The sequence below is a fragment of the Nocardiopsis sp. M1B1 genome, assembly GCF_052466615.1.
Map to the genome: position 1 here is coordinate 5,139,446 of NZ_CP196194.1, position 115,343 is coordinate 5,254,788.

The following is a 115,343-nucleotide window of genomic DNA, read 5'->3' on the forward strand; positions in this document are numbered from 1 at the left end:
GTGCGTGCATGCTCTGCTCCGGCTCGGTGGTCGCGGAGGGCTGGTCCGCGCGTCCGTGGTCTGTGGTCGGTGCTCCGGCCTCCCCGGTCCCCGCCTCCTCCTGGTCGGCGGTGGTCCCGGTCGGGCGGACGGTCCGGGCGGGGTGCGCGGCCGGACGTGCGGGTACCGCCGGTCTGGTGGGAGCGGCCGGGTCGGAGGGCGCCTCGGTGTCCGGGGGCGCGGCGGGGTGCGCGGACGCCTGGGGGCGCACGGACTCCTCGGTGCGCACGGGTTCGGCGGGGCGCGGGGGCACCGGTGGGTACGCGGGGGAGGCCGGGTGGGCGGCTGCCGCGGGGCGGGCGGGTACGGCCGGACGGCCGGGCGTGGTCGGGCGGGCGGGTGCGGCGGTCCGCGCGGTGGTCGTGCCGTGCGCGGGTGCGGCCGGACGCGCGGGCGCCGCTCCCAGTGGGCGCGCCGCCTTCGCGAGCACCACCGACCTCGCGAGTTCCGCCGCGTCCGCGAGCGCCGTCGAGGGCTCCGGTTCGGCGGGGGGCCGCGGCTCGACGGGGGGCTCCTGCCCGGCCGGACCGCCGGGTTCCGCCGGAGGTTCGGCCTCGGCGGAGGGCGCGGCCCGCTCGTGGCTCTCGGGGACCGGTCTCGGCCCGGCTCCCGGGCCGGCCGCCTCGGTCGCGGTGGCGTGCTCGCCGCCGCGCGAAGAAATGACGTCGGGCTGGTGCGGCGATCCGGTCGGCGGCGGCGCGTCCGCCGCGGAGGCGTCCACCGACCGCTCGGCCTCTGGTCGCGGGGCCGGGGGGATGTCCAGGGGAAGCGCTCCGTAGGGCGAGACCGGTGCGGAGGGGACTCGTGGCGCGGGGTCGGCCGGTGCGGGGGGCCGGGGCCGCTGCCGGAACGGGTTGGCCGGGCCCGAGGAACCGCGCGGGGGCCGGGCCCGGGCGCCGCGCCCGCTCTCGGGGAGCCCGTCGAACAGGCCGCCGAGGCGGGAACCAGCTCCCGAGGAGGACCCGCCGCCCTTCCAGCGGGACGGCTCGGCTCCGCCGTCCTCGCCGCGCCGGGCGTCCTCGCGGTCGTCTCTGGTCATGATCGCTCCACGCAAGAGGTGTTGTGGCGGGCCCGTCTCCGCCTCGTCCGGCACAGACCGGTAAGCGTAGTCCGCCGCTTCCGCGCCACCCGCACGGGTCCCGCGGACTCGGGGCGGCCGGTACCGGATCGGCCGCCGAAGGTCCCGAGTCATCACCAACTGTGCCAGAGACCGCGCGGGCGCGCGCTGGCTCCGCAAACAGGCCAGGTGCGAGAAACCCGGCCGGGGTCGGGAACCCGCGGGCCCGGGTCGGCTCCGTGGACGGTCCCGGCTCGGGCGGCGGGGCCGGGAACCCTCCGGGAGCGGAGCCGTCTCACCGGGCGAGCAGCTCCCCCAGCGCCCGCGTCAGGACCCGGTGGACGGCGGGCTCGCGGACCGCCACCCGGAACCACTCCGGCCCGAGGCCGGGAAAGGTGTCACCGCGCCGCACGGCGATCCCCCGTTCCCGCAGGCGGGCCCGCAAGCGGTCCGCCTCCGGGTCCGCGACCAGCAGGAACGAGGCCCGCGCTCCCGGGACCACCCGCAGGCCCAGGTTCCGCAGGCCCTCGGCGAGGTCGTCGCGGTGCGCGGTCAGGGACGCCGCCCAGGCGTCGGCCTCGGCGAGGGCCTCCGGCCTGCAGCACGCCTCCACCGCGACCAGGGCGGGCGTGGACACCGACCACAGGGGCTGGGCCGCGGCGAGTTCGGCCACCAGGCCGGGTTCGGCGAGCAGGTACCCGGCGCGCAGCCCGGCGAGGGACCAGGTCTTGGTGAGGCTGCGCACCACCACCAGGCCCGGCAGGTCCCCGCGGGAGGCCAGCGACTCCGGTTCGCCGGGGACGCAGTCGGCGAAGGCCTCGTCCACGACCAGCACGCGCCCGGGGCGGGCCAGCCCGGCCAGGACCGGTCCGGGGTGGAGCACGGAGGTCGGGTTGGTCGGGTTGCCCACCACGACCAGGTCGGCGTCCTCGGGGACCAGTCCGGGGTCGAGCGTGAAGTCCGGTTCCAGCAGCACCCGGTCCACGGCGTGCCCGGCGGCGCGCAGGGCGGCCTCGGGCTCGGTGAACTGGGGGTGCACGACGACCGCCCGCCGGGGGTTCAGGACCCGTGCCAGGAGGACGAAGGCCTCGGCCGCCCCGGCGGTGAGCAGGACCTCGCTCATCTCCCGTCCGTGGCGCCGGGCGACCGCCTCCCGCGCGCGGGAGGGGTCGGGGTAGGCGCCCAGGCCGGTCAGCGAGTCGGCGAGGAGCCGCCCCAGCCAGGCGGGCGGCGTCCGGCCCCGCACGTTGACGGCCAGGTCGAGCAGTCCGCCGCCGACCTCGGCGTCACCGTGGTGGCGCAGGTCGTGTCCCGCGTCCATGTACTCCCCCACCCCGTGTGTTCCTTTCCGCACTGGAAAAACATCGCACCATACGGCATCACCAGCCCTTCCGGTGAACGGGGGGTGCCTTGGCCGCACATTCGGACGTGCCGTTGGTGGCGCGGCTCACGGTCCTGTGCCAGGGTGTGCGCGTTCCCGCCCCCGGGGCCCTCCCCCGCCCGATCCGAGAGAACGGACACACGATGCGAAGGCGTACCCTCCTGGCCGGTGCCACTGCCGCTGCGGGTCTGACCGCGCTGGGCACCGCGCTCCCCTCCGCCCGCTCCGCGCTGGCCGACACCGGCGGCGGCGACCGCACGATCCCCCGCGTTCTGGCGGAGCCCTCCGCCTCACGCGGACTCGTCCGCCCCGACCTGCGCTTCGACATGGTGGCCGTCACCGGCGACCCCGGGGAGGCCGACGCGGCGGTCCGCTTCGAGACCGCCGACGGCCTGGGATCGTGGAACCCGGTGCACCTGCACACCGGGGGCCGCGACGACCGGGACCCGGTCGCGGCCGCGCTGGTGCGCGCTCCCGAGGGCGCCACCGGTTACGAGGTGCGTTCGAGGGGGGAGAGTGCGGCCGTGAACCTGAACGACGGCGAGGTGCTGCGTTTCGGCGGCCCGGCGCAGGCGTCGCTGTCCGCGGAGGCCTCCGGCACGCCGCGCGGCCGGACCAGCGTCCCGTTCCGCACCCGCGCGGGCTGGGGCGCCGACGAGTCCTGGCGTTTCGACGACCGGGGCGACGACCTGTGGGAGGCGGAGTTCCACCCCGTGCAGGCGCTGACCGTGCACCACACCGCGATGCCGACCGGCGACGACCACGCGGCGGACGTACGGGCGGTGTACTACCTGCACGCGGTGCAGCAGGCGTGGGGGGACATCGGCTACCACGTGCTCATCGACCCCGACGGGGTGGTCTACGAGGGCCGCCACTCGGGCGGGGACGGCGTGCCGGTCTTCTCCGGGATCCCGCGGCCGGGGCGGGCCGAGTCGGTGACCGCCGGGCACGCCTACGGGTTCAACCAGGGCAACGTGGGCGTGTGCCTGCTCGGGGACTTCACCGACGAGCTGCCCACGCAGGCCGCGCAGGACTCCCTGGTCGACGTGCTGCGCGTGCTGTGCGCGGTGACCGGCGTGGACCCGGCCGGGCGGATCGAGTACGTCAACCCGGGCACGGGCGTGGCCACGCCGGGTGACGCGATCTCCCGGCACCGCGACTGGCTGGAGACCGAGTGCCCGGGCAACGCCTTCTCCGAGGTGTTCGACAGCGCGGTCCGCCAGCGCGTCATCGCGGGCCTGGCCTAGGCAGTGTTTTTTGGACCTCCGCTCCGCTTCGCTCCGTGTCCGGGCGCCCGGAGAACGGGAATCGGGTTGAAGCAGGCACAGCGGCGCCTACGACGGGTTCGCTCGTGCCCACCCGTCGCCCACCACCACCCTCAAACGACGCCTACGGCGCAGTTCCCCCACGGGAACCCGTCTCCGGCCCCTCCAGAACCCCGTGGGCGCCCGAACCAACCCCCACAAGCTGAGACCGGTTCAAAAAACAGACCCTAGACGGACGGGGGCGCCCGCCGGAACCGCGGACCGCACGGGGTCCACGGCCGCTCCGACGGACGCCCCCCTGGTCGGGGCGGTACCGCCCCGCCTCGGGCGCCCTCGGGAGAACCAGGGTGCCGCACCCGGGTTCGGCGCGTATCGTGAGCGCACTCCGACCCGAGGGGAGAGGCGTGACCACCACGCAAGACAGACCGATGCTGCCGTCAGTGATCCTGGAGACCGAGCACCTGCGGCTGCGTGCGTTCGTCGAGGGCGACGTCGACGACGTGCACGCGTCCTGCACCGACGCCGAACTCCAGCGCTGGCTCCCCCTCCCCCTGCCCGGGGTGCCCTACACCCGGGAGGAGGCCGAGCGGTGGTGCCGCGAGGTGGCCCCCGCCCTGCGCACCTGCGGCGAGGGACAGCAGTGGGCCATGGTCGAGAAGGAGACCAAGCGGCTCGTGGGCTCGGTGGGCCTGGTGCGTGTCGTGTGGGCGGCGATGAACACCGAGGTCGGCTACTGGGTCTCACCGTGGGGACGCGGCCGCGGGTACGCGACGGAGGCCGCCGTGGCCGTCTCCCGCTGGGCGCTGGAACAGGGCTTCCGGCGGGTGGAGATCAAGGCCGCCACCGGCAACACCGGTTCGCGCCGGGTCGCGGAGCGGTCGGGGTTCAGCCTGGAGGGCGTCGAACGCAGCGCGATGCCGCTGCACGAGGGCCGCGCGGACCTGGCGGTGTACAGCCTGCTCCCCGGCGACCTGGGCTGACGCGTGCGCCCCGTCCGCACCGGGCTTGCCGACCGCACCGGGCGGCGTCCCGCCCGCACGGGTCGTACCGGGCGGGCGGACGGGGCCGTACGGACCGCGGTCGCGGAGCGGACGGGGACGCGCCGGACGCGTCCTCACCCCCACACGCGGGAGAGCAGCCACCTTCCGGTGGCCGTGTCGTGGCGCAGTTCGTACACCCCCTGGGACTGGGCCGTGCCCGCCTCCACACGCCAGTGCCTGCGCTCGGGCGCCTGGGACTCACGCGCCGGTGTCCAGTCCATGCGCAGCGTGACCCAGTGTTCGAGGATCCTGCGCACTCCGTACACCCTGCCGTTCCACACGAACCGGGCCGGGCGCCCCTCGTCCTCGACGACGGTCACCTCCGCCCCGTAGTAGCGTCCCACGACACTTCCCCTCAGCATCATCCGCCTCCTGTCAGTCCCGGCACACGCCACCGGGACACCCACCCGTGGGGAAGACGCGGCCAGGTGTTCGAACGTGTGTTCTAATCCTAGCGAAAACCGGTGCCTCCGGGGAACCGTTCGGGCACGAGGGGCATCACCACGACTGACACGGCGCGTCCGCGCGCCGCTCACGAACACCCCGCCCCGGGTCCGGGCCCGCGTCCGCGGGAACCGGGGGCCAGTCAGTCCAGAGCGCGTCGGCGTGTCGGCATCGGTACGCTGTGAGCGCGAACTCCACGATTCATGAGGGACCCCCAACTGTGACGTCGAACGGGCACCAGAGCGGCAAACCCCTGCGTGCGGGGGACCCGCGCGAACTCGACGGCTACCGCATCGTGAGCCGTCTCGGCCGGGGCGGCATGGGCACCGTCTACCTCGCCAAGGACGCCTCCGACCGGTCCGTCGCAGTCAAACTCATCCACCCCGACCTGGCCGACGACGAGTCCTTCCGGCTGCGCTTCGCGCGCGAGGTCGAGGCCGCGCGCCGCGTGGCCCGCTTCTCCACCGCGGGGGTGATCGACGCCCGGCTGGAGGGCGATCCCCTCTTCATCGTCTCGGAGTACGTACCGGGCCCGAACCTGGACGAGGCGGTCCGCTCGGACGGCTCGATGGCGGGCGGCACCCTGGAGGGCCTGGCCATGGGCGTGGCCGCGGCGCTCACCGCCATCCACGGGTCCGGGGTCGTCCACCGCGACCTCAAACCGGCGAACGTGCTGCTCTCCCCGGTCGGCCCGAAGGTCATCGACTTCGGCATCGCCCGCGCCCTGGACGAGGCCGCGGACGCGGTCACCCGCTCCAGCCAGCTCATGGGCACTCCCTCGTACATGGCCCCGGAGCTGATCCTGGGCGAGCGGGCCACCGCGGCCGCCGACATCTTCGCGTGGGGCTGCCTGGTGGCCTTCGCCGGAACCGGCACCGCCCCCTTCGACGCCGCCACGGTCCCCGCCGTCCTGCACAACATCTCCTCGGCGCCGCCGCGCCTGGACGGCCTGGACCCGGACATGTACGACCTGGTCAACGCCGCGCTGGACAAGAACCCGGCCAACCGGCCCACCTCCAAGCAGCTCCTGGCCCGGCTCACCGGCCAGGAGGACCCGGAGGAGTCCGAGGTGGAGCGCACGATCAGCACCTCGTGGGCCCCGCCGAGCAGCTCCCCGGTCCCGGGGCTGCCGCCGCGGGACACCGGGGTCGGGGTGCCGGAGAACGGGCCCGCGGCGCACCAGGCGTCGAGCGGACCCCAGCAGACGGAGGGCCAGCCCCCGGACAGCGGACCACAGCAGGGCGCCGCGTTCCCGGACGGCGGCCAGCCCTTCTACGCGCAGGCCACGCAGTACAACCCGTACGCGCAGCCCACGCACGTCCAGCACCCGGTACAGCCGCCCCACGCGGCCCAGCAGCCCCACGTGGAACAGCGGCACGGCAACCCGGGCCTCCAGCCCTCGGGCCCCCAGCAGGGCGCGGGGTACGGCGGCCACCCGTCCCAGGGCCAGCCTCCGGTCCACGGCCAGCAGGTTCCCGGCCACTACGCCCACTCCGGCGGCCAGGTCCTTCCGGCGCACGGCGGTCACCCGTCCTCGTCCCAGGGCCAACACGCCTTCAACGCCTACTCCGGTCCCGGCGGCCCCGGTGCTCCGGGCTCACCGGGCGGCCCCGCGGGGCCGTCCGGCGGCGCCCCGCGCAGACGTCGGCGGATGGTGGTGGTCGGCGCGGCCGCGGGCGCGGTCGTCCTGGTGGCCGCCGTGGGCGCGACGGTCCTGCTCAACGGCGGCCCGGAGATCCCGGAGAACACCCTCTCCGTCTACAACACCGACTTCGGAACCGATCCGGGCTGGGTCAGCAACACCTACGAACACGAGGACTCCGACGGCTACTGGGCCGAGCGCAGGGGCGTCCTGCTCCAGCTGGACCCCGAGAGCAACCCCAGCCGGGGCGAGGTCGTGGCGCTGGAGCGCGAGGAGGTCCTGCCGGACGACGTCCTGGTGAGCACCACCGCGTACGTGGTCCAGGGTCCGGAACAGGCGACGTTCGGCGTGCGCTGCTGGGACAACGACGGTGAGGAGTACCGGAGCCAGTACGAGGGGCTGCTGCGCTACGACGGCCAGCGCGCGGAGATCCGCCGGATGCACGAGGGCGAGGGCGACATCACCCTCGGCGAGACCACCGACGTCGCCGGATACACCCCCCAGCCGCTCTTCGACGATTCGGTGCGCGAGGAGTACGGCTACGAGGAGCGCGACCCCCTCGGTTTCGACCACGAGAACATCCCCACCAACACCGTCGCGCTCTCCTGCTCCCTGCAGGAGGACAGGGACGGCAACGAGTTCATGGAGCTCTCCCTGTGGGTCAACGGGGAGCACGCCGTGACCGCGGTGGACGAGGAACCGCTTCCCGACGCCGCCGAGGAGGTGGAGGACCGCCGCAGGGTCGGCATCGTCACCCGCTCCGGACCGGGCAACGACTTCCTCGGCGTCCTGTACACCGCCTTCTCGGTCCACGAGATCCTCGGGGAGGGCCGGTCGGAGTGAGCGGGCCGCCGTGGCCGGTTCGGTCTCCGGGCTGACATGATGCCGGGAACCGACCCGGAAGGAGCAGTGGACCCATGCGTGCCATCGTGATCGAGGAGAACGGCGGACCCGAGGTGCTGCGGCTGGCCGAGAGGGACGACCCGGCGCCCGGCCCCGGGGAGGTCCTGATCGACGTCGAGGCCCGCGGGGTCAACTTCATCGACATCTACCAGCGCAGCGGCCTGTACGACGTTCCGCTCCCCTACGTCCCGGGGATGGAGGGCGCGGGCGTGGTGGCCGCCGTCGGCGAGGGCGTCACCGACCTGTCCGTGGGGCAGCGGGTCGGCTGGGCGATGGCCCCCGGTGCGTACGCCGAACGGGCCGTGGTCAAGGCCTCGCTGGTCGTCCCCGTCCCGGACGCGGTCTCCGCCGAGCAGGCCGCCGCCCTGCTGCTCCAGGGCATGACCGCCCACTACCTGGTCCGCTCTGTGTACCCGGTGGCCGAGGGCGACACCGTGCTGGTGCACGCGGCCGCGGGCGGCACCGGTCTGCTGGTGACCCAGTTGGCCAAGGAGCGCGGCGCGCGCGTCATCGGCACCGTGTCCACCGAGGAGAAGGAGCGCATCGCGCGCGAGGCGGGCGCGGACGAGGTGGTGCGCTACACCGAGACCCCCGTGGCCGAGGCGGTGCGCGACCTCACCGGCGGCGAGGGGGTGGCCGCGGTCTACGACGGCGTCGGCCGGGACACCTTCGACGCCAGCCTGGCCTCTCTGCGCCCGCGCGGCGTGCTGGCGCTGTTCGGGCAGTCCTCGGGAGAGGTGGCCCCGGTGGACCCGCAGCGGCTCAACTCCGCCGGCTCGGTGTACCTGACCAGGCCCTCGCTGGCCTACTTCGTGGCCGACCGCGAGGAGCTCCTGGGCCGGGCCGGCGACCTGTTCGCGCTGGTGGGCGAGGGCCGCCTGGACGTGCGGATCGGCGGACGCTACCCGTTGTCCGACGCGGGACGGGCCCAGAGCGACCTGGCCTCGCGCCGGACCACCGGCAAGCTCCTGCTGGTCTGAGCCGGACGGCCGCGGGCCGCACGCGCGGCGGGCGGGGGGAGGCGGCCCCTCTCCCCCGCCGCCCCGGATCGGCTCCGCGGCCGGTCGCCCCGCCGCCGGTGCGGCGCGACCGGCCGCGCGGACGGAACCTAGTCCTCCTCGCGCGGCCCGGGCGGCCGGGAGCCGCCGAGGGCCGACCCGGCCCGCCTCACGTCGTCGCGGGCGTCGGCCACCGCGCGTTCGGCGGCCTCGGCCGCGTCCACGGCCGCCTGCGCCGAGGAGGAACGGGTGGGGTCGGGCGCCGTGAGCTGCGCGGGTCCCCGGGGTTCGGCCCCCTCCTCGTCCTCCTGTTTCCGCGTGGAGGGCACCGTCGGGGCGTCGCCCGCGAAGGCGTGGCTGACGTTCTTGACGGCCTCGGTGAGTTCGCCGGGGATCACCCAGAAGGTGTTGCCGTCGCCCTCGGCCAGGGACGGCAGGGTCTCCAGGTACTTGTAGGCGAGCACCTTGGCGTCGGCGTTGTTGGCGTGCACCGCCTGGAACACGCGCTCGATCGCCTTGGCCTCGCCGTCGGCACGCAGGATGGCCGCCTGCTGGTCGCCCTGGGCCTCCAGGATGGCCTGCTGGCGTGCGCCCTCCGCCTTGAGGATGCGCGACTGGCGCTCTCCCTCGGCGTGGAGGATGGCCGCGCGCTTGTCGCGGTCGGCCCGCATCTGCTTCTCCATCGCCTCCTTGATGGTGGGCGGCGGGTCGATGGCCTTGATCTCCACGCGGTTGACGCGGATTCCCCACTTGCCGGTGGTCTCGTCCAGGACCCCGCGCAGGCGGGTGTTGATCTCCTCGCGGGAGGTGAGCGTCTTCTCCAGGTCCATGGAGCCGATGACGTTGCGCAGCGTGGTGACGGTGAGCTGGTCGATGGCCTGGATGTAGTTGGCGACCTCGTAGGCCGCGGCCCTGGGGTCGGTGACCTGGTAGTACAGCACGGTGTCGATGTTGACGACCAGGTTGTCCTCGGTGATGACGGGCTGCGGGCGCGAGGTGAACACCTGCTCGCGCAGGTCGAACTTGGAGTTGACGCGGTCCACGCCCGGGATGAGGAAGTTCAGGCCCGGGTTCAGGGTGCGGATGTAGCGGCCGAAGCGCTCGATGTTGTACGCCCTGGCCTGCGGGACGATGCGGATCGCCGACAGGGCGACGGCCACGACGACGACCGCGAGGATGATGAGGGCGATGGTGGGTTCCATGTGCTGGCACCTGGCCTAGGTCGGGGACGTGGCTGTGGCGGGGTTCAGGGCAGTGCCTCGCGCGGGTAGACCACGGCTGTGGCCCCGTCGATCTCCATGACGTCCACGCGCGTGCCCACCGGGATGACGAGGTCCTCGTCGATGCAGCGCGCGGACCACTCCTCCCCGGAGAGCTTGATCCTGCCCCGGTCGGCGCCGACCTCCTGCAGGACGACCGCGGAGCGCCCGACGAGCGCCTGGGCACCCGATCTGACGACGGGGCCGCCCCTGAGCTGGCGCCGCATGATCGGCCGCACGAGGTAGATCCCGGCGGCCGCGGTGGCGGTGAACCCGATGATCTGCGCGGCCACCGGAAGCCCGATGGCGCCGAGGAGGGCGGCGACCAGCGCCGCGACCGCCAGGAGGCCCAGTACGAACGTGAGGGTGAAGACCTCGACGGCCCCCAGGCCCACGGCGAGGATGAGCCAGATCAACCAGGCGTCCATGTTCCTGCGGCCCTCCCGCTCATGTTCGGGTATTCCCTACGCTACCCACACGGACCCGGCGAAGCACGCGATCCGGCTCCAGTGTTCCCCTGCCGTGACACGCGGACGCGGCCCCCGCCGGCACCCGCTCGGGGCCACCGCGGGCCGCGTCCGCTCCGCCCGTCCTACCGTCCGCCGGAGAACTGGTAGACGAGCTGGTACGTGGGCCGGTTCTGCCACGCGATCGGCCACATGTTGATGCCGCCGACCGCCTGGTGGATCACCGTGTCCGCGCACAGCTGGTCGCCCGGGTCGCAGTGCTCGTCGCCGGGGTAGACCTCCGCCGCGGGGGTGTCCGCGGCCTGGGCCAGGGTGTCCAGCAGCACCGTACGGCAGGCGTCCGGGTCGCCGCCACCGCAGTAGGCCTCGCCCAGTCCGCCCTCCACCTCCTGTCCGAGCACCGTGCGCAGGTCCTTGTCCACGTAGGACCACCAGCCGTACTGGAACGCCGAGCCCCGGTGGGGCTGCGCCTGGTTGACGCTCCCGGGCTCGCCTCCCCCGATGGAGCCCGAGGGCGACTCGTCGGTCTGCACGGCCCCGGTGAGCTGGGTGTAGAGGTCCTCGCCCAGGCCCGGTTCGAACTGGGCCCGCACCAGCAGCGGCCACCAGGCGTCCAGCGTGCGGATGGCGTCGGCGTGGGAGTAGTGCCCGGCGTCGCGGAAGGGCTCGCGGCGCAGGGACCCGGACTCGTGCCAGAGCCGCAGCTCCTCCACGACCGCGGCCAGTTCGGGGTCGTCCACGGCCTCGGTGCCGATCACCTCCAGCAGGAGCGGGAGGACCTCCTGGGCGCGCAGGTCGGCGACCCCGGCCTCCATCATCACCCGGGTCAGGCTGGCGGTGGTGAACTCGTGCCCGTCGGCGACCAGCGCGGAGACGCGGCCGTCGATGAGGTCGCCGCGGTGCACCGACCCGGTGGCCCAGCCGGAGGTGTAGCCCTGGGCGGGCTTGTTGTTCCAGTTGACGATGTAGTCGGGGTTGATCGCCTGCGGGTGGTCCTCCTGCGGGTGGTAGTCGGCGCCGTTGGTGTCGGGGTCCCAGCCGGACCAGCCCGCGTCGGAGTAGGCGTCCACGGGCAGGTTGGGGTTGGTGCCCTCGGTCCGGACCGGGTTGGCCCCGGAGTTGACGAAGGCGATGTCCTCGTCGTCGACGTAGTGCCAGTTGAAGGCGTAGCCGATGTCCTCGGCCGCGTCCGTGAAGGTCCGCGCCGAGGTGATCTCGCCGGGGTCGTTGAAGCGCTGGAAACCGATGATGGAGTCGACCTCGCGCATGTAGGTGGAGCGCCGCGTCGTGAACGCGACGGGCTCGCCGTCCACGGTCGCGAAGGAGTGCACCAGGCCGAACTCCGAGCGCAGGGAGGTCAGCGTGTAGCCGCCCGCCGGAGTGCCGTCGGCGATGGTGGGCGACCACTCGTTGGTGACGCTCAGCTCCTCGAAGGGCACGCAGTCCCCGGCGGTGTCCACGTAGGCGCGCGACCCGGTGGTGGGCGCGGACCCGTCGGTCTCGCACAGTTCGACGGCGAAGGTGTCGGTGACGTCCTGGCCCGCCGAGGTGGCGCTCCAGGCGTAGTCGACGCCGCGCCCCATCTGGACGTAGAAGCTCACGCCCGCGAAGGACGCGCCGCGCGCGCTGATGCCCGGCCCCTGGAGTTCCTGGAGCATGAGCAGCTGCGGGGAGAAGTAGCCGGTCTGGGGGCCCATCACGGCGACGGGGTTGCCGCTCGCGGTGTGCTCGCCCGAGACGAGCAGGGCGTTGGACATGCCGCGGGGGTCGGTGAAGCCCTCGGGCAGGACGCCGTCGTTGAACACGCCCTCCACCGCGGACAGGTCCCCGTCCTCGACCATCTGTTCCAGCTCGTCGCGCTGTTCCCGGGACAGGTCCTCGACCGCGGGCGCCTCGGCGCCCTCCTCGGGCTCCTCCACCGTGCTCGCCAGCGGGGCGGGCTGCTCGGCGGTCTCGCCGCTGAGCGCGGAACCGTGCTCGTCGTGGACGATGTCGTAGGGCTCCACGGAGCCGGGGTCGGGCACGGCCTCGCCGACGGGGTTCTCGGGGGTGCCGCTGTAGGGGAACTCGCCCTCGACGCTGACCACGGCCTCGGGGTCGTTCTCCGTCCGCCAGGCGCGATAGAGCTCGGCGCCCTCCTCGGCCCCGTAGCGGTCCCGGAAGTTGGCGAGCACGACGGCCGCCTGGACCTCGCCGCCGCCACCGCCGCCGAAGATGCCGCCCACCATGGCGGCGATGCCGACGACGTCGGTGGGGGTGAAGGGCTCGATCTCCCCGGCGTTGGTGATGGCGTCCTTGTGCCCGGTCAGGACGTACTCGCCGGGGAAGTCGCGGTCGTCGTCGGCCTCCTCGATGTAGGCGTTGACGCCCTCCAGGTAGGCGTCGACGTCGGAGAGGGCCTGCGCACCGCGCTCTCCGCTGGCGGCGACCCGGTCGATCTGCGCCTGCTTGTCCTCCTCGGTGTAGGGGGCGCTGCGCCACAGGTCCTGTTCCAGCCCGCGGTTGCCCTCGGCTCCTCCGGCGAAGGAGGTGAGTCCGCCGCGGCCGACCCGGCGCAGCACGTCCATGAGGAAGAGGCGGTCCTCGGCCGCGGCGTACCCGGCGCCGAACATGGTGCCCTCGCGGGTGGTGCCCTCGACGTGCGGGATGCCGTGGTCGGCGTCGCGGGTGATGGTGACGTCGTCGCGCGGCTGGTACCGGCGCCCCACGTCGTCGGGGTCGACCCCGAAACCGGCGTCGAGGAAGAAGTCGTCCAGGCCCTCCTCGGTGAGGCCGTCGTAGTGGTGGACGAGGTTGTCGTACATGTCCAGCTGGCTGGAGGAGTGCCGCGGCCGGGTGCCGAAGACCTGGTGGCCGAGGATCTCGACGAGCGTGGCGCTGCCGTTCTGGCCGGGGGGAAGGATGTCGTTGCATCCCCCGGGCGCGCAGTAGTCGGGTTCCGGTTCGGCGAGGGCCCGGGGGGCGGCGGGCAGGGCGGCGAGCGTGGCCGCGGCCACCATCAGGGCGGCACCCGAGGCGCCGGTGCGTAGCCGTCGTCTGAGCGAGGGGAACAAGAGCTGTCACCACCTGGGGGTGCGGGCGATGGGTGAGCGCATGCTACGCACGAGTAAGGAAATCGCGAAAGAGATTCACATTTGGGCGGGCCGGAGGGACCCCGTACCGGAAAACCGGCGGGTTTGGAGTGATCCGCGCCACAAGCAGCCCGGATTCCGGAGGTCGGACGGGACGGTGCCCGGCACGGGAGCCGGGGCGTGGCCACATCCGGCCACGGTCCTCGGTCGCACCCCCTGCGGGGCCGCCGGTACGGCTGGAACGGCCCCGGAGGCGGGGCGGTACGGCTGGAACGGGCCAGGGGAAGGGGCGGCGGCAGCCGGGGAGGGGACGGCGGCAGCAGGAAGGGGCACGGGAGACGGGACCGCACTACTGGGACCGGGGACGCGGACGGGCGGGCGGACGGACGGGCGGGGCGGCGCTGGGACCAGGGACGCGGGCGGACGGGCGGGTCGGCGTCGGTACCGGGGAAGTGGTGCTGTGCCTGCCCGCCCTTTGACACAATCGCGGCATGAGCGAGTACCCCAACTCCCGCCCGGGGGAACCCTGGTGGCACGAGCCCCACGGTGAGACCCCCGGCTGGGGCCTTCCCCCGCAGCAGCACGGCGGCGGGGCCCTGGAGCCCTACGGCTCCCCCACCGGGGGCTACCAGCCCGCCGTCCCCCCGCCCCAGCCCGAGGGGGACGTCCCCCTCGGCACCATCGGCGAGATCGCGTTCTCCCGGCACACCGTGATCACCCCCGTCGGGCGCTTCCCGATCAGGGGAACGGTGTGGACGGTGAACGACATGAGCCGCACCGAACGGAACACGCCCACCTGGGCGGTCATCGTGGCCGTCCTGGTCTTCTGGTGGACCTGTCTGCTCGGACTGCTCTTCCTCCTGGTCAAGGAGCAGAGGACCACCGGGCACGTGCAGGTCACCGTCCAGGGGCACGACAGGCACTACAGCACGACGATCATGGTGACCCACCCGGGCATGGTGGGCCAGATCCACCAGCAGGTGAACTACGCGCGCAACCTGACCTGAGTCGGGCCCGCGCCCGGCGCCGTCCCCGGGACCGGACGACCGTCCGCTTCCGGGGGGCGGCGCCCGCGGCCCGGGTCCGGGGCGCCCAAGGCCCCTGGGGCCGGGGGGCTCCCGTCCCCGCACCGGGCCCGCGCCCGGGGTGTTCACCGACGCGCGCGACGCGCGTTACCGGGCCACCGCCGCGGCCACGGCCAGGGCCCCGAGGTGGACGGCCCGGGCCAGGCGAACCGCACGGCGGATGTCCTCGACCCCGGCCCGGGGCCCGTCGCCCATCGCCGGGCGGCGCTCCTCGCGCCCCCCGTAGACGTTGGCGCCGCCCAGGGTCCGGCCGAGCGCGCCCGCGAACGCGGCCTCGCACTGCCCGGCGTTCGGGCTGGGGTGCCGGTCGCCGTCGCGCCGCCACACGCGCCACGCCCCGCGCACGTCGCCGCCGACCACGGGCGCGGCCAGGACCGCCAGGACCGCGGTCAGCCGTGCCGGGCCCCACCCGGCGAGGTCGTCCAGCCGCGCCGAGGCGGACCCGAACCGTTCGTAGCGCTCGTCGCGGTGGCCGACCATGGCGTCGAGGGTGTTGACGGCGCGGAAACCCGCCAGGCCCGCGACCCCGCCCAGGGCCCCCCAGACCAGGGGCCCGACCACGGCGTCGGAGGTGTTCTCGGCGACCGACTCGACCACCGCCCGGGCGACTCCCTCCTCGTCGAGCCGGGAGGGGTCCCTGCCGCACAGGTTCGGCAGGAGTTCCCGCGCCCGCGCGAGGTCGCCGTCCTCCAGGGCCCCGGCGATCCGCTCGGCCTCCCGGCACAGCATGCTGCCGCCGAGCACGGCCCACGTCGTCGCCGCCGTCGCCGCGCCGCCCCGCACCACGGAGCCCGCGGCCACCACCGGAAGCACGGCCCCGGCCGCGAACAGGGCGCCGCGCGCCCGCGAGTCCCCGTAGACGCGTCGCTCCCACCATCCCGCGGCGCGCCCGTACAGGGCGACCGGATGCCCCCGACGCGGGTCGGGCACCGCCTTGTCGAGCAGGAAGCCCGCCACCAGTCCCAGAGATCGCACCCGACCACGTTAGCCGTGTCAAGGAAGTCCCTCGCAACTCCCAAACCACGGCAAACCATGTTTGTCTCTCTGGGTAATAACACATACACAAAGAGCAATAAGTGACTGACCGTAAGGGGCCTCCGCATGCTGACCGCGCTGGCCGTGCTGATGGTCTCCGCAGGTCAGTGGTGGTGGCTCTGACTTCCCTTCCCACCTCGGGCATCGGGACTTCGCGAAACGCCCGGGGTACAGCACCGCACCAGGAGTTAATCACCGGTAACGTGGTGCGCGAGGCCCATAGCGACCGGTTTGGTGGAACGCGCGTGGTAACGAGAGGCAACTACGAATCACCGTAGTTGATGAGTCTTTGCCCGACTGTGGGCGACATCAGGCGAATACCCTAGAATGTCTGCCCGGGACGCCACCGGCACCACGGCACGGGTCCTCCCGACCGCAGGCCCGCCGACCGGCCCCCGCCCCGCCTTCGGCGCGCGACGCCCTCCCGCGACCACGTGTCACAGCGTGATCACGACCTGCCATGGCGGGCGACAATTGAATCGAGCACCCGTAGCTCAGTGGATAGAGCACCGGACTTCTAATCCGATGGTCGCAGGTTCGAATCCTGCCGGGTGCGCCACAAAACCCTAGTTCACAGCCTTGTCTGGCCAGAGCCTGAGGGGGTTGTCCTGCCGGTGGGTCCAGGGTGGGGCCCGGGTGGGACCAACACCAGACCCCGGCGACCACCCCGTCCCCGTCTCCTCGTATGCCGACCGGTCCTCCCGGCGTCCCGCAACACCAACCACGCCGTCCGCTCCGCCGCCTCCTGTGCCACCTCCGGGAGAACGCTGGCATAGGTGTCCGCGGTCAACACGATGCTCGCGTGACCCAGCATCACCTGCACCACCTTCAACTCCACCCCCGCCGCCAACGCCAACGTCGCCGCCCCATGGCGCAGATCGTGCAACCGCACCGGCGGCAAGGCGCTCTCATCGTTCAGCTTCCGAAACAGACGCGACAAACGCTCCGGCGCCAGCGGGCCACCGCGCAAGGCGGTGAACACATACCCCTGCGAGGTCCAGTCGTGCCCGCGCTCGGCTGCTTCGTGCTGCTGGCGCCACTGGTGACGGCGCAACACCCCGACCCTGGCATGGTCCAACGTCAGCATGCGGCGGCTCGCCGCACTCTTGGGCGCAAGCTCCACCAACCCGCCCCTACCCGTCTGGAGCTGCCGGGCGATACGCACCGTGCCCCGGGCCAGGTCGAGGTCCTCCCACCTCAACCCCACCACCTCGCCCCGCCGCAGCCCGGTCATCACCAGCAGGTGGAACAACGCGTACAGCCGGTGGTCGGACACGAAGTCCAGGAAAGCGCGGGTTTGCTCGACCGTCCACACCGCCACCGCTGGCCGCATCCGGCTATGGGTCCACTCGGCCACCGCCTGGTCGGTCCACACCACCGGCCGCGTACCCACCCCCGGCTCCAACCGCAGGCCTCGAGCGGGGTTGGAGGGCAGCAACCGCTCACGCACCGCGGTGTTCAACGCCGCCCGCAAGGTGGCGCGGATCCGCTGCACCGTCGCAGGGGAAAGTCGACCCCCCACCGGGGTGGTGCGGCGCGAGATCGCATCGAACGCCTCCTGCACCTGGGCAGGTGTCAACTCCTCCAACAGCACTGCGCCCAGCGAGGGCTTGAGGTAGCGGTCGATGTGCTCGCCGTAGCCGACCCTGGTGCGCGGCCGCAACCGGGTCCGAGTGTCCAACCAGTGCTGGAGCCACTCCCCTACCGTCCACACCACCGGGCCTGCCACATCTGTTTCCACGCCCTGGACCCTGCGCAGCGCCGCGCGCGCTGCCTCCCGGGAAGCGAACCCACCACGACGCACCCGGCACCGCCGACCCGGAACATGCTCCAACTCGACCGAGAAGTACCAGCTCCCATGCCCGCGAGAACGCAACCGCGGACAGCCGCCCCCGACCTTCCTCGAGGTACCAGGCAAACGACACCCACACCGCTTGAACACCGAACCAGCCCCGGACACGACCACCACCTCCGAGCCCAGTCTCATCCCACACAGACGCGCTCGAAGAAGACAAGTGACGGGCGGCGATCCCGACACATGCCACAGGATCCGAAAACACGGCTCCACAAGACCCGGTACATGCCACGGGAGGCGATCCTGGCACCTGCCAAAGCCTTCACCGCACCCGGCATGGAACATTGCCAGGTCTCCATCGGGATGTGCGCCGCCGACTGCGGGTCGTTACCCGCTGTACTCCTGGTCACCTTGTTTGGCCTGCCGCCGATCGCGTTCATACGCCGCGCCTGTGCTCGGGTGCAGGAGCGCCCCGTAGGAACCGGGCGCCTTGGATGGCATCTTCACCGCGAGTGTCCGAGGACGCCGCCCATAACCGTGCAGGTCGTCGTAAAGCGCCCACTCGGTCCGGTGTGCCACCAACGACATCATCGATGGCTTCGGCGTCTCCCAGATCGCACTGGCAGTCCTCTTCATGGTCTCTGTGTCTGTGCCTTGGAGGCGTTCCGAGGTCTCTCCAAGGCCGTGAAACGACGACTGGGTCTTCTCACTGAGCTCCGGAGCTTTGACCTCCTGCTGTGCCTTTGCGGTGGCCTCCAGAGTGGTCTGTTCGGCCAAGAGCCGGATCTCGCGCTCCCGTGTCGTCTCCGGCTTGCCCAGTGCCTCCCACGCAGCGATCGCAGCAGTCGTCTCCTCATCTCCCATGCCCGCGAGCAACATGTCGAACCGGGAGGCCATACGGTCGCCGCGCTGCGCGAGCAGGTCGTTCACAACCACCCGCTCGGCCAGAGCAGGGTCGGGATCCTGCCCGAGGGCGCCCCTTCCTGACTGCTGGTGTGTCTCCCCGGACGTGCGACCCTCATCTGTCCAGCCGTCAAACCGGGAGTCCAACTCTGCGTCCCGAAGGTCCATCGCAGTATCCGGCGCTTGTTGTAGCCGGGTCGAATACTTGGTGAGCATCGCACGGGCTTGTACATCATGCGGGAAGGCGACAGTTGCCACTTGATCGGCGATCTGTCCCAAGCGCTCCACTGTCGGTCGGGTGACCTCATTGAGCTGTCCTCGGATCGCCAGTTCACGTGTACTGGCGACGTAGCCCTTCAGCCAGGCGTTGGCCGCCTCCGGGGAGAGCAGGGTGTCGCGCTCGACTTTCGTTGCGACCACGGCGCCCCCTGGTGTCGGGTCCTTCCACATCCCGGTAGATGTACGGATATTGGTGAACAGGTTCTCACCTGCCCTGTTGGTGACGCTCAAGCGCTGAATGTGAGGGCTGTCCTCCATGGCTTGGAGAGTGGCCGGGACCATGCGGTAGGAGATGCTGTGTGCTCTGGCCGGTGTCCAGCGTGCTGCGTGCTCTGGGGCCTCCAGGTAGCGATCCACGGTGGAGAGCAGGCTCGTGCGCTCAGGAACGGCCAGCCCCACCACTTCCACTTGGTATCCCTCTTGGTGAAAGCGCTCGGCGGTCTGTACGACCATCAGCGGGTTGCGGAAAGTGCCCTCCAGCAAGACGCTGTAGCGTTCGGCCACGGCATGGTCCAAAGACCGGCGGAGAAACTCTCCCGAGGCCTGCGCAGTCGCGTCCGGCATGGCCAGGTTCTCGGTTCTCATCACTTCGCGGTATCGAGGATGGAACGCCCGAAGCTCGTCTCCGATGATCGGGACGATCCCCTTATGGCGCTCCATGATGTCTGCCACGGCTCGACTCTTGCCTGCCCCGGTCTGTCCCCCGACGAGTACCAGTACCGGGCTGTCGGGCGTCGGGGCATATCCGCCGAACACGAATTTGCGCACACCGCGTCGGGGGCGATCGAAGATGTGGTCGAGCTGCTCCCGGCTGAGCTCGTACTCTTCGAATGCCATCAGCGCTCCAGCTCGGCAAGCTCAGCAGCCCAGCGGCGGGTGTGCTCGATGATGGCATTGCGGTCGTTGGGGTCCACCTGGCGGCGTTTATCCCGCAGGGCCATGAGCTTGGCATCCCAGGCCTCGTCCTCTTCCGGGGTTGAAGCGCGCTCGCCCAGCTCGATGTACCGTCCGCTCAGGGCAGTGGCGGTGTCGTGCATGACGTCGTACAAGACGCTGAGATCCTCGGCCATCGTGCCTCCAGGGTGATCATCGGGTCAGTGGGGGCATCGTAGTCGGCACCCATAGGCACAGGGATATCAGGACGGGACTCGGGGAAAGGCATCTCGATTCGTGGAGGGACTGAGATAAGCCACGGTGCGGCCAATACCGATGACGGCCTGGGGTGGTCGGCCAAGGGGCTTGTGCTGCTCGGTGTCGATGGAGAGCGTGTTCTTACGAGTTGGTGCCTGATAGCGGGTGAAGGTCTCGCTGGAGGACCGTGGCATGCTCTGGTCGTGACGATCAAGGTCAACCGTGCGGTCCTGGCCCATCCCTGGCTCACCGGCATCTCGCCGCACCACTTGTCCGTACTCATCGAGGAGCTGGCCCGCCCCTGGGAAACGGCCATCGAAGATCGCCGACACCGGGTCCGGGGCGGGGCGAGGAAACGAGCCGCCGGGGCAGGCGCCCGGCACCGCCTAGTCTTCGTCGACCGCCTGGTGGCCACCTTGATCCACCTGCGTCACGACCTGCCGCACGCGGTCCCGGGCCTGCTGTTCAATGTGGATCGCTCCACCACCACACGGGCCGTGGGCCAGATCCGCGCTTTGCTGGCCGAACGCGGGCGCGCGGTCCCCAACACCGTCCAGAGGTGCGTTCGCGCACCTTGGAAGACGTGTTCGCCTACGCCCAGGCCGAAGGCGTCGAACTGAGGTTGGACGCCACCGAGGTCCAGATGCGCAGGCCCCGCGCGAGCCGAGGTGGCCGACGGGCGTTCGTGCCGGGCAAGAAGAAACAGAACACCATGAAGGCCACCATCGTCGCCGATCACCGCGGGCGCACGTTGTGGACCGACTCCCTGCGGCCCGGGAGGATGCACGATGCCACCGCGGTCCGCACCGAGGGAACCGACTCCTGCTTCCGGTATTTCCCAGAAATGGAGGTGCTGCTGGACGACGGCTACCTCGGCCTGCGCCGTGATCACCCCGGCCTAGCCATCACTCCACCCCGTAAGCCGAACAAGAGTGCTCTGCCCGATGTCCATGAACGATGGAAACGCCATCGTCATGCGCATTCCTCTGATCGGATCACTGTTGAACACGCCCTGGCCGACCACAAACTCTGGAAGCAACTGATCCGCTGGACCCACCGGCGCGAGAACCTTCCGGCCACCTACCGCGCCATCGCCGGATTGGTCTCCGACCGCACCGCGAATATCTGAAGAGCACAGCGAACGGGGCCATCACGCCTTATCCACTATCACGCACCAACTCGTAAGACGGCCGCACAGCCCCGCTGGTCGGGTTAGCTGTCACCGAGCTCTTCGAGGGCCGTAGCGCGCGGCCTCGCTCACGTACCGGACTCGGTATTCGCCATCGTCCAGGTTCTGGCCGATACCGGCGTGCTCGGCGTTGATCTCCTGGTTCGGATCCAGGCCGGAGCGCTGATCCAGTTCGGTGAGAACCGCAGCGAGCTGGATATACAGGTCGGCGGTAGCCGCGTTCTGGAGAGTCTGAGGGTCGTGGCCTTCTCCGGTGTTCACAAACCCGTCGATCTGTCGCGCCAGGAGGCGAGCCTCGTCCAACGTCAGGTGGACAGTGCGGTGAGGGGTGGCGCCGCCCTCGGGGTCTACGGACAGCACCACGCGCGGAAACGCGTGCAGGTGATGTTGTTCCAGATAGGTCTCCACCTCGGCAGGCATACACTCGTGCCGCTTACTCCCGTCCGGCTGGGGAAGGGTAGCCCAGCGGTTTTCCTCGGTGGACAGGGTGATCCGTTCGGCGGTGCCGGAGGAATGTCGGGCGTCTGCGATGGAGTCGTCGGACCCGTGGTCGGAGTGGCACCACTCAGGGCACGGCCGGTCCTGCCAATACGGACGGTGCTCGGTGTTGATGCTGGTCATCAAGAAGCCGCTTTCTTCGCGTTGTAAGTTCTACAGTGGTCGTACAGTGCGGGGCGGATAGTGTGCCCGGGAGGTTGAGGTGAGCAGGGCCCGGCGCTCTCAAGCCAGAGTGGCGAGGGGTAGAACGACGGGATCCTCATCAACCTGTACCTCGTTGATAGCGAAAGTGACTGTGGTGGATGGGGCACATCGCTTCATCGGGACCTCATCGAGACCATGCTCAGCGAATAGGGCCTTGCCCGTGTCCAGGTCCGCTCAGCCAGGACGACTCGACGCGTCGACGGTCACAGTCCCGTAGGTGCCGGACAGGCAGCGCTTACGTACCTGGTCGGCCTGGCGACTGAGCCAGGTGGCGGTATTGGCCTCATTGCAAACCTGTTCATGCTTGCGGGCCGCGTCCTCGATATCGACGGCTTCGGGAGTTTAACTTGGGTTGGTGTCAATATCGACGACGTGAGGCCCTAGACAGGATCGTCGCAGGCAGGGACAGCTCAACGCGTTCGAATATGGCCACCATGAAAGAGGTGACACGGTTCTTGCCCTGGCGGTGGGTGGAGGACAACGGTGCGGAGGGCATTGGCCTGCACCTTCCCAGGGAAAAAGAGAGAGCGATCATCATCGCGCGCTCACTGGCATCAGGTACACGATGGCCAACAGAGGGCGCCTACCCCACCTCGGAACAGTCGGCCCGAGAACGTTGAAGGACGATCGAGGACCTCGCGAGGTGCCATCGGACGCCGTAAACGGCCCGTGTGTGCTCCGTTCATGCTCCGCAGTTCCGTACTGACACGACACCAAGCGACATCACCCGGCCTCAGACGGCACGGCGGATCTGGCGGAGTGGCATGAAACGGTACGTAACGACACGAAACGTTACGTAACCAACGAACTTCTAATCCGATGGTCGCAGGTTCGAATCCTGCCGGGTGCGCCACAAAACCCCAGGTCAGATGGGGTGCGCAAGTCGAACAGGCGAGGCGCCGGGCCCGGATCGGGGCCTGAAATGCTCCCCGTGTGCTCCGCAGTGCAGGGTCCAGTACAGGTGGGGGCGCACCTCGCGGAGCACTTTGCCGTCCCGTGACCGTGGCGGCCCTGCCGGGGGACGCCCCGTATCCGCCCGCCAGGGGGCGAACACGGCTCTGTACCACCGTGTCCGCCCCCACCCGCTGCCCCTGCCCCAGGGGGCCACCCGGGCGTGTCAGCCGCCCACACGCCCCGGCACGGGCGCCGCCCCACGCAATAATGTTGCGGTCGCTTACACCGCCTTGGCGCAACCCGGGAGATGTCGGCCCTGCGTTAAACGCTGTGGTCGGTCCGCGGTGGAGCACCTGGTTGCGCGTACACCCCGGCCGGGCCGATCACCAAATGCCGGTGGCCCTCCGGAGCGGTCTCGACGGCTTCCTCGATGTGGACGAGGAACAGCCGCAGCGCACCGATCTCAGGGATGACGCCTGGGAACAGTTCACTGATGCCCTCCATGGATCGCAGATGCTCTCCCAGCGTCGGCGGGTCCACATGCAGTATGTACGGCGGATCCAGGTCACCGCCCTGCCACCGGCGAAGCAGAACACCCATCCGGTCGGGGGCCTCATCAGCTAAGCCGTCATCCAGGTTGAGCCGGCGCACGAGTTCGGCGAACAGGAATGCGTCGCCCATGAGCCCTCCAACGCCTGCCCTCGCCGGGGACAGGCAGTCATGATGTCGCGTGACTCGTTGGCAACGGAAACCACACGCCAGCAGATCCTGACAACGTTCCCGTCACCCTCTCGGATATGCACTGGCACCGTGAAATCATAGGCACTGACCCCAGCCCAGCAGATGACATTTTGAAGTGCGATAGTAACCATTCAACAGCAAAGTTGAAATCACCCTATCATGGCGCTTTGGCCAATAACACCAGGAGCACCATCTGCAGCGTAGGCCCATACGGAAATCAGTGACTGCTGTAATTTATGGTAAGTATGAAGACCACTGGATGCAGATCTCCATCAGAGTTAATTTTGTAAGCATCGTTAAACTGATAGTCGATCCTCGCAGAACTGCTCACCTCGTAATGAACAGTCCTTGACCAGCCATCTTCAATAGGCTTGCCAGCTTTACCTTTGAGAAAACAGGTGGAAGCGATCGGGTCAGGCTCGCCAGGCCTGGTGGCAACATGATCCCAGAATTGACAAGCTTGCTGGATCCCCACGCGATCAACCAGTTCCGAATAATGGCCGAAGAATCTACGGTGGACCAAGATGCGGTAACGTGGAGCTGACTCCGGCTTCCCTCCAGGGCGACGAGCAGGACGGTAGGGGTTGTACGCACTACCCGTCGACATTTGGCTCATCAACCTCAATAAAATCTTCACCGACAGGATTGCCCAGGAGGATGGAACGCCTCAGGGGGTCCTCAAGCTGCCGGGCAGTAACATGCCATTGATGAACACATTCATTCAGCACTCTTGCATCCCCGTCGGCACCAGCTGCAATTAGTGCTTCATGCAACTCATCAGAGAATTCTCTCAAGTCATCAAGGTCGAACTGACGCAGCCACGCGAGCTCTCCCAAGTCGGCAACCTTAGGGCGGGCACCTCGCTGCAGAACAGACTCGAGATTCGTGTAGCACTCCCACCATTTAGTGAGAGTCTGCAGAAGCTGCAGCTTGCTCTCAGGGAGCATCACTAGGCTTGTACCATCTTTGTCCCGCAAGCGAGCCAGACCCTCACGCGCAGCGTCAAGGAACTCAGTCCTCTTGGCACCAGCAAGGTCTGAAGGTTGGAAGATCGTGTCATCCATGTGAGCCACCTCTTGCTAGGATCATACCCAAGATCTTAGCAAGGATCTTGTCGTCTGTGAACCAGGCTGTGAGAGACTTGACGGAGACATCACTGGCGGAAGGTGCCCAAAGTTGGACGCTGCACGACCCTTCGATGCACGAGCGCACCTGCTAGAGGACCGCCGATCAGTTGACTACACACAGTGGCGCACTGTCAGCCTGGTCTTGACCCTCCGCAGTGCCTTCGAGGTGGCATCTGCCCAGGAAGATCCTGCGCAACAACCTCCATCCCCTCTAACTGCGGCCAATGAACTTACCAGGAGGGGCTTGGACTCGGCTTCCTTGATTCGCTACGGAATGTGGCGACAAATTTCCGCATCTGTCGTTGGCGAGATTATCGCCGGGAGAGTCTTCCCAATTCTCAATTCCCCCGAAAATAAGCAGTCAAAAATTGACAATGAATCCTGGGCCACTGCACTCAAAATACCGAACACACCCTCAAATTGGCAGGGAGGAGCCACCCCATTCGCGGAGGTCGAAGATTACATCGCCAAAATCGTGGACAAATCTTTTCCTGCCGTAACTCGGTGGATAAAATCAGCACCCATCCACGACATTATTGAACTAAATCCACCAAGTCAGATCCATCCGAAAACAGGGTGGAATGAAGACATCCCCGATGAAGAAATCTGCAACCAGTATTCCTGGGCCGTTGACCGGTTTTCGGAAACATTTCCAAGAGACTGGAAAGAATCTTCCCTCCACTTGGAATACCTGTGGCAAGCCGGAGAAATTTCCCCACCGTGCCCCGAAAGTCTGATGGGCGAAAGGACAGTGAGCCAAGAAATTCTCAACGCAGAGATTGCCCGGCGCACCGTCCGGAGTGCGCCACAGAAAGACAACAGTAGAACAGCCTCCGTATTTCGGGTATCTGACATGACTAGATATGCGAGGACGCTACTAAAAAATAATCGCAACATCGAGGCGGCGTCGATATTCGAGTTTGCCTCTAAGCAAAATCCCTCTGATCCGGAAGCGCACAACAATCTTGGCTTCTGTCTAATCCCGACAGATCCACAGAAAGCGCTGCAGCACTTGGAAATCGCTTCTGATCTAAACTATGAAGTGCCGGCAACCAACACCTACAACAAAGCTTGCTGCTACATTGCCTTGGGGCGCCCAAGATCAGCCCTTAATTGCATTGAACAATTTTGGCCCCATATCATAGAATCAGATCCGCGAGAAGCTTCACTCTGGAGAGTAAATTCCGAGAACGAGTGGGAGCTTTTCGAAAGCAATGACTCAACTACTTCACTAATTGATCTGGCGATTGACGTATCCTCCTCCGAGGGGTGGCTGGAAGACGTCCATCACTGGAAATATCGTAAATCTAGCATTTGATTCGTTGGCATACTAATTTCAACGCGTCTCACAATAATTATCGACTCATAGGCAAGACTGAAGGGCTCATATTCGCCATCAGGCCTTTGATCTGATCGGCCACCGCTCCCGAGCGCGAGGAAACCCCAGGCCAGCCGGGGTGAACCCGTGCACTGGCCTGGGGTCGGTGACGCCGTATGGCTCGGAGTGTGCTCGCCAGTTCGGCTACCCGGCCCTCACCGGAGCCGGGCCGCGCAGCAGCGCGGCGGTGGCCTCAGCCGCCGCCTTCGCTACATCCGGGAACACCGACTGGTAGGTGTCCTGGGTGAAATGCGTGGTCGCGTGCCCGAGCTCGACCGAGACCACCTTCACGTCCGTCCCGGCGGCCAACGCCAGTGAGGCGGCCCCGTGGCGGAGCCCGTGCAACGTGATCGGCGGCAGCCCCGCTGCCCTGGCGATGCGCAGAAACCAGTCACTGACCTGCCCTGGATGCCACCCCGAACCGTCCTGACGGGTGAAGGCCAAACCGGTGTCCGTCCACGCCGCTCCGGCCTTGAGACGGGCCTCGTTCTGGAACCGTTTCCAGGCCCGCAGCACCTTGATGGTGTCGGTGTCCAGGGTGATGGTGCGCTGCCCCGCTGCGCTCTTCGGGGTGGAGGTGATCGTCTCCCACGCGAGTTGTACGACCTGGACGCGGATGTCGATCTGCCCGTCCGTCAGCCGGGTGTTGGACCAGGGCAGCCCCACAGCCTCACCCCGGCGCAGGCCCTTGACCGCGACCAAATGGAACAACGGATACAACCACGGATACTTCCTCGCGTGCACCAGAAAAGTGCGGGTCTGCCCCGGGGTCCACACCATCACCTCTCCCGGCACCGTGCCGTCCTTCTTCCACTGGCGCACCCGGTCCGGAGTCCATACCAGCGGACGCTTCCTCGGACAGGAAGGCAACCGTACGTGCGAGGCGATGTTCACCGACACCGGCAGATCCGGACGCCTGACGGCTTCGGACAAGGCGCTGCGCAAGGTGGCGCGGATGCGGTGCTTGGTCGACAGCGAGATCACCCGGCGCCCCCTGACCGAGGAACGCACCTCCACATCGTCGGACTCGCGGCACTCCAGGATGTGGGCGTTGGTCTCCTCAATGAGGTTGAACATGGTCTCGACGTGGCGAGCCTGGAGCTTGTCCAACCGCAGCCGGCCCAGGTGCGGGACGAGGTAAGTGCGGATGTGCCCGGCATAGGAGACCCGGGTTCCCGTGGCCAGATCGGGTTTGCCCGCCAACCACTCCCCCAGCCACACTCAACGGTGGATGGTTCGGTGCGCACGTCCACCGCCATCGCGACCCGCCTACGCACCTCCTCCAGATCGGGGGGTCGAACTCCTACTTCGGCGCGGCTTCGACGAACTGGGGTTCAAGAGGGTGTTGGGCGTCCGCCCTACGGAGAGCCATGGCCAAGGGTTGCGGACATGGCGACCTCGGCATGTGCGAGGCGGGCTTCCTCGCGCACGTTCGGGTCGGGATGGTGGAGGAAGGGCTCGATCAGCGACCGTGCTCGCGGGTCCTGTGTGGCACCGAAGATCTGCAGGGCGTATTCGAGGAGTTCGGGTTCCAGCGTCCTCGCGGCTGAGGCCAGCGGTTCGACAAGGCCCAGAGGCAGGCTGTAGTGGTCGAACGCTTCGCTGACCGCGTTCAGGGCGGACTCACGGACTTTGACCACGGATTCGATAACGGCCAGGTTGATCAGGCGGCCGACGACCAGGCAGGCGGTGGCCGTGTCAAGCATGGCGCCGCGCAGGAAATCTCCGAGCAACTCGGCGGCCAGGTCTCGCCGGCCCGGATCGCAGCCGGTCAGTGCTTCGAGTGCTATGAGGACGTCCTTCACACGGTGCCCGCCTTGGTTCTCTAGAGCAGGACTCCACGTTCCGCCTCGCCCTGGCGGTAGGTGGAGAACAACGGCGTACATGACATGGGCACGCCCGTCGCTCGTGATCTGACGGAACAGATGGCGAACCCACCGCTCAGGACAGCGTTGACCGGAATCCCTGAAGCCGGTTGAGGGGTCTCCAAGCCCCGCCGTTCTCACGTGGACTCCGTCGGCCACTACAGGCCGCCCAGCCGCTTGTTCATCGTGTCGAGTGTCGGCCAGGGGGGACCGCCGCGCAGCGCGCGCAGGAGCTCCTCTCCGAAGCGCCTCCCGTTCGGGAACTCGTCGCCGCGGTCCCAGCGCCACGCCGCGACCATCGCGAGGACGAGCTGTCGGCACTCGTCCAGGAGCCCCTGGTCGATGTTCGGGTAGTGCTCGCAGACCTCCTCGGGCACATGGGCGAGGTCGAACTCGACGGGTCCGCGGCAGCACGTTTCCAGGTCGATGAACAACGGGCCGTTCTCCGTGCTGAGCACGTTGCCCGGATGCGGCTCTCCGTGGAGCAACTGCTCCACGGCGCCGCGCTCCCCGATCGTCCGCCGCAGGCCCGCCAGCCTGCCGCTGAGGAAGACGCGGTCCGCCTCGGCCAGCTCCGGCGAGCGTTCCGGGTCGGCGACGATGTCCTGCGCCTGCGTGATCCGGTCCGTGAACCGCGGGCTCGGCACGTCGACCTCGCGCATGCCGGCGTGCAGCAGTTCCAGCGCCTTGGCGCACTCGACCGGTGGGACGCGGGGCGTTACGGGCTCGTAGTAGGTCCACAGCGTCACCGTGAAGCCGTCGCGCGTGTACACGCGCGGGTCCGCCCGGGGCTCCAGAGGGCACACCGGGCTCCCCACCGCGACGAGCCGCTGGGCCAGCTCCACTTCGAACCGCGCGACCTCCTGTCCCACGGGGGCGACCCGGGCGAAGACGTCGCACGGGGTCAGCCGCAGCGCCAGCTTGTTCGAGTTGTGGAGCACGGTCGCGCCGCTGGTCGGCAGGCCGAGCGAGGCGGCGACCGAGGTCGCGACCGCCATCGCACGGGTGACGTCGGACATTTCCATGCTCAGATACTGGCGTACCGGCCGCCGGTGGTCTCCCCCTTTTCCGTGCCGGGCGCCGGGGTGGCTCGGTCGCCCCGCGCGTCGACGTACCGCTGGAAGCCCGAGAAGCTCCTCCCGGGTCCGGGCGGGGGCCAGGGGCCGCCCACCCGGCGAACGCCCCCTCCCGAAAGACGCGTCACCCACGGTCACCGGCCATCACGCGCAGGACCCGCGCGGCGGTTGGAGGGTTCGGGACCGGGTAGTGGTTGCCCCATGCTGCTGATGAGGCCACCGGGTGTCTACCCAGCCCAAGAGGACACCTCCTTGCTCCGTACCGTGCTGCGCCAGCACGGCCGGGTCGCCGGGCGCTCCGTCCTCGACGTCGGTTCGGGCACCGGGGCGCTGGGCATCGAGGCCTTCCGCGCCGGTGCGGCCAGCCTCACCTCGATCGACCTGTCGCGCCGCTCGGTGCTGGCGAGCTGGCTCAACAGCCGACTACACGGGGTCCCGGCCAAGGTCCGGCGCGGCGACCTGTTCGCCCCCGTGGCCCCGCACCGCTTCGACCTCGTGCTCGCCAACCCGCCCTACATGCCCGCTTCCGGCCGGCGGCTGCCCCGCCACCGGATCGCGAGGTGCTGGGACGCGGGGCCGGACGGACGGATCCTGCTGGACCGCATCTGCGCGGGGGCGTCCTCGGTGCTCAACGAGGACGGCGCGCTGCTGCTCGTGCAGTCCGAACTCGCGGACGAGCAGGCCACGTTGGAGCAGCTCAGGAAGGCCGGGCTGGTGCCCGAGGTCCTCGCCAGGGCCCGCATCCCGTTCGGGCCGGTGCTGCGCGCGCGTGCCGCGGCGCTGCGCGCCCGAGGACTGCTCGGCCCCGACCAGACGGAGGAGGAACTCGTGGTCATCGAGGCGCGTCATGGCTGAGGACCGTCGCCGGATCGTCGTCACCGACGACGGCCCGGTCCTCGTCTACGGCCCGGTCGACGTGGAGACGCCCGACGGAACGCGTGTGCGCAGCGACCGGGCGGTCACCGCGCTGTGCGTGTGCGGACGCAGCAGGCGCCGCCCGTTCTGCGACACCAGCCACCGTCGGCGTGTACGCGGCGACGGAGGGAAGGAGCACGGCCCATGACCATGACGACGCCGGAGGCGCCGACGCTGCCCGCTCCCCGCGGCCCGGTCTCCGAGGCGGTCCTGGAAGCGCTGCGCGGGAACCGGACCGGGCTCCCCCCGGTGGACGGCTCCCCGCCCTACGGTGAGGACCTTCAGCTCGCCCTCTACTGCTGCTACGAGCTCCACTACCGCGGGTTCGGGGGAGTCGACGCCGACCGCGAGTGGGATCCGGCGCTGCTGGCGCTGCGCGCCGAACTGGAGCGGGCCTTCCTCGGCGCGCTCAGGGACGAGGTGGCCCCCGGCACGGACGTCGAGAGCGAGATCGGCGCGCTCCTGGTCGAGCACGTCGACGCGTTCGGCGCCTCCCACCACCTGCGCCGCCACGGGCAGCTGTGGCAGCTGCGCGAGTACGTCGCCCTCCGCTCGCTCTACCACCTGAAGGAGGCCGACCCGCAGACCTTCGTCATCCCGCGCCTGCACGGTCCCGCCAAGGCGGCCCTCGTGACCGTGCAGCACGACGAGTACGGCGCGGGAGACCCCGAGCGGACGCACTCCACGCTCTTCGCCGACATGATGGCCGAACTGGGCCTGTGCGCGGACTACGGCGCCTATCTCGACTCCGCCCCCGCCGAGATGCTGGCCGAGGTCAACTTCATGTCGCTGTGCGGTCTGCACCGCGGGTTGCGCGGGGCGCTGATCGGGCAGTTCGCCACCGTCGAGCTCACCTCTTCCCCCGGCTCGGACCGGCTGGTCAAGGCCATGCGGAGGCTGGACTGCGGTCCGGCCGCCATCCGGTTCTACGCCGAGCACGTGGAGGCCGACGCGGTGCACGAGCAGCTCCTGCGGCGCGAGGTGATCGCGCCGCTGCTGAGCACCGAACCCGAGCTGGCCTCTGACATCGTGTTCGGCGTCCGCGCCAGCACTCTCCTGGCCACCCGGCTGGAGGAGTACCTCCTGCGCCGGTGGAGCCGGGGCGAGTCGAGCTTGCGCGAAGCGACGGGACGGACGTGAGGAGACCATGAGAACACCTGGACCAGCGGTGCGGGCCCGTGTCCTTCCGCTCGCCGACAGGGGCGACGCGGTGCCGGACGACACCGTGGTGCGCGACTGCCTGCGGCAGTCACCGCCCCGGCTGCCGCCCTGGCTCGGCTACGACTCGGTCGGCTCCGCGCTGTTCGAGCGGATCACCGAGCTGCCCACCTACTACCTGACCCGGGTGGAACGCGACCTGTTGGAGCGCCACTCCGCGGAGATCGCCGAACTGCTCGCCTGCGGGCGCGTCGCCGAGCTGGGCAGCGGAAGCGCGAAGAAGACACGGCTGCTGCTGGAGAGCTGTCTGCGCCTGCGCGAAACCGCCTACCTGCCGATCGACGTCGACCGGGGCATGCTGGAGTCCAGCGGCGCCGAGTTGTGCGCGGAGCTGGACCGGCTGGAGGTCACGGGCCTGTGGGGACGCTACGAAGCCGGTCTGGACTGGCTGCGCACCCACCCCGGTGAGCCGCTCGCGATCGTCTTCCTCGGCAGCAGCTTCGGCAACGCCACCCGCGGGGAACGCGACGCGCTGCTGGGCGAGATCGCCCGGACCCTGCGCCCGGGCGAGGCCTTCCTGGTCTCCGCCGACCTGGACAAGGGCCGTGAGGCCCTGGAGACCTGCTACAACGATCCCACCGGGCACTCGGCCTTCGCCGACTTCCGGCTCAACTACCTCACACGGCTGAACGACCTCTACGGCGCCGACTTCGTGCTCGACGACTTCGTCCCGGAGGCGCGCTACGACGCGGACACCACCACCGTGGAGGGGCGTCTTCGCGCCCGGGCCGACCGGACGGTGCCCGTACCGGGTCTGGGACTGACCGTGCGCGTTCCGCGCGGGCGGTTCGTCAACGTGGGCTACTCGGTGAAGTTCGACGTTCAGGGGCTGGCCGACGAGGTGGGGGCGCACGGTTTCGGTCTGAGGGCCCGGTGGCTGGACCCCAATGCGCGGTACGGACTGTTCCTCTTCCGCCGCGACGGGGGTTGAACGGCCGAGGCGAAGGGCCGCCACCCGTGCGGGATGGCGGCCCTCCTGCCGCGAAGGCGCGACTACCTCCGGCCGACGACCTCGAACTCGAGGACGTCGGTGAACTCGCGGCCGTAGGCGTCGGTCGCGGTCACCTCGGCGGTGTGCTCACCGGTGTGCAGGTTCCGGGGCAGGTCGAACCGCCACAGGTGCATCGTCCGGTTGGCCAGGCTGCCGCCGTGGACGAGCTGCTGCGCGACCGCGTACGGGTCGGAGTACTCGACGCCGACGTTGACGGCCTCGCCCTCCATCTGCTGGGTGCGGGTGGCCTCCCGTGCCGGTCCGCCGTCGATGCTGACCTCGACCGTCGAGCCGGTGGAGCCGAAGAAGAAGTTGGTCGTCAGCCAGCTTCCGTGGGCCAGGTCCCTGCGGTCGACCACCAGGGGCTCCTCCAGCTCGGGGGCCTCGCCCACCGGGTTGCCGTTCCACTCCTGGCGCGCCTCCACCCACTCGCGGTAGGTCGGGCTGTTGATGCCCAGCTGCGTCTGCACGTCGTCGGACTCGCCGGTAACGGTGTAGCGCTCCTGGAACTCGCTGCCCTGGATGTCCAGCGTCACCACGCCGGGGCGTCCGCCGTCGCGGCCGATCGCGGTCGGGTAGCCCTCCTCGCCGATCGCGCCGGAGTACCAGTCACCCGAGATCGCGCCCGCGGTGATGTGCGGGAACGGCAGGCCCTCGACACCGAACAGGTCGTTCCAGCCCTTGGCGCCGTCACCGGTCTTGAGGTTCTCGATGCTGTGGCTGTGGCCGGACACCGCCACGGCGCTGCGGCCCTCCAGCAGCTCGTGCACGCGCCGGACCTGGTCGGTCTGGTGCACCGGGGAGGTGGAGTCGGCGTAGTTGAGCAGACCGATGTGGCTGGCGACGACGACGAGCTTGCCGGGGTCGACGTTGGCCAGGTCGCGTTCGAGCCAGGCGAGCTGGTCCTCGTCGAGGCGGCCGTTGTAGGACGGGTCGCCCTCCGGGTCGGCGCAGTGCGCCTCGATGCCCTCGGGGCTGTCCTCGGCCGCGACGCACGGGTACTCGACGGTGTTGAGCGCGATGATGTGCGTGTTGCCGACGTCGTAGGAGTAGTACTCCGGGGCCAGCTGCGCGCGGTAGGTGTCGAAGGAGTGCTCGGAGTCGGGGGCGTCGAAGTCGAGGTCGTGGTTGCCCGGCAGGAAGCGGGCCGGGCCGTTGGTCTCGGCGACCAGGTCCTTGATCTCGGGGTAGAGCGACAGGTCGTCGCCGACGACGTCACCGACGAACAGCGTGCCGCAGCCGGCGTAGTCGTGGCGCGCGGCCAGGTCGGCGATGGCGCCGTCGCGCGCGTACTCGATCTCCTGCCGGTCGTAGGTCTGCAGGTCTCCGGCCATGATGCAGCTCTGCGCGTCGGTGGCAGTCAGCTCGCTCTCCACCAGCGGGAAGTTGACCGCGGACGGCAGGGGTCCGGTCGGCTCGATCCCGCCGTAGCGCAGTTCCGGCGACCCCTCGGGCAGGTGGTTGTAGTGGAACTGCGGGATGTTGTGCTCGTCCATCGGCACCTGGTAGCCCGACGGCTGCGTGATGGACACCGTCATGTTGTCGAACGCGGGCAGTTCGTAACGGCCCTCGCTGTCGGTCAGCACCACGTCCCGGCCGTTGGTGACCATGACGCCGGACAGGCCGGCCTCCTCGCCGCCGCTGGCGCTGTCCCGGTCGGCGTCGACGAACACCCGGCCGGTCAGCACCGCGTCGGCGGCGGCTCCGGTCGGGGTGCGGACCACCTCGATCTCACCGCGGTAGGCGGTGTCGTCGAAGTTCTCCGACGGCGCCGCCGCGGCCGGGGCGGACACCGCGGTCAGGGAACCGGCGATGACGGCGGCCATCGAGGCCGCCAGCGCCGCGCGAGAGTAACGGCGTGTCCGCGGAGCACTCGGCGTTTGCGCACGTCGTGAATGTGTCGTTGGCATCCAGTTGCCTCCGGTCTGCGGGGGAGGGGGAGCAAAACCGGCCAGGGGGACCGGCGGGAAGCAACCTTTCTAGATATGGCTGAACAAAGGCCCAGTTGTCGGCCAACAGTCGGCCACCAGGCGGTGACCACTGGCGCGGCACACTGATTATTCTCAGCCGGTTCCATCCCCATACGTTGTGAATGGCTAGGGCAGTTCGTGCGTTCTCTCCGTTCCCTCCCGAACTGGCTCGGGTCCTGCTTTCGGGAGGGCCGCGAGGTTCATCCGGCCTCCTGGCACACTTGTCTCCGAGAAAGTTCCGAAGCCGGGAGCCAGGCGTCGCTGACAAATGCCCGCGCACGTCAGCTAATGTCCACGCACGTCGGCCCGGGAAGCAAGGCGCAACTCCGTACACGCCGAAAAACCTCGCGGAGTGGTGTCGGACAGCGCCCCTCAGCCGCCCCGGACGACACGCCCCTCCGGTGACGAAACCGGCACCGTGCGGCGTACACCGAGGTGAACGGCGCGTGTCCCGACGCGGGGCTCCGGCCCCGTCGACGGGTTCCGCCCCCTCCCCCGCCGCCCCTCGGCGGCCCCGTCGCTCGCGGCGACACCACGACCGGTGTCACCCTCGCGCGCCGCGACCCTTTCCTGTACCCTCTTCGTGGTCGCTTTTCGGATAAGCGGGAAGGTGCGAACGAAGATCAAGGCACTGGCTCCGATCAGTCTGGCTCCGTCTTTCCGGGGCCATTACCTCTGGCGGAGCATGCCCGAGAACTCGCACTCCAACTCGGCCCAGCGACACTCCTGCAGTTCCTTCTCACCATCGCCGCGGGCCTGTTCACCTGCAAAGTCGCCTCGGGTACCGCTGATCTGCTCGTGAGAATCCTCAGGCACAAGGCCGCACAACGGTGGCCGGGCCTGGCTGCGGAAAAGCCGCTTCGCGGTTCGGCCGGAACAGGGGAATCCGTTCGGGGGCCGACGACGATCCGCAACGGGGTCCACGGCGACGTGGCGGGCGTCGTCGTCCAGGCCGGGCGCGTGGACCGGCTCCACATCCACCCCCGCGGCTGCGCGGCCCCGAAGGGCTGCCCCGGCCCGGCGGCCGCCGGGCCGCCGGAGAACGACCCCGCCTGAGCGGACTCCCGGAGGCGCGGACCGCGCCCGTGAACGGGACGCATCGCCCCTTCTCCACCCATCTATACACATTGTGTATAGTCGCCGCCATGTCTATCGGCAACACGCTGCTCGGCCTGCTCGAATCGGGCCCCCGCCACGGGTACGACCTCAAACGCCTCTTCGACGAGCGGTTCGGACAGGACCGGCCGCTGCACTACGGACAGGTCTACTCGACGATGTCGCGCCTGCTCAGGAACGGCCTGGTCGAGGTGGACGGTGTGGAGACCGGCGGCGGCCCCGAGCGCAAGCGCTACGCCATCACCGACGCCGGTGTCACCGACGTCGGCCGCTGGCTCTCCACTCCGGAGAGCCCCGAGCCCTACCTCCAGAGCACCCTGTACGCCAAGGTCGTGCTGGCGCTGCTGACCGGCCGTGACGCCGCCGGGCTGCTGGACGTCCAGCGGGCCGAGCACCTGCGCCTGATGCGTGAGCTCACCCGCCGCAAGACGGGCGGCGACCTCGCGGACCAGCTCGTCTGCGACCACGCCCTGTTCCACCTGGAGGCCGACATCCGGTGGCTGGAGCTGACCGCCAACCGCCTGGACCGGCTCGCCGGGGAGGTCAGCGCGTGAGCGGCACCACCGCGGCGGAGGGCGCGGGGGCCCTGCTCACCGCCACCAGGCTCCGCAAGTACTTCGGTTCGACCGCCGCGCTGAACGGAACGGACTTCAGCATCGACTCCGGCGAGGTCGTCGCCGTCATGGGCCCGTCCGGCTCCGGCAAGTCCACGCTGCTGCACTGCCTGGCGGGCATCCTCGACCTCGACGGCGGCACCGTGCACTACGACGGGCGTGAGCTGTCGGCCCTGTCCGACGCCGAGCGCAGCAGGCTCAGACGCAGCGACTTCGGCTTCGTCTTCCAGTTCGGCCAGCTCGTCCCCGAACTGACCTGTGTGGAGAACGTGGCGCTCTCCCTGCGCCTGACCGGCGTCGCCCGCAGGCGCGCGGAGGCCTCCGCGAGGGAGTGGATGGCCCGCCTGGAGGTGGACGACGTGCGCGACAAGCGCCCCGGCCAGGTGTCCGGCGGGCAGAGGCAGCGGGTGGCCATCGCGCGGGCGCTGGTGTCCGGGCCCCGGCTGCTCTTCGCCGACGAGCCCACCGGCGCGCTGGACTCGCTCACCGGGGAGCGCGCCATGGAGCTGCTCACGGGCGCGGCCCGTGACACCGGGGCCGCGGTCGTCCTGGTCACCCACGACGTCCGGGTGGCCGCCTACTCCGACCGCGAGGTCGTCGTCCGCGACGACCAGGCCCTCGGCGCCGCCACCGGGCCCGTGGGGGCGACGTGATCGGCCGGTGGTACCGCGACCTGGCCATGGGCGCCGGGCTCACCATGGGCGGCGGGCGGGTCGGCTGGACGGGGACGCTGCTCACCGCGCTGGGCGTGGGCCTGGGGGTGATGGTGCTCCTGCTGGCCGCCGCGGCGCCCTCGGCGCGCGCGGCGGGTCAGGAGCGGATGGACGCGCGGGCACCGGTGTACCTGGAGCGGGGCGCGCCGACCGGCGACGCCGCGGTCCTCGCGGCCCCCCGGGTCGTCGAGTACCGGGGCGACATGTTCACGGGCATGCTGCTCGAAGCGCCCGCGGGGCCGGGGACGCACGTGCGCCCGCCGGGGATCGACCGGGTGCCGGAGGCGGGCGAACTCCACGTCTCCCCCGCCCTGCGCGACCTCCTGGACTCCCCCGAGGGCGCGCTGCTCGCCGAGCGGTTCGACGGCGCCGAGGTCACCGGCCTGATCGGCGCCGAGGGGCTGCGGGGACCGCACGAGCTCTACTTCTACCTGGGTACGGACTCCCTCTCCCGGTCCCCGGTCCCGCACGCCGCCTCCGGCTTCGGCGCGGACCTGCGGGACGGCGGCATGTCCGCGGTCCTCGTCCTGCTCATCGTCGTCATCATCGTGGTGCTGCTGCTGCCGATCGCCGCGTTCGTCCTCACCGCGACGCGTTTCGGGGCCGAGCGGCGCGACCAGCGCCTGGCCGCGCTGCGGCTGGTGGGCGCGGACAGGGCGATGACGCGCAGGATCGCCGCGGGCGAGTCCCTGGTCGGCGCGGTCCTGGGCCTGGTCCTGGGCGCCGGGTTCTTCCTGGTGGCGCGGTCCTTCGCCGACGACGTGCGGCTCCCGGGCCCGGGCGTGCTGCCCGCGGACCTCACGCCGGCGCCGCCGCTCGCCGCCCTCGTCGTGGTGCTCGTCCCGGCCAGCGCCGTCCTGGCCACGCTGCTGGCGCTGCGCGGGGTCGAGGTCGGCCCGCTGGGCGTCTTCCGGGAGGGCGCCGACCGGGGTCGGCGGCTGTGGTGGCGCGTGGCGGTCCTGGCCGTCGGCTGCGCCGTCCTGGCCGCGCTCGGGCGGGGAGGAGGCTCCGAGGGCACGGAGTGGGCCGTCGCCGTCGGTGTGGCGGTGGCCCTGACGGGGTTCACCCTGCTGCTGCCGTGGGTCGTCGAGTCCGTGGTGGGCCGGCTGCGCGGCGGTCCGCTGTCGTGGCAGATGGCCACGCGGCGCCTCCAGTTGAACGGCGGGATCGCGGCCCGCACCGTCAGCGGAGTCACCCTGGCCGTGGCCGGGGCGATCGCGCTCCAGATGCTGTTCTCCGCGATCGACGCCCAGGTCCCCTCCGACGGCGGCCCGGAGCCCGGACGGGTGGGGATGATCGCCTCGGCCACGGTGGGGAGCAGCGCCGAGGCCGCGGCGTTCGCCCGCGACCTCGGCGGCGCCAGGGGTGTGGAGTCCTCCTCCCCCTTCCTCCTGGCCCACCTCCCCCCGGCGGACGCCCCGCCCGGCGCCGACGACCCGTCGCGGACGCAGGCGGTGGTCGTCGCCGACTGCGCGACCCTGGGCGGGCTGATCACGTTCTCCTCGTGCGCCGACGGCGACGCCTTCGTCTCGGGTGAGGGGGCCTCCGCCGTGCGTGCGGGGGACCGCCTGGACCTCGACAACGCCCCTCGGGACGGCTCCGCCTCCGGGCCCCGCCCCTGGACCGTCCCGCCGGTGCGCGAGGCCGGGGCCGCGGACGACCCGGTCGGGCAGGAGTACCGGGGCCTGTTCGTCACCCCGTCCGCCCTTCCGGTCGAGGAGCTGGAGTACCTCCAGTCCACGGTGCTCGTCACCCTGGACGGGAGCGACCCGGACGCGGTCGAGCACGTGCGCAACCACGTCGGGATCGACAGCCCGGGTACCCATCTGCGCGTGCTGCACCAGGAGGGCGGCGGCACCCTGCTGACGTCCATCGGCGACGCGCTCCGGGCCGGTGCGGTCCTCACCATGCTGGTGATCGGGGCGAGCATGGTCGTCTCCACGGTGGAGCAGCTGCGGGAGCGCAGGCGGCAGCTCTCGGTGCTGGTCGCCTTCGGGACGAGCCGTGCCACGCTCGCCGCTTCGGTGCTGTGGCAGACCGCGATCCCGGTGGTGCTCGGCCTGGTGATCGCCGTCGGGGGCGGGACCGGGCTCGGGCTCCTCCTGCTGCGGCTGGCCGACCTCCCGGTCACCGACTGGCTGGGGTTCGTGCCGCTCGTGGGCGCCGGATTCGGCGTGATCGCGCTGGTGACGCTGGCGAGCCTGCCCTACCTGTGGCGGATGACGGGCCCCGAGGGCCTGCGCACCGAATGAGGCCGGGGGCTCGGCGGGGTCGTGGAACCGGTGTCCGCGGCCCCGCCGACCGTTCGGGGGAGGCCGGTAGCGCCGGAGGCCCCCTTCGGGAGGACCACGGAAAAACCCGGAACGGCCATATCACCTTTTGTCCGAAATAGAGACGAACGCGTTTTCCACGCCCCCGGACGCGAACCCCCTCCAGGATCCACCGGACCCCGGAAGCGCCCCTGAAATCCAGCGAGGATCACCCCGGCGCGAGCCGAATTCCGGCGTTTCGGACCGCCCTCCCTCAGAGTTCGACCCAGCCCCAACCCCGAAGAACGCTGTGGCGACAACCTGCGCAGACACGGACAATCCGCACGACGCCACCGGTTTTTATCCACCCGTGTCCGCTTGCTCCTTTTCCTTGTTCCCGCCAACTTTCACCAAACCGAACCAGATCACACCATTGCGTTGACAAAAACCGCGATGGCCGAAGATGATCACTCCGCAAGGACCGCGGCGGGCCTCCGGCCGCCCGGACGGTTTTTTCCTCGGACGCCGCCGTTTCCGGCCGCCGTCCTTTCCGTGCCGATCGGGAACAGGGGGTGTACGCCGTGGCGCACACCGATGACGAAGCGGGCGCCGACCGCACGCGGGAACCGCTGCTGGTCGCCGCCGGGGTGGCCGACCTGGCATGGAGCGGGATCGGCGCGGCCCTGCGGGGAGCGCGGTCGCTGCTGGGCCGGTCGGACCTGGCCGAGCTGGTCCGGGACGGTCGGCGTGACCTGCGCGAGCGCGGCGAACTGGCGCTGCGGCGGTACGCTCCGACGGCCGAGTCCCACATGGAGCTGCTCGCCCGGCGGGCCGCCGCCTCCCGCCCCGGCCAGAGCGATGGCTGAGACCGGGGAGCAGGCCCTGCTCCGGACACGGGTGGACGCCGAACTCCGGGAGTTCGCGCGCCGGGAGACGGACCGGCTCCTCGCCATCGACGCCGACCTGCGGCCGGTGGCCGAGCAGTTGGACGTGGCGGTGACCGGGGGCAAGCGCCTGCGCGCGTCGTTCTGCTACTGGGGGTGGCGCGCGGCCAGGCAGCCGGACAGCGACGCGCTGGTCAGGGCAGCCGCCGCGATGGAGCTGGTGCACGCCGCGGCCGTCGTCCACGACGACCTCATCGACGAGAGCCCGATGCGGCACGGCGTGCCGAGCGCCCACATCGCCCTGCGCGCGGCGTTCACCGGCAGGCCCAGGCCCCACGCGGGGAGCCGCGCCCTGGCCCTGCTGACCGGCGACCTGCTCATGTCGTGGGCCGCGGAGCTGTTCCTGTGCTGCGGCCTTCCCTCGGCCTACCTCTCCCGCGCCCGTGAGCTGTGGCTGGTCATGGCCCGGGAGCTGATCGCCGGGGAGTGCCTGGAGGTCCTGCGCACCGGCTCGCCGCCCGACACGGGCCGCTCGCTCCAGGTGATCCGGTACAAGACGGCCAAGTACACCGTCGAGCACCCCCTGCGCATCGGCGGCGCGCTGGCAGGCGCCCCGGGCGCGGTGATGGAGGCCTTCACCGCCTACGGGCTCCCCCTGGGCGAGGCCTTCCAGCTGCGGGACGACCTGCTGGGGCTGTTCGGCGACCCGGAGCTCACCGGCAAGTCGAACCTGGACGACGTCCGGGGCAACCGGCCCACCGTCCTGCTCGCCGAGACCTGGTCGGCCGCCACCGCGGCCGAGCGCCGGGAGCTGCGCGGCCTGCTCGGCCGCCGCGGCCTGGACGGGGAGGGCCTGTCCAGGGTCCGGTCGATCATGCGGCGCACCGGGGCGCCCGAACGCGTCGAGGAGATGATCGGCGAGCGCGTCCGGGCCGCGACCGACGCCCTCGACCGCGCCGACCTGCCGGACGGGGCCGCCGCCGCCCTGTCGCAGATGGTGGCCTCGGCCGCGGCCCGACACTCCTGACCCCAGGAAGGGATCCCATGTCCTACACACCGGAGTCCATGGACGCGCTGCGCCTCATGGGCGACGAACTCGCCGACGCGACGGTGGAGACGCTCTTCGAACGCGGGGAGGTCGGCAAGTTCAACACGCTCATGCGCTACTTCTCCAACGCCGGACAGGACCTGCCCGACGGGCTGCCCGACGTCGCCCGCGAGTACCTGCACGCCACGGCCGCGCCGCCCTCCTGGGTCGACTGGGACGAGATGGAGAGGGCCCGTCTGTTCTTCATCGACAACAACGTGCACATCTCCACCGCCCTGGCCTTCTCTGCGATGCCCGCCTGCTACGTCGTCCCGCACGTGGCCAGACTGCTCAGCGCCACCCACGCCCTGGAGTACCCCTCGCGGCGCATGGCCGAGACCGGGCAGTTCACCGTGTACCTGATGCAGCCCGACGCGTTCGAGGCGGGGAGCCGGTTCGTCCCCTCGGCCCAGAAGGTGCGCCTGCTGCACGCCTCCATCCGCTACCACATGCGCCGCGAGGGCCGCTGGGACGTGGACGCGCTCGGCACGCCGATCTGCCAGGAGGACATGATCGGCGGCCAGATGATCTTCTCCATCCAGGTCCTGGACGCCCTGCACCGGCTGGGCGTGCACATGACGGTCGAGGGAGCGGAGTCCTACTACTACGCCTGGCGCATCGTCGGCGCCATGCTCGGCGTCAGCACCGAACACGCTCCGGCCGACGTGGCCAGTGCCCGCGAGTTCTCCGACCTGTACATGACCCGGTACATGGGCCCCTCCGAGGAGGGGGCGCACCTGACCCGCCAGCTCATCGACCTCTACGAGGAGGTCGTGCCCGGAACCCTCCTCGACCCGGTGGTCGCCGCCCTCATCCGCTACCTCATCGGCGACACCTGCGCCGACTGGCTCCGGGTTCCGCGCAGCGCCTGGGACACGGCCGTCAGGGCCTCCCCCGCCCTGCTCGGGATCCTCGAACGCGTCGAGGACGGCTCCCCGCTGGGCGCGTGGGCCCTGGACCGCCTCGGCCACGTCACCACCCACCTGGAGCTGAGTTCCCTCACCCGCGGCCGGGTCATGCAGTACGCCATCCCCGAACGGCTCAAGGACGAGTACGGCGTCCCCTCCCGCGCCCCCCGCGCCCAGCGCTGGACCCCGCCGCCCCCGGTTCCCCAGCTCTAGGTCGGCCGGTCCCGCGCGCCGATCACCGGGCTCCGGTGACCCCTGCGGTCACGGTGGCCCCTGCGACCCCTGCAGTCACGGTGGCCAGGGAGGCCTTCGAGGGGAGGGCTCCCGGATGCGGCGGAGGCTGCCGGGGGACCGCCCTCCCCCGGCAGCGGCCCACCCGGTGGGAGCCGCACGCGGTCGCCGCTGGGATGATCGCGGGGCCGACGCCACGGTCGGCGCAGTCGAGGGGAGCCCTGCCGTGACCGGACGCCTTGTGCACGTGGGACCGGTGATCATCGACGTCGTGATGGCGGTCGACGCCCTCCCCCGGGCCGGGGAGGGCGTGTTCGCCTCCTCCGCCCTGACCCTGGTCGGGGGCGGTTTCAACGTCGTCGCCGCCGCGGCGCGCGCGGGCATGGAGGTGGTCTACGCGGGGGCGCACGGAACCGGGCCCCACGGGGACCTGGCCCGGGCCGCGCTGCGCTCCGAAGGGGTGGCGGTGGCGCACGCCCCCTCCCCCGACGCGGACACCGGCTTCTGCGTGGCCCTGGTGGACGGCGACGCCGAACGCACCTTCGTCACCCGGCTGGGCGCCGAGATGGACCTGTCCCTGGACCGGCTGCGCACCCTCCGGCCCGAACCGGGGGACTTCGTCTACACGGTGGGGTACTCGCTGCTGCCCGGGCCGCGCGCCGACGACCTGCTCACCTGGATCGGCGGGCTCCCGGAGGGGGTGCGCCTGGTCCTGGACCCGGCTCCGGTCGTGGGCGACGTCCCCGGGCCGACCCTGGACCGGGTCCTGGCCCGCGTGGACCTGCTCAGCCTCAGCGCCGCCGAGGCCGCGACCGTGACCGGGCGCTCCGTCCCCGAGGAGGCCGCCGCGCTCCTGCTCCCCCGCATCCGTCGCGGCGGCACGGTGGTCGTGCGCGACTCCGCGCGGGGCTGCGTGGTGGCCGGGGCCGGCGTCGGGGACGGGACCGTGTCCGGGGGCGCCGCCGCCCGGCGCGTGCCCGGTTTCCCCGTGCGCGCCGTGGACACCAACGGCGCGGGCGACGCGCACGTGGGCGTGTTCACCGCCGCGCTGGCCGACGGCCTGGACCCGCTGGCGGCCGCCCGCCGGGCCAACGCGGCCGCCGCCCTGGCGGTCACCCGCCGCGGCCCGGCCACCTGCCCCACCGCCAAGGAGACGGACGTCTTCCTGGAGGAGGCCGAGGGCGACGAGGATCCCGGCCGGGGCCGGTGAGCCGACCGGGAGCGCCGCCGGTGTGCGGTGCGGCGCCGCGCCCGCCTTCACCTGCCGGAAGCAACCACCGGACCCACCTGCGGTTTTCGGGACGTGTCCTGACCTCCGGCTTGCCGCCGGGCGATCCGCGGGTGAACACCCGACCGGTTCGCGGGGAGAGGGTGAAGTCCCCATGAACCGAAAATAAAGTTGCAGGAAAAACAGTCTGTGCAAGAAAACTTGCTTGTATCGTGGGCGCTGTGAACCTCCAGGAACGCATGAGCGAGTACCGCGACCGGCTGACGAAGTCGGACCGGGTCCTCCTCGACGAACTGCTCTCCAACCCCGCCGAGGCCCCCCTGTGGCGGGGCGGGGAGGTGGCCCAGCGTGCGGGGGTCCACCCCGCCGCCGCCACCCGGCTGGCCCAGCGGCTGGGCTACCAGGGCTACCTGGAGCTGCGCGAGGACCTGCGCGAGGCCCACGAGGCACGCCTCAACGGCGCGGGCGACCGGTTCCGGGCCGAACTCCGGGGCCAGGGGCAGGCCAGCGTGCTGGACACCCTCCTGGCCACCGAGCTCGACTCCCTCGCCGCGGTCGGCAAGCACGTGAGCCAGGCCCAGATCGACGAGGTGGCCGACCTCCTCGTCGGCGCGCGGGTGGTCTACCTCTTCGCGCGCGGCAATTCCGGGGTCCTGGCCGAACTCCTCGACAGCCGACTGCGGCGGTTCGGGATGCGCCCGGTCAACCTCGTCGGCCCCGGCCGCGAGGTCGCCGAACGCGTCCTGGCGATGTCGGACTCCGACGCCGTCGTGTCGTTCGCGTTCCGCCGCGCTCCGCGGGGCCTCACACAGCTGTACGCACACGCCTCCGAGGTCGGAGCCCGTTCCGTGCTGGTCACGGACACCCTGCACACCCTCGATCCGGCTCCGACCACCGTGCTCTCGGCCCCGCGCGGACACCAGGAGGGCTTCTCCTCCCTGAGCGTCCCGATGATGATCGCGAACGCCATCGTGCTCACCGTCGCCCAGCGCCACCCCGAGACCATCCTGCCCGCCCTCGACCGCCTGGACGACCTGCTCAACGCGTTCGACTGACGCCGGTCTCCCCATCCCCCACGACGGCCGGACCACCCCGGCCCCGCTCCCGCCTGCGCGAAAACCGACGCAAAGGACCTGTCATGCGCACTTCGAGACTGCTCTCCGCATCCGTCGCCCTCCCGCTCGCCGTGACGCTCGCCGCCTGCGGCGGCGGCACCCCCGAGGCCGCCGACACCGCCGACGCCGGCGAGGCCGCCCAGCCCCACGAACTCGACGACGCCACCCACGAGGAGCTCGTCGAACTGGCCCGGGAGGAGGGGGAGGTCACCGTCTACTCCTTCACCTCGCGCATCGCCTCCGTCGAGGAGGCCTTCGAGGCGCAGTACCCGGGCATCGACCTCATCGGCCACGACATCGCCTCCTCCGAGCAGATCACCCGTCTGCAGTCCGAGGCGCAGGCCGGAACGCCGTCGGCGGACGTCGCCTACATCTCCGACGCCCCGGTGGTCATCACCGAACTCGTCGCGGGCGGCATCCTCCAGAACTACGTCCCCCAGCGCGTCGCCGAGACCGTGCCCGAGGAGTACCAGCAGCCGCTGCTGGCCAACCGGCTCTCGACCAAGATCCTCATGTACAACGAGGAGGCCCACCCCGACGGCAGCCCGATCCAGAACCTGTGGCAGCTGACCGAGGAGGAGTGGAACGGCAAGGTCGTCATGGTCGACCCGAGTGTGCGCGGCGACTACCTCGACCTCGTGACGGAGATCGTCCAGCGCTCCGACGAGATGGCGCAGGCCCACCAGGAGCACTTCGGGTCCGAGGTGGAACTCGACGAGGGCGTGGAGAACGCCGGGCAGCAGTTCATCAAGGACCTCTACGCCAACGGCTTGGTCCTGGTCGACGACACCGACAACGTCAACGCGGCCGTGGGAGCGACCGGACAGGAGGACCCGCCGGTCGGCATCACCTCCTACTCCGACCGCCGGGACAACGAGGAGGAGGGCTGGGCGCTCCAGGCCTCCCTGGGGACCGTGCCGTCGCTGGGCATCACCTTCCCGGCCTACATCGGCATGGTGCAGGGCTCCGACAGCCCCGCCGCCGCGCGCCTGGTCGCCGACTTCCTCATGGGCGACGACTCCGCGACCGGCGGTCCCGGTTACGAGCCCTTCTACGTCCCCGGCGACTACCCGGTCCGCACCGACATGGAGATGCCCGAGGACGCCGCGCCCCTGGACGAACTGGGCGCCTGGGACATCGCCCCCGAGGAGACCGCCCGGGTCCGCGACGACGTGGCCGACTTCCTCCTGACCCTGTAGAACCCCCGACTCCCCCGTCAGCGAAAGGACGCCATGACGACGGCACCCGCCCCCCGCCGCACCGCGGTCGGCACCACGGTGGCCCGTGCGCGCACGGCACTGAGGCAGCCCTCCGTGGTGCTGGGAGCCGGCACCCTGCTCGTACTGTTCGTCCTCGTGGTGGCGCCGCTCAGCGGACTGGTCAACACGACCCTCCAGAGCGGCAACCGCGAGGCGTGGGCGGACGTGTTCGCCAGCCCGATGTCGGAGAACCTCCTGTGGAGGCCGATGGGCAACTCGATCCTCATGGGGACCGCCACCGCCGTCTGCTCGACGGTGGTGGGCGGGTTCCTCGCCTGGGTGGTCGTGATGACCCGCGTCCCGGGGCGTAAGACCCTGGGGCTGCTGGCGACGATCCCGTTCGCCCTGCCGAGCTTCGCCCTGGCGCTGGCGTGGGAGTCGGTCTTTCGCAACGACCTGATCGGCGGGTCCACCGGGATCCTGATGAACCTGGGCCTGGACGTCCCGGACTGGCTGGCCTGGGGACCCGTACCGATCGCCGCGACCCTGACGGCCCACTACTTCTCGCTGTCGTTCATGCTGGTCGCCGCGGCGCTGGCCAGCGTCAACGGCGACCTCATGGAGGCCGCCGAGATGACCGGGGCCTCCACGCTGCGGGTGGCCCGGGACATCGCCCTGCCGGTCGTGGCCCCGGCGATGATCTCCGGCGCGCTGCTCGCCTTCGCCGAGGGGGTGTCCAACTTCGTCACACCGGCGCTGCTCGGACTGCCGGTGCGGTTCCACACGCTCTCCACCCGGCTGTACGGGGCGATCTCCACCGGTGACGTCGCGCGCGGTTACGTGCTCTCGATCGTGCTCATCATCGTCGCCGCGATGATCATGTACGCCTCGACCCGCATCACCGGGGGCAGGCGCAGCTTCGCGACGATCACCGGCAAGGGCGGCCGCCGCCGGGGCGTGGACCTGGGCCCCTGGGGGTGGCCGGTGGCCGGGCTCGCCTGGCTGCTGGTCACGTGCACCACGATCGTGCCCGGCCTCGTGCTCGTCCTGAGCTCGCTGACCCTGCGCACCAACGACTTCGCCTCCGGGCTGACCCTGCACTACTGGATCGGCGGCTCGGACCCCGCGCTCGCCCAGGGGCAGCGGGGCGTCCTGAACAACCCGCAGATCCTGGAGGCCACCTGGAACACCGTCCTGCTCGGGGTGTGCGTGGCGGTCGGCGCCGGTGTGCTCGGACTGCTCATCTCCTACGTCATCACCCGCTCCAACGGCCCGAGGTGGCTGGTGGGGACCATGAGCGTCACCTCGTTCGTGCCCTTCCTCATCCCCGGCATCGCGCTGGGCGCGGCCTTCATCGCACAGTTCGGGGCGCCCATCGGCCCGCTCCCGAGCCTGTACGGGACGTTCGCGATCCTCGTGCTGGCCGGGATCGCGGCGACGATCCCGTTCTCCGTCCGGTCGGGCACCTCGGCCCTGAGCCAGGTGTCCAGGGACGTCGAGGAGTCCGCGGTGATGGCGGGGGCCGGGCTGATGCGCAGGATCGGCGCGGTCATCGCGCCTCTGACCGCCCGTGGCCTGTTCACCGGCGGGGTGCTGGTGTTCGTCCAGATGGTGCGCGACCTGTCCCTGGTCGTGCTGCTGGCGACCCCGGCGATGCCCGTCCTGGCCGTGCTCACCTACCAGTACTCCTCGGAGAACTTCACCCAGTTGGCCAACGCGGTCACCGTGGTCATCGCGGTGATCTCGGTCGCGGCAACCGTCATCGCGCGGCGCTTCGAGGGCGCCGCCCAGCCCTGGAACTCCCAATCATGATCCCGATGCCGCGCGCCCGGCAGGCCGAAAGGACCGACATGCGCTCCGAAACCTCCTCGGCCTCCCTGACCATCACCGACCTGCGCAAGGACTTCGGCGGCACCGCCGCCGTGGACGGCGTCTCGATCGAGGTCCCGGCGGGCTCCTTCCTCGTGCTGCTCGGACCGTCCGGCTGCGGGAAGACGACGACCCTGCGGATGCTCGCCGGACTGGAGAACCCCACCGGGGGCGAGATCCGGTTCGGCGACCGCGTCATCGCCCGAGGCGACGGGACCGAGATCGTGCCTCCCGCCGAGCGCGAGGCCGGTCTGGTCTTCCAGTCCTACGCGCTGTGGCCGCACAAGACCGTGCGCCAGAACATCGCCTGGCCGCTGACCGTGGCCAAGTGGTCCAAGGCCGACCGGCGGGCCCGCAGCGAGCAGGTGCTGTCGATGCTGTCGATCGAGGACCTGGCCGACCGCTACCCGGGGGAGATCAGCGGCGGCCAGCAGCAGCGGGTGGCGATCGCCCGCATGATCGCCCCGCAGCCCAAGGTGCTGCTCTTCGACGAACCGCTGTCCAACCTCGACGCGAAACTGCGGGTGGACACCCGGGGCGAACTGATGCGCGTGCACCGCTCGACCGGAGCCACGAGCGTCTACGTCACGCACGACCAGGTGGAGGCGATGACCATGGCCACGCACATCGCGCTCATGAAGGACGGCCGGATCGAGCAGTTCGGCACGCCGCGGGAGCTGCTGGAGTCGCCGCGCACCGCGTTCGCCGCGACGTTCGTCGGCACTCCCCCGGCCAACATCATCGAGTGCCGGGCCGGGGGCGGTCGGCTGTCGGCCCTGGGCGCCGACTGCGGCGCGGCTCCCGCCTCGGTCCCGGACGGGGTCGTGCGGGCGATGTACCGGGCGGGTTCGCTCGGGATCGACCGCGACGCGTCCGCGCCCGGCTGCCTGGAGGCGGTCTTCGCCGACCAGGTGCCGATGGCCGACAGGTGGGTCGTGGGCGTGGACCTCGCCGACGGCACCCGGGTGAACGTCTCCCGGGACACGCCGGTCGACCTGCTGCCCGGGGACGCGGCCGGTCTGCGGCTGCCCGAGGCGCCGGACGCCTACTTCGACGCCGCGGGCGACCGCCTGGACACCGGGGCGGTCCGATGATGCGGCTGTTCCTGGTCCGCCACGGCGAGACCGAGTGGAACGGTGAGCGCCGCCTCCAGGGGCAGCAGGACATCGGGCTGTCGGAGGCCGGGCGCCACCAGGTCGCCGCGCTGGCGGAGACGGTCCGCTACCTGGACCCCGGCTACGTCGTCACCTCCGGCCTGTGCCGCACGCGGGAGACCGCCGAGGTCCTCGGGGTCAGCCCGGACGCGCGCGACCCCCGGCTCAACGAGGCCTACCTGGCCGGGTGGGAGGGGCGGTACTCGGCGCAGATCAAGGAGGAGGACGGCGGTGTGTACGCCGCGTGGCGCGCGGGGCGGTTCCACCCCCCGGGAGCGGAGAGCTTCGGCGAACTCACCGACCGGGTGGTCGAGGGGATCGGCGCCGCCGTCCGCCGGGCGCACGCCGACGGCCACCGGACGCTGCTGGCCGTCACCCACGGAGGGCCGGTGCGGGCCTTCCTCGTGGCCGCCGTCGGGCTCGACCCGGCGCGCACGGTGCCCAGCCACCCGGCCAGTCTGAGCATCGTGGACGTCGACCCCGGGGCCGCCTCCCTCACCGAACCGGGTGCGGCCAGGCTCCGGCTGTTCAACTACTCCCCGGCGATGTCGCCGCTGGACCCGCCGGACTGACGGGCGCCGCCGGGGCGGGAACGCTCGTGCGGCGTTCCCGCCCCGGCGGCTGGCCGGTCCGGCGGGCTCCACGGCCGGTACGCGGACCGGGCTCGCGGATCGGGCCCGCGCGGAGCCCGGCCGGTCCCCGCGCTCTGGCGCGGACCGGAGCCGGGCCTCAGTCGTTGCCGGACTCCATGGCGGCGTGGTCGAGCAGGTCGTCGCTCTCGGGGGCCTGGCCCCGGGAGGCGATCGCCTCGGCGCCGCCCTCGGGCATCGCGCCGATCAGCCCGGTCGAGGCCGCCTGGGCGGCGCCGATCGACGTCGGGTGCGAGGTGCCGACCATGCCGACCCTGGAGTACTCCTCCAGCTTGGCGCGGGAGTCGGCGATGTCGAGGTTGCGCATGGTCAGCTGGCCGATGCGGTCCACCGGGCCGAACGCGGAGTCCTCGGTCCGCTCCATGGACAGCTTGTCCGGGTGGTAGCTGAACGCCGCCCCGGTGGTGTCCATGAGGGAGTAGTCCTCGCCGCGCCGCAGCCGCAGGGTCACCTCGCCGGTGACCGCCGTGCCCACCCAGCGCTGGAGGGCCTCGCGCAGCATCAGCGCCTGGGGCTCCAGCCAGCGGCCCTCGTAGAGCAGCCTGCCGAGCCGACGGCCGTCGTTGTGGTAGCTGGCGAGGGTGTCCTCGTTGTGGACCGCGTTGACCAGCCGCTCGTAGGCCGCGTGCAGCAGCGCCATGCCCGGGGCCTCGTAGATGCCGCGGCTCTTGGCCTCGATGACGCGGTTCTCGATCTGGTCCGACATGCCCAGGCCGTGTCGGCCGCCGATGGCGTTGACCTCGTTGACCAGGTCCACGGCGGTGGCGAAGGTCTTGCCGTTGACGGTCACCGGGCGGCCCTGCTCGAAGCCGATCGTGACGTCCTCGGGGGTGATCTCGACCTCGGGGTCCCAGAACCGCACGCCCATGATGGGCTCGACGATCTCGATGCCGGTGTCGAGGTGTTCGAGCGCCTTGGCCTCGTGCGTGGCGCCCCAGATGTTGGCGTCGGTGGAGTAGGCCTTCTCGGTGCTGTCCCGGTAGGGCAGGCCGTGGGCCAGCAGCCACTCCGACATCTCCTTGCGGCCGCCGAGCTCGTTGACGAAGTCGGCGTCCAGCCACGGCTTGTAGATCCGCAGGGAGGGGTTGGCGAGCAGGCCGTAGCGGTAGAACCGCTCGATGTCGTTGCCCTTGAAGGTGGACCCGTCGCCCCAGATCTGCACGCCGTCCTCGAGCATCGCGCGCACCAGCAGGGTGCCCGTGACGGCCCGCCCGAGGGGGGTGGTGTTGAAGTAGGTGCGGCCGCCGGAGCGGATGTGGAAGGCTCCGCAGGCCAGCGCCGCGAAACCCTCCTCCACCAGCGCCTCCCGGCCGTCCACCAGGCGGGCGCCCTCGGCGCCGTAGGCGGTGGCGCGGCCGGGGACCGAGGCGATGTCGGGTTCGTCGTACTGGCCGATGTCGGCGGTGTAGGCGTACGGGACGGCGCCCTTGTCGCGCATCCACGCGACCGCCACCGAGGTGTCGAGGCCACCGGAGAAGGCGATACCGACGCGCTCGCCGACGGGGAGGGAAGTGAGTACCTTGGACATGGAAATAAGTATGCGCCCTTATGAATGAGCATGCAATCTGGAGGGCCGCATGTCGGTGTGGGATACATCCCTGACCTGCCGCGCGGAGTGCCGGGGCCGGGGTCGCGCGGGGCACCGCCGCGGGGGCCGCGTCGGGTGGCGGAGCCGGTGTCACCTGGCCCAGGGGGAGACCCCGGCGGCACGGAGCGGGCCGGAGCCGGGGCCCGCTTCCCCCACCCTGCACGGGACCGGGGCCGCCCGACCGGCGACGCGCCGGACGCTCCCGGGCGGTCGCCCTCCGCGCCCGCCGGGCCGCGGGAAAACCGCGTGCGCCCCGCCGGGGCCGCGGGTTAGCGTTCCGGGATGAGCGCACAGGAGAACCACTTCGCGGAGAGCGTCGCGGCGACCTACGACGAGTCGTCGGCGGAGATGTTCGAGCCCGCCGTCCTGGATCCGGCCGTCGACCTCCTGGAGGAACTGGCCGGTGGTGGCCGGGCCCTGGAGCTGGGGATCGGGACGGGGCGCGTCGCGCTGCCGCTGGCCCGCCGCGGGGTTCCGGTGCACGGCATCGACCTGTCCGAGGCGATGGTCGAACGGCTGCGGGCCAAACCCGGCGGCGACGCGGTCGGGGTGACGGTCGGCGACTTCGCGACGACCCGGGTGGAGGGGACGTTCTCGGTCGCCTACCTGGTCTTCAACACGATCATGAACCTGACCACGCAGGACGAGCAGGTGGCCTGTTTCCGCAACGCCGCCGACCACCTCGAACCCGGGGGCCGCTTCGTCGTCGAGGTCGGCGTCCCCGACCTGCGCAGGCTGCCGGAGGGCCAGGACGCCGTGCCCTTCCACGTGGGTTCGAACCGACTCGGGTTCGACGTCTACGACGTCGCCACGCAGGCGATGAGCTCGCACCACGTCACGGTCGCCGACGGGCGCGGCACGTACCGGGAGGTCCCCTTCCGGTACGTGTGGCCCGCCGAACTCGACCTCATGGCCCGGCTCGCCGGGATGCGCCTGAGCGACCGGTGGGACGGGTGGACCCGGGAGCCGTTCACCAGCGCCAGCCGCCAGCACGTCTCGGTCTGGGAGAAGCCCGTCGGCTGAGCCCGGGGAGCGGCCGGGCCGCCTGACGCGGGCGCACGCGGCGACGGCCCCGCGGGCGCGCCGGGAGTTCCCGGTGCGCCCGCGCGGTGGGCTCACTCGTACTCCGTGCCGCCCCTGCGGGTGAGGTAGGCGTCGGAGACGAACTTGACGATGGCGCGCCCGCCCAGGACCGGCGAGTAGCGCTCGCGCCGGGGCCGGACCACGACCCCCTCGCGCAGGTGCAGGCCGCCACCGCTCCAGGTCTCCTCCCCCTGCGCCAGCGCGAGCAGCGCCGCCTCGTCGTAGGGGCCGTCGTGGAGCAGCGGCACCGAGGGCAGCCCGACCGACTCCAGCACCTCGGGCAGGTCGGCGGCGTCGACCCAGCTCAGGGCACCGTCCACGTCCAGGGAGACGTCGAAGACCGCGTAACCGGGCTGCTCGCCGCGGCCGGTCTCGCCGTAGGCCAGGTCCTGCACCCCCGCGCCGAACACCTCGCCGAACACGCCCACCCGGGCGGCGCCGAACCGCTCCGCCAGCCTGCGCGCGGCCTCGGGCACCCCGTGGGCGGTCAGCGCCCGCCAGTACAGGTTCTTCTCCGCGAACGCCAGCGCCTGGTGCCGGGACCCGTGGCCCTTGGACGAGGCGAACTCCTCCCCCGTCGCGGCGACCAGGGTGAACAGGCAGGCCGTGCCGTGGATCTTCTCCGTGGCCACGACCGGTTCCCCCGGTTCGAAGGCGTCGGGGTAGCGCTTGGCGTTCTCCACCTCGATCCAGCGCAGCAGGTCGGGCGCGTCGACCAGGTCGCCGCCCATGTGCACCGGGACCGGGGGCACCCACTTGGTGATGCCGAGTTCCCCGGCGAAGTCGGTGCCGTCACGGTGTTCCGCCGCCAGGTCGCGGTCGGCCAGCAGCTTCGGGCGGCAGACGATGCCCTGCGACAGCTCTCCGCGCAGCCGGACGGCCTTGACCCGGTTGCTCCGGGAGCCCGCGAGCCTGCCCGTCAGACCGAGTTCACCGATGAGGTCCTCGGGCAGCAGCGCGCTCTCGGGGACGTAGACGGCCCAGTCGCCGGTGCGGTAGGCCCCCTTGGCCACGACCGCGCGAAACAACCCGACCTGCGCCAGCTCCAGCGCGTCCGCGTTGGGGTGCGGGTGGATCGTCAGCCGCTCGGCGGTGACCCGAAGGGTGGACATGGCGGTTCCTCCGTGTGGGGAGGCGCGTTCGGACCGCGCCCCGGGGATCGGTCCACTATGTCCGAGCGTCCGCCGGGCCGACAACGGCTTTACGGAGGAACCGGAGCGCCCGGCGGCGGGCCGCGCCCCGCCGGAACCGACGTTAGAGTCGAGTGAACGAGAGGGGGTGCCGCGATGTCCGGGGCGCAGCACATGCAGATCGGCGAGGTCGCCGAGCGGACCGGCCTGTCCCTGCGCACGATCCGCTACTACGGCGAGGTCGGCCTGGTCGAGCCCTCCGCGCGCTCCCGCGGCGGCTTCCGGCTCTACACCGAGACGGACGTGGACCGCCTGAACCTCATCAAGCGGATGAAACCGCTGGAGTTCAGCCTTGAGGAGACCCGCGAGCTGCTGGAGGCCGTCGACCGGCTGGGGTCGGCCGAGACCGGGCCCGACGAGCGGCGGGCCCTGAGCGAGAGGCTCGACGCCTTCGAGGCGGCCATCGTCGCCCGCTGCCAGACCCTGCGCGACCAGCTGGCGATGGCCGAGGAGTTCGCCGAGCGGCTGCGCGAGCAGCGCGCCCGCGACAACGCCACCGCATAGCGTCCGCCGGAGCCGAGCGGCCAGCGCCCCGCGCCGGGCACCCGCTCCCCCGTCCCCGCGTCGCGGGTCACCGCCGCAACTCCACCGCTGGTCACGGCGCGCCATCACCGGTGGAGCGCGCCCGCCGTACGGAGCGCCCGCCCCTGCCTGGAGAAACAGCCACACCCTTCCGTCGTGTGAGGGTTGTCTCAGTCGCCGAACGAGAATCAGACTCTCACGTAAGAGTAGAGTTTCTCCGGGTCGTCACCCGCGCACGAGCGGAGGACCACCGCGCTCTCTTCCCGGCCCTGCCCAGGGGCACGGCCGGGCCCGCGGCGACGAAGCCGCACCGGGGCCGACATCGCCCCGGATCCCCGTGCGCACCTGCGCACCCCGCCTCACCCGGCGCGCGTCCGCGCCGTGCACGAACGCCTGACCCGACACCGCGGTCCTCGTTGTGGGCTGCCCGAAACCCGATGGGTGCCATGAAACTGCCCGTGAAGACCCCCAGGTCCCTCAAGGCCCGGATCCCCGCCGCCGCGCAGCTGCGCGCCGACGTGCTGGCCGGGCTGGTCGTCGCCCTGGCCCTGATCCCCGAGGCCATCGCCTTCTCCCTCATCGCCGGGGTCGACCCCCGCGTGGGCCTGTACGCCTCCTTCGTGATGGCCGTGTCCATCGCCTTCCTGGGCGGGCGGCCCGCGATGATCTCCGCCGCCACCGGCGCGATGGCCCTGGTCGCGGCACCGCTGTCGATGGAGTACGGCGTCGACCACCTGATCGCCGCCACCATCCTGGCCGGGCTCATCCAGGTCGCCCTGGGCCTGCTCGGGGTGGCCAGGCTGATGCGGTTCGTGCCGCCCAGCGTCATGACCGGGTTCATCAACGCCCTGGCCGTCCTCATCTTCATGGCACAGCTGCCCTACCTGGAGGGCGTGGGCGTGCCGATCTACGCCATGGTGGCCGTGGGCCTGGTCATCGTCTTCGGCCTGCCCCGCCTGACCAAGGCGGTTCCCGCGCCGCTGGTGGCCATCGTCGTGCTCACCGTCGCCGCGCTGACCCTGGGCATCCCGGCGCAGACGGTCGGGGACATGGGCGAACTGCCCGACACCCTGCCCGTACCGCTGATCCCGGACGTGCCCTACACGCTGGACACGCTGGTCCTGATCGCCCCCTACTCGCTGACCCTGGCCCTGGTGGGGCTGATGGAGTCACTGATGACCGCCAAGGTCGTCGACGACCAGACCGAGACCTCCTCGAACCACGGCCGCGAGGCCCGCGGCCAGGGAGTGGCCAACGTGCTGGTCGGCTTCTTCGGCGGCATGGCCGGGTGCGCGATGATCGGCCAGACCATGATCAACGTCAAGTCCGGGGCCCGCACCCGCGTCTCGACCTTCTTGGCCGGTGTGTTCCTGATCATCCTGTGCGTGGCCCTGGGCGACCTGGTGGGCATGATCCCGGTCGCTGCGCTGGTCGCGGTGATGTTCTTCGTGGCCATCGTGACCTTCGACTGGCACAGCGTCGCCCCGGCCACCCTGAGGCGGATGCCCTGGACCGAGACCCTGGTCATGGCCATCACCGTCGCCGTGGTCGTGGCCACCCACAACCTGGCCCTGGGTGTGATCGTCGGGGTCGTGGTGTCCATGGTGCTCTTCGCCCGCCGGGCCGCCATGCAGGCCGACGTCACCAGCGTGCTCGACCCCGAGGGCGGCACCCGCGTGTACTCGGTCAACGGCGAGGTGTTCTTCGCCTCCACCGGCGAGCTGGTCAACCGGTTCGACTACACCGAACAGGGCCTGGAGAAGGTAGTGGTGGACATGTCCAACGCGCACGTGTGGGACTCCTCGGCCGTGGCCGCCCTGGACCAGGTCACCGAGCACTTCCGCAGGCACGGGGTGCGGGTGGAGATCACCGGCCTCAACGGGCCCAGCGCGCACCTGCACCGGGAGCTGTCCGGAACCCTGACCGGCGGCCACTGACCCCGGGCGAGGGGGGCGGCCCGCCGGAGCCGCGGCGGGCCGCCCCCGGGTTCCTCGGGCCGTCCCTCGGCCGCGGCCGGGCCGGGCAGGACGAGCGCGGGCGGACCGCGAAAAACGGGTGCGGGCGCCCCGGCCGGGACGGACTCGGCTGACCGGGCACGACCGGCCGTGAGGCGCGCTCTCCACCTCCCCCGTGCGGTCAGGCCTCCTCGTCCACGTGGATCGCGCCGGTGGGGCACACCTGCCCCGCCTCGCGCACGACCGGGTACAGCTTCTCCGGCGGCCGTTCGGTGAGCAGTTCGACGATGCCGTCCTCCTCACGCTGGTCGAACACCTCCGGGGCGAGCAGCACGCACTGACCGGCGCCGCAGCACCAGTCCTGGTCGACGGTCACCCTCATGGTCGCTCCTCCTCCTTCGTCTTCGCGGTGCGGTCGCGCCCCTCGACCGGGGTCACGGGGGCGAGCCAGATCCCCGTGAGCGCGTCCACCAGTCCAGTGGCCGTGTCCTCCCAGCTGCACCGGGGCGTCGCCGTCTCCTCGGCGAGCGCGCGCTCGCGTTCGGCGCACATGTGCACGATCAGGTGGCGGGTCATGTCCTCGCGTTCGGCGCGCACAGGCGGCGGCAGGTCGGGCAGGCTGGCGCGCAGGCCGAGGAGGACCCGCCTGAGCGGGGGCGAGGTCAGCGTCTCCTCGGTCATGATCACGCGCAGGCCCGGGTCGGTCATGACCTGCGCGGAGAAGCGGGCGAACCAGCTCGGGACGCCCAGGTGCGCCAGGTGCCGGGTCACCGGCCGGACCAGGCAGGCGATCCAGTCGCCCGTCCCGGCCGGGTCTCCCTCCTCCTCGACCGCCCGCGCCCACAGCGGTTCGAGCCGGTCGGTGTGCGTGCGCACGATCGCGCGCACGAGGTCGGTCTTGGTGCCGAAGTGGTAGCCGACCGCGGTGTTGTTGCCCTGGCCCGCGGCCACGCTGATGCCGCGGTTGGACACCGCGAACAGGCCGTGTTCGGCGAACAGGCGCTCGGCGGTGGACAGGATCAGCTCCCGCGTGGTGTCGGCCCGTCCGGTCCGCGCCCGCGACACGGTCACCACCGGACCGGGACCTCGCGCAGCCCGCCCACGACCAGGCCGTCCAGCCGCCGCAGTTCCGCCGCGGGGACGGCCAACTCCAGCGTGGGGAGCCTGCGCAGCAGCACGTCGAGCACCGCCTGGAGTTCGGTGCGGGCCAGCGCCTGCCCCAGGCACGAGTGCGCCCCGGCGCCGAAGCCCAGGTGCGGGTTGGGCACGCGCCCCAGGTCCATCTCGTCCGCGTTCTCGAACGCGCTCTCGTCCCGGTTGGCCGCGCCCATGCTGCACATGACAGTGGTCCCGGCCGGGACGGTGGCGCCGCCGATCTCGGTCTCCTCGGTGATGTAGCGCGGCAGGCCGAGCCCGGAGTTGGCGTCGAAGCGCAGCGCCTCCTCCACCGCGGAGCGCACCAGCGTCCGGTCGGCCAGCAGCCTCTCCCAGCGGCTGCGGTCGTCCAGCAGCATCGCCACCATCTTGCCGATCATGTTGGCGGTGGTCTCGTGCCCGGCGACCAGCAGGCCCATGCTGGTGGCGACCAGCGCGGAGGTGGGCAGGTCGAACCCGGCCTCGGCGGTCTCGGTGATCAGGGAGCTGATCAGGTCCTCGCGCGGCTCCGCCCGCTTGGCCTCGACGTGGCCGCTCATGTAGGCGAGGAACTCGGCCTGGGCCCGGTCCATCTCCTCCTGGGTGTAGCGGGTGAGGTTGAGCAGCGCGTCCGACCAGTGCGAGAAGCGGTCGCGGTCGGAGTCGGGCACGCCGAGCATGTCGCAGATGACCCACACCGGCAGGGGGAATCCCAGGTCGGCCCGGAGGTCCGCCGGGTGGCCGCGCTCCACCATGCCGTCGACGAGCCGGTCGGCCATGGCCTCGATCCCGGGCCGCAGCGCGTTCATGCGCCTGGCGGTGAACCACTTGCCGACCAGCCGCCGCCACTGCCGGTGCTCCTCCCCGCTGTCGGGGACCGCCGAGGCCAGGTCGCTGTTGAACACGCCGCCCGTCGCGCCGGCCGAGACCCGGGCCGCGTCCTCGGCGTCGAGCCGCCGGGTGAAGCGCGGATCGGAGAGCACCCGCCTGACGTCCTCGTAGCGGGTGACCACCTCCGCCCGGTCGCCGCTGGGCAGCCGCACCCCGGCGACGGGGCACCGCTGTCTCAACTCGGCCCACTCGGCGGGCGGCTCCAGCGCCTCGGGGCTGGGGATCGGGTAGTCCATCAGCCGTTCGGTCCCGTCGGCACCCACAGCCCTCACTCCTCTGCGTCATCGGTACGTACACGTACAGTGAACGCCCGTCGCCGCGTTGAGTCAAGCGACTGACTTAAGAAGTGGGGCGTACGCGCTCGGACGCACGCAGCGCCCGCCGCCGCGGACCCGGGGCCGGGTCCGCGAGCGGTCGCCTCCTCAGACGGCCGACCAGCCGTTGTCCACCGGCAGCACCGCGCCGCTGATGCTGCTCGCCGCGTCGGAGGCCAGGAAGATGACGGCGGCGGCCAGCTCCTCGGCCCGGGCCACGCGGCCCATGTTGGACATGAAGGTGCCGAGGGTGGTCGGGCCGTGGGGCGCGGAGGCGACGTCGACGGTGATCGAGGTGGCGGTGCCGCCCGGGGCGACGGCGTTCACCCTGATCCCCTTGTCGCGGTACATGACCGCGGTGGACTTGACCAGGCCGACCACGCCGTGCTTGGAGGCGGTGTAGGCGGCTCCGGCGGCGCTGCCGCGCAGGGAGGCCTCCGAGGCGGTGAAGACGACCGATCCGGCCCCCCGCTCGACCATGTGCGGCAGGACGGCGCGGGTGAGCAGGAAGGGCGCGGTCAGGTTCACGCGCAGGAGCCGCTCCCAGACCGCGTCGGTGACGTCGGCGGTGGCGGACATGTCGTCCATGATCCCGGCGTTGTTGACCAGGACGTCGACACCGCCGAGGCGTTCGACGGCCGTGGCGACGACCTCGTCCACGACCTCCTGACGGCTGAGGTCGCCGGTCACGGTCTCGGCGGTGCACCCGGCCGCGCGGATCTCCTCGGCCGCCTCACGCGCCGTGTCGGCGTTGAGGTCGGCGATCAGGACCCTGGCGCCCTCCTCGGCGAAGCGCAGCGCGCTCGCGCGGCCGATGCCGGAGCCGCCTCCGGTGACGATGACGTTCTTGTCCTTCAGGCCCAGGCCGGTCATGGGAAGCCCTCTCGTTGCCGCTGGTGGCGGCCACGGCGGCCGCTTTTGTCACTGTAGGACTTTTTGTCGCCCAGAGACAAATATTGTTGTGCCTGGTCCGGGCGTCAGTAAAGTGGACCCGCCCAGGCAGCGCACACACGGGAGGGGGGACGGTCGTGCCGGGAACACCGTCCGCGAAGACGCCCCGCGCACCCTCGGGGCGGGGCCGCCCGCCCATGACCGAGCGGCGCAGGGAGATCGTGCGCACGGAGATCGCGCGCGCGGCCGTGCGGCTGTTCACCGAGAACGGGGTGTCGGGCACCACGGGCGACGACATCGCGCACGCGCTCGGCATCTCCACCAGGACGCTGTGGCGCTACTTCCCCAGCAAGGAGAGTTGCGTCCGGCCGCTGCTGACGACGGGACTGGAGCACATGGCCGAACGCCTGCGCGCCTGCCCTCCCGGGGTCCCCCTCCTGGAGTACCTGGAGCGGGAGCGGTTCTTCGACGGCGAGCCGCAGGTCGTGGAGGGGCCCGTCGCGGACCTCATCCGGATGACCCGCACCGAACCGGCGCTCATGGCGGTGTGGCTGGAGGTGCACCACGCCGCCGAGTCCGTCTTCGCGCGGATCATCGCCGACCGCACCGGCGAGTCCGCCGAGAGCCTGCCCGTCCGCGTCCAGGCGGCCGCCCTCAACTCGGCGCTGCGCCTGGCCGCCGAGGAGCGGGCGCGCCTGGAGGACGACGGGCGGGGCGTCCTGTCGGAGGGTGTGGGGCCGCTGCTGCGCACCGCGCTGACCACCGCGGCCCGCGGCCTGCCCGCCTTCGGGCACGACAGCGGGGACGAGCGCGGGGACGCGCCCTCGGACTGAGGGTGTCCGCACCGACCCCGGCCGCCGCTGCCAATGCGGGGACGATGCCCTCGGGTTGAGACCGCCCGCGTCGGCAGCGGTGGCGGCGCCCTCGGAGGCGCGGTGGTTCCGGGAGGCCGCCCCTCTCGCGCCGTGCCCGGCGCGGCGGCGTGCGGCGGAGCGGCGGAGCGGCGGAGCGGATCGGGACGGGCCGGTACCGGCTGCGGGCACGCTGCCCAGCAACCCAGCGCCCGGACGCGAACGTGCCCCGGACGGCCGGGCCGCCGGGGCACGCACCCGCCCGCTCCTACTCCGGGAAGACGGCGTCGGGGACCTGCACCCGCGCCCAGTCGGTGTCCGCGCCCAGGTGGAAGGACGGGTACGCGGGCTGGTTGTAGCCGGTCTGCTGCCGGGCCACGTCCGCCCGGTACTGCGGGTCGTGCATGAGGGTGTGCAGCCGGTGTCCGGTCACCTCGGTGCTGGTGAGGATCCGCAGCGCTCCGCTGTCCTCCGTACGCAGGACCAGTTCCTCGCGCCAGTCGCCGAGCACGTCCGCGACCAGGGCGGGGTTGCCCTTCGTCCCGTTGTTGGTGAGCGTGCCCTCGGCTGTGAGCAGGGTGCCGCGCCGCCAGTCCTCGATCCCGGGGTCCTCGGTGCCCTCGACGATCTGCGTGGTCATGTCGGCGGACCAGCGGATGCTCATGTTCGTCCCGGGGGTGCGGTCGCCCAGGAACTCCCCGTCCGCGCTCCACAGGCCCGCCTCGCCACCACCGCCGGGCGGCATCGAGGACCACGCCTCCAGGCCGGGGACGTCCGGATCGACGTCGCCGACCATGCCCCGGCCGGTGTCGGTGCCCGTGTACCCGCCGAACAGCACCTCGCCGGTGGCGGCGTCGCGCATCGCGAACCCGTACGGCGCGCTCGCGCCGCCCTCGTGCACGGTCCAGATCTCCAGGCCCTCGCGCTCCGGGTCGAGGTCGCCCACGTGCATCGCGTCGCCGTGCCCGAGCTTGGCCGTCTCGCCCTCGATGGCGCTCCCGGGCGGCCCCTCGGCGTGCGAGGAGTACAGCAGCGACCCGTCGTCGTCCAGGGTCGCGGAGCCGTAGACGATCTCCTGACGCCCGTCGGCGTCCACGTCGGCCACGCCGAAGGAGTGGAAGCCCTGACCGGCCAGCGTGCCCATGTCGGGATAGGAGCCCCGACCGCCGTGCGGTGAGGCGTCGAACGGGTTGTCCATCGGCACGTGCCCGCTGTCCGCGATCCAGCGCGTTCTGATGTCCTCGCCGTCGAAGTCGTAGGCGGCCACGGCCGAGCGCGTGTAGTAGCCCCGGGCGAACACCGCCGACGGGCGGGTGCCGTCCAGGTAGGCCACTCCGGACAGCAGCCGGTCCACCCGGTTGCCCGGCTCGATGCGCGCCATCGCGTAGTCGCCCCACATCAGGCCGTCGTCGCCCCGGCCCGGTTCGTAGCGGACGGTGTCCAGCTCCGCGCCGGTCTCGCCGTCGAACACCGTCAGGTACTCGGGGCCGTCCACGACGAAGCCCTCGAACTCGCGCAGCTCGTTGCGCGCGCTGCGCGAGGGCGCGTACTCGTCGAGGAAGAAGTCCGCGAGGGCCCCGGCGTCCGCCTCGCTCAGGGGGTAGTCGTAACGGGGTTCCCCGCCGAAGGCCTCCTCCAGGGTGGCGGGCCAGTTCCCGGCCACCACCTCGGGGTGCTCGTGCCAGCCCCGGAACACGGCCACGACGTGCTCGCGGTAGTCCTCGGCGCTCATCCGGTAGTCGTCGCCGTGCCCGACCCCGGCCTCGACGTCCTCCTCCGGCAGGGTGATGTGGTCGCCGGAGGCCTCCCCGTCCCCGTCGAAGGTCAGTGTTCTGGTGCCCGGGGCGGTCTTGAGCATGATCTCTGAGCGGCCGTCGCCGTCGAGGTCGTAGACGACGAACTGCGTGTAGTGCGCGCCCGACCGGATGTTGACGCCCAGGTCGATGCGGTGCAGCAGCTCGCCGTCCAGTGTGTAGGTGTCCACGTACGTCGGGCCGGTGTAGCCCCGCTGCGAGACGTCCTTGGAGTTGGTGGGGTCCCACTTGACGACGAACTCGTACTGTCCGTCTCCGTCCACGTCGCCGACGCTGACGTCGTTGGCGGTGTAGCCGTACTCCTCCCCCGCCGGGGTGGTGCCGCCCTCGGGTTTGCGGAGCGGCAGGTCGTGGTGGCCTTCGGCCCACACGGCGGCCTCGCCCTCGGGGCCGACGCCCGGCCTTCCCCGGGGGACGGGGACCACCCGGTACTCGGAGTCGGCGCCGCCCTCCCCGTCCAGGAAGTTGGTGCTGTCGCGCACCATCCCGACGACCCGGCCGTCCCGGTACACCCGGAACTGCGGGCCCCGGAGCCCGGAGTCGGTGGGTCCGCCGACCTCGGAGGCCAGCAGGCGCCAGCTAAGGAAAACGCCTTCCGGGGTGTCGACAGCGACCAGGCCGCGATCCAGCCGTTCGAGCTGGATGCCGGGGCCTCCTCCCGGTTCGGCCAGCGCGGCGGAACTCGCGGCCATCACCAGGGCGCATACGCCCGCGAACAGCGGACTCGTTCTTCGGACGGAACGCGGGGGGATCCCCATGGGCACGCCTCCTTGAACAGCGGGGGTGGCCCACATTACAAGGCAAGCGCTTTCCGACCAATACCCCCACTGAACAGACCGCCACTGCGCCGGAACGCCCCGTGCGCGCCCGGGGCCGCACCCGCCTGCGCCAGGTCACCGCCCGCGCCGGGACGCACCGCCCCACCGGGAAACCCCACCTGCGCCGGGACACCCAGCTCACAATCCGGACGCACTGACTACAACCGAGATGCACCGTCCGTGCCAGAACGCCCCCGCTCACGACCGTGGCGCAACGCCCGCGTCGGGACGCCTCCGCTCGCGACCGGAACGCACCGCCCGTGCCAGAACACCCCGCCGCGCACCGGCGTCACGTCCCGGCAGCACGCGAACGGGCGCGGCGGGCACGCCGGGCCTCCCCTTCCGCCCTCCGGCGGAGACGGATCCGTCCCCTCGACGCGGACCGCCCCTCACCTCGGACGGACCCGGCGTGCCGCCGCGGGCCCGGCCGGACCCGTGAGCCCGACCGGGTGTTTCCTCCCGGCGTGGTCGGAGGTCCCTCTACGGGACGAGGATCGCGCGGCCCCGGATACGCCCGGCGTCGAGGTCGTCCAGCGCGTCCTGGAAGCGGTCGAGCGGGTACTTGCTGGTGTGCAGCCGCACGTGTCCCCGCGCCGCCAGCACCATCAGCTCGCACAGGTCGTTGTAGGAGCCGACGAGGTTGCCGACGAAGTTGATCTCCGCCGAGATGACGTCGATCGTCGGCACGTCGATGTTCTCGCCGTACCCGACGACGTGGTAGTCCCCGGCGCGGCGCAGGAACCGCACCCCGTCCGAGGTCGCCCCGCCCTCCCCCACGAAGTCGATGACGACCTCGGCGCCGTGGCCGCCGGTGAGTTCGAGGACCTGCTCGACCTGCGTGCCGTCCGCGACCACCCCGTGGTCGGCGCCGATCGAGGTGGCCAGGGCGACCGCGTTGGCGTTGCGGTCCACCGCGATGATCTCGGCCGCGGTGATCGCCTTGAGCAACTGGATGCCGATGTGCCCGAGGCCTCCGGCGCCGATCACCGCGCAGCGGTCGCCGGGGCGCAGACGGCGCGCGGCCTTGGCCGCGGCGTGGTAGGCCGTCAGTCCGGCGTCGGCGAGCGCGGCCACGTCGGAGGGTTCGAGGGAGTCGTCGATGCGCACCACGCTGCGCGCGGAGGTCTTGAGGTACTCGGCGTAGCCCCCGGCCGTGTCGATGCCGGGGAAGAGGTTGTTCTCGCAGTGGACGTCGTCACCGGAGCGGCAGGCCCGGCACAGGCCGCAGGTGATCAGCGGGTGCACGATGACCTTGTCGCCCTCGGAGACGTTGGTGACGCCGCTGCCCACGGCGTGCACCCATCCGGCGTTCTCGTGGCCGATCGTGTAGGGCAGGGTGACGCCGGACTTCTGTGCCCACTGACCCTCCAGGATGTGGATGTCGGTGCGGCACACTCCGGCGCCGCCGATCCTGACGATGACGTCGAAGGGACCGGTGACCTCCGGGGCGGGCACCTCCTCCATGCGCAGGTTCTGGCCGTAGCCGACGACCTGGACTGCCTTCATGAGTTCCTCGCTTGGACGGTGAGCGGAAGTGTGTGGGCGGGCGGGGCCTGGTCGGCCTCCGACCCGGGGTAGCGGGTGCGCAGCAGCCCGCGGCAGAAGTGCGAGTTGCCCTCGATGGAGATCCGGGTGGAGCGGGCGAACCGCAGCCGCAGCGGAACCTCCTCACGGGGGAAGGGGTCGCCGTGGTCGTCCACGAGCACGCGCGCGGTCGGGTCGTCGTCCAGCCCGAGCGCCGCGCGGCGCCGCAGCAGCGCCCGCCCGGCCCGGTCGTCGGGCAGGTCGGCGAGGGTGAGGTCGTGCAGGTCCTCCTCGGCCAGGCCTGGGTCCGCGCGCAGCAGCAGGGTCAGCGCGCGCTCCATCGCGGCGGCGTGGGCCTTGCGCCGGAAGACCAGGCGCAGCTCCTCCAGGTCCTCGCGGGCCTCGTCCCCGAACGTGCCGCGGTAGCCCGCGTCCGCGGCCAGGCCGCGGTTGATCCTGTCCGAGTCGTGGTGGTCGTCGAGGAGGACCGAGACCCGGCGCACGCCGGGCAGGTCGGTGAGCACGTCCTTGGCGTCGGAGGCCATGAGGTAGGCGAAGTTGGGCGCGCAGAACGAGGTGGGCAGCCGCAGGTGGACGGTGAGCGCGCCGCCGTCGGCCCTGACCGAGCGGACGAAGCCCAGGTCGGTGACGGGCTCGTCCAGCTCGGGGTCGTACACCGCGTCCAGCGCCCGCAGCGCCGCCCGCTCCAACTCCGCGTCCTCCGGAGTCCCGGGTTCGGGGGCCGTGTGCGCGGTCTCCGTGCGTTCCGGGAGCGGGCGCTCCAGTTCGGTGTGTCCGGGCGGGCGCATGTCAGGCCACCGCCTTGGTGTCGGTGTCGGCGGCCAGACCCAGCCCCTCGGGCACCTCGATGCCGTACATCGCGGCCGCGTTGAGCCCGAGGATCTTCTTCTTCTGGTCCACGGTGACCGGCGCGTACTCGGTCATGTCCTCGGGGATCTGGAAGTCCACGAACTTCTCGACCAGCCAGCGCGGGGTCCACAGGGCGTAGTCGCTGGAGAACTGGATGCGGTCCTCGTCCAGCCAGTACAGCAGCTCGCCGAGGATCTGCGCGAAGTAGCGCGGCCGCGTGTGGATGAAGGGGATCGCCACGGCCAGGCCCGCGTGCACGTTGGGCTCCTGGGTCGCGATCCAGCAGAAGTCCTCCAGGCGGGGCAGCCCGCAGTGCTCCACCACGAAGTTGAGGTCGGGGAAGTCGGTCGCCGCGTGGTCCACGTCGGCCACGTCGAAGGCGTCGCGGTCCAGCGGCCGGATCGTGGGCCCCTTGTGGACGTGGATGTTGCGGATGCCGAGTTCCTGGCAGGTCTCCAGGTAGCGGTAGGTCCACGGGTCGTCCAGCTTGTACCCGCGCGAGCCCTCCTTCCACTCGGCGGTGTAGAGCTTGACCCCCTGGAGCCCGAACCGCTCGGCGTCGCGGCGCAGCCACTCCAGCCCCTCCTCCTCGAAGCGCGGGTCCCAGCAGTGGTTGTAGGTGAGCTTGTCGGGGTGGGCCTGGGTGAGCGCGAAGGCCTCCTCGGCCTGCCCGAACCCGTTGCGGTAGAAGGCCCCCAGGTGGGCGGGCTGGAAGATGGCGTGGTCGACGTAGCCGTCGGTGAACAGGTCGCGCATCAGGCGCTCGCCGCCGTAGTAGAGGAAGTCCTCGTACGGCCACAGCTCCGACTCCGGGCCGAGGTTGCGGTGGTAGTCGTAGAAGCAGTCGATGAACTGCTTGCCGTGGATGTTGAGCTGGTTCTCGGGACGCGCGTCCCACAGGGCGACGTGCGCGTCCACGACGAAGTAGTTCTCGCCGTCCTTGCTGTACATGCTTCCTCCCACTAGGCCGGGTCGAGTCGGCCGTTTCGCTGGAAGACTAGGGAGACGTACGCAACTCCGGACTGTGTCGCGTGTCTCAGTTTGAGACAGCCGCTCCGAGGCGTCCAGGACACGGACGAGTAACCTGGCCGTCACGCGGCCCGGGCGGGTGTACCGACCGTCCGCCCAGGTCGCGGCCAGAGAACCCCTGGAGGCCGACGTGCACGACCGGACGTGTTCACCGCCCAGACACGCACCCACCGACACCGCCGGACGGACACCGGCGAAAGCCCCCCGGCTGCGCGCCTCGTGGCGGCGCAGCGAGCACTACGGCGTCTCCGCCGAACGGGTGGAGCCCGCCTTCACCGGTTCCGTGGACACGGAGTCGCTGTTCTACGAGTGCGGCAACGAGGTCCTGCGGGGCATCCAGCGCACCATCGCCAACGAGCCGGTGAGCCTGATGATCACCGACAGCGAGGGGCTGGTGCTGAGCAGGCTCGCCAACGACGCGGCGATCCTGCGCTCCCTGGACCGGGTCCACCTCGCGCCCGGGTTCTCCTACGCCGAACGCGACGCGGGCACCAACGGCCTCGGGCTGGCCCTGGCCGACCGCGCGCCGTCGCTGGTCAGGGCGGAGGAGCACTACTGCACGGGGCTGCGCGGGTACACCTGCGCCGCCGCTCCGGTCCTGGACCCGGCGGACGGCACGCTGGTCGGCAGCGTCAACCTGACCACCTGGTCGGAGTCCTCCTCGGCCCTGCTGCTGGCGCTGGCCCAGTCCGCCGCGCAGAGCACGTCCGCGCTCATGCTCGCCCGGGGCACGGGGCGCCGGGTCCAGCCCGCGCCCAGGGGCGCGGTGTTCCGCTTCCGCGCCGCCGGCGGCGGGCAGGCCGACGCCTGCTCGTCACGGCTCTGGCGCGGCGCCGTCGCCGGGGCCCGCGAGGCGGTGGGCGGGCGGACGCTGGCGGTCGTGGGCGAGTCCGGTTCGGGCCGGACCTCCCTGGCCTCGCTCGCGCGGCGGCAGGTCAGCGCACGGGAGAGGGTGCTCAACGCCCGTCCGCCCGCCCCGGAGGACGTGGACTCCTGGCTCACACTCTGGACCCCCGAGCTGGCCAAGGACGACACGTGCGTGATCGTGTCCGGGGTGGAGGCGCTTCCGGCGTGGGGAGCGAGCGAGCTGGCCCGGCTGCTGGCCGGGGCGCGGCGCGGGGGCGGACGCCCCCAGCCCTTCGTGGTCACGGGACGGAGCTTCGACGCGCTCCCCGAGGCGCTGCGGGAACTGGTCGACGCGGTGGTCGAGGCCCCCGCCCTGCGCCGCCGCCCGGAGGACGTGCTGCCGCTCGCGCGGCACTTCGCGCAGGGGGCCCGGGGTCGGGCGATCGGCTTCACCCCGGCGGCCTCACGTGCGCTCACCGACTACCACTGGCCGGGCAACGTCACCGAGCTGAAGCGGGCGGTGTGCGACGCGGCGCTGCGCGCGGACGTGGTCGACGTCCACCACCTGCCCGCCGAGGTCTTCCGGAGCAACGGCGGGCGCCGCCTCAGCCGCATCCAGGCGGTGGAACGCGACGAGATCGTCCGCTGCCTGACCGCTCCGGGCGCGACCGTCGTCGGGGCCGCCGCCGAGCTGGGGATGGGGCGGGCGACCGTCTACCGCAAGATGCGCCAGTACAACATCCGGATGCCCCACCAGCAGGAGTAGGCGGTTGTCCGGCCGTAGACGCTCCGGCGGGAACCACCGCTGAGTCACGGGTGGGCCGGAACCGCTGGCGGCGGTTCCGGCCCGTGGTGGGAGGGGCCACCGGTCAGGCCGGTACGGGAGTGACGGCCTCGACGGCCAGGGCGGGCGGCATGAACGGGGCATTGTGCGGCCACAGGGCCAGGAGGAGGGCGTCAGCGTTCGCGGCTTCGAGGAGTCCGGTGGGGGTGACCGCCCAGAAGGACTGCGTGGCCTCGCCGTAGTAGACGATCAGGTGGCGGTGGCGCTTCTGGATCGCGGCGGCCTGGGCGTGCTCGCGGGAGAACTCGGAGCGGTGGCCGCCCAGGCGGGGCAGGCGCTGGGCACGGCGAACCCGGCAGGAGGGGTGTTCACAGTGCGGGCAGACCGGGCCGACGAGCGGGGTGCGGCGCGGGAGCGGCGGGACGAGCCGGGGCATCGGTCGAACGTCGTCCGAACGGCGGGGCGAGGGGATAGGGTTCTGCATCAGATCCTCTTTTCTTGCCTATGTCTGGGTTGGTTTCTGGGGGTTCAGGGCCCGGGAGAAGCGCTGCAACGCTTTCCTGGGCCCGTCTCATGTCGGCGGCATGTCAGAGGTCGGTGTGGGTGTTCCACCGGCTTCCGGTGAGGTCGTAGGCCAGCGAGAACCACACCGTGCGGTAGTGGGCGTTGCCGTTGTCGCCCCAGGCGGTGGCGAAGGCGTTGACCATGGCCAGGCCCCGGCCCGATTCGGCGTCCAGGTTCAGGCCGTTCTTCTTGGGTTGCAGGCGGGCGTCCTTGTCGCGCAGGCCGCCCCGGTCGCGGCAGGCCAGATGCAGCCCGGTGCGGTGGCGGTGGACGAGAAGGGTGTAGCTGCCGCCGGGTCGGCCGGAGAGGCTGTGGCGAATCGAGTTGTTGGCCAGCTCCGATCCCAGCAACGTGAACAGGTAGCGGTAGTCGGTGTCCTGGGCTGCGGCGCAGGTGTCCAGGAACGCGCGGACCAGCGGCATCACGGCCGGGGTTCCGGCGAAGTCGTAGCGGCGCATCCGGTAGTTGGGCCGCTCGGGCTGCCGGGTGAAGTAGTGGCGGTGCACCGGCCGGATGAAGCTGGACAGCGGGACCGTGGCTTCTCCCAGCGCGGGCACGGGCATCGGGGCGTGGGCTTTCGCGGGCATGACGAGAACACTCCTTGGCGTGAGCAGGGGTTTCGTGGTGCCCGTTGGAGGAGTCTCACGGATGCCGTGATGCGCGGAACGGGCAGGGCGTAGCGTTCAGACCGAAGCGCTGTGTGTGATCGCTCAGTCACTGTCTAGCTTAGAATGGGAATCTCGTAAGTCAAGCGGTTCCAACAAGACTCCCGTTTTGCCCCGATAGGATGCCCCCATGAGCCAGCAGAGCCCGAACATCCGGCGTCGCCGCCTCGGTCACGTGCTCCGAAGTCTGCGCGCAGAAGCCAAACTCACCCTTGACGCCGCCGCGAAGGGGTCAGGTGTACCTCGGGCCACCCTCGGCCGCATGGAGACCGCCGAGGCACGACGCCTGCGCCGTACCGACTTGGACGCCCTCGCCGACTTCTATGCAGTGGACGCGGAGACACGCGACGGGATACACGAGCTGGCTCAACAGGCCAAGCAGAGCGGCTGGTGGTCGCAGTACAAGGACGTCTTCGGTGAACGCGCGCTGCCGGACTGGGAAGCTGAGGCCGCCACAATCCGCACCTTTCAAGCGCAGCTCATTCCTGGACTGTTCCAGACCCCTCGGTACGCGGCCGCGATCTTCCAAGGCGGTCGAGCAATCTCGGAGGAAGAGGTCTCCCGTCCCGTGGAGGCACGCATCAACCGGCAGAGCATCCTCAACAGGGTCAAACCACCCCGCATGACCGCCGTGATCGACGAAGCCGCCCTCCACCGCCTGGTAGGTGGTCGCGAAGTGATGCACGAGCAGTTGGAGCACCTCGGCCATCTCGCGATACGGCACAACATCGACGTGCAGGTACTGCCCTACGAGGCAGGCGAGCATCTGGGCATGGAAGGACCGTTCACGATCCTGGACTTCCCAGAGCCAAGGGACACTCCAATAGTGCACTTGGAAACGGCTACTACAAGCCTCTTCCTGGAACGCCCCGAAGAGATCGATGAATATAACGTTGCCTTCGGAAACCTACAGGGGGTAGCACTGTCTACGTCCCAATCGGCCGAGTTCATCGGCAACGCTGTCAAGTCACTGGAGAAACAGACATGAGCTACCAACTCAAGTTCTACAAGAGCAGCTACAGCGGCAGAGGCCAGGACTGTGTCGAGGTCGCCCACGTACCCACGGGCTTCCGAAAGAGCGGCTACAGCGCCCAAAACCAGAACTGTGTCGAGGTAGCCGAACTCCCCTGCGGCGCGGCTATCCGCGACTCCAAGCACCCCGGCACCGGACACCTCCCCTTTCCTGCCGCCGAGTGGAGCGGCTTCCTGAGAACCGCCCTCTCGCGCTGACACCTGGAACCACCCACGCCCGGCCGCCTCCCCCGAGGACCACGGCCGGGCGTCGCTGTTCCCAGGGAGCAGGCGTCCCGGCCGCCTCGTCCGTCTCCCGCCTCACCCCAGCGAGTTGAGGATGAACAGAAGCAGGGCGGTCAGCGCCACCGAGACCACCAGCGACATGACACAGCCCAGACGGTTGCTGAAGAAGACGAACACGGCACTCCCTCCACTCTCAGCCACTCCCGAAGGACTGAGCACGGTTACCGGTCCCCTACCCCGCCTACCCCGCCCCAGTACGGGCGTCTCCGGCCGCATCTTCAGGGCGAGCCAATCTCAAACCCACAGCCAACGGAGAAGGACCGAGCGTGGCGCGCTCGTCCTCCTAGGGTATTAGATAAGCCACGAGGAAGGCAAAAAAGTAGAAAGCCGAGATATAAAGAAGAGCTTTCGCATTCCAGCAGGTTCTCTCAAACGCCCACTTTTCACTTCCCCCACCGCCCTCCCCAATCCTTTCATGCACCAGTTTTTTCACAGAAGCAGCAACGCCCCTGAAGTTTATGTATCCAATCAAGAGCGAGTACAGGGAATCAGGGAATGCGGTGCATTTGATCCTCTTGCCGTTTTTCAGCCTGACCTGGACGCCTCCGACGTACTCTACTCCAGAAACACCCCCAAGTGAGATCTCAACCTCTCCCAAGAACTTCTTCACAACAAGCCTGTCCTCCCTGACTTCAATGCCGGAAAGCACACCAAGACTGAAAGCGAACCAAACAATCAGAGAGCTCAATAGATAAATAAGCAGGAGGGTGATCACATTCCAAAATGTGTACCCATCAACCCCCGGCCACACTGCACCGATCGCAAAAATCCCGAGGCCAAAAAAGAGGAAAAGGAGCCAAGAGACCACGAAAGATGACCACCTCTTGAACACCACTCTTCCATTCATCTCAAGACCCAAACGAACTTCCCAGATCCTCTCGTCCTACGAGATTAGTTCGGCCGACCATCCACACCAGAGACTAAATCTGAGTGGCCTTTGTGACGCAAAGGCCACGCACTCACTGCAGCAGCGACACCCGGAGTGCACTCCACAGACGAGCCATCGCCTGAAGGGTGGTCATATTTACCAAAAGGCGAACGAACACTCCACCCAGAAAATCCTACCAAACAAAATAGAAGCAGAAAATGAGGCCAAAGACAAGAATAAAGGATCCTAGATAGGCAAGAGGACCCATCAGCCGGAGCCTGTGCGATGCACCAAATATCCGGAAAATTAGAGAGACCCTTATAAAATCGATAGTCTCCACTACTGCTGTGGCCAGAAAGAGAATCACGGCAAGGATCAGCAGATTAGAGTATTCTTCTCCCCCCGGAATCCCCAACAGATCGAAAGCCACATAATAAAAACCCATACCAAGAAGGCTTAGGATGATGGCGTAACCTACCGCGAGGACACCATCCAATGCGCATAGATTTCGGTTCTCATCTAGGTCAAGATCACCATCTCTTCCCGACAGTCTTGCTGCTTCTACTTCGGAAAAAAATTCTCTCAACCCACTAGAGGCAAAGCCAACCAGCAAGGGAACAACGCGCCTGACGCCAATAAGTCGAACGAATGCCGCATCTGCAACACGCATCACTTCAGAAGGATCCTAATCTCTCCTACGGAAGGCCCTGGCTTCATTGTAAGCCACTCCACCGATCGTTATGTGGGTCCCAATATTTCCCAGCACGTCAGTTGCATTACTCGCAAAGCTGGAAATAGAAGACTCGGCAGCATCGAGAGTTCTATTGGCCCACTTGTGCACTTTAGGCCTCTTTCTGATGACACCGTTGCTAGTGGTGATACTGGACCACCATTTTCTCTGCGCGTTTGCTCCCCGCACTGCAGTCGCAACACGGACGCCTGCGGCACCAACCACAGGAATCCCTCCTGCGACTCCCCACATGCCAGCTCCCACATTTCCTTGTTGGAAGTTCCATAGACCGCCTCCAACCGAAAGGGCAGCACCCGCCACACCAAGAGCACCGCATACAGGACAAGCAAACATACCAGCAACGCCTAGGACCAAACCGGCGTCTCCGAGAATATTCCCCCAGTTCATGCCATCATCAGTCGTGTACCGGCTGGAGAACCAGTCTCCGGCCTGTGAGAACCAACTGGCTTCGTTGTTGGCCTGGGTCTGAGGATCAACGGTGTGGCTGACCAGTGGGGGCCTGCTCACTGGAGCCCTAGGCACCGTCCGGAATCCCGTGGTGCGACGCCACTGTTCCGCGTAACCGCCACCCATTGAAGGGTGCCACCCAGTAGGAGTCTTAGGATTTTTGGGTCGGCGAGGCGGACCGTGCCAGTTCCCCTGCTTCTTCCATTTCTCCGTCAGAGCGCCGCCCATCGAAGGGTGCCACCCGTTGGACAGGAGGTCCTTCCAGTTCAGGCCGTTCGGGTCAGTAAATGAGGCAGGGCTGTTGTTCGAGTAGACGTACCCGTTCATTTTCTGCGCGTCGGTCAACTCCATCAAGGGGTCCACCGAGATGAACCGACCCAGTGCCGCGTCATACGCTCGCGCACCCAGCTGGGTCAGCCCCGTGGACTCATCCACCGTGCCGTCCACGAACCCGCGCTCACCCGGCCACTCCCCCGCGGCCTCACGGTTCTCACCGAACACGGTCATCCGCCGTTGAACGACCTCTCCCCAGACCGCGTCCACCGCCATCTCACCCGTGCCGTGGTGGTCGGAGAACACCCAGTGCAGGTCCCCGTCGTTCTCGCGCGCCGCGACCGTCTCACCCGCGTGCTCGAAGTAGCGCGTGGCCTCCTCGGTTCCCGCGGCCGGGTCCCAGGTCACCTCCATGCCCGGAAGGTACAGGGTGGTGGCCCCGTGCGCACGCCGCAGCAACCGCTCACCGGCGGCGTCGTAGACGTACTCGGTCCTGTCCACACCCTCGGTGGCACTTGCCAGCTCGCCCTCGGGCCCCCACTCCAGGACCTGGTCTCGCTCGCCTGTGGTGCGACGGACCATGTTCCCGGACGCGTCGTAGTCGTAGGAGTGCTCGGTGACCCCACCAACACCCTGCTCCTCCACGCCGGTGATCGCGTGAGCAGGACCCTGCCCCTCCTCCGGGGACGAGTACGAGCGCGTCGTCTGTCCGCCGCCCGGCGCGTACTGGATCTCCTCGACACGGTTGCCGGTCTCGTCGTAGGTGTAGGCGTGCCAGTACGGAGCGGCCCCACCCAGGTTCTGAGCATCGGGCTCGGCGGCACAGGCCGCCTCACCGGTGGCGTTCGGCGTCCACACCTGGTTCAGGCGGCGCAGGTGGTCGTAGTCGAAGCACTGCACGTCGCTGGCGCGCTGCGGGTTGGTGGGCTCGTCGCTGACCCGCAGCAGGTTGCCGATGTCGTCGTAGGCGTAGGTCTTCGTGGACAGCGATCCCTCGCCGATCTCCGGCACGACGCTGGCCATGTCCAGGCGGTTGGTCTTCTCGTCGAAGTCGAGGGTCTGCCAGGTCTTGTCCGTGCCCAGGGGCCTGCGGCTGAACTCGCGTTGGACGAGGTTGCCGACCTTGGAGTAGACCGCCTCGGTGACGATGTGATCGTTGCCTGTGACCGAAGTGACGTTGCCGAGAGCGTCGTAGTCGTACACGACGGGTTCGCCGGGCAGATCACCAGCCGCGGGGAACTCGGTGGAGCTGACGCTGCCGTCCGGGTTGTACAGGGTGCGGAACAGGTAGCGGCCTGCCAGCCCTCCTTCGGCCCCGGGGATCAGCACCTGCTGGGCCAGCGGACGCCCCATGGAGTCGTAGCTGAGCACCTGGTCGGTGTAGGAGTTGCCGTCCTCGTGGCGTGTGGAGGAGGTCAACTGTCCCGTTGCCACGGTGTCGTAGGCCCAGGACGCCCGGACGGTCCCGTCCGCGGAACCTTCCCTGAGGTGGGTCTTGCGGCCCAGGGCGTCGTAGGTGGTGTGCAGTGTCTGGTCGCGGGCGTCGGTCGCCGACACCAGCCTGTCGAGGCCGTCGTAGTCGAACGTCGACGTCCCTGTGTCGGGGTCGGTCTCGGTGACCTTCCGGCCCAGCAGGTCGTAGGCGTAGGACCAGCTGTTGCCGCCCGGGTCGGTGACGGTCTCCAACTCACCGCGCGCGGTGTAGGTGTAGGCGGTCGCGTCGTAGTCCCCCGCGGGCTCCTCACCGTGGTGCTTGCGCAGCTCGACCACGTTGCCGCGGGCGTCGGTGATGGATGTGGTCCCCGTGCCGCCCTCGGGGGTGGTGGTCAGGGTGCGGTCGCCGTGGTGCTCGGTGGTGGTGCGCCACTGCTCCACGCCCCGGGACATCTGGACGACGTCGGTGGCCCGGTCTGCGCCGTCGTAGACGGTACGGGTCCAGCGGGGAACCTCGTCGTGGTTGTTGACCACGAACAGTTCCCCGACCGGATCCTCCTCGTTGTGGTAGGGCTCGCGCTTGATCACGGTGTTGCCGCGCGAGTCCAGGAAGGTGTCGGTGATGACCCGCCCGCCCTCAGGCGAGGGGGCCTGGGTCTGCCGTTCGCGCAGGAAGCCGTCGAGGATCTGGTAGCTGGTGGTGTAGTCCCCGTCGGCGTTGAGGCTGTGGCTGACGACCGTGGTGGGCGCGTCCTTACTCACGTGGTATTCGAACCGCATGGACGGGGAGGCGTCACTGGAGCCCGTGCGGTCGGCGAGCCACACATCGGTCAACCGGCCGAGCGGGTCGTAGGCCAGTTCGGTGCGGTTGCCGTCGGCGTCGATCTCGGCCACGGGCTGCGAGCGGGCGTCGAACTCCTCGACGGTGACGTGCCCCAGGGCGTTGGTGGTCTCCACCTTCACGTCGTGCCCGCCGGGGTGGGCGGAGGTGTAGGCGGTGGTGGTCGTGTTGCCCTCCGCGTCGGTGACCTCGACGGCGCGGCCGTACTCGTCGAACTCCGAGGTGGTGACCGTCTGGTAGACAGCGCCCTCGTCGCCGTAGTCGGTGGCCCGCTGAGTCTGGGTCGGGCGGCCCTGAGTGGGTGCCTCTCCGAAGCCCTTGCCGTCGTAGAGGGTGCGGGTGTCGCTGACGATCTCGTCCTCGGACGGGGTGCCCTCGCAGTCGGAGGCGACCGTGCGGGTGTGGGAGACCAGGCTCAGCAGGTGCTTGCCGGTGTTGCGGGCGTAGGCCGTGGAGGTGCACTGGTCGTCGTCGGGGTCGGCCACGTCGCCCCGGTCGTGCACGGTGGAGACCATGCCGTAGGAGTCGAAGGTGTTGACCGTGCTGGTCTGGCGGAACGAGTCGTCTGCCAGCGCGGTGTGGACGTCCGTGCTCTTGGTGTTGGTCATGTGCGCGCCGCGCTCGTCCCAGGAGTGGGAACTGGTGGCGGTCTCGCGCTTCCAGGGGGTGGTGACGGTCCGGGAGACCACGTCGCCGTCCACGCCGTCGCGGACGATGACCTCACGGGGCTGGCCGTTGAAGACCTCCTCGTCGGTCACGCTGGCACCGGTGGAGTCGGTGACCTCCGCCGACCGGGTTCCGTCGGGCAGGTGGTCGCCGTCCATGCCCTGGTAGAACAGGTGCTCGGTCTCGGTCCGCACCTCGTTCTCATGACCGGTGCGCACGATGACGCGGTCGTAGCCGCGCCACTGCGACCACGTGCGCCTGTCCTCCTCCACGAAGCCGTCGTCGTCCATGTACCGCCAGGCGCCGTCGCCCACGTAGTCGTAGCTGGTGATCTGGTCGGGCTGTCCGCCGACCAGGTCCTTCTCGACCAGCGCGACGACGGGGTACTTGGCGAACCAGTCGGTGATGTCATCCGCTCCGGGCTGGTGGGAGCGGATCACCGGGAAGCAGGCCTTCGTGTTCTCGTGCGGCTTGGGAGTGTCGCCTTCCACGCATTCGGACTCGGCGTAGCGCACGTCCACCTGGCCACCGGTCTCGGTGTAGATGGCGCTGACACGCCACTTGTTCATCGGGGCCAGGCCGTCGGTGGTGGAGTCGACGCGATTGGGCATCGGTGTTCCGCCGAAGGTGATGGACGGGTAGGCCTCGGTGCCGCCGACGTGCCCGGTGTGGGTGATGGAGTCCAGCCACAGGGCCGGGTCGGTGCCGTCCCCCGGTTCGGGGAACGTGTGCTTGAGCTTCCAGGTGTCGACGGTGGTGTACTCGTCCCCGTCGTGGACCTGGGTGGTGATGGTGTCGAGCTTCTTGGTGATCCAGAAGGTGGGTGAGTGCTGGCCCGCGCAGTCGCTCTCGCACTCCTGGTCCAGCGGGGTGTCGGGCCAGTGCTCGGCGTTGTCCTCGGTGCGCTCGTCCTCGGCGCAGTCGAAGCCGTCCTCGGGCAGGCAACGCTCGGAGACGGAGTAGGTCACCCGTGCCGGAGCTGTGGCGTGGGGGTCGTCGTCGCGCAGGCCGTACTCGGTGCGCTTGAGGTGGCCGCCGCGGTCGTAGGGGGTGGCCTCGGACTCGAAATGGCGGCCGTAGTTGTTGGTCTCCGCCTCGTAGTAGTGGGACAGGGCGTTGCCCTGCACGTCCACCACGTAGTCCAGGTTCCACCGCCAGGCCTGCTGGCACCAGGCATCCTCATCGGAGGACTTGTGGCAGGGTTCGCCGGAGTCGTTGCCGTAGACCGGCACCGTCCAGGCCGAGTCGGTCTCATCGTCGCCGGAGGAGTGGCCGGGCAGGCGGTTGAGACCGAAGAAGTACTGGGTGCCGTCGGTGGTGGTGACCTTCCAGTACTCGCCGTCGTTGTCGCCGTTGGTGGTGCCGGTCAGCCGCTCGACCTTGGAGCCGTCGTCGTTGCGGGGGGTCCACTCGCCGTCGTCGTAGACCAGCTCGGTGGAGCGGCCACCCAGGTTGAGGGTGGCGTTGTGGTGCGACCAGCACTGGTCGGGGATGTCGGTGTCGTCGTCCTGGCAGGTGATGTAGCGGCGCTCGATGTAGCCGGGGTGGTAGTCGAAGCCCTCGCCGATCCAGGAGGTCTGGTTGTTGGTGTCCGACACGCGCCCGTCCACGGACTGCGAGGAGTAGGACAGGCTGATGTCGGGCTGGAGGCCACCGGCCGTGTTCGGGGCGGCCATGGGGTAGTTCCAGGAGAAGTCGCCGGTCTGGGGTCCGACGTTCCAGGTGGAGGAAGGGCTCAGCGAGGTGGCGGTGTAGTCACCGGTGCCCTCCTCGCCGGATCCGTCGGCGGCCGCTGCGACCAGGACACCCGACGAGGTGGCCGGGACCACGGCGGACAGGGTCCGGGACTCGGTGTCGTTGGCCGAGTCCAGGACGTGGGAGGACAGGCAGGCTTCCTCCGTACCCTCCTCGCACTCGGTCAGGGCGATCAGGGACAGGCGTGACCCGTAGTCGGCGCCGTAGGCGGTGGCGAAGTCCGTGTAATCGACCTCCACCCGCACGGGCCCGACCGCGTCGGAGCCGTCGGTGCGCGTCACCCGCAGCGCCAGGCCGGAGACGCCCAGGGCTGAAGCCGCCTCACGGTCCAGGACCTCCACCTCGGCGGCGGTCACCGGCTCCGGTGCGGTCGGCTCGGTGTCCTCGGGCTCTTCGGTCGGCTCGGGCTCGGGTGCCTCCGCTGCGGGCTCGTCCTCTTCGATTCCGGTCCCCCCGTCCCCCGGCAGCGGCTCCTCCGGCTGAGGACTGGGCCCGATCTCCTGAGGCTCTTCTGTCTCGGGACCGGACGGCTCTCCCGTGGTCGGCGTGTCGCTGTCCGTCTCGGGTTCGGCGGGGACACGCCGCTCGTTGCGGGTCTCGTCGGTCTCCTCCGGTACCGCGCTCTCGTCCTCGTCTGGAAGAGGTGAGGTCCATTCCTCGAAGTCGGCGCCCTCGACAGCGTCGAGTGCCACCACTCCGTTCTCTTCCTCAGCGGGAGCGCTGAAGGAGCGCGCCTCCGTTCCGCCGATGTCGAAGGACGTAGTGCTCGCCTCCGGCCACTCGGCCGGTTCCAGCGAGGTGACGGCGGCGTCGGTGGCCGCGCTGTCGGCTTCGATGGCGGCCTGGACGGCGGTGTGGCCGTCCACCGACTCGGTCTCGGCCACCTCGGGGCGGGTGTTGTAGGCCAGCGCCGAGGCGGGCATGGCCGAAGCCAGCCCGGCGACCAGCACCAGGGCGACGAAGGAGACGAGGGGTTTGCGACCGCGCCGGAGGGCGGTGCTCTGGGGGATGTCAGACACGGGGCGACCTCCTACCCGGCGGAGGGGGCCGCCGGGCAGATCGTGCTTGTCAGGGGGAAGCAGGGGTCCACAACGGGTTCAGGCCACGGGGAGGTACCCCCGCATCACGCGGTCCAGATCGGTTTCGGCGAGCACGCCCTGGTACAGGTGCACGTCGCTGATGTCGCCCGCCCAGGCGTCGGAGAACTGCTGCTCGAAGAGTGCCCCTCCGATGACGACCGGGCCGCCGGTGTGCCAGGCGTCGGGTACTTCGGCGCTGCCGTTGTCGACTCCGTCGACGTAGAGGGTGACCCGGCGCGAGGTGTGGTCGTAGGTCGCGGCCAGATGCGTCCACCGCCCGAAGTCGGGGGCGTGGTCGGACAGTGCACGGTGCCAGCCGGAAGCGTCCATGGTGTCCTCCGGGGGCAGCTTCATCACCCAGTTGTCCCACTCGAAGGAATGCTGGTAGCTGAGGTAGAAGGCGCTGTGGAAGTCGCCGTCCTGCGAGACCGCGGTGGAGTTGTGTCCGACCTCGTCCAGGCGGACCCACGCAGCGACCGAGTAACTGCGGTCCGTGCGAATAGCGGTGTCATCGGTGCGGATGTGTTCCTGCGCGGTCGGATCGAGGCTGACACCGGGTGCCCAGGTCACCTCGTTGAGGGCCTGGTTCCAGGCGGTCAGCGGGTCGCCGTGCAGTGTCGCGGTCAGTCCGTGGTCGGAGGAGTCGGCGACCGAGGTGCCCTCGGTCTCGTCCAGTTGCCAGCGCCCTTCCAGTGCGGCGGGGCGATTGGCCAGTTCCCAGACCTCGGAGCGGGCGTCCTCGTCCGCGGTCAGGGGCTGGTCCATGAGCACCCGGTCCCAGACGCGTACGTCGTCGATCGCTCCGATCCATGTACCGATGTGCTCGCCGCGGTAGCGGGCGCCGCTGACGACGAAGTCCCCGTCAGCGTCCCACGGGGTCTCCTGGACCGCAGTGGCCTGCTTGTCGCCGTTGACGTACAGCGCCAGTTCACCGGTTTCGGGATCGAAGGTGCCGAGCAAATGGGTCCACACACCGATCTCGGCCTGCTCCGTGGAGATCGCCCGGTGGGTGACCTGCGTGTCGTCGGCATCGTACGGGGCCTGCTTGAAAACCCAGCGGCCTCCCTCGGTGTGCTGGTAACCGAGGTAGAAGCCGCTGTTGCGGTCACCGTCCTGGCCGACGGCGGCGAGGTTCTCCGTGGCGCCCTCCTCCAGGAGGACCCAGGCCGCGACCGAGAACGCGCCGCTGGTGTCCACGACGGGACCGTCGGTACGCAGGTGGGAGTCTCCCGTCGGCTCGACGGCGGTCCCTTCCAGCCGATAGCTCTGTCCGGCGCTCTCACCCACACGCCCACGAGTCCAGCCGACGGTACCGTCGGCGGTCGCGACACGGCCGCTCTCCCTCAGGTCGGCCACCGTAGTGCCTGTTCCCTCGTCCATGGGGAAGTGGGAGACGGGGTTGGAGGGCGGTGCGACCGTGAACGTGTACACCAGGCCGCATTCGGAGGAATTGCCGTAGGCGTCGGTGATCCGGGCGTGGATGAGGTTGGGACCATCCCTGCGCGGTGTGATCGCAACGGTCGCCTGCGCCCCGGGCTCGTCCAGTTCCACCGTGGTGGAGCAGGAGGCGTCGTTGACGCTGTAGTGGTAGGCGGTGGCGGCCTCGACCCCGTTGTTGGTGAACGTGAAGTCGCCGCTGCGCCCCACCGAACCGTGGACGGTGTCCCCGGCCGGGTAGTCGGTGGAGGTCACCGTGGGTCCGGTCTCGGGCTTGGTGGTGTCGATCCTGATCCAGCACCAGTCTGACCACGGGTAGCCCCACTCGGTCTGGTCATGGGCGATCGCCCGGTAGCCCAGCAGCTCTCCTTCGGGAAGCCCGGTGGCGGTCACGCTGTACGAGGAGCCGCCCGGCCAGTACCCCACGTCGGAGTAGGCGGAGTCGGCGTACTCGCGCGGTTCGGTGCCGTTGACCCGCCACTCCACACGCAGCTTGAGCTTCTGACCGCCCCAGGCGGCGCGCGCGTCGTAGTCGCGGGCCTTAGCGCGGAAGGTGACGGTGGTGTCGTTGATCAGGCGCGGATTGTCCCGGTCGGTGGAGCAGACTCCGCCCAGGGAGTCGGACATGCTGGAGGTGGCCACCTGGGAGGGCTTGTTGTTGTAGTCGATCACCACGACCGGTGGTTTGCGGTCGGTGTCGAAACGCCGCCAGGCGGTGGTGCCGGACTCGTCGCGTTCCTTCAGGCGCAGGTAGACGTACGATTCGTCGTTGTCCGCGCCCCACTGATAGGCCGCGGTGGTGTCGAACTCCACACCGCTGCTGGACGGGCAGGTGGCCCAACCGCCGGTGACGTTTTGTGTGTCGAGCAGGGTGCGTGTGGTGGGTTGGTTGTTCCAGGTGGTCTTGCTGTTGAACCTGTCCGTGCGGTGGAGTTGCACGTGGGAGTTGCTGTTGCAGTTGTAGGCCCAGTCGACCTCGGTGCGCATGGTGGCCGAGTGGATCGTGGTGGTGTCCTGCTTGATACGACCTGGCACGGAGAACTGGAAGAAGGCGCGGCGGGTGTAGACGCGGTCCCACTCCAGGCGCCCCACACCCGCGCTTTCCTCGTCGGGGTTGAGGTAGGCCTGGTTGGGATAGGCGCGGTCGACGTAGGCCCAGTTGGGGCGACTGGCATTGACCGAGGGGTCGATGTAGACCGGGTACTCGGTGGTCTCGTCGGTGAGCATGCCCTGGTCGGGGAGCAGGCGGATGGATTCCACCGTGACCTCGGTCTCGACCAGTGCGGTGCGGGCCCCGGTGGTCGGCGCCAGGAGCGGGTCCTCACCCGGAACCTCCTCCTGGCCAGTGGAGTCCCACATAGCCGGAGCCTGTGCGGTGAAGACGCTCTGGCCGCCCTCGTCGCCCAGTGCCTCGATGTTGCCGTGTTCGTCGGCGACGACGCTCACGCCGGTGGCGTCCAGGGGGAGTTCGAGTTCGGCCAGTTCCGGGGAGGCGGCGGCCTCGGGGGTGTGTACGACCAGGACCTGGGTGAAGCCCTCGACCCCGGCGGTCAGGACCAGGTCCACGTCGGGCAGCACGTCGGCGTAGGTGGCCTGGTCGCCGTCCAGGGTCGGCGTGGGCAGTTCTTCGACCCAGTCGAGCGCGACGCTGTTGGAGCCGATACCGATCCGAGCCATCGGGGCGTCGCCGCCGCCGGAGAAGGCGATGTCCATGCCCGCCGCCCTGGGACGGACCAGGCCGTCGTCGCCGGCGACCAGGGTGGTGTCCACGTCCACCCAGCCGTCCGCGGAGCGCACCCGAACGGGGATCGCGGAGACCTCGGCGGTGAAGGTGCCGTCGGGGTTGGCGAAGTGGCGGGTCTTCTCGTCCGTCAGGGACGGGATCTCCACCGGTTCGCCGGTCTGCTCCGCCAATGCCAGTGCGTCGAACTCCTCGCTCGCGCCTTGCGCATCTTCGCCACCAGGCGGTGTGGAGTCGTCGTCATCGGCCGCGGCGGGCACCGTGGTCAGGAGCGACAGGGCCAGCGCGGCAGCGGTGGTCACCGCCGCCACCCGGGTCAAGGGGGAGAGCATGGGGGATGCCTGTCTTGTGTTGTTTTTTTGGAACGCCATCCCTGAAGGGATTCAGTCCAGCTACTTCAAACCGGACAGAAAGTTACTAGTTACACCTATGTCGACACAAGGCACACAGAGTCACTCTTGTCCACCGCAGCGAAGTCCAATCGGGGACCGAGGACGCTGACATGGGCGCAAACCCGTGTGACCGGATCCGGCCACACAGCGTTCAGCCGGACTAGGTGGTGGTGCCGCAGTCAAGCGCGGACAGAGCGGCAACCACAGCTCCCGCGACACATCAGTATCAACCTGACGTAGGAGCCTTGCATCTGCCCGACAAATCATGAAGGTTTTCTCCTAGGGCAGACCCGGACGCCGCGCGCGGTGACCGCACCGGAGCGCGTCCCTTCCGGCTGCTCGCTGTCCGCACGACAGAAGCCGGAAGGAGCCCACGTTGGCGAAACCGCACCGGAACCGTCCCGCTCACCCGCCCGCCCGGGGGGCGGGCCGGGTCTCCCGAGCCGTAGCCCTGGCCGCAGCGCTCACCGCGTCGCTGCTCCACGCGCCGCACACGGCGGTTGCCGCCGCTCCGGCCGTCCCGGCGACGAACACCTCCGCCGAGCCGTGCGCGGTCGATCCGCAGGCGCCGCCCAAGCGGCAGATGCGCGCCGAGTGGATCTCCTCGGTGGTCAACATCGACTGGCCCAGCGAGCAGGGGCTCTCGCCCGAGGCTCAACAGGCCGAGCTGATCGACCTGTACGACCGGGCCAAGGCCGACGGGCTCAACGCCGTGTTCGTGCAGATCCGGCCGACCGCCGACGCGTTCTGGCCCTCCCCGCACGAGCCGTGGTCGGAATGGCTCACCGGTACGCAGGGCACCGACCCCGGCTACGACCCGCTGGCGTTCGCGGTCGAGGAGGCGCACGCCCGCAACCTGGAGTTCCACGGCTGGTTCAACCCCTACCGGGTGGCCATGCACGACGACCCCTCGCGCCTGGTGGCCGACCACCCGGCGCGGGTCAACCCGGACTGGGTGTTCGCCTACGGCGGCAAGCTCTACTACGACCCGGGCATCCCCGAGGTGCGCGCGTTCGTCGTCGAGGCGATGATGCACGCGGTCGAGAACTACGACCTGGACGGCGTCCACTTCGACGACTACTTCTACCCCTACCCGGTGGCGGGCGAGACGGTGCCCGACCAGGACACGTTCGCCGAGTACGGCGGAGAGTTCGGCGACATCGGGGACTGGCGGCGCGACAACGTCAACCGCATGGTCCAGGAGATGGACGAGGCGGTGCACGCCGCCAAGCCGCACGTGAAGTTCGGCATCAGCCCGTTCGGGATCTGGCGCAACGACACCAGTGACCCGAACGGCTCCGACACCGGCGGGTTCGAGTCCTACAGCCAGATCTACGCCGACAGCCGCAGGTGGGTGCGCGAGGGCTGGGTGGACTACATCAACCCGCAGGTCTACTGGGAGATCGGCCTGCCCGTGGCCGACTACGCGGTGCTCGTCCCCTGGTGGGAGCAGGTCACCGAGGGCACCGACGTACACCTCTACATCGGTCAGGCCGCCTACAAGGCGGGCAACGCGGGCGCCTGGTCCGACCCGGACGAACTGTCCCGGCACCTGGACCTGAACCGGGAGTACCCGGGCGTGGACGGGGACGTCTACTTCAGCGCGAACTCGCTGCGCACCAACGCCAGGGACGCCATGGACGTCGTGGTCGAACAGCACTACTCCCACCCCGCCCTGATCCCGGTCAAGGAGGACCTGGGCGGGGCCGCTCCCGCACCGCCGGTGGTCACCGCCGCCGCGCGGGCCGACGGCGGCACCGAGCTGACCATCCGCCCCGGTCGCGGCGGCAGACCCGCCTACTACGCGGTCTACGCGCTGGACGGCGCGCCCGGACGGCAGGAGGTCCCCTGCGACGTGCAGGACCCGCGCGCCATGGTCGGCACGGTGCGCGCGGCCGAGGACGGGGGCGAGACGGTCTTCACCGCGCCCGGCGGCGGTGACGTGACCTACTACGTGACCGCCCTGGACCGGCTGCACCACGAGAGCACGACGAGCAACCCGAGGCACGTGCCCCGGGGCTGACCGACGAACCGCGGGGCCCGGGCCAGCGCGTACGCCGGGCCCCGCGGCCGTTCCCCTTCGGACCTCGAACCTCGACCATCACCCGCGCACGCCTCGAACCGCGACCCTTCCTCCGCCCGGCGCCCCGCGGCGCCCCCGCGGACCGGCGCCTCCGGCCCCTCCCCGCTTCCGTCTCCCGACACCGCCGCCCGCGCGCCCCGGACCAGCGCCCCAGCCCTACCCCCGGACCAGCCCTACACCCCGGACCAGCGCCCCGGTCCGCACCGTGGTCGGTCCGTGACACCACGGCGACGGACCGGCGAAGAACGCGCCAACTCCCCCGCCCTCATCTGGCCACGGCGCGCACCGCTGGGCCAGACTCGCCGGGACCGTTCGCTCCCCCGCTAAGGACCGCAGAGGATGACCCTCCCTCCACGCTCCCCCCGACTCCTGCCCCCGCTGCTCGCCCTCGCCGTCGGCGCCGCCCTGCTCTCCCCCGCCCCGGCGGCCTCCGCGTCACCGCTCCCGGCCGAGACGGCCCGGGCCGTGGCCTCGCCCGCCGACTACGTGGACCCGTTCATCGGCTCCACGAACGGCGGCAACACCTACCCCGGCGCGGTCCGGCCGTTCGGGATGATCTCCTGGAGCCCGACCACCACCCGCGGGGACCAGACCGACACCGGCGCGGCCAACGGCTACTCCTACGACGTCACGCGGGTGCGGGGCTTCGCCCTGACCCACGTCAACGGCGCCGGGTGTCACCCCGGGGCCGCCGGGGACGTGCCGATCATGCCGGTCACCGTGCCCGTGGAGTCGTCGCCCAGCGCCGACACCCGCGACGAGGTGTACGCGAGCGACTTCGACCACGCCGACGAGTCGGCCTCACCCGGCCGCTACACGGTGACCCTGGAGAACGGGGTGCGCACGGACCTGAGCGTCACCGACCGGGCCGGCGCCGGGGAGTTCGACTTCCCCTCGGACGCCCCCGCCAGCCTGCTCTTCCGCACCTCCAACTCGCTCAACGGCAGCGAGGACGCCGACGTCCGCATCGACGAGGAGGCCCGCACGGTGAGCGGTTCGGTGCTCACCGGCGCCTTCTGCGGACAGCGCGCCAACGGCGGCGAGAACAACCGCGAGTCCTACTACCGGCTGCACTTCACCGCGCACTTCGACACCCCCTTCACCGAGGTGGGCACGTGGGAGGACGGCGAGCTGAAGCCGGGGGCCACCACCGCCTCCGGGGGTGAGGGCTATGACCGCGACCAGCGGCGGGGCCGGGGCTCGGGCGGCTACGTCTCCTTCCCCGAGGGCTCCGACGTGGGCGTGCGCGTGGGCATCTCCTACGTCAGCGCGGAGAACGCCGAGGCCAACCTCGCCGCCGAGATCGCCCCCGGGCAGAGCGTGGACGCGGTGGCCGCGTCGGCGCGCGAGGCCTGGAACCGGCGCCTGCGCACGATCAGGGTCGGCGGCGGCACCGACGACCAGCGCACCGCCTTCTACACGGCGCTGTACCACTCCCTGCTCCAGCCCAACCTGGTGAGCGACGTCGACGGCCGCTACCCGGGCATGGACGGCGAGGCGCACCGCGTGGCGGACGGACAGGGCGCCCAGTACACGAACTTCTCCGGCTGGGACCAGTACCGCGCGCAGGTCCAGCTTCTCGCGCTGCTGGAGCCCGGGGTGGCCGGGGACTTCGCGCAGTCCCTGCTCAACTTCTCCGAGCAGAACGGCGGCGTGTGGGACCGCTGGGTGCACATCAACGGGCCCACGCACGTGATGACCGGTGACCCCTCGGCCGCGACGCTGGCGACGTTCGCCGCGATGGGCGTGGACGGGTTCGACGCCGAGGCCGCCTACGCGTCCCTGCGGACCCAGGCCACCGAGCCGCACCCCGACGGGCTGTCCGACGCCGGGTGCCCGGGCCAGTGCGAGGGCCAGCGCCCGAACCTGGAGCGCTACCTCGAACTCCGCTACGCGCCGCAGGACGACTGCCACTGCTGGGGCGGGGCCGCGGAGACGCTGGAGGCCTCCGTGGCCGACAACGCGCTCGCCCAGTGGGCGGAGCGCCTGGGGCGCGGGGACGACGCCGCGGTGTTCGCCGAGCGCGGCGGGTACTGGCGCAACGTCTACAACCCCGAGGCCACGCCGGAGGCGGGCTACGCGCAGGCGCGCGACGCCGACGGGTCCTGGGTGACGCCCTTCGACCCCGGGCGCGACACCGGGTTCGCGCAGGGCACGAGCGCGACCTACACGTGGATGGTGCCGCACGACGTCGGCGGCCTGGCCGAGGCGATGGGCGGCCGGGAGACCGCGGCCGAGCGCCTGGACGGGTTCTTCCGTACCCCCGACGGCGCGTGGTCGGTGGGCGGTGGCGACCCGCTGCGCTACGACCCCACCAACGAGCCGGGCATCCACGCGCCGTGGATGTACAACGCGCTCGGGCAGCCCTGGAAGACCCAGGAGACGGTGCGCGAGATCGTGGTCACCCAGTACGGGACGGGGCCGGGCGGCCTGCCCGGCAACGACGACCTGGGCACGATGTCGGCCTGGTACGTGTTCTCGGCCCTGGGGCTGTTCCCGCAGGCGCCGGGGCGCGGCGAGCTGCTGCTGTCGGCCCCGGTGTTCTCCTACGCCAGGATCGCGCCGGGCGGACGCGAGCCGATCACCCTCGTCGCCCCGAACGCCGGGCCGGACACGCCCTACATCGGTTCGGTGCGCCTGGACGGGCGGGAGCACACGCGTTCCTGGCTGCCGGAGTCCTTCCTGAGCGAGGGCGGGCGCGTCACGCACGTGCTGGTCAGCGAGCCGAACACGGAGTGGGCGACCGCTCCGGAGGACCTGCCGGTCGACCACTGAGGCCGTGGGCGGGCGCCGCGCTCCCGGATGCGGTGCCCGTCCATGACCGTCGCGGGGCCCGGTGAACGCCGGACCCCGCTGCCGCTCACCCGGCGGCGTGCAGTGGGCGGGCGCGCAGGGCCGCGACGGCCGGGACCAGGCTCGCGAGCAGCCCGATGCCCACGACGACACCGGCCAGCGGCAGGTACTGGTCCAGGGGGACGGCGAGCACCACCGCCCCGCCGTCGACGAGGGCGTGCCCCACGGCGGCCACCCCGGTCAGCGCCGTGGCGGTGCCCAGCGCCACCCCCGCCAGCGACACCGCCAGGGCCTCCCCCGCGACCATCCCGGCGACCCGGACCCGCGAAGCCCCCACCAGGCGCAGCAGGGCGAAGCTGCGCGCGCGGGCCGAGACGGAGACCACGAGGGCGTTGACCGCGCTCACCCCGGCGAAGCCCGCCACCAGGGCCACCATGAGGTGGGTGATCCACGCGTCCTCCTGGCCGATCCGTGCCTGGTCCGCGATGTGCCCGGCGCGGTCGGCTACCCGGAGCTCGGGCCCGGCGTCGATCGCCTCCTCCAGCAGGGCGGCCGTCCTCCCGGCGTCGGCCGAGGGGTCGAGCACCACGTACAGGCCGTTGTGCAGGGTGTCGAGCATCCGGGGCGCGACGGCCTCCTCCGGCAGCAGGACGTCGGGGAAGTCGAGCCCGGCCCGGTACAGGACCGACACCCGGGCCGTGAACGCGGTGCCGTCGGGGCTGAGCAGCTCCACGGTCCGCCCCGCGCGCCACCCCCGGCTCCGGGCGGTGTCGGCGCGCACGGCGACGCCGCCGGTGCCGAAGTCCTCCCACGCGCCGTCCTCCACCGCCAGGTCGTAGGTCCGCGGCACCGTCCCGGGTTCGACCAGGTGGGTGGTCAGGTACGGCCCGCCCGCGGAGGTGACCGTCTGCCGGTAACCCCCGGCCGCGGCGACCCCGGGCACGTCCTCGGCGGCCTCGGCCGCGGACGCGGGCAGTCCCACGCCCAGGGCCCCGGACACCACCAGGTCCGCGGCCAGGCGCTCTCCGTAGGCGCGCAGGCGGGCCTCGGTGGTGGTCGTCTCCTGGAAGAGCAGCAGGCAGGCGACCGCCGTCGTCACCAGCAGGGGCGTCATGACGCCCGCCACCCGGCGGACGTCGGCGCGCGCCTCCCGGTCGGCGACCAGGGAGGCGGCGCTCCTGCGGGTGACCGGGCGCAGCAGGAGCAGTGCCGCGTGGACCAGCACCGGCGAGAGCAGGACCGCGGCGGCGACGAGGACCAGCGCGGCGGAGACGGCGGCGGTCACCGCCATCACGGTTCCGGCCAGGCCCCAGGCCGTCGCGAACAGGGCCGCCGCGCCGCACAGGGCCACGGCCCCGAGCACCAGGCGGGCACGGGAGAAGGGGACGGGTTCGGCCTGCGCCGCGCGCATCGCCTCCACCGGCGCGATCCGGCCCGCGGTGAGCGCGGGGCGCAAGGAGGCCACCAGCGGCACGGCCAGGGCCAGCGCCGCGCCCGCCGCGAGCGAGGGCCAGCCCAGGACCAGTGCGAACCCGTCCGGCAGCGTCCCCAGCGCCGTGAAGATCCTGGTCAGGAGCAGTGCCAGCGCCGAACCCACGAAGCAGGAGAGTACGGCGGCCACGCACCCCAGGACCAGGGCCTCCCCGACGACGAGTCGGCGCACCAGTCCCGGCCGGGCCCCGGCCAGGCGCAGGAGGGCGAACTCCCGGGCGCGGTCGCGCACGGTCAGGGAGAGCAGGCCCGCGACCGTGACGGCGGCCACCGCCAGCGCCAGTGCGGCCATGGTGCCCAGGAACCGGCCCATGCCCGAGGCCAGTTCCCGGTTCTGCCCGTCCAGCGCGAGCGCCGTGGCGCGTTCGTTCCCGGTGAGGACCCGGACGCCGGGAGCGGCCTCCTCGACCGCCCCGGCCAGCCGGTCGGGGTCGGTTCCCTCCCCGGGCCAGAGCGCGGCCATGACCGGGTCGCCGCCCCGCCGCGCGGCCTCGGCGGGCGGGAAGAACAGGGCTCGCTCCGGGGCGCCGCCGCGCTCGACGGTTCCGGTGACCAGAACCTCGGCGATCCCGTCGGAGGTCAGGACCCGCGCGCGGTCGCCGGGGGCGAGCCCGGCGTCGGCGGCGGTGCGGGTGTCGATGGCCACCTCGTTCCCGTTCTCGGGGGCCCGTCCGGCGGCGGGGGCGAGCCCCTCGGCCTCGGCGAGCGCCCAGGAGTGGCCGAAGGAGCGGTCGGAGTGGCCGCCGAGCGTGCGGTCGGAGGTGACCACGTAGGCGGAGAAGGGCGCCTCGACCGCCGTCCGGTGCACGCCGGGGAGGCGTTCCAGTTCCGCCACGGTCCGCGGGTCCAGCCGGGGCGGTTCCCCCAGCGGCGAGGCGGTGATTCCAGCCGCGGCCTCCTCGGGGACGGCCGTCACCACGACCGGCGCCCGCGACAGCGTCCAGAACGCCCCGGCCCCCTCGGCGGCCACCCGTTCGGCCGAGTCCTGGAGGGCGAGGACGGCCGTGGCCAGCCCGGCGCCCAGGGCCACGGTCAGGACCGACAGGGCCAGCTGGCGCGCGCGGTCGGCGGCGCCGCGCAGAACCATCCGCATCACGCGGCACCGCCTCCCCCGTCGCCGGGGGCCGCCTCGTGGTGGCGCGGGTCCTCACCCTGGTCGCGCGGATACGGCGGCCGACCGGTCGGCGTCTCGGGTGGCATGGTGGGTGGCGCCGTGGGCGATGTCGCGGCCACCGCCCCGGGCAGCGCCGCGTGCGGGGCTGTGCGCGGCACGCCGGGCACCGCCTCGGGTGGCATAGTCGGCAGCACCGCGGATACCGCCGCGGGTGACATGGTCGGCAGCACCGCGGATACCGCCGCGGGTGACATGGTGGGCGCCGCCGCGAGTGCGCCTGTACACGGCCCCGCAGGTACCGCCGCGGGCAGAACCACGGCCACCGCCCCGGACGGCCCGTCGTGGTGCGTCGCGCGGTTCACCGCTCCTCCAGACGTCGGATCCAGGCCAGGACGGAGTCCGCGGTGGGGTCGGCCAGTTCCCCCTGGACGCGGCCGTCGCGCAGCATGAGCACGCGGTCGGCACGGGCCGCGGCGACCGGGTCGTGGGTGACCATGACGACGGTCTGCCCGTGGTCGGAGGCGGCCCGGCGCAGCGCCTCCAGGACACCGGCCCCGGAGCGGGAGTCGAGGTTGCCGGTGGGTTCGTCGGCCAGGAGCACGCTCGGCCGGTGCACCAGGGCGCGGGCGACGGCGACGCGCTGCTGCTGGCCCCCGGAGAGTTCGGAGGGCCGGTGGTCGAGGCGGTCGGCCAGGCCGAGCGAGGCCACGAGGTGGTCGTGCCACGCCTCGTCCCGGGGCAGGCCGGACAGGCGCTGGCCGATGGTGATGTTCTCCCCCGCGGTCAGCGACGGGAGGAGGTTGAAGGACTGGAAGACGAACCCGAACGCCCGTGCGCGCAGCCGGGTCAGGGCCGGTTCGGCGAGTCCGGTGATCGGCTGGCCCTCGACCGTCACCGCGCCCGCGTCGGGGCGTTCCAGCCCCGCCAGGCAGTGCAGGAGGGTGCTCTTGCCCGAACCGGAGGGGCCCATGACCGCCGTGAACCCTCCCCGGGGGAAGGCCGCGTCCACCCCGGCCAGCGCGTGGACGGGGACGCCTCCCCTCCTGTGGGTCCTGGTCAGCCCGGAGGCCCGCAGCGCGTGGGCTCCGGCCCGGTCCCGGACGTGCCCATCCATGGCGAACTCCGCTCGTCTCGTCGTGTGGAAGGGGCGTCGGCGCCCTGCCCGGCCCCCGCTCAAGAGCCAAACACGGGGGCCGGTCGGCGTCACTGGGCCTGGACGGAGGTCCGGTGGTGGGGACCGCCCCACCACCGGAGACCGGCCGGGGCACGGGGACGGGCCGCGCGGGCGGGCCTCCGCCGGCGATGCGGACGCGGGCCTCCCCGACGGGTGCGGCGGCACCGGCGGGCGGGATCCGCGGGCGGGACACCCGGCCCCGCTCCCTCCCGACGACCGCTTCCCCTGGTCGCGGTGTCCGGACGTCCCTATGCTTTGCCGGGGCCGCCTGTCCCAGGGAGGCGGACGGAGACGAGGGGGGAGTCCGTGACGGACGGATACGACGTGCTGGTGGTGGGGGGCTCGGGCGTCGACACGATCGTCCGGGTGGACGAGCTGGCCCTGCCCGGCGGGGACTCGGTGTTCGTCCCGCCGGTGGTCGACTACGTGGGGCACACCGGCAACGGGGTGGCGCTGGGGTGCCACGCGCTGGGGCTGGCCACCAAGTTCATCGACTACCTGGGGGACGACGCCCAGGGCCGGATGGTGCTCGACTCCTACGCCGAGCGGGGACTGGACTTCAGCCACACCGTCTCACCGCACGGCACGCCCCGGGGCGTCAACCTCGTGGACCGGAGCGGGCGCCGCTTCTCCTTCTACGACGGGCGCCATCCGGGAGACCTGCGGCTGCCCCCGGAGTTCTACCTGCCCTTCGTACGACGGGCCCGGCACGCGCACCTGTCGATCATCGGCCACAACCGGGACATGTACGGGGACCTGGAGCGCCACGGCCTCACCACCTCCACGGACCTGCACGACTGGGATGGGACCGACCCCCACCACCTGCACTACGCGCTGCGCTCGGACGTGGTGTTCATGAGCGCGGCGAGGGTCCGCGACGGGGTCGGGGACGTGCTGCGCGACGTGGTCGGCCGGGGGCGGGCCCGGGTCGCCGTCGCCACCGACGGCGAACGGGGCTGCCACGTCCTGGAACGGGGCTGGGACGCGCCGCGCGGCTTTCCCGCGGTGCGGCCGAACCGGCCGGTGGTGGACAGCAACGGCGCGGGGGACGCGTTCGTGGCCGCCTTCCTGCACGCCTGGCTCGGCGGGGAACCCGTGGAGCGGTGCGTCCTGGCCGGTGCGGTGGCGGGGGCCTTCACCTGCGGCAGCGCGGGAACGCACACCGAACTGATCGACCTGCCCACGCTGCGCCGTCTGTCCGAGGACGCCGAGTACGAGCCCGCGTGAGGGGGCGGCCGGAAGTGGTGCCGGTGTAGCGCGTGGGACGGGCCCGTGAACCCTGGCGGCCACGGCGCCGGGCGGGGCCGGTCCCCGCCCGGCACCCCCGCCGCACGGGGCGTGCGGGGTCCACGCACGTCCCACGGTCGCCCCGCACGACCCCGGGCGCCGGGTCGCGTTGGGCGGCGGGGCACGGAGCGACGTAGCGTGACCCCATGGACATCGATCTGCGTACACGCACGGCCCTGGTGACCGGCTCGACCCAGGGCATCGGCCTGGCCATCGCCACGGCGCTGGCGCGCGCCGGGGCGACGGTGGCGGTCAACGGGCGCGGCGAGGAGAAGGTCGCCCGCGCGGTGGAGGCGGTCACCGAGCGGGTGCCCGGGGCCGCGCTGGTGGCCGCGACCGCCGACGTGACCACCGAGGAGGGCGTCGACCGGCTCCGCGAGCTGCTCCCCCGGCTCGACGTGCTCGTCAACAACCTCGGGATCTTCGGGGCTCAGGACGCGCTCGACATCTCCGACGAGGAGTGGCGGCGCTACTTCGAGGTCAACGTGCTCTCCGCCGTGCGCCTGACCAGGGAGTTCCTGCCCGGGATGACGGAACGCGGGTGGGGCCGGGTGCTCAACATCGCCAGCGACTCGGCGGTGGTGATCCCGGCCGAGATGATCCACTACGGCATGTCCAAGACGGCGCTGCTCGCGGTCTCGCGGGGGTTCGCCAAGGAGGCCGCGGGCACGGGGGTGACCGTCAACTCGGTGATCGCCGGTCCCACCCACACCGGAGGCGTGGAGGACTTCGTCTACCAGCTCGTCGACCGGAACCTGCCGTGGGAGGAGGCGCAGCGGGAGTTCATGCGCCTGCACCGGCCGCAGTCGCTCCTGCAGCGGCTGATCGAACCCGAGGAGATCGCCAACATGGTCGCCTACCTGAGTTCGCCGCTGGCCTCGGCCACCACGGGGGCCGCCGTGCGGGTGGACGGCGGGTACGTCGACTCCATCGTCCCCTGAGAACGCCCCCGGACGCCGGGCACCCGGCGTCCGGGCACGGCGCGGCTCTCAGCCGGTTCCACCCACGGACCGGTGGAGGCGGTCGGCGAGCGCCGCGGTGTGGCGGGCGAACTCCGGCGGGCCCTCGACCGTGAAGGGCAGGCCGGTGAGCGCGAGGACGACCGCGAGCCACTCGTGGGAGTCCACGCGGGCGGTGTAGCGCGCCCGGTCGGGGCCGACCGCCTCCAGGTCGCCGTCGATCCGGGAGATCCGCGCCGCCACCTCCCCGGCCGACGCGTCGAACAGGACCGACACCGTGTGCCGGGCCTTCCCCGTCCCGAAGCCCCGCTCCAGGTGGTCGGCCAGCGGTTCCCCTGGCAGCTCCCGGCGGGTGAAGGGCGCCCTGGTGGGGGTGACTCCGGCGATCCGGTCGAGTCGGAAGGTCCGCCAGTCGTCGCGCTCGCGGTCCCAGGCGAACAGGTACCAGCGCCGTCCGGACAGGACCAGCCGGTACGGGTCCACCTTGCGGCGCAGCTCGCGGCCGTCGCCGCCGCGGTGGAGCATCCGGACCCAGTGCCCGTCCGCGACGGCCTCGCCCAGGTCGGTGAGGACCCGTGTCCGCACGCCCGGCCACACCCGCTGCTCCGGTTCGACCGCCGCGGCCAGCGCTTTCGCCCGGCGGGCCAGGCGTGAGGGCAGCACCCGGCCGAACCGGGCCAGGGCCCGTTCCGCGTTCTCCTCCACGCCCTCCACCCCGCCGAGCCCGGCGGCGACGATCCGCAGGCCCAGGGCGGCGGCCACGACCTCGTCGTCCTCCAGGAGCAGGGGCGGCACCGCGCGACCCGCGACCAACCGGTAGTGGCCGCCGGGACCGCGGAGGCTCTCCACCGCGTAGCCCAGTTCGCGCAGCCGGTCGATGTCGCGGCGCAGCGATCGCGGGCTGGTCTCCAGGGCCGCGGCCAGGTCCGCGCCGGGCCAGGCCCTGCCGGTCTGGAGCAGGGAGAGCAGGCGCAGCGTCCGCGCACTCGTGTCGGCCATGCGGCCCATTCTCCGCCGGGATGCGGCCGGGTTCCGACCGCGATACCCCCGTGCGGCGCGGTCACCGCTCTGGCCGGGTGTTCCGGCAGCCCGGAAAGCGGATTTGCGCACGATCACCGGGGTGACAGAAGGACACCGGTGGTGTGATCGTGGACACCACCGGCGTTCTTGTGGAATCGCCCCCCGCCGCTTCGGACGGAGACCTCACGCGCTGACCAGCGGTTCCCGGGAAAGGAAACGGCGCACGAGTCGCTTTGCGACCCCGTGGGATCACTCTGCGCGTCCGTCCCTTACTGAGAGTTTACCCGGACCGGGTAGACATAGACGGATCGGCCCCCACGGACCTGAGATAAGGATGTGCGCGACGTGATGGACTGGTTGAGCAACCTCTTCGGCGGAGCAGCCGAGGAAGCAGCCCAGGGAGTGTCCGACGCCGTGGGCGGGGTCGGCGAGGCCGTGGGCGGGGTCGGCGAGACCCTGGGCGGTGCCGGAGAGGCCGCGCAGGCCTACGGTGAAGAGGCCGTCGGCGGCTTCGCCGAAGGTGCCCAGGCCTACGGTGAAGAGGCCGTGGGCGGCTTCGCCGAGGGCGCCCAGGCCTACGGCGAGGAGGCCGTGGGCGGCTTCCAGGACAGCGCCACCGAGGCGGTCGGCGGCTTCCAGGACCAGGTGGACACCGTGAGCGGTATCGCGGAGGACCCGGGCGGCGCCGCCGCCGACCACTTCTTCGGCAACAACTGACCTACCTACCTCCCGGCTCCGGCAGGGAGGGAGCGGCCCGCCCGGAGCACCCGTGCCCCGGGCGGGCCGTTCGCGCGTCGCGAAGCCGTCGCGTCCCGTCCCGTCAGCCGGGGAACAGCCGGTCCGGGCGGCCGTGCGGAGCCCGTTTCCGGCACCCGCCCGGGAACCGCCTCCGAGCCCCTCTACGAGCGCGAGGACCGCGGTCGCCCTCTCGGGTCCGCAACCCTCGGCTCACTCCCGGCGCGGCCGGGCCGCCGAGAGCACGGTGAGCGCGGCCAGGGCGGCGACGCACGTCCAGGCGAAGGCGTCCCCGATCCGGGAGTAGACCGTGGTCACCCCCTCCCGGGGCACCATGGCGACCATGGTCTGCTGCCCGGTGGTGAAGTAGTCGGTCGTCGCCAGCACCCGCCCTTGGTGGTCGGTGGCGTTGGCCCGGCCGCGGCTCGCCTGCCGGAACAGGGCCGAGCCGTTCTCCACCGCGCGGAACACCGCGTTGCGCGCGTGCATCTCCTTGATCCCCTCCCAGGTGTTGGCGCCGACCAGCAGGACGTCCGCGCCCCGCGCGCCCGCCTGGCGGACCAGCCCCGGGAAGTCGGCGTCGTAGCAGATGGCCACGGCCAGCCTGCCCGCCGGCGTGTCCGCGACGGGCACCGTGCCGGACCCCGGCTCGTACGGCTCCAGGACGGGTACCGGCCTGCTCTTGTCGTAGGTCCACGCGACCTCGCCGTCCGGGGCGACCATGAGCATCTGGTTGCGGATGTGGGGAGCCCGCCCGGTGTAGACCGACATACCGGCGTTGACGTACACCCCGTGGTCCCGGGCCACCTCCCGGATGTCGGCCACCAGCAGGTCGAGGTCCTCCTCCAGGGTGAAGGCCGCCGACTCGGGCCACAGCACGACCTCGGCGCCCGCGGCCGCCTCCCTCGCGGCGCTGGCCAGGAGTTCGTCGTTGACGACGCCGAAGCGTTCACGCAGGACGGCCGGATCGGCGGCCCGCAGCGCCTCCAGCGAGTCGTACTCCCGGAAGGTCGGTACCAACTCCTCCCAGGCGTCCTGCGAGGCGGTCACCCCGGCGACGCGCACGGTGTCGCCCGAGGGCGGGGCGAATACCAGGCGGGCGCCGCCCGCGACCGCGACCAGCGCGACCGTCCCGGCACAGACCGCCGCCACCGTGCGGGCCGCGCGGTCGGTCAGGCCGCGCGCCCACAGCAGCGCCGCCGCCGAGCACGCCCAGGCCACCAGGAAGCTCACTCCGTACACACCGGTCACCGAGGACACCTGGATCAGCGGGAGGTTGTCCGCCTGGGTGGCGCCCAGAACCCCGTGGATGGTGCCGAAGGGGGTCACCGAGGCCACCGTGAACTCCACGGCCACGGTGGTGAGCGGGAAGACCAGGCTGACCGGCCACGGGCCCCGCTCCCCCAGTCGCCGGTACAGGAGGCGGTCGGCGGCGTAGGGGGCCGCGTCGGCCAGGGCCAGGGCCAGCGCGAGCAGCACCAGCGGCGGGGAGAGCAGGTCGGCCAGCCACAGCCAGACCAGCACGGCCGCCGTGCTGGCGGCGAGGACCCCCAGGAGGGCGGGCAGCGGTCGGCCGGCGCGTGTGAAGCGCAGCAGCAGGACCGGATAGACCCACGCGAGCAGCGCGATGTCCCAGGCGGCCTGCATCGCGAAGAGGGACAGGGCGGTACCGGCGAGGAGCCAGGCGTAGCGCGGGAGGGTCGGGGGCTCGGTCATGGTTCGGCCTTCGTCTCGGGAAACGGGGGTCTCGGGGAACGGGGGTCTCGGCCGGCCGGCACGACCACAACGCTAGGGAACCGCGGCCCCGGCGCCCATGGGGATTCCCGCCCGGTTCGGGGCGCGATCCCCCACCCCGGAATGCGGTGTTCCGCAGTACCCGCGCACCCGGGCGATGGCTAGTGTCGACGCTGACGCCGACCGCGGCCTCCCCGTTCTCCGCGAGCACGGATTCCGAGGGCACCGGCCCGCGCGCGTGCGTGCGGCCGAAGGCGTGCGCCGGGCACGCACCAGCGGACCCGGGCACCGGACTCCGGCTGCCAGGCACGGACGGCCCGAAGCGGCGGCGATCAGACGAACGGAGAGGACGGGAGTGACGACGCACGGGAACGCGCATCCGGCAACGGTGGCGCGCGCATGGGGCCGGGCCGTGACGGGCGCCGCCGCCGGAGCGGTGACCGCGCTGGCCGAGGCCCTCTTCCTCGCGGCGGTCCTCGCGGCCGCCGTTCCAGCGCTGCCGCTCCTGCTCCGTCCCGCCTCGCGCGCGTCCCTGCGCCGGGCGCTGGACGGGGCCGCACGGCCGCTGGTCTCCCTGGAGCGCGGCCGCCTGTCCGCCCTGTTCGGCGTCGACATCACCGTGTGCCCCGAGGCGGCCCGCCCTCTGGCCTACCTCGCGGTGCGCTGCCCGGTGGGGCTCTTCGGCGGGCTGGTGCTGGCCTTCTTCGCCGCCGGGCTCTATCTGGCGCTGTCACCGCTGGAGGCGCTCGACGGCAACGACCCCGCGATCGTGCCGATCGGCCTGGCCCTGATGTACCTGAGCGCTCAGGGAACCGTGGGTCTGGTGGGAACGGAACGCTGGCTGGCCCGGCGGTTCCTCGGCCCCAGCCGACAGGACCTCATGGAGGAGCGGATCGGGGTCCTGGTCGCGACCCGCGCGGGGGTGGTCGCCGCCGTGGACGAGGAGCGCCGCCGGATCGAACGCGACCTGCACGACGGCGTCCAGCAGCGCCTGGTGCTGCTGGGGATGGCGCTGGGCCGGGCCCGCCGCGACCCGGGTTCGGAGCGGGGGCGCGCACTGGTCGAGCAGGCCTACGAGGAGTCCCGCAACGCCCTGCGGGACCTGAAGGAGGTCGCCTGGCGGGTCTACCCGGCCGCGCTGGCCGGGTCGGGGCTGCGGGCCGCGCTGCACGACCTGGCCGGACGGTCGAGCCTGCCGATCGACCTGGAGTACGGCCTGGAGAGCGCGTGCCCGCCGACCGTGGAGACGGCGGCCTACTTCGTGGTCGCCGAGTCGGTGACCAACGCGGTCAAGCACGCGCGCGCCGGACGGGTCAGCGTGCTGGTCGGCGCGGAGGGCGAGGAGGGAGCGAGGTCAGTGGTGGTGCGGGTACGCGACGACGGGGTGGGCGGGGCCGACCCCGCGGGGACGGGGCTGGCGGGTCTGGCCAGCCGGGTCGAGGCGCTCGACGGCCGGCTGTCGGTGGACAGCCCGGCGGGCGGGCCGACGACGGTCAGGGCGGAGCTGCCGTGCGGGTGATGCTGGCCGAGGACTCGGCACTGCTGCGCGAGGGGTTGGTGCGGCTCCTGGAGGACGAGGGGCACCGGGTGCTCGCCTCGGTCGGGGACGCCGACGCCCTGTTGGCGGCCGTCCGCGAGGAGGCGCCCGACGTGGCCGTGGTGGACGTGCGCATGCCGCCCACGCACACCGACGAGGGGTTGCGCGCCGCACTGCGGATCCGCCGGGAGCGGCCCGACACGGGTGTGCTGGTGCTGTCCCAGTACGTGGAGAAGCGGTACGCCACCCGGCTGTTCGGCGAGAACACCACCGGCGTGGGCTACCTGCTCAAGGACCGGGTGGTGGAGGTGGACGAGTTCCTCGACGCCCTGGTCAGGGTGGGCAGGGGAGGCGCGGCCTTCGACCCGGAGGTGGTGCGCCAGCTGCTCGCGGGCAGCAGCCGCAGGGACCCGCTGGGGCGTCTGACCGAGCGCGAGCGCGACGTCATGGCCCTGATGGCGCAGGGGCACATCAACTCGGCGATCGCGGCGCGGCTGTTCGTGTCGCAGAGCGCGGTGGAGAAGCACGCCAACGCCATCTTCGACAAGCTGGAGCTGGGCGACACCAAGGGGTACAGCCGTCGGGTGCTGGCGGTGCTGCGCTACATGGAGGCCTGAGCGCGGGCGGGACAGGGGGGCGCCGCGCGGCGGTGAGCGGTGTCCGCCGCGCGGCTGTCGGCCGCGGGTCCGCCGGGGGTGGAGGTCCCGGCGGACCCGGTCCGGAGGAGGGGTCCGGACGGCCGGTCGGTTGGTCGCGGGGATCAGGTGAAGTTCACGTCACTGCACAGGTAGTAGACCTGGTCCATGTGGGAGGCCTGCCAGATCGTGAACACGATGTGGTGGCCGGACCTGCCCGAGGTGCTGACGTCGATGTAGCTGTCCAGCGCCGGCGCGTAGGGGCCGGTCTCCTCGACCAGTTCGAGGTCGTCCCAGCCCAGGGCCTGGGTGGTCGGGTCGAAACCCTGCTCGGTGACGTAGACGCGGAAGTAGTCCGCGCCGTGCTGGGCCTGGTCGTACAGGTGGAGGGTGAAGTCGTCGCCGACGTCGGTGGTCTTCCACGCGCCGACCGTGTCCATCGAGTCGTAGCGGCCGCCCTCGGTGTTGCCGCCGCTGCACAGGGTCCCGTCGGGGATCTGGCCCTGGTGGTCGCCGCCCACGTTGTCGCGGTACAGGCCGTTCCAGTTCCACATGGCGTTGGGGTTGTCCTGCCACGCCTGCCAGCACATGGGGTCTTCCTGCGCCATGTCCGGGTTGAGGTGGTCGCTGCCCCAGCGCTCCCAGCAGCCGTAGTTGCGGCTGGCGGGGTCCACGATCGAGCCGTGCGCGGAGGCGGGGGCGGCCATCGTGGTCAGGGCGACCAGGGGCACGGAGGCCAGGACGAGCGCTCGTGCGGCCCAGGTCCGGCGGGTGGTCCCGGTGCTCTCGGTGGTCTCGACGGTTTGGGGGGTCGTGCTTTCCATTGCGTTCTCCATCGTTCTCGGCTTGGTCAGCCGATCGACGGGAGCGCTCCCATAGCGCATGTTACCCCTCGGAGCCGAACCGAAACAGAGCGCGCGGAAAATCCTTGGCGCGCCCTTCGGAGCGGGGACCGCCGCCCCCGGCGCCCCAGCTCGCCCGCGGGGCAGGACACCGGCGTCACCGCCGCCCGCCCGCACCGCTGCGGCGCGGCGTGGCGGCCGGACCGTGACCGCCGCGGTGGGGCTGCTCGCCGTGTCCGTCCGGCGACCACCGGTTATTACTGACCGGTTGTGAATCAGGTCACCACCTGCGCATTTCCCTCATGTGAACCGCGTACCAGAAATACTCCGGTCATATGGTGTTTACATATCACCATTGTCGGGCTACCGTTCAGGAAAGCGTTCCGGGCCCGTAACACTCCGTCGCGGAAACCGGCAACGCCCTCGCACACACTGTTCACACCCATCCCCCTACACCCCCGCTCACCCCGACTGGGAGCGCTCCCAACCCTTCCGGTCCTTTTCGCTCAGCTTTACCCCGGATCTAAGGCATGCGAATGCAGCGCTCACCTCCATAAACGCAGGGAATTGTCCGTGTCTCCCGTCTGCCGGGCCCGAACTTCCCGGCCCGGCACTTCCCAAGGCTCCTTCTGGCAACCCGCTTCCACAAGGAAAGAAGAGATGAGCACACCCCCCCGTGCCACGAACCCGCGTTCGTGGACACGACGCGGCCTGGCCGCGACCTCCGCCCTGGTGCTCGGCAGCACCCTGGCGGTCGCCTCCTCCGTACCCGCCAGTGCCGCGGCCGGTTGCGAGGTCGACTACCAACTCAACGACTGGGGCTCCGGCTTCACCGCGAGCGTGGAGATCACCAACCTCGGCGACGCGGTCAACGGCTGGACCCTGGAATGGGACTTCGCCGGAAACCAGCGGGTCACCAACTCCTGGAACGGCACCGTCACCCAGAGCGGACAGAGCGTCTCGGTCACCAACGCCGGGCACAACGCCTCCCTCTCCACCGACGGCACGGCCACTTTCGGCTTCCAGGGAACCTACTCCGGAAGCAACGCCGCGCCCACGGCCTTCGAACTCAACGGCGTACTGTGCAGCGGTGACGTCGGGGAACCGGAGGAACCGGAAGAGCCCGAGGAGCCGGAGGAGCCCGAGGAGCCGGAGGAGCCCGGGAACGACGGTCGGGTGGACAACCCGTACGTGGGCGCTGACGTCTACGTCAACCCGATCTGGTCGGCCAACGCCGCCGCCGAGCCCGGCGGGGACGCCGTGGCCGATGAGCCCACCGGGGTGTGGCTGGACCGCATCAGCGCCATCGAGGGCAACGACAGCCCCACCACGGGCAGCATGGGTCTGCGCGATCACCTGGACGAGGCCCTGGTGCAGGCCGACGGTGAGCCTCTGGTGTTCCAGGTGGTCATCTACAACCTGCCCGGCCGTGACTGCGCCGCGTTGGCCTCCAACGGCGAGCTGGGCCCGGACGAGATCGACCGGTACAAGAACGACTACATCGACCCGATCGCCGAGATCCTGGCCGACTACGAGGACACCGAACTGCGGGTCGTGACCACGGTCGAGATCGACTCGCTGCCCAACCTGGTCACCAACGTCTCCCCGCGCGAGACCGCGACCGAGAACTGCGACGAGATGCTGGCCAACGGCAACTACGTCGAGGGTGTGGGCTACGCGCTGGCGCAGCTGGGCGACGTCGCCAACGTCTACAACTACGTCGACGCCGGCCACCACGGGTGGATCGGCTGGCAGGACAACTTCACCGCCTCGGCGGAGCTGTTCTACGAGGCGGCCAACACCGCGGGCGCCACCCCGGCCGACGTGCACGGGTTCATCGCCAACACCGCGAACTACTCGGCGCTGGTGGAGGACAACTTCGCCATCGGCGAGACCATCGCGGGGACGCCGGTGCGTCAGTCGGACTGGGTGGACTGGAACCAGTTCACCGACGAGCTGTCCTATTCCCAGGCGCTGCGTGAGGAGCTGGTGGGCCAGGGCTTCGATTCCGGGATCGGGATGCTCATCGACACCTCCCGTAACGGGTGGGGTGGGCCGGACCGCCCGGACGGGCCGGGGCCGAGCACGGATGTGAACGCCTACGTGGACGGGGGCCGCTACGACCGGCGTATCCAGTCCGGGAACTGGTGCAACCAGTCCGGGGCCGGGTTGGGTGAGCGCCCCCAGGCCGAGCCCGAGCCGGGGATCGACGCCTACGTGTGGATGAAGCCTCCGGGTGAGTCCGACGGGTCCAGCGAGTTCATCGAGAACCCCGAGGGTAAGGGCTTCGACCGGATGTGCGACCCCACCTATGAGGGCAACCCGCGCAACGGCAACAACATGAGCGGCGCGCTGCCCAACGCGCCGATCTCGGGGCACTGGTTCTCCGCGCAGTTCCAGGAGCTGCTGGCCAACGCCTACCCGCCCATCCAGTAACACCCCCCAGATCTCGGCTCCCTTCCGAGACCGGGCGCCCGTCCACCCCTGGGGGTGGGCGGGCGTCCGCCATGTGCGGGCCCTGGGATCATGGGACGAAGCTCCGGGCGGCGCGGCCCCGGACACCGGACCTGGGGGGAAACGCGTGGCGGCACCGCTGGAGACCGACACCGTCGTGGTCGGACTGGGAGCCATGGGGGCGCAGGCCCTGTGGCGCCTGGCCCGGCGCGGTGTGGACGTGATCGGGGTCGAGCAGTTCACGCCCGGGCACGCCCGGGGCTCCAGCCACGGCGAGTCCCGCATCATCCGCACCGCCTACATGGAGGGCGCCGCCTACGTGCCGTTCGTGCGGTCGGCCTGGCGCGCGTGGTCGGAGCTGGAGGAGGCCTCCGGGACCCGGCTCGTGGTGCGCACCGGCGCCCTCATGCTCGGCGCGCCGGACAGCCCCGCCGTCACCGGGTCGGTCGCCGCCGCCGAACACCACGGCCTCCCCCACCAGGTGCTCTCCCGCGACCAGGTCGCCGAGCGCTTCCCCCAGCACGTGCTGCGCCCGGGTGAGGTGGGCGTCTTCGAGGAGGACGCCGGTGTGGTCCTGCCCGAGGCCGCGATCACGGCGGCCGTGCGGCTCGCGCGGGGGGCGGGCGCGCGGGTGCTCACCGGCACCCGGGCGACCCGCGTCGTCCCCGACCCGGACCGCCCCCGCGTGGTGGTCGGGGACACCGTGATCCGGGCCCGCCGGGTGGTCGTCACCGCCGGGTCCTGGCTGCCGCGGCTGGTGCCCGAGGTGGCGGAGCTGGGCGGCGGCCTGCGGGTGGAGCGGCGGGTGCTGGGCTGGTTCCGCACCACGCGGGACCCGTCCCCGCACGCGCACGGCCCGGTGTTCGCCCGGGACGAGGACGACTGCACGTGGTACGGGTTCCCCAGCATGGACGGCGGGCGGACCGTCAAGATCGGCGTGCACGCCGAGGCCCCGGGGAACAGGGGCGAGGGCGCCCAGTGGGGCGAGCCGGTCGACCCCGACGCGGGGCCGCGGGAGCCCGACGCCGCCGACGCGCGGCGGCTCGGACGGCTGGCCGCCGGACTGAGCGGTGTGGCCCCGCTCCCGGAGCGGATGGCGTCGTGCATGTACACGATGACGCCGGACGAGCACTTCGTCATCGGGCAGCGCCGCGAACTGCCCGGGCTGGTGCTGGCGGGGGGCTTCTCGGGGCACGGCTACAAGTTCGCCTCCGCGGTCGGGGAGGCGCTGGCCGACCTCGCCCAGCACGGGCGCACGGATCTGGCCGTGGACCTGTTCGACCCGCACCGCTGGGACTGAACCGGGCGGTCCACGGGCGGCCGGGGCACCGGGCCGGGGTGCGCCCGGCGCGCACGGGCGTGCGATCATCGCTTCCACGCGCGGCGCGAGCGCGGCCTCCCCGCCCCTCCCTCCGGAAGGACCGCCATGAACAGTCCCACCGTCCCGCGGACCGCGCTCGTCACGGGCGCGTCGTCGGGGATCGGCGCCGCCGTCGCCGCCGAGCTGGTCCGCCGCGGCTACCGCGTGTACGGGACCAGCCGCGACCCCGGGGCGGTGGCCGAGCCGGTCCCGGGCGTGGAGTACCTGGCGCTGGACCTGGCGGACGGGGCGTCGGTCGAGGCGTGCGCGGCCGCCGCGGGCGACGTGGACGTGCTGGTCAACAATGCCGGGGAGAGCCAGAGCGGGCCATTCGAGGAGCTGCCGCCGGAGGCGGTGGAGCGGTTGTTCCGGATCAACGTGTTCGGCGCGGTGCGGCTCACCCAGCTGTTGCTGCCGGGGATGCGCGCCCGGGGGTACGGGCGCGTGGTGATGGTGGGTTCGATGCTGGCGAGCTTCCCGCTGGCCTACCGGTCCTCCTACGTGGCCTCCAAGGCGGCGCTCAAGGGGTTCGCGAACGCGCTGCGCCGCGAGGTGTCCCCGTACGGGGTGGGGGTGGCCACGGTAGAGCCGGGGTCGATCAACACCGGCATCAGCGAACGGCGGACCCAGTACCTGCGGGAGGGGTCGCCGTTCGCGGCCGAGTACCGCACCATGCTCAGGGCGCTCAACGCCAACGAGGCGTCGGGGACCACGCCGGGGGCGGTGGCCCGGACGGTCGTGCGCGCCGTCGAGGCGGACCCGCCCCGGCCGTTCTACGCGGTGGGCAGCAACGCCCCGGTGGTCTTCGCGCTGCGGCGGCTGTTCCCGCGCTCACTCGTCCTGCGCATGGTCGCCCGCAGGCACGGGCTGTAGCCGCGGGCGTGCCCGGGCGACCCCGGGGCCCGAATGTCCTGGACTCCCCGGCTCCCTTGGGACCCGGGCGCGCGGACCCGCCGCGCCCGAGGGGTTTCGCATGGCGTGTCCCCGGTCCCGGATAGGTTGTCCCGACCACAGGACACCGCCCGCCCCGGGCCCTTCCGGGGCGGGGTACAGCGACGGAGCCGCCGTGAAACAACAAGTCCACTTCATCACTCTGGCCACGGCCGACCTGGACGCCGCCCGCGCGTTCTACCGGGACGGGCTCGGCTGGGAACCGCTCATGGACGTCCCCGGGGAGATCGTCTTCTTCCAGGTCGCGCCGGGGCAGGTCCTGGGCCTGTTCGACGCGGAGAAGTTCGACCGCGATCTGGGGCGCACGCCCGGCACGACCGGGGTGTCGGGGCTGACGCTGTCGCACAACGTCGACGGCCCCGAGGAGGTCGAGTGGACCGTGGAGGCCATGGCACGGGCCGGCGCGCGGGTGCTCAAGACCCCGCAGCGGGGTGAGTTCGGCGGCATCTTCCACGCCCACGTGCAGGACCCCAACGGCGTGGTGTGGGAGATCGCGCACAACCCCGGCTGGCGCGTGGACGAGACCGGCCGGGTCGTGTTCGGCTGAGGCCCGGTGCCCGCCCGCCGGAGGGGCGGGCGGGTCCCCGGCGGCGCCGGGCGGCCGAGGCCCCGGGGCCGGGCCGGTTCACGGTTCCAGGGGGCGCAGGCGGATGTCGTGGCCCTCGGAGTCGGCCGCCGCGAAGCGCAGCAGCCGTACGCCCTCCTCGGTGACCGCCTCCTCCTCGGCCGGGGTGAGCGGGGCGAACAGCCGCACGTCCAGTACGGCGGGGCCACCGCGCCGGGTCCGCTCGATCCGCCACAGCCCGCGCACGAACCCGTCCACGGTCAGCGGCGGCTCGACCACGATGTGGGGGCGCTGGTGGTCGGCGACGACGCGGGAGCGGTCGTCGTAGGAGACGAGCACGTTGTCGAGCAGCGCCAGGAAGCGGACCGGCGCGGGCGTGTCGGGGTCGGGGCGGGGCGCGTCGGGCAGGTCGAACAGCTCGCGGCCGTCCGGGTCGCGCAGGACCCGCAGCCGCGGCCGCAGGCCCTCCACGACCGCGCGCATGCGGGTCATCCCGCTCCAGGCCTGGACGTCCTTGGCGGTGGCCGGGCCGAACGCGGCGAGGTAGCGCAGCACGAGGGTGTCCGGGGAGGGTTCGGCGGCCAGCGGCGCGCCGAGCCACTCCTCGGCGAGGGTGAAGGGCGTGGCGCCGCGCCGTCCCCACGTGCCGTCGGGCGGCGGGTGCAGGACGGGCAGGAGCCCCTGGGCCGAACGGGCCAGGGCGACGGGGGAGCGCCCGGGCCAGCGCTCGGCCAGGGCCCGGCCCAGGTCGGGGCGGGAGAGTCCGCCGTCGGCGAGGAGCGCGCGTGCCACGGCGGCCAGCTCGGCGGGGTCGACACCGGGCAGGTCCCGGCCGAAGGCGCCCTTCTGCCAACGGGCCAGCATGGGGTGCAGGGCCGGGCGCAGCCACAGGTAGTCGGCGGCGGTGACCAGGTGCTGGGTGCCCCGCAGGAGGGTGGCGCGCACGACGTCGCGGCTGTGCAGGAGCCCGGTGAGGTCCTCGATCCGGAAGTCCCGGACACGGGACCACAGACCCACGTAGGGCGGTTCGGGGTCCTGCGCCTGGAGTCCGACGAGGTGGTGGACGACTTCTGCGGCGGTGTGGTCTGTGGTCCGGCCGAGGAGCAGTTGGCGGGACAGGGTCGCCCGGTTGAGGGCGCGGCGGTCGAACACGGTCATGGACGCGACCTTAGGAGGGGTGGAGGTCATCCGCTGTCCTGCACTCGTCCGCGGGGCGGTCACGGCGTGCGGCCCCGCGGGCGGTCGGGAGCACCGGACGTACGGTCGGAGGCGCGGGGTGGGCGGTCGGGAACGCGGGGGCGAGGGGGCGCCGGTCGGCCGGTGGAGGGGCGTGTTCGGGGCGGGGCGGCGCGGGCGTCGGCGGAGGTTGTCCTAGGTTGGGCGGGAGAACCGCAGCCAACCGAGAGAGGTGCCGCGTGAGCAGCGTCGTCAAGTTCAACGTCCTGACCGTCCCCGAGGGCGCCGGGGCGACCCTGGAGGAGCGTTTCGCCAAGCGCGCCGGGCTCGTGGAGGACCAGCCCGGGTTCGAGGAGTTCCAGCTGCTGCGCCCGGTCGAGGGCACCGACAAGTACCTGGTCTACACCCGGTGGCGGTCCGAGGAGGACTTCCAGAACTGGGTGAACGGCCAGGCCTTCCGCCAGGGGCACGCCCAGGCCGCCGCGGACGCCCAGAAGGAGGGCGCACCGGCCGGGCACGGCCACGGGCACGGCGGCCCGGCCGCGACCAACAGCGAGATCTGGGGCTTCGAGGTCGTCCAGCGGGTCTCGGCCCGGTCCTGACCGCCGCGGCGGGCGCCCGCGCCCCGCGGCCCGGACGGGTCAGCGGGGCTTGCGGGCCTCGATGAGGAAGCGGGTCGTGGTGGCTCTGAACGACCCCTCGCGCTCGATGTGCTCGTGCATGTCCCGGAGCCGGTCCCGGTAGGCCCCCACGGTGAACCCGGGCACCATCCAGACCACCTTGCGCAGGAAGTACACGACCGCGCCGACGTCGAAGAACTCCGTGCGCAGCCGCTCCATGCGCAGGTCGGTCACCTCCAGCCCGGCCGCCCGCGCCCCCTCGCGCGCCTGGTCCGGGTGGCGGGAGGCGCGCGTCTCCTCGGGCTGCGGCCCCAGGAAGAACTCCACCACCTCGAAGACGCTCGCCGGGCCCACCTGCTGGGACAGGTAGGTTCCGCCCGGAGCCAGGACCCGGGCGATCTCCTCCCACCACACGGTCACCGGATGGCGGGAGACCACCAGGTCGAAGGCACCGTCCGCGAAGGGCAGCGGCGGCTCGTCCTCGTCGGCGACGACCACGACCCCCAGCGGGTGGAGCAGCCGGGTGGCCTCGGCGATGTTGGGCGGCCAGGACTCCGTAGCCGCGGTCAGGGGCGGGCGTTCGGGGATCCCCGCCAGCACCTCGCCGCCGCCGGTCTGGATGTCGAGCGCGGCGCTCGCGCGGGCCATGTACCCGGCCATGGTGCGCTGGTAGCCCCAGGAGGGTCGCTGTTCCGTGGCCCGGCCCTCCAGCCAGGAGAAGTCCCAGCCGTGTGTCGGCTCCGCGTCGGCCTCGGCGACGAGTGCGTCGAAATCGCGTCCCATGGCGGCATCCTCCCCCGGACGCCGCGGCCGGGTCCAGCGGTTTTCCCTCCCCCGGCCGACGGAGCGGCCCCGGCGGCGCGCGAGGATGGTGGACCATGAGAACCCTCGCCCGTCTTGTCGGCCTCGTGGCCCCCGCGCCCGCCGTCGCGGCCGGTCTGGTCGCCGTGCTGGTCGGGGTGACCAGTTCGGCGGCGATCGTGTTCACCGCGGCCGAGGCCGCCGGCGCCTCCTCCGGACAGACCGCCTCGTGGATGCTGGCCCTGGGTGTGGGCATGGCGGTGACCTGTGTGGGACTGTCACTGCGCCACCGGGCCCCGATCGTGACCGCCTGGTCCACGCCCGGTGCCGCGCTGCTGGCGGTGGGTCTGGACGGGGTGACGATGGCGCAGGCGGTGGGGGCGTTCCTGTTCTCGGCCGCGCTGATCACCCTGAGCGGTGTCACCGGGTGGTTCGAGAGGGTCATGGACCGCGTGCCGGTGCCGCTCGCGGCGGGGCTGCTGGCCGGGGTACTGCTCCAGTTCGGCATGGGGCTGTTCACGAGCATGGAGGACGACTTCGCGGTCGTGTTCGCCATGTTCGCGGCGTACCTGTTGAGCCGCCGGTGGCTGCCGCGCTACGCGGTCATCGTGTCCCTGGTCGCGGGCGGTGTCGCCGCGGCGCTGCGCGGGACCCTGGACCTGAGCGGGGTGACCCCGTCGTTGGCCCGGCCGGTGTTCGTGGCGCCCGAGTTCTCCTGGCAGGTGCTGGTGAGCGTGGGGCTGCCGCTGTTCGTGGTGACCATGGCCTCGCAGAACCTGCCGGGGGTCGCGGTGCTGCGGGGCGACGGCTACCGGGTGCCGATCTCGCCGGTGATCGGGTGGACCGGGGCGACCAACCTGGTACTGGCGCCGTTCGGGTGCTTCGGGATGAACCTGGCCGCGATCACCGCGGCGATCTGCACGGGACCGCAGGCGCACCCCGACCGCGAGCGCCGCTACCTGGCCGGGGTGTGGGCGGGGGTCTTCTACCTGTGCGTGGGTGTCTTCGGCGCGACGGTGGCGTCGCTGCTGGCCGCGCTGCCGCCGCCGCTGATCCTGGGGATCGCCGGTCTGGGCCTGCTCGGAACGATCGGGGGTTCGCTGGCGTCGGCGCTGGGGGACGAGCGCTCACGGGAGGCCGCAGTGGTGACCTTCCTGGCGACGGCGTCGGGGTTCACCCTGTTCGGTGTGGGGTCGGCCTTCTGGGGTCTACTGGCGGGTGTGCTGACGCTGGCGGTGACCCGTTCCTGGCAGCGGTCCCGGCGCACGGCTCCGGACGGCGGCGCCGAGCAGAGCACCGGGGAGGTGCGGGAGCCCGACGAGACCGTGGAGCCCGAGGAAGCCGGGGAGGCCGGTGATCCCGGTGCGGACAGCCGGTCGGGACGCGGTTGAGGGACCCGGCTCGCCGACCGGCGAGCGGCCACGAGGGGCGGCGCCGGTCGGCCCGCGACCGAAAAAGGCTTGCCCGCCGGTCGGGACCCGGCTATAACGGTCGCGGCCCCGACCACAGCGGAACCGGGGCCCCGACGACGAAAGGAGGCGGAGCCGTGTTCACCGCAACCACCGCGCTCGCGCCCTCCCGGGGCGGCCTCGACGGCTGAGGCCCCGGAGCGGCCGGGCGCACGCACCGAAGGTGTCGCCTTGACCGTGCATGACCTGACCATTCGTACGATCACCGGACCCGGGGAGCTCGACCTCTTCAACCGGATCCCCTATCCCCAGAACTTCGAGTTCGCCGACGACCTCGCCCAGGGGCGCCGTCGCCCCTCGTGGATGTGGGTCGCCCTGGACGGCGACCGCCTCCTGGCCCGCCTCTCCTGGTGGTGCCGGAGCGGTGACGCCTCTCCCCTGCTGCTGGACGTCCTGGACGTGGACGACACCGCCGGGGACGTCGACCGCACAGGGGTCCTCGAACACCTGCTGCGTACCGCCTCGGCGGAGGCCCTGCCCGAGGGCCGAACCCCTCCCGAGTACCTGCGCATCGTCCCCGCCGACTGGCGCGAGGGCGCCGACGAGCGCCGCGCCGTGCGGGAACGCGTGGCCGCCGTCGAACGCACCGGCGGATCGCTCCTGGTGGAGCGGCTGCGCTTCGAGTGGACCCCCGGTATCCCGGCGCCGGGACCGGGCGACCGCCTCCGGTTCCGGGCGGTCCGGGACGAGGAGGAGATCCTCGCCCTGATGGTCCGGGCCCTGGAAGGCACTCTGGACGCTCACGACCGCGCCGACCTCGCACGCACCACGGCGAAGCGGGTGGCCGCCGACAACTGGAACGGGGAGTTCGCCCGGTACACGACGCCGCGCTCCTGGTGGCGGATCGCGACGCTTCCGGACGGCGAACCGGTCGGCTTCGTCCTGCCCGCGCGCAACGACTACCACCCGATCATCGGCTACATCGCGGTGCTGCCCGAGCACCGCGGCAACGGGTACATCGACGAGGTCCTCGCCGAGGGCACCCGCGTCCTGGCCCGGGAGGGCGTGGACCGTATCCGCGCCGCCACCGACCTGGGCAACGTCCCGATGGCGCGGGCCTTCCAACGGGCGGGGTACGCCACGCTCAGCGGGGTCGTCAACATGACCTGGTAGGGGCGCCGGAACCGGCTTTCGCCGGTCAGCACCGCGCCGTGGTCCGGGGTCCGGGCCACGGCGCGGCGGTGTACGCGTCCGGCCCGGGTCTGGAACCCGCGGTCGGTCCCAGCCCGGCCCACGCCCCGGCGCCCGGGTACCAGGGGCCGGGGCGCAGATGTTCTGGAACCCGGGACCGGCCCGCGGCGGGAGGACTCAGACCGTGGCGAGGATCCGTCCGGCCTCGGCGACCGCCGAACCCAGGTCCTGGGGGTCGGCGGTCATTCCGGCGACCACGAAGTCGATCTCCTCCAGATCCGCCATGGACAGCAGTGCCTTGTCGTTGGTGACCCAGATCCCGCGCTCGGCCAGGACCGCGTGCGCGGCCTGCGAGGCGGCCTGGGCGAGAAGGCCCGCGGTCTGGGCGACCCTGCCGTAGGGGGCGTGGTTGTGCTGGGCGTAGGACAGGGTGGCCGCGGCCCTGCCCCGCCAGACGGGCGGCGCGCTCCTGCGCAGCGCCTCGGGGTAGTCGGGCCGGGGCAGGTCCCCGACGACGACCCGGCCGATGGCGAGTTCGGCGACGAGCAGGTAGGTGGGGATACCCGCCAGGTGGAACATGAGCGGTTCCACCTGGAAGCGTCCCTGCCGCGCTTCGGCGAGCTGGTGCTCGACCATGGCCAGGTCGCGGTAGTGCACGTCCACCGCCCGGCCGTCGATTCGCAGCCAGGCGCCGCCGTTGAAGACACCGCCTCCCCAGCCGCCGATCTCCGACACCTCCCCCTCCCAGCCGAGGTCCCGCAGCGTCTGCGGGTCGAAGTCCCCGCGGTAGTAGACCGCCAGGTCCCAGTCGCTGTCGGGGCGGTGGGTGCCCTGGGCCCGGGAACCACCGAGGGTGACCGCCTCGACGGCCGGAAGGGCGGCGAGCCGGTCGGCGGTGGCGGACAGGAAGGTCGCGTCGTCATGTGCGGAGGTGGACATGGTGGCCATCATCGCGGATGGCGTGTGCCGTCCGCCATGCGGTTTGTGCCGAGCCGGTGACCAGCGCGGACGGCGGCCTCGCCGAGCGTCCCCGGGTGCGCGGTCATCTCCGCGCCGGTTCGGCCTCCGGCTGCTCCGCCCGTACGGTTCTGTAAGTTCCCCGGCGCAGGAGGCGTTCGGCCGGGCCCCGGATCCCCGCGCGGCGCATGAGGTCGGCCAGGACCACGGTGGCCAACCAGACGGCGACGCCGACCAGGACGGCGGCGGTTCCGGACAGCTGTGGCGCCAGGTCCAGGGCGTAGGGCGCGAACAGCACCATCCAGCCCACGGACTGCAACAGGTAACAGGTCATGGAGCGCTGGCCGGTGGCGACCAGGGCCCGCACGACGGGTCCTCTGCGGTCACCGAGGCAGACCGCGACCAGCGCGATGAGCGCGGCGTAGCCGAAGCCGCCCGCGTAGCCGGTCAGAACGTGCAGCCAGCCCGCACCGGCCTTGAGCACGAACTCGGGCGCCCACAGCTCGGTGGCCACCAGGGCCTGCGGCAGTCCGCCGACCACGGCCACCGGGATGCCGACAAGGGCGACGCGGCGCAGCAGCCCGAGGTGGAGCTCGGGCTGTTCCATGAGGCGGCGGCGGGCCGCCCAGACCCCGACGAGGAAGGGGAACACCGAACTCGCCACGAGCATCGGGGTCATGACCGGCCAGGTGAACAGGCGTGTGACCATGTCGGCCAGCGGGTCCTGGGTGAGGACCCCGCCCGCCTCGGGGTCGGAGAGCGGGAGGCTGTTCATGACCGCGTAGAACAGCGAGCCCAGGGAGGCCCAGGTGAGGGCGTGGGCGAGCAGGCGCCGGTCACCGGCGTGCAGCAGCCCCGCGAACATCAGGGCGATGAGCCCGTAGACCGAGACGATGTCGCCGAAGAAGAGCAGGAGCGTGTGCAGGAGCCCGATCAGCACCATCCACCGGCCGCGGCGGCGCACCAGTGAACGCACCCACGGCTCCGGTCGCCCCTCGGCGGTGCGGCGCAGGTGGATCCAGGCGAGCCCGTAGCCGAACAGCGCCGCGAACATGGGGTACCCGCGCGCCTCGGCGAACAGCATCAGCAGGGCGGTGGAGGCGGTGTCGAGGAGGCTGCCCGTGGCGGAGCCCTGCCCCGCGGTGGCCATCACCCAGACGATGTGCGCGTGCACGACGGCGATGACCAGCAGCATCACCCCGCGTGCCAGGTCGGGCGCCAGGGAGCGCCGGTCGAGTGCCACACCCCCGGTCGAGGGCGGCGGAGAGGGGGGAAGGGACATACTGAACTCCGTTCACGCGGAAGGGGATAGCATTGGATACGGAGGCGTATCCAATCCCTCTTCTAAGATACGGCATCGTAGCTTAGTTGGGAAGAGCATGGTTGACGGGGAGCGGCCGCGGGCTGGCGACGGGGCGCGGGAGACGGCGCCCGAGGCACGGGAGGAGGCGCCCCGGGCTACGCGCAGACGCGGGCGGGAACTGCTGGACGCCATCCACGAGGCGGTCATCCTGGAGGCCGCCGACGTCGGCGTCGCCCGCCTGTCCATGGAGGGGGTCGCCCGCCGGGCGGGCACGGCCAAGACCTCGCTGTACCGGCGCTGGCCCACGCCGGGGGACATCCTGCTGGACGCGATGTACCACACCTACCCGCAGGAGGTCCCCACGCCGGGCGCCGACGACCTGCGCGGGGACCTCGTCAGGGCCCTCATGCTGCTGCGCGACACCATGAGCCGGTCCCTGGGACAGGCGATGTTCTCCGTGGTCGCCGAGGCCAGGCACCACCCCGAGCTCTACAACCGCTTCGTGCGGGAGGTCTTCGACTCCCGCGGGGGGCGCTTCACCCGCACCGTCCTCGAACACTACGCCGCACACGGCAGGGTCGACCCCTCCCGCGTCACCTCCGTCACCGACGACATCGGTGAGGCCATGCTCATCAAGTACGCCATGGACCACCAGGGGCCGCCCGACGGGGAGTACGTGGAGCGGATCGTGGACGAGGTGATCCTGCCCGTCCTCGGCCTGGACCCGCGCGCCCCCTCCCCCGCCGCCCCGGAGGAGGGTTCCTCCGCCTCCTCCGGCGGTTAGCGCACGCGGCGGCCCGGAGCTCCGCCGACCGCTGGGGACCGGGCGGGCACCCGGGCAGGGCGTGCCCGGTGGTGCCGCCCGTGCCGTGAACGGCTGGGAATCCGGCGGGCGCCGGGGCTAGGGTGCGGGGCATGCGCATCCCCGCGTCCGTGGACGCCGCCCGTGCCGAGGAACTCGACGTGGGGCTTTCCGGAGCCCGTGTGGCCCGGCTGTTCGACGTCCGGGACCGTCCCTTCGCGGTGCTCAAGTCGGTGGACGCCGACCGCCCCGACCTGGTGGCCGAACTCCTGGGCCAGGAGCGGCGCCTGCGCTGGCTGGCCGGGCGGGGGCTGCCGGTGCCGCGCGTGCTGGACTCGGGCTCCTGGGCGGGGCTGCGCTGGCTGACCATGAGTCACCTGGACGGACGCGCCGCCCACGAGCCCTGGCCCGCCGGGGAGCGGTCGCGGGTGGTCGTCCTGCTCGCCCGGGCCGCCCGCGCGCTGCACCGCGTTCCGGCCGCGGAGTGCCCCTTCGACATGACGCTGCCCGCCCAGCTCGAACGGGCGCGGGAGCGGGTCGCCTCCGGGCTGGTGGAGCGTTCCTGGACCGCCGCGGGCAGGGAGGGGCCGCCCGCCGCCGAGGTGCTCTCGGAGCTGACCGCGCTGGCGCGCACCCTGGGCCCCGGGCGGACCGCGCTGGTCCACGGCGACTACTGCCTGCCGAACGTGCTGCTCGACACCGGCTCCGTGCGCGGCGGTGCCGCGCACACGCGCCGGTCCGCGGGAGGGGGCCAAGGCCCCGCGCGGCAGGGAGATCCCCCGCCCGCCGGGGAGGGCCGGGCGGACGGCTGGGCCCTGGTGGACCTGGGGCGGGCCGGGCTGGGGGACCCCCACGCGGACCTGGCCGACATGGCTGGCAGCCTGCTCAGTCCGATGAACCCGCAGTTCGGGCCGCGGGACGTCGAACGGTTCCTGGACGCCTACGGGCGGGAGGACGTCGACCCCGAACGGCTGCGGCTGTGCGCCGGGGTCAACTCCTTCTTCTGGCCCGTGTGAGGGCCCCGGCCGGAGCGGCCGGGGCCCGTGACGGCGCTGCGCCCTCCCCCTACCGGGGAGCGCCGTCACCGTTGCCGTGGCCGTGGTCCCCGTTGCGCTCGCCGGCGCGGGACCCGGCCTCGCCCAGGCGCCGGTGCCGCCGCTGGATTCTGCGCGCCCTGGTGGCCAGCGGAGCCTTGCGTTCGCGCTGGAGGCCCGAGCCCTCCGCGAACTCGGCGTGCAGCGAGCGCACCAGCCCCACCATCATGAAGAAGCCGATCACGAAGAAGGGCAGCCCGAACACGATGATCGTCTGTTGCAGGGCGTCCAAGCCGCCCACGCCGGAGGCGGTGAGCACGGTCGCGGCGACGACGCCCTCGGTGATCCCCCAGAACACCCGCTGCCGGGTGGGGTTGTCGCTCTTGCCGGAGCAGAGCATGTCCACCACCAGGGAGGCCGAGTCCGAGGACGTGGTGAAGAAGATGATGACGATGAGGATGGCCACCACCGACACGAACGTGGTCAGCGGGAAGTGGTCCAGGAAGGCGAACAGGGAACCGGGGATGTCCTCCTGCGTGACCACCTCGTCCACCAGGCCGCCGCCCTGGTTGCGCTCGATGTCGAAGGCCGACAGGCCGAACACGCTGAACCACACGACGCTGAACGCGGTGGGCGCGGCCAGCACGCCGAGGATGAACTCCCGGATGGTCCGGCCCTTGGAGATGCGCGCGATGAAGATGCCGACGAAGGGCGACCAGGTGATGGTCCACGCCCAGTAGAAGACGGTCCAGGAGCCCTGCCAGCCGGTGTTGGCGAAGGTGTCGTTCCAGAACGAGAGCGGGATCAGCATCTCCAGGTAGACGCCGGTGGTCTCGATGATCCCCTTGGCGAGGTAGAGCGTCGAGCCGGCGAGGAAGACGAAGACCAGCAGCCCCACGGCCATGTAGATGTTGATCGTGGACAGCCACTTGATGCCGACGTCGAGGCCGGTGGCCACGGAGATCACGGCGACGGTGGTGACGATCGCGATGAGGATGAGCTGGCTGACGCGGCTCTCCTCCAGGCCGAACAGGGTGTTGAGGCCGCTGTTCATCTGGAGGGTGCCCAGGCCGATGGTGACGGCGACGCCGAACAGCGTGCCCAGGACCGCGATGATGTCGATGGTCCGCCCGATGGGGCCGTTGATCCGGTCGCCGAGGAAGGGCTGGAAGACCGAGCTGACCCGGAAGGGCAGACCCTTGCGGTACACGAAGTAGGCGAAGGCGAGCCCTGGCAGGCAGAAGATCGTCCAGGTGTGCAGGCCGAAGTGGTAGAGCGTGAAGCCCATCGCCTCCTCGGCCGCCTCGATGGTCTGCGGGTCGACGCCGGAGCGCGGGGGTTCGGCGTAGTGGCTGATGGGTTCGGCCACGCCCCAGAACATCAGGATGCTGCCGATGCCGGCGGCGAACAGCATGGCGAACCAGATGGGGTTGCTGTAGTCGGGCGTGCTCTCCGGCGGACCCAGCCGTACGCGCCCGAACCTGCTGAACGCGATCCAGACCAGGAAGATGAGGAAGGTGGTCACGCCGAGGATGTAGAGCCACCCCAGGTTGGTGAGGATCCAGCCGGATGTGGCTCCGAAGACGGCGTCCACCGTGTCGGTGAAGAAGATCGCGGACACCACGAAAACGATGGTCAACGCGGCGGACACGAAGAAGATCGCCGGGTTCGTCTCGAGCCCCAGCTTTTGCGCCAGCTTTTCGAACATGCCGATTGCTTTCTGGTGATTCAGGGACGTTCGTCGAGGGACAAGAGCCCGCCAGCCCGCACCGACCTCGGGCAAGGATACGTCCTTACGGGCGGGTTCCCTGTTTATCCTTCCTTTTGCGGAGAGTCGGGAACGTCCTTACCCGCCACCATTAGCAACACACCGAAAACTCGCTGTTTAAATATGCCAAAAGCCACATTAGGCATGTTCTCGCAGGGTTGAGTACGCTACGCACCCTTTCGCGCGCATACGTACCACACCGTCACCGCACACGGGAGCCGCGGAGGAGACCGGGGGCCCAGCCCGGAGAAGGGCGGCCCGGAGCGGGCCGGAACGGGCCGGGCGACGCGCGCGAACCGCGCGTGGCGGCGCCCTCCGCCCCCGCGCGGAGGGGCCG

Annotated in this window: 89 protein-coding genes, 1 tRNA gene and 1 pseudogene (1 of these 91 cut by a window edge); 48 read left to right on the top strand and 43 right to left on the bottom strand. The window is 71.3% G+C overall.

Annotated elements, in window-relative coordinates; all coding sequences use genetic code 11:
- Nucleotides 1-1,078 carry the beginning of a nicotinate-nucleotide--dimethylbenzimidazole phosphoribosyltransferase gene (cobT, locus tag ACSTA4_RS22290; protein WP_444960872.1) on the bottom strand. It extends 1,838 nt beyond the left edge of the window, so only the first 1,078 of its 2,916 coding nucleotides appear in the window; its start codon is at nt 1,076-1,078; the stop codon falls past the left edge of the window.
- A gap of 313 nt (nt 1,079-1,391) precedes the next feature.
- Nucleotides 1,392-2,417 carry an Rv2231c family pyridoxal phosphate-dependent protein CobC gene (gene cobC, locus ACSTA4_RS22295; protein ID WP_444960873.1) on the bottom strand — a complete coding sequence of 342 codons (1,026 nt, stop codon included), beginning with the start codon at nt 2,415-2,417 and terminating at the stop codon, nt 1,392-1,394.
- 203 nt (nt 2,418-2,620) lie between these two features.
- Here cobC and ACSTA4_RS22300 point away from each other — a divergent pair, with 203 nt between their 5' ends.
- Both ACSTA4_RS22300 and ACSTA4_RS22305 read left to right on the top strand, forming a co-directional pair.
- On the top strand, nt 2,621-3,724 hold the full coding sequence (locus ACSTA4_RS22300; RefSeq protein WP_444960874.1) for a peptidoglycan recognition protein family protein: 1,104 nt from the start codon (nt 2,621-2,623) through the stop codon (nt 3,722-3,724).
- A 422-nt stretch (nt 3,725-4,146) separates the two neighbouring features.
- Entirely contained in the window at nt 4,147-4,722 is a 576-nt protein-coding gene (locus ACSTA4_RS22305) for a GNAT family N-acetyltransferase (protein ID WP_444960875.1), read from the top strand.
- Nucleotides 4,723-4,856: 134 nt separating this feature from the next.
- Here ACSTA4_RS22305 and ACSTA4_RS22310 read toward each other — a convergent pair whose 3' ends face one another.
- Nucleotides 4,857-5,147 carry a DUF6504 family protein gene (locus ACSTA4_RS22310; protein ID WP_013154448.1) on the bottom strand — a complete coding sequence of 97 codons (291 nt, stop codon included), beginning with the start codon at nt 5,145-5,147 and terminating at the stop codon, nt 4,857-4,859.
- A 299-nt stretch (nt 5,148-5,446) separates the two neighbouring features.
- Here ACSTA4_RS22310 and ACSTA4_RS22315 point away from each other — a divergent pair, with 299 nt between their 5' ends.
- Nucleotides 5,447-7,711, top strand: coding sequence for a protein kinase domain-containing protein (locus tag ACSTA4_RS22315; RefSeq protein ID WP_444960876.1), 2,265 nt, complete (start codon nt 5,447-5,449; stop codon nt 7,709-7,711).
- Nucleotides 7,712-7,785: 74 nt separating this feature from the next.
- Complete coding sequence (locus tag ACSTA4_RS22320; RefSeq protein ID WP_358421501.1) at nt 7,786-8,751, top strand: quinone oxidoreductase family protein; 966 nt, start codon at nt 7,786-7,788, stop codon at nt 8,749-8,751.
- A gap of 128 nt (nt 8,752-8,879) precedes the next feature.
- Here the strand turns inward: ACSTA4_RS22320 and ACSTA4_RS22325 are convergent, their stop codons facing one another.
- The 3 genes from ACSTA4_RS22325 to ACSTA4_RS22335 form a co-directional block, all read right to left on the bottom strand.
- Nucleotides 8,880-9,971, bottom strand: coding sequence for an SPFH domain-containing protein (locus ACSTA4_RS22325; RefSeq protein WP_444960877.1), 1,092 nt, complete (start codon nt 9,969-9,971; stop codon nt 8,880-8,882).
- 44 nt (nt 9,972-10,015) lie between these two features.
- Nucleotides 10,016-10,456 carry an NfeD family protein gene (locus ACSTA4_RS22330; RefSeq protein WP_444960878.1) on the bottom strand — a complete coding sequence of 147 codons (441 nt, stop codon included), beginning with the start codon at nt 10,454-10,456 and terminating at the stop codon, nt 10,016-10,018.
- Between the two features lie 164 nt (nt 10,457-10,620).
- A complete protein-coding gene (locus ACSTA4_RS22335; RefSeq protein ID WP_444960879.1) occupies nt 10,621-13,548 on the bottom strand; it encodes a penicillin acylase family protein in 2,928 nt (975 codons plus the stop codon).
- Between the two features lie 509 nt (nt 13,549-14,057).
- On the opposite strand from ACSTA4_RS22335, the gene ACSTA4_RS22340 reads away from it, so the two are divergent.
- Complete coding sequence (locus ACSTA4_RS22340; RefSeq protein ID WP_444960880.1) at nt 14,058-14,573, top strand: hypothetical protein; 516 nt, start codon at nt 14,058-14,060, stop codon at nt 14,571-14,573.
- 165 nt (nt 14,574-14,738) lie between these two features.
- On the opposite strand, the gene ACSTA4_RS22345 is transcribed toward ACSTA4_RS22340, so the two are convergent.
- Nucleotides 14,739-15,626 (bottom strand): cobalamin biosynthesis protein, encoded by an 888-nt coding sequence (locus ACSTA4_RS22345; protein ID WP_444960881.1) that lies wholly within the window; start codon nt 15,624-15,626, stop codon nt 14,739-14,741.
- A 543-nt stretch (nt 15,627-16,169) separates the two neighbouring features.
- Between ACSTA4_RS22345 and ACSTA4_RS22350 the strand changes: the two genes are divergently transcribed.
- Nucleotides 16,170-16,245: transfer RNA gene (locus ACSTA4_RS22350), tRNA-Arg, on the top strand.
- Between the two features lie 12 nt (nt 16,246-16,257).
- Here ACSTA4_RS22350 and ACSTA4_RS22355 read toward each other — a convergent pair.
- From ACSTA4_RS22355 to ACSTA4_RS22365, 3 genes are all read right to left on the bottom strand, one after another.
- Entirely contained in the window at nt 16,258-17,427 is a 1,170-nt protein-coding gene (locus ACSTA4_RS22355) for a tyrosine-type recombinase/integrase (protein WP_444960882.1), read from the bottom strand.
- Between the two features lie 441 nt (nt 17,428-17,868).
- Nucleotides 17,869-19,500 (bottom strand): zeta toxin family protein, encoded by a 1,632-nt coding sequence (locus tag ACSTA4_RS22360; RefSeq protein WP_444960883.1) that lies wholly within the window; start codon nt 19,498-19,500, stop codon nt 17,869-17,871.
- Nucleotides 19,500-19,733 carry a hypothetical protein gene (locus tag ACSTA4_RS22365; protein ID WP_444960884.1) on the bottom strand — a complete coding sequence of 78 codons (234 nt, stop codon included), beginning with the start codon at nt 19,731-19,733 and terminating at the stop codon, nt 19,500-19,502. The genes ACSTA4_RS22360 and ACSTA4_RS22365 overlap by 1 nt, the downstream gene beginning before the upstream one ends.
- Before the next feature lie 264 nt (nt 19,734-19,997).
- On the opposite strand from ACSTA4_RS22365, the gene ACSTA4_RS22370 reads away from it, so the two are divergent.
- Both ACSTA4_RS22370 and ACSTA4_RS22375 read left to right on the top strand, forming a co-directional pair.
- Nucleotides 19,998-20,414 (top strand): helix-turn-helix domain-containing protein, encoded by a 417-nt coding sequence (locus ACSTA4_RS22370; RefSeq protein WP_444960885.1) that lies wholly within the window; start codon nt 19,998-20,000, stop codon nt 20,412-20,414.
- Entirely contained in the window at nt 20,378-20,923 is a 546-nt protein-coding gene (locus tag ACSTA4_RS22375) for a transposase family protein (RefSeq protein ID WP_444960886.1), read from the top strand. Before ACSTA4_RS22370 ends, ACSTA4_RS22375 begins: the two co-directional genes overlap by 37 nt.
- Before the next feature lie 90 nt (nt 20,924-21,013).
- On the opposite strand, the gene ACSTA4_RS22380 is transcribed toward ACSTA4_RS22375, so the two are convergent.
- From ACSTA4_RS22380 to ACSTA4_RS22390, 3 genes are all read right to left on the bottom strand, one after another.
- On the bottom strand, nt 21,014-21,604 hold the full coding sequence (locus tag ACSTA4_RS22380; protein ID WP_444960887.1) for a DUF6907 domain-containing protein: 591 nt from the start codon (nt 21,602-21,604) through the stop codon (nt 21,014-21,016).
- A 1,296-nt stretch (nt 21,605-22,900) separates the two neighbouring features.
- Entirely contained in the window at nt 22,901-23,260 is a 360-nt protein-coding gene (locus ACSTA4_RS22385; protein ID WP_444960888.1) for a hypothetical protein, read from the bottom strand.
- A gap of 653 nt (nt 23,261-23,913) precedes the next feature.
- Nucleotides 23,914-24,384 (bottom strand): hypothetical protein, encoded by a 471-nt coding sequence (locus tag ACSTA4_RS22390; RefSeq protein ID WP_444960889.1) that lies wholly within the window; start codon nt 24,382-24,384, stop codon nt 23,914-23,916.
- 229 nt (nt 24,385-24,613) lie between these two features.
- On the opposite strand from ACSTA4_RS22390, the gene ACSTA4_RS22395 reads away from it, so the two are divergent.
- Nucleotides 24,614-25,765, top strand: a complete 1,152-nt coding sequence (locus ACSTA4_RS22395) for a tetratricopeptide repeat protein (RefSeq protein WP_444960890.1) — start codon at nt 24,614-24,616, stop codon at nt 25,763-25,765.
- A 204-nt stretch (nt 25,766-25,969) separates the two neighbouring features.
- On the opposite strand, the pseudogene ACSTA4_RS22400 reads toward ACSTA4_RS22395, so the two are convergent.
- The 3 genes and pseudogenes from ACSTA4_RS22400 to ACSTA4_RS22410 all read right to left on the bottom strand — a co-directional run.
- A pseudogene (locus tag ACSTA4_RS22400) lies at nt 25,970-27,117 on the bottom strand (tyrosine-type recombinase/integrase); the annotation flags it as partial.
- A 66-nt stretch (nt 27,118-27,183) separates the two neighbouring features.
- Nucleotides 27,184-27,630, bottom strand: coding sequence for a hypothetical protein (locus ACSTA4_RS22405; RefSeq protein ID WP_444960891.1), 447 nt, complete (start codon nt 27,628-27,630; stop codon nt 27,184-27,186).
- Nucleotides 27,631-27,848: 218 nt separating this feature from the next.
- A complete protein-coding gene (locus ACSTA4_RS22410; protein WP_444960892.1) occupies nt 27,849-28,715 on the bottom strand; it encodes a phosphotransferase family protein in 867 nt (288 codons plus the stop codon).
- 261 nt (nt 28,716-28,976) lie between these two features.
- Here ACSTA4_RS22410 and ACSTA4_RS22415 point away from each other — a divergent pair, with 261 nt between their 5' ends.
- The 4 genes from ACSTA4_RS22415 to ACSTA4_RS22430 are packed head-to-tail and all read left to right on the top strand — an operon-like array spanning nt 28,977 to nt 31,830.
- Nucleotides 28,977-29,621, top strand: a complete 645-nt coding sequence (locus tag ACSTA4_RS22415) for a HemK2/MTQ2 family protein methyltransferase (RefSeq protein WP_444964244.1) — start codon at nt 28,977-28,979, stop codon at nt 29,619-29,621.
- Nucleotides 29,614-29,829, top strand: coding sequence for a CDGSH iron-sulfur domain-containing protein (locus ACSTA4_RS22420; RefSeq protein WP_212643192.1), 216 nt, complete (start codon nt 29,614-29,616; stop codon nt 29,827-29,829). The genes ACSTA4_RS22415 and ACSTA4_RS22420 overlap by 8 nt, the downstream gene beginning before the upstream one ends.
- Nucleotides 29,826-30,821 carry an iron-containing redox enzyme family protein gene (locus ACSTA4_RS22425; RefSeq protein ID WP_444960893.1) on the top strand — a complete coding sequence of 332 codons (996 nt, stop codon included), beginning with the start codon at nt 29,826-29,828 and terminating at the stop codon, nt 30,819-30,821. The genes ACSTA4_RS22420 and ACSTA4_RS22425 overlap by 4 nt, the downstream gene beginning before the upstream one ends.
- 7 nt (nt 30,822-30,828) lie before the next feature.
- Complete coding sequence (locus tag ACSTA4_RS22430) at nt 30,829-31,830, top strand: L-histidine N(alpha)-methyltransferase (RefSeq protein WP_444960894.1); 1,002 nt, start codon at nt 30,829-30,831, stop codon at nt 31,828-31,830.
- Between the two features lie 62 nt (nt 31,831-31,892).
- On the opposite strand, the gene ACSTA4_RS22435 is transcribed toward ACSTA4_RS22430, so the two are convergent.
- Nucleotides 31,893-33,716: a calcineurin-like phosphoesterase C-terminal domain-containing protein gene (locus ACSTA4_RS22435; protein ID WP_444960895.1), complete on the bottom strand. Its 1,824-nt coding sequence runs from the start codon at nt 33,714-33,716 to the stop codon at nt 31,893-31,895.
- A 1,289-nt stretch (nt 33,717-35,005) separates the two neighbouring features.
- Here ACSTA4_RS22435 and ACSTA4_RS22440 point away from each other — a divergent pair.
- From ACSTA4_RS22440 to ACSTA4_RS22495, 12 genes are all read left to right on the top strand, one after another.
- A complete protein-coding gene (locus tag ACSTA4_RS22440) occupies nt 35,006-35,530 on the top strand; it encodes a PadR family transcriptional regulator (protein ID WP_444960896.1) in 525 nt (174 codons plus the stop codon).
- Complete coding sequence (locus ACSTA4_RS22445) at nt 35,527-36,243, top strand: ABC transporter ATP-binding protein (protein ID WP_444960897.1); 717 nt, start codon at nt 35,527-35,529, stop codon at nt 36,241-36,243. The genes ACSTA4_RS22440 and ACSTA4_RS22445 overlap by 4 nt, the downstream gene beginning before the upstream one ends.
- Nucleotides 36,240-38,555: an FtsX-like permease family protein gene (locus ACSTA4_RS22450; protein WP_444960898.1), complete on the top strand. Its 2,316-nt coding sequence runs from the start codon at nt 36,240-36,242 to the stop codon at nt 38,553-38,555. Before ACSTA4_RS22445 ends, ACSTA4_RS22450 begins: the two co-directional genes overlap by 4 nt.
- Nucleotides 38,556-39,133: 578 nt before the next feature.
- Nucleotides 39,134-39,418, top strand: coding sequence for a hypothetical protein (locus ACSTA4_RS22455; RefSeq protein ID WP_444960899.1), 285 nt, complete (start codon nt 39,134-39,136; stop codon nt 39,416-39,418).
- Entirely contained in the window at nt 39,411-40,463 is a 1,053-nt protein-coding gene (locus ACSTA4_RS22460) for a polyprenyl synthetase family protein (RefSeq protein WP_444960900.1), read from the top strand. Before ACSTA4_RS22455 ends, ACSTA4_RS22460 begins: the two co-directional genes overlap by 8 nt.
- Nucleotides 40,464-40,480: 17 nt before the next feature.
- On the top strand, nt 40,481-41,644 hold the full coding sequence (locus ACSTA4_RS22465; RefSeq protein ID WP_444960901.1) for an oxygenase MpaB family protein: 1,164 nt from the start codon (nt 40,481-40,483) through the stop codon (nt 41,642-41,644).
- Between the two features lie 244 nt (nt 41,645-41,888).
- Nucleotides 41,889-42,872 (top strand): PfkB family carbohydrate kinase, encoded by a 984-nt coding sequence (locus ACSTA4_RS22470; protein WP_444960902.1) that lies wholly within the window; start codon nt 41,889-41,891, stop codon nt 42,870-42,872.
- Between the two features lie 239 nt (nt 42,873-43,111).
- Nucleotides 43,112-43,945, top strand: coding sequence for a MurR/RpiR family transcriptional regulator (locus ACSTA4_RS22475; RefSeq protein WP_274974352.1), 834 nt, complete (start codon nt 43,112-43,114; stop codon nt 43,943-43,945).
- A gap of 83 nt (nt 43,946-44,028) precedes the next feature.
- Nucleotides 44,029-45,204, top strand: coding sequence for an ABC transporter substrate-binding protein (locus tag ACSTA4_RS22480; protein WP_444960903.1), 1,176 nt, complete (start codon nt 44,029-44,031; stop codon nt 45,202-45,204).
- Between the two features lie 33 nt (nt 45,205-45,237).
- A complete protein-coding gene (locus ACSTA4_RS22485; protein ID WP_444960904.1) occupies nt 45,238-47,016 on the top strand; it encodes an ABC transporter permease in 1,779 nt (592 codons plus the stop codon).
- Nucleotides 47,017-47,054: 38 nt separating this feature from the next.
- Nucleotides 47,055-48,167, top strand: a complete 1,113-nt coding sequence (locus tag ACSTA4_RS22490) for an ABC transporter ATP-binding protein (RefSeq protein ID WP_444960905.1) — start codon at nt 47,055-47,057, stop codon at nt 48,165-48,167.
- Entirely contained in the window at nt 48,164-48,799 is a 636-nt protein-coding gene (locus ACSTA4_RS22495) for a histidine phosphatase family protein (RefSeq protein WP_444960906.1), read from the top strand. Before ACSTA4_RS22490 ends, ACSTA4_RS22495 begins: the two co-directional genes overlap by 4 nt.
- Nucleotides 48,800-48,956: 157 nt before the next feature.
- Here the strand turns inward: ACSTA4_RS22495 and argG are convergent, their stop codons facing one another.
- Nucleotides 48,957-50,405, bottom strand: coding sequence for an argininosuccinate synthase (gene argG / locus ACSTA4_RS22500; RefSeq protein ID WP_013154492.1), 1,449 nt, complete (start codon nt 50,403-50,405; stop codon nt 48,957-48,959).
- Between the two features lie 342 nt (nt 50,406-50,747).
- On the opposite strand from argG, the gene ACSTA4_RS22505 reads away from it, so the two are divergent.
- Nucleotides 50,748-51,488, top strand: a complete 741-nt coding sequence (locus tag ACSTA4_RS22505; protein WP_444960907.1) for a class I SAM-dependent DNA methyltransferase — start codon at nt 50,748-50,750, stop codon at nt 51,486-51,488.
- 92 nt (nt 51,489-51,580) lie between these two features.
- Here the strand turns inward: ACSTA4_RS22505 and ACSTA4_RS22510 are convergent, their stop codons facing one another.
- On the bottom strand, nt 51,581-52,660 hold the full coding sequence (locus ACSTA4_RS22510; protein ID WP_444960908.1) for an RNA ligase (ATP): 1,080 nt from the start codon (nt 52,658-52,660) through the stop codon (nt 51,581-51,583).
- A gap of 174 nt (nt 52,661-52,834) precedes the next feature.
- Between ACSTA4_RS22510 and ACSTA4_RS22515 the strand changes: the two genes are divergently transcribed.
- Nucleotides 52,835-53,242 (top strand): MerR family transcriptional regulator, encoded by a 408-nt coding sequence (locus tag ACSTA4_RS22515; protein WP_047868168.1) that lies wholly within the window; start codon nt 52,835-52,837, stop codon nt 53,240-53,242.
- Nucleotides 53,243-53,697: 455 nt separating this feature from the next.
- Nucleotides 53,698-55,197, top strand: coding sequence for a SulP family inorganic anion transporter (locus tag ACSTA4_RS22520; RefSeq protein WP_444960909.1), 1,500 nt, complete (start codon nt 53,698-53,700; stop codon nt 55,195-55,197).
- Between the two features lie 199 nt (nt 55,198-55,396).
- Here the strand turns inward: ACSTA4_RS22520 and ACSTA4_RS22525 are convergent, their stop codons facing one another.
- The 4 genes from ACSTA4_RS22525 to ACSTA4_RS22540 form a co-directional block, all read right to left on the bottom strand.
- Complete coding sequence (locus ACSTA4_RS22525; protein ID WP_248771670.1) at nt 55,397-55,597, bottom strand: ferredoxin; 201 nt, start codon at nt 55,595-55,597, stop codon at nt 55,397-55,399.
- Nucleotides 55,594-56,289, bottom strand: a complete 696-nt coding sequence (locus tag ACSTA4_RS22530) for a TetR/AcrR family transcriptional regulator (RefSeq protein ID WP_444960910.1) — start codon at nt 56,287-56,289, stop codon at nt 55,594-55,596. Before ACSTA4_RS22530 ends, ACSTA4_RS22525 begins: the two co-directional genes overlap by 4 nt.
- The gene (locus ACSTA4_RS22535; RefSeq protein WP_444960911.1) at nt 56,283-57,503 is read right to left on the bottom strand and encodes a cytochrome P450; all 1,221 of its coding nucleotides are present in this window, start codon (nt 57,501-57,503) and stop codon (nt 56,283-56,285) included. Before ACSTA4_RS22535 ends, ACSTA4_RS22530 begins: the two co-directional genes overlap by 7 nt.
- Before the next feature lie 159 nt (nt 57,504-57,662).
- Nucleotides 57,663-58,427 carry an SDR family NAD(P)-dependent oxidoreductase gene (locus ACSTA4_RS22540; protein WP_444960912.1) on the bottom strand — a complete coding sequence of 255 codons (765 nt, stop codon included), beginning with the start codon at nt 58,425-58,427 and terminating at the stop codon, nt 57,663-57,665.
- A 215-nt stretch (nt 58,428-58,642) separates the two neighbouring features.
- On the opposite strand from ACSTA4_RS22540, the gene ACSTA4_RS22545 reads away from it, so the two are divergent.
- Nucleotides 58,643-59,278: a TetR/AcrR family transcriptional regulator gene (locus ACSTA4_RS22545; protein ID WP_444960913.1), complete on the top strand. Its 636-nt coding sequence runs from the start codon at nt 58,643-58,645 to the stop codon at nt 59,276-59,278.
- A gap of 286 nt (nt 59,279-59,564) precedes the next feature.
- Here the strand turns inward: ACSTA4_RS22545 and ACSTA4_RS22550 are convergent, their stop codons facing one another.
- The 4 genes from ACSTA4_RS22550 to ACSTA4_RS22565 form a co-directional block, all read right to left on the bottom strand.
- Nucleotides 59,565-61,868: a rhamnogalacturonan lyase gene (locus ACSTA4_RS22550; protein ID WP_444960914.1), complete on the bottom strand. Its 2,304-nt coding sequence runs from the start codon at nt 61,866-61,868 to the stop codon at nt 59,565-59,567.
- A 540-nt stretch (nt 61,869-62,408) separates the two neighbouring features.
- Nucleotides 62,409-63,434, bottom strand: coding sequence for an NAD(P)-dependent alcohol dehydrogenase (locus ACSTA4_RS22555; RefSeq protein ID WP_444960915.1), 1,026 nt, complete (start codon nt 63,432-63,434; stop codon nt 62,409-62,411).
- Nucleotides 63,431-64,261 carry an iron-sulfur cluster assembly protein gene (locus tag ACSTA4_RS22560; RefSeq protein ID WP_444960916.1) on the bottom strand — a complete coding sequence of 277 codons (831 nt, stop codon included), beginning with the start codon at nt 64,259-64,261 and terminating at the stop codon, nt 63,431-63,433. Before ACSTA4_RS22560 ends, ACSTA4_RS22555 begins: the two co-directional genes overlap by 4 nt.
- Nucleotide 64,262: 1 nt before the next feature.
- Nucleotides 64,263-65,273: an amidohydrolase family protein gene (locus ACSTA4_RS22565; RefSeq protein ID WP_444960917.1), complete on the bottom strand. Its 1,011-nt coding sequence runs from the start codon at nt 65,271-65,273 to the stop codon at nt 64,263-64,265.
- 157 nt (nt 65,274-65,430) lie between these two features.
- On the opposite strand from ACSTA4_RS22565, the gene ACSTA4_RS22570 reads away from it, so the two are divergent.
- The gene (locus ACSTA4_RS22570; protein ID WP_444960918.1) at nt 65,431-66,963 is read left to right on the top strand and encodes a helix-turn-helix domain-containing protein; all 1,533 of its coding nucleotides are present in this window, start codon (nt 65,431-65,433) and stop codon (nt 66,961-66,963) included.
- 103 nt (nt 66,964-67,066) lie between these two features.
- Here ACSTA4_RS22570 and ACSTA4_RS22575 read toward each other — a convergent pair whose 3' ends face one another.
- Nucleotides 67,067-67,465, bottom strand: coding sequence for a hypothetical protein (locus ACSTA4_RS22575; RefSeq protein WP_444960919.1), 399 nt, complete (start codon nt 67,463-67,465; stop codon nt 67,067-67,069).
- A 103-nt stretch (nt 67,466-67,568) separates the two neighbouring features.
- A complete protein-coding gene (locus tag ACSTA4_RS22580; protein WP_444960920.1) occupies nt 67,569-68,132 on the bottom strand; it encodes an ATP-binding protein in 564 nt (187 codons plus the stop codon).
- Nucleotides 68,133-68,340: 208 nt separating this feature from the next.
- On the opposite strand from ACSTA4_RS22580, the gene ACSTA4_RS22585 reads away from it, so the two are divergent.
- Entirely contained in the window at nt 68,341-69,198 is an 858-nt protein-coding gene (locus ACSTA4_RS22585; protein ID WP_444960921.1) for a helix-turn-helix domain-containing protein, read from the top strand.
- Nucleotides 69,195-69,440, top strand: a complete 246-nt coding sequence (locus tag ACSTA4_RS22590) for a DUF397 domain-containing protein (RefSeq protein WP_444960922.1) — start codon at nt 69,195-69,197, stop codon at nt 69,438-69,440. Before ACSTA4_RS22585 ends, ACSTA4_RS22590 begins: the two co-directional genes overlap by 4 nt.
- A gap of 370 nt (nt 69,441-69,810) precedes the next feature.
- On the opposite strand, the gene ACSTA4_RS22595 is transcribed toward ACSTA4_RS22590, so the two are convergent.
- The 4 genes from ACSTA4_RS22595 to ACSTA4_RS22610 all read right to left on the bottom strand — a co-directional run bounded on the left by ACSTA4_RS22595 (nt 69,811) and on the right by ACSTA4_RS22610 (nt 81,151).
- A complete protein-coding gene (locus tag ACSTA4_RS22595) occupies nt 69,811-70,386 on the bottom strand; it encodes a hypothetical protein (RefSeq protein ID WP_444960923.1) in 576 nt (191 codons plus the stop codon).
- A gap of 202 nt (nt 70,387-70,588) precedes the next feature.
- Nucleotides 70,589-71,065 carry a hypothetical protein gene (locus ACSTA4_RS22600; protein WP_444960924.1) on the bottom strand — a complete coding sequence of 159 codons (477 nt, stop codon included), beginning with the start codon at nt 71,063-71,065 and terminating at the stop codon, nt 70,589-70,591.
- A 15-nt stretch (nt 71,066-71,080) separates the two neighbouring features.
- The gene (locus ACSTA4_RS22605) at nt 71,081-77,581 is read right to left on the bottom strand and encodes an RHS repeat-associated core domain-containing protein (protein ID WP_444960925.1); all 6,501 of its coding nucleotides are present in this window, start codon (nt 77,579-77,581) and stop codon (nt 71,081-71,083) included.
- A 78-nt stretch (nt 77,582-77,659) separates the two neighbouring features.
- Nucleotides 77,660-81,151 (bottom strand): LamG-like jellyroll fold domain-containing protein, encoded by a 3,492-nt coding sequence (locus ACSTA4_RS22610; RefSeq protein WP_444960926.1) that lies wholly within the window; start codon nt 81,149-81,151, stop codon nt 77,660-77,662.
- A gap of 436 nt (nt 81,152-81,587) precedes the next feature.
- Here ACSTA4_RS22610 and ACSTA4_RS22615 point away from each other — a divergent pair, with 436 nt between their 5' ends.
- Both ACSTA4_RS22615 and ACSTA4_RS22620 read left to right on the top strand, forming a co-directional pair.
- Nucleotides 81,588-83,234: a glycoside hydrolase family 10 protein gene (locus tag ACSTA4_RS22615; protein WP_444960927.1), complete on the top strand. Its 1,647-nt coding sequence runs from the start codon at nt 81,588-81,590 to the stop codon at nt 83,232-83,234.
- Nucleotides 83,235-83,633: 399 nt separating this feature from the next.
- Nucleotides 83,634-86,069 carry a GH92 family glycosyl hydrolase gene (locus ACSTA4_RS22620; protein ID WP_444960928.1) on the top strand — a complete coding sequence of 812 codons (2,436 nt, stop codon included), beginning with the start codon at nt 83,634-83,636 and terminating at the stop codon, nt 86,067-86,069.
- Between the two features lie 85 nt (nt 86,070-86,154).
- On the opposite strand, the gene ACSTA4_RS22625 is transcribed toward ACSTA4_RS22620, so the two are convergent.
- On the bottom strand, nt 86,155-88,671 hold the full coding sequence (locus ACSTA4_RS22625) for an FtsX-like permease family protein (protein WP_444964245.1): 2,517 nt from the start codon (nt 88,669-88,671) through the stop codon (nt 86,155-86,157).
- Between the two features lie 379 nt (nt 88,672-89,050).
- Nucleotides 89,051-89,806, bottom strand: coding sequence for an ABC transporter ATP-binding protein (locus ACSTA4_RS22630; protein ID WP_061082087.1), 756 nt, complete (start codon nt 89,804-89,806; stop codon nt 89,051-89,053).
- A 366-nt stretch (nt 89,807-90,172) separates the two neighbouring features.
- Between ACSTA4_RS22630 and ACSTA4_RS22635 the strand changes: the two genes are divergently transcribed.
- Nucleotides 90,173-91,093, top strand: coding sequence for a carbohydrate kinase family protein (locus ACSTA4_RS22635; protein WP_061082086.1), 921 nt, complete (start codon nt 90,173-90,175; stop codon nt 91,091-91,093).
- Nucleotides 91,094-91,299: 206 nt separating this feature from the next.
- Complete coding sequence (locus ACSTA4_RS22640) at nt 91,300-92,094, top strand: SDR family NAD(P)-dependent oxidoreductase (RefSeq protein ID WP_061082085.1); 795 nt, start codon at nt 91,300-91,302, stop codon at nt 92,092-92,094.
- Between the two features lie 48 nt (nt 92,095-92,142).
- Here the strand turns inward: ACSTA4_RS22640 and ACSTA4_RS22645 are convergent, their stop codons facing one another.
- Nucleotides 92,143-93,111 (bottom strand): helix-turn-helix transcriptional regulator, encoded by a 969-nt coding sequence (locus ACSTA4_RS22645; protein ID WP_444960929.1) that lies wholly within the window; start codon nt 93,109-93,111, stop codon nt 92,143-92,145.
- Nucleotides 93,112-93,480: 369 nt separating this feature from the next.
- On the opposite strand from ACSTA4_RS22645, the gene ACSTA4_RS22650 reads away from it, so the two are divergent.
- Nucleotides 93,481-93,849 (top strand): hypothetical protein, encoded by a 369-nt coding sequence (locus ACSTA4_RS22650; RefSeq protein WP_444964246.1) that lies wholly within the window; start codon nt 93,481-93,483, stop codon nt 93,847-93,849.
- A 231-nt stretch (nt 93,850-94,080) separates the two neighbouring features.
- On the opposite strand, the gene ACSTA4_RS22655 is transcribed toward ACSTA4_RS22650, so the two are convergent.
- Nucleotides 94,081-95,583: an apolipoprotein N-acyltransferase gene (locus tag ACSTA4_RS22655; protein WP_444960930.1), complete on the bottom strand. Its 1,503-nt coding sequence runs from the start codon at nt 95,581-95,583 to the stop codon at nt 94,081-94,083.
- Between the two features lie 430 nt (nt 95,584-96,013).
- Between ACSTA4_RS22655 and ACSTA4_RS22660 the strand changes: the two genes are divergently transcribed.
- Together ACSTA4_RS22660 and ACSTA4_RS22665 are read left to right on the top strand one after the other, a co-directional pair.
- Nucleotides 96,014-97,120 carry a sensor histidine kinase gene (locus tag ACSTA4_RS22660; RefSeq protein ID WP_444960931.1) on the top strand — a complete coding sequence of 369 codons (1,107 nt, stop codon included), beginning with the start codon at nt 96,014-96,016 and terminating at the stop codon, nt 97,118-97,120.
- A complete protein-coding gene (locus ACSTA4_RS22665) occupies nt 97,111-97,755 on the top strand; it encodes a response regulator transcription factor (protein WP_274974390.1) in 645 nt (214 codons plus the stop codon). Before ACSTA4_RS22660 ends, ACSTA4_RS22665 begins: the two co-directional genes overlap by 10 nt.
- Nucleotides 97,756-97,898: 143 nt before the next feature.
- Here the strand turns inward: ACSTA4_RS22665 and ACSTA4_RS22670 are convergent, their stop codons facing one another.
- A complete protein-coding gene (locus tag ACSTA4_RS22670; protein WP_444960932.1) occupies nt 97,899-98,597 on the bottom strand; it encodes a lytic polysaccharide monooxygenase auxiliary activity family 9 protein in 699 nt (232 codons plus the stop codon).
- A gap of 678 nt (nt 98,598-99,275) precedes the next feature.
- Here ACSTA4_RS22670 and ACSTA4_RS22675 point away from each other — a divergent pair.
- From ACSTA4_RS22675 to ACSTA4_RS22690, 4 genes are all read left to right on the top strand, one after another.
- Nucleotides 99,276-101,051, top strand: a complete 1,776-nt coding sequence (locus tag ACSTA4_RS22675) for a glycoside hydrolase family 6 protein (RefSeq protein WP_444960933.1) — start codon at nt 99,276-99,278, stop codon at nt 101,049-101,051.
- Nucleotides 101,052-101,196: 145 nt separating this feature from the next.
- Entirely contained in the window at nt 101,197-102,369 is a 1,173-nt protein-coding gene (gene solA / locus ACSTA4_RS22680) for an N-methyl-L-tryptophan oxidase (RefSeq protein WP_444960934.1), read from the top strand.
- 126 nt (nt 102,370-102,495) lie between these two features.
- Nucleotides 102,496-103,302 carry an SDR family oxidoreductase gene (locus ACSTA4_RS22685; protein WP_248771695.1) on the top strand — a complete coding sequence of 269 codons (807 nt, stop codon included), beginning with the start codon at nt 102,496-102,498 and terminating at the stop codon, nt 103,300-103,302.
- 193 nt (nt 103,303-103,495) lie between these two features.
- Nucleotides 103,496-103,927 (top strand): VOC family protein, encoded by a 432-nt coding sequence (locus ACSTA4_RS22690; protein WP_444960935.1) that lies wholly within the window; start codon nt 103,496-103,498, stop codon nt 103,925-103,927.
- Between the two features lie 78 nt (nt 103,928-104,005).
- On the opposite strand, the gene ACSTA4_RS22695 is transcribed toward ACSTA4_RS22690, so the two are convergent.
- A complete protein-coding gene (locus ACSTA4_RS22695) occupies nt 104,006-105,103 on the bottom strand; it encodes a winged helix DNA-binding domain-containing protein (RefSeq protein ID WP_444960936.1) in 1,098 nt (365 codons plus the stop codon).
- Nucleotides 105,104-105,360: 257 nt separating this feature from the next.
- Between ACSTA4_RS22695 and ACSTA4_RS22700 the strand changes: the two genes are divergently transcribed.
- Complete coding sequence (locus ACSTA4_RS22700) at nt 105,361-105,723, top strand: antibiotic biosynthesis monooxygenase family protein (RefSeq protein WP_444960937.1); 363 nt, start codon at nt 105,361-105,363, stop codon at nt 105,721-105,723.
- A gap of 39 nt (nt 105,724-105,762) precedes the next feature.
- Here the strand turns inward: ACSTA4_RS22700 and ACSTA4_RS22705 are convergent, their stop codons facing one another.
- The gene (locus ACSTA4_RS22705; RefSeq protein WP_248771699.1) at nt 105,763-106,524 is read right to left on the bottom strand and encodes a class I SAM-dependent methyltransferase; all 762 of its coding nucleotides are present in this window, start codon (nt 106,522-106,524) and stop codon (nt 105,763-105,765) included.
- Between the two features lie 95 nt (nt 106,525-106,619).
- On the opposite strand from ACSTA4_RS22705, the gene ACSTA4_RS22710 reads away from it, so the two are divergent.
- Together ACSTA4_RS22710 and ACSTA4_RS22715 are read left to right on the top strand one after the other, a co-directional pair.
- Entirely contained in the window at nt 106,620-107,933 is a 1,314-nt protein-coding gene (locus ACSTA4_RS22710; protein WP_444960938.1) for a benzoate/H(+) symporter BenE family transporter, read from the top strand.
- Between the two features lie 249 nt (nt 107,934-108,182).
- Nucleotides 108,183-109,124 carry a GNAT family N-acetyltransferase gene (locus tag ACSTA4_RS22715; protein WP_444960939.1) on the top strand — a complete coding sequence of 314 codons (942 nt, stop codon included), beginning with the start codon at nt 108,183-108,185 and terminating at the stop codon, nt 109,122-109,124.
- Between the two features lie 195 nt (nt 109,125-109,319).
- On the opposite strand, the gene ACSTA4_RS22720 is transcribed toward ACSTA4_RS22715, so the two are convergent.
- On the bottom strand, nt 109,320-110,093 hold the full coding sequence (locus ACSTA4_RS22720; protein WP_444960940.1) for a nucleotidyltransferase domain-containing protein: 774 nt from the start codon (nt 110,091-110,093) through the stop codon (nt 109,320-109,322).
- A gap of 91 nt (nt 110,094-110,184) precedes the next feature.
- Nucleotides 110,185-111,381, bottom strand: a complete 1,197-nt coding sequence (locus tag ACSTA4_RS22725) for a DUF418 domain-containing protein (protein ID WP_444960941.1) — start codon at nt 111,379-111,381, stop codon at nt 110,185-110,187.
- Nucleotides 111,382-111,478: 97 nt separating this feature from the next.
- Between ACSTA4_RS22725 and ACSTA4_RS22730 the strand changes: the two genes are divergently transcribed.
- Both ACSTA4_RS22730 and ACSTA4_RS22735 read left to right on the top strand, forming a co-directional pair.
- A complete protein-coding gene (locus ACSTA4_RS22730; protein WP_444960942.1) occupies nt 111,479-112,186 on the top strand; it encodes a TetR/AcrR family transcriptional regulator in 708 nt (235 codons plus the stop codon).
- 131 nt (nt 112,187-112,317) lie between these two features.
- Nucleotides 112,318-113,220, top strand: coding sequence for an aminoglycoside 3'-phosphotransferase (locus tag ACSTA4_RS22735; protein WP_444960943.1), 903 nt, complete (start codon nt 112,318-112,320; stop codon nt 113,218-113,220).
- 49 nt (nt 113,221-113,269) lie between these two features.
- Here ACSTA4_RS22735 and ACSTA4_RS22740 read toward each other — a convergent pair whose 3' ends face one another.
- Nucleotides 113,270-114,946, bottom strand: coding sequence for a BCCT family transporter (locus tag ACSTA4_RS22740; RefSeq protein WP_444960944.1), 1,677 nt, complete (start codon nt 114,944-114,946; stop codon nt 113,270-113,272).
- Between the last annotated feature and the right edge of the window lie 397 nt (nt 114,947-115,343).

Coding starts and splice junctions, on each gene's coding strand:
- ACSTA4_RS22425 (WP_444960893.1), top strand. CDS start 29,826: ATGACCATGACGACGCCGGAGGCGCCGACGCTGCCCGCTCCCCGCGGC.
- ACSTA4_RS22710 (WP_444960938.1), top strand. CDS start 106,620: ATGAGAACCCTCGCCCGTCTTGTCGGCCTCGTGGCCCCCGCGCCCGCC.
- ACSTA4_RS22435 (WP_444960895.1), bottom strand. CDS start 33,716: ATGGCCGCCGTCATCGCCGGTTCCCTGACCGCGGTGTCCGCCCCGGCC.
- ACSTA4_RS22740 (WP_444960944.1), bottom strand. CDS start 114,946: ATGTTCGAAAAGCTGGCGCAAAAGCTGGGGCTCGAGACGAACCCGGCG.
- ACSTA4_RS22330 (WP_444960878.1), bottom strand. CDS start 10,456: ATGGACGCCTGGTTGATCTGGCTCATCCTCGCCGTGGGCCTGGGGGCC.
- ACSTA4_RS22490 (WP_444960905.1), top strand. CDS start 47,055: ATGCGCTCCGAAACCTCCTCGGCCTCCCTGACCATCACCGACCTGCGC.
- ACSTA4_RS22550 (WP_444960914.1), bottom strand. CDS start 61,868: ATGGGGATCCCCCCGCGTTCCGTCCGAAGAACGAGTCCGCTGTTCGCG.
- ACSTA4_RS22420 (WP_212643192.1), top strand. CDS start 29,614: ATGGCTGAGGACCGTCGCCGGATCGTCGTCACCGACGACGGCCCGGTC.
- ACSTA4_RS22380 (WP_444960887.1), bottom strand. CDS start 21,604: ATGACCAGCATCAACACCGAGCACCGTCCGTATTGGCAGGACCGGCCG.
- ACSTA4_RS22590 (WP_444960922.1), top strand. CDS start 69,195: ATGAGCTACCAACTCAAGTTCTACAAGAGCAGCTACAGCGGCAGAGGC.
- ACSTA4_RS22300 (WP_444960874.1), top strand. CDS start 2,621: ATGCGAAGGCGTACCCTCCTGGCCGGTGCCACTGCCGCTGCGGGTCTG.
- ACSTA4_RS22730 (WP_444960942.1), top strand. CDS start 111,479: ATGGTTGACGGGGAGCGGCCGCGGGCTGGCGACGGGGCGCGGGAGACG.
- ACSTA4_RS22685 (WP_248771695.1), top strand. CDS start 102,496: ATGAACAGTCCCACCGTCCCGCGGACCGCGCTCGTCACGGGCGCGTCG.
- ACSTA4_RS22720 (WP_444960940.1), bottom strand. CDS start 110,093: ATGATGGCCACCATGTCCACCTCCGCACATGACGACGCGACCTTCCTG.
- ACSTA4_RS22610 (WP_444960926.1), bottom strand. CDS start 81,151: ATGCTCTCCCCCTTGACCCGGGTGGCGGCGGTGACCACCGCTGCCGCG.
- ACSTA4_RS22575 (WP_444960919.1), bottom strand. CDS start 67,465: ATGCAGAACCCTATCCCCTCGCCCCGCCGTTCGGACGACGTTCGACCG.
- ACSTA4_RS22320 (WP_358421501.1), top strand. CDS start 7,786: ATGCGTGCCATCGTGATCGAGGAGAACGGCGGACCCGAGGTGCTGCGG.
- ACSTA4_RS22725 (WP_444960941.1), bottom strand. CDS start 111,381: ATGTCCCTTCCCCCCTCTCCGCCGCCCTCGACCGGGGGTGTGGCACTC.
- ACSTA4_RS22325 (WP_444960877.1), bottom strand. CDS start 9,971: ATGGAACCCACCATCGCCCTCATCATCCTCGCGGTCGTCGTCGTGGCC.
- ACSTA4_RS22510 (WP_444960908.1), bottom strand. CDS start 52,660: ATGTCCACCCTTCGGGTCACCGCCGAGCGGCTGACGATCCACCCGCAC.
- cobC (WP_444960873.1), bottom strand. CDS start 2,417: ATGGACGCGGGACACGACCTGCGCCACCACGGTGACGCCGAGGTCGGC.
- ACSTA4_RS22385 (WP_444960888.1), bottom strand. CDS start 23,260: ATGGGCGACGCATTCCTGTTCGCCGAACTCGTGCGCCGGCTCAACCTG.
- ACSTA4_RS22640 (WP_061082085.1), top strand. CDS start 91,300: ATGGACATCGATCTGCGTACACGCACGGCCCTGGTGACCGGCTCGACC.
- ACSTA4_RS22555 (WP_444960915.1), bottom strand. CDS start 63,434: ATGAAGGCAGTCCAGGTCGTCGGCTACGGCCAGAACCTGCGCATGGAG.
- ACSTA4_RS22410 (WP_444960892.1), bottom strand. CDS start 28,715: ATGGAAATGTCCGACGTCACCCGTGCGATGGCGGTCGCGACCTCGGTC.
- ACSTA4_RS22440 (WP_444960896.1), top strand. CDS start 35,006: ATGTCTATCGGCAACACGCTGCTCGGCCTGCTCGAATCGGGCCCCCGC.
- ACSTA4_RS22565 (WP_444960917.1), bottom strand. CDS start 65,273: ATGTACAGCAAGGACGGCGAGAACTACTTCGTCGTGGACGCGCACGTC.
- ACSTA4_RS22360 (WP_444960883.1), bottom strand. CDS start 19,500: ATGGCATTCGAAGAGTACGAGCTCAGCCGGGAGCAGCTCGACCACATC.
- ACSTA4_RS22580 (WP_444960920.1), bottom strand. CDS start 68,132: ATGCCCGCGAAAGCCCACGCCCCGATGCCCGTGCCCGCGCTGGGAGAA.
- ACSTA4_RS22545 (WP_444960913.1), top strand. CDS start 58,643: ATGACCGAGCGGCGCAGGGAGATCGTGCGCACGGAGATCGCGCGCGCG.
- ACSTA4_RS22735 (WP_444960943.1), top strand. CDS start 112,318: ATGCGCATCCCCGCGTCCGTGGACGCCGCCCGTGCCGAGGAACTCGAC.
- ACSTA4_RS22430 (WP_444960894.1), top strand. CDS start 30,829: ATGAGAACACCTGGACCAGCGGTGCGGGCCCGTGTCCTTCCGCTCGCC.
- ACSTA4_RS22650 (WP_444964246.1), top strand. CDS start 93,481: ATGGACTGGTTGAGCAACCTCTTCGGCGGAGCAGCCGAGGAAGCAGCC.
- ACSTA4_RS22695 (WP_444960936.1), bottom strand. CDS start 105,103: ATGACCGTGTTCGACCGCCGCGCCCTCAACCGGGCGACCCTGTCCCGC.
- ACSTA4_RS22365 (WP_444960884.1), bottom strand. CDS start 19,733: ATGGCCGAGGATCTCAGCGTCTTGTACGACGTCATGCACGACACCGCC.
- ACSTA4_RS22705 (WP_248771699.1), bottom strand. CDS start 106,524: ATGGGACGCGATTTCGACGCACTCGTCGCCGAGGCCGACGCGGAGCCG.
- ACSTA4_RS22600 (WP_444960924.1), bottom strand. CDS start 71,065: ATGCGTGTTGCAGATGCGGCATTCGTTCGACTTATTGGCGTCAGGCGC.
- ACSTA4_RS22515 (WP_047868168.1), top strand. CDS start 52,835: ATGTCCGGGGCGCAGCACATGCAGATCGGCGAGGTCGCCGAGCGGACC.
- ACSTA4_RS22485 (WP_444960904.1), top strand. CDS start 45,238: ATGACGACGGCACCCGCCCCCCGCCGCACCGCGGTCGGCACCACGGTG.
- ACSTA4_RS22495 (WP_444960906.1), top strand. CDS start 48,164: ATGATGCGGCTGTTCCTGGTCCGCCACGGCGAGACCGAGTGGAACGGT.
- ACSTA4_RS22520 (WP_444960909.1), top strand. CDS start 53,698: ATGGGTGCCATGAAACTGCCCGTGAAGACCCCCAGGTCCCTCAAGGCC.
- ACSTA4_RS22620 (WP_444960928.1), top strand. CDS start 83,634: ATGACCCTCCCTCCACGCTCCCCCCGACTCCTGCCCCCGCTGCTCGCC.
- ACSTA4_RS22460 (WP_444960900.1), top strand. CDS start 39,411: ATGGCTGAGACCGGGGAGCAGGCCCTGCTCCGGACACGGGTGGACGCC.
- ACSTA4_RS22645 (WP_444960929.1), bottom strand. CDS start 93,111: ATGGCCGACACGAGTGCGCGGACGCTGCGCCTGCTCTCCCTGCTCCAG.
- ACSTA4_RS22655 (WP_444960930.1), bottom strand. CDS start 95,583: ATGACCGAGCCCCCGACCCTCCCGCGCTACGCCTGGCTCCTCGCCGGT.
- argG (WP_013154492.1), bottom strand. CDS start 50,405: ATGTCCAAGGTACTCACTTCCCTCCCCGTCGGCGAGCGCGTCGGTATC.
- ACSTA4_RS22540 (WP_444960912.1), bottom strand. CDS start 58,427: ATGACCGGCCTGGGCCTGAAGGACAAGAACGTCATCGTCACCGGAGGC.
- ACSTA4_RS22480 (WP_444960903.1), top strand. CDS start 44,029: ATGCGCACTTCGAGACTGCTCTCCGCATCCGTCGCCCTCCCGCTCGCC.
- ACSTA4_RS22390 (WP_444960889.1), bottom strand. CDS start 24,384: ATGGATGACACGATCTTCCAACCTTCAGACCTTGCTGGTGCCAAGAGG.
- ACSTA4_RS22675 (WP_444960933.1), top strand. CDS start 99,276: ATGAGCACACCCCCCCGTGCCACGAACCCGCGTTCGTGGACACGACGC.
- ACSTA4_RS22340 (WP_444960880.1), top strand. CDS start 14,058: ATGAGCGAGTACCCCAACTCCCGCCCGGGGGAACCCTGGTGGCACGAG.
- ACSTA4_RS22505 (WP_444960907.1), top strand. CDS start 50,748: ATGAGCGCACAGGAGAACCACTTCGCGGAGAGCGTCGCGGCGACCTAC.
- ACSTA4_RS22465 (WP_444960901.1), top strand. CDS start 40,481: ATGTCCTACACACCGGAGTCCATGGACGCGCTGCGCCTCATGGGCGAC.
- ACSTA4_RS22585 (WP_444960921.1), top strand. CDS start 68,341: ATGAGCCAGCAGAGCCCGAACATCCGGCGTCGCCGCCTCGGTCACGTG.
- ACSTA4_RS22625 (WP_444964245.1), bottom strand. CDS start 88,671: ATGCGGATGGTTCTGCGCGGCGCCGCCGACCGCGCGCGCCAGCTGGCC.
- ACSTA4_RS22310 (WP_013154448.1), bottom strand. CDS start 5,147: ATGATGCTGAGGGGAAGTGTCGTGGGACGCTACTACGGGGCGGAGGTG.
- ACSTA4_RS22525 (WP_248771670.1), bottom strand. CDS start 55,597: ATGAGGGTGACCGTCGACCAGGACTGGTGCTGCGGCGCCGGTCAGTGC.
- ACSTA4_RS22630 (WP_061082087.1), bottom strand. CDS start 89,806: ATGGATGGGCACGTCCGGGACCGGGCCGGAGCCCACGCGCTGCGGGCC.
- ACSTA4_RS22560 (WP_444960916.1), bottom strand. CDS start 64,261: ATGCGCCCGCCCGGACACACCGAACTGGAGCGCCCGCTCCCGGAACGC.
- ACSTA4_RS22415 (WP_444964244.1), top strand. CDS start 28,977: ATGAGGCCACCGGGTGTCTACCCAGCCCAAGAGGACACCTCCTTGCTC.
- ACSTA4_RS22670 (WP_444960932.1), bottom strand. CDS start 98,597: ATGGAAAGCACGACCCCCCAAACCGTCGAGACCACCGAGAGCACCGGG.